Genomic DNA, 115,343 nt, shown 5'->3' on the forward strand with positions numbered 1-115,343 from the left:
ATGACATTCCATCCCCGCCACATCCTTCTGCCGGCTGTGATCGCTCTCGGTCTTGCCACGCCGGCCGCAGCCACCGATACGGTGAAGCTGCGCTACCTCGCCAGCCAGGGCGGTCTTGCCGCCCATGAACTCGCCGCCGAACTCGGTTATTTCGACGGCACGGGCATCACGCTGGAAAATGTCGGCTACGCCCAGGGCGGCCCGGCCTCGCTGATTGCACTGGCATCGGGTGATGTCGAAATCGGCAGCGCTGCAACCTCCGCCGTCCTGAATTCGATCATCGGCGGCAATGATTTCGTCGCCGCCTATCCCTCGAACGGCATCAATGATGAGGTGCAGTCGACCTTTTACGTGCTGGAAGACAGCCCGATCAAGGGTATCAAGGACATCGCCGGCAAGAGCATCGCGGTCAATACGCTCGGCGCGCATCTCGACTATACCATCCGCGAGGCCTTGCATTCCGTCGACCTGCCGACGGACGCAGCCAATCAGATCGTCGTTCCCGGGCCGCAGCTTGAGCAGGTGCTGCGCTCCAAACAGGTGGATATTGCCGCCTTCGGCTATTGGCAGACGACCTTCGAGGGGGCCGCGCTCAAGAAGGGCGGCCTGCGCGCGATTTTTGACGATACCGACGTGCTTGGAGACATTGCCGGGGGCTTCGTGGTACTGCGCCGCGATTTCATTCGCCAGCATCCGGAGGTCTCGAAGATTTTCGTCGAGCAGTCGGCCCGCGCCCTCGACTATGCCCGCGAACATCCTGAGGAAACCAAGAAGATCCTGGCCAAGGCCCTCAGCGAGCGCGGCGAGAACGCTGATATCGCGCAATACTTCCGCGGCTATGGCGTGCGTGCCGGCGGCCTGCCGGTCGAGCGCGACATCCAGTTCTGGATCGACGTGCTGGTTCGCGAAGGCAAGCTGAAGCAGGGCCAGCTTGCGGCCAAAGACATCCTCTTTACCGCCGATGCCAAGCCGGCAAGCAACTGAGGAATGGTGATGAGCATCGCTGAGGACACGCGCCGCGGAGAAGTGACGATCCGTCACCTCTCCAAATCCTACAGGTTGAACGGGGCACCTCTACAGGTTCTCAGGGATGTCAACCTCCACGTCCGCTCCGGCGAAAGCCTCGCCATCGTCGGCGCCAGCGGCTCGGGCAAGACAACCCTGCTCAGGGTTCTGGCCGGTCTTGAGGATTCCGACACGGGCGAGGTTCTCGTCGATGGCAAGGCGGTGCGAGGCGTCGGCGCAGAGCGCGCCGTCATCTTTCAGGAACCGCGCCTTCTGCCCTGGCTGACCGTGCTCGACAATGTGGCCTTCGGGCTGAAAACAAGGGGCCTGTCGCGTGAGCAGGCGAGGGGACGGGCGCGCCATTATGTCAAGCTCGTCGGCCTGCAGCAGTTCGAGGCGGCCTATCCCCGGCAGCTCTCCGGCGGCATGGCCCAGCGCGTCGGCATCGCCCGGGCTCTGGCCGTCCAGCCCGAGATCCTGCTGCTCGACGAACCGCTCGGCGCGCTCGACGCAATGACCAAGATCGGCATGCAGCAGGAACTCGCACGGATCTGGCGCGATGAGGATGTGACGACCATCCTCGTCACCCACGATCTCGAGGAGGCGATCTACCTGGCCGACCGGATCCTGATCCTGCCGCGGGAGAAGGGCGGCGAGCCGCGTCTGATCGAAATCGATCTGCCCCGTCCTCGCGACCGCAGCGCACCGGAATTCGTTCGACACCGCGAAGAGCTGCTGAACCTGTTCGGACTGCACTGACGTCTACAGACGCCAGCCTTTGCAAAGAGCAAAGTATTTGCCCGGGACAGTTCGAACGGGTCGACGCCATATCCGCGTGTGATGTGCTGACCGCGGCGCGCGATCTTCTCGGTGAGGGTCGAGCGACGCAGCAGAAGGATGGTGACGGCATAGGCCACCACCGTTGCGGCGAGGAGCGGAACGAGCGTGCTGACGAACACGGCGTCAAATTGCGACATAGCCGAGTTCCCAACGTGCCGCTTTAACCCAAAAGCGTCTTCCTCAAGCGATGGATATGGGCGGCGCCAATGCCGCAACAGCCGCCGATGATGGTCGCGCCGGCTTCGGCCCAGGAGCAGGCATAACGCGAATAGGCGTCGTCATTCAGATCGGCGCGGGTATCGTGCAGGCCTTCATTGGCGGCTGCGTCGCCTGTTTCCCCTTCGAAGGCATTGGCATAGACGCCGATTTCGATGTGAGCATCCATCTTTCGGAAGACCCGGGCTGCCGTCTCCACAGCCGCCTGCATGACTTCGGGCTTGCTGCAATTGAACAGCAGAGCTTCAGCGCCCGATGAAACCGCCCAGGATGCCGCATCCTCGACCTTTTCTCCGGAGCGAAGCTTCGGTTCGCCGCCACTGATGGCTGCCTCGTCATCCGCCAATGTGAAGGAAATCCAGAACGGCTTGCCTGATGTCGCCACCGCCTTGCGGACGGCCTCTGCCTCGGCGATCAGGCTCAACGTCTCGCCGAGCCATATATCGACGAAGGGGCCGAGGTTCTCGACAAGCACCTGGAGATAATCCTGCACCCGCGAAGGCTGAAAATTCTGCGGCTCATATGAACCGAAGATCGGCGGCAGCGACCCGGCAACCAGCACCTTCCGATCGGTAACGGCATCCGCCGCCTCGCGCGCCAGGCGACCGGCGAGACGGATCAGCGCCGGCCCTTCCTTCCGGAACCGATCCTCGCCGATGTGAAAGGGCACGAGCGCATAGCTGTTCGTCGTAACGACCTCAGAACCGGCGGCGATAAATTCCTGGTGTACCCTACGGACGATATCCGGCGCATTGATCAGCGCCAATGCCGACCATTCCGGTTGTTTCAGTTCGGCACCCAGCCGCAGCAGCTCGCGGCTCATGCCGCCATCGAGAATTCGCGTCGTGCTCATGAAGCAGTCTCCATTCAGTCTGTCGCGCCGTCATCGGCGGCGGGCTTTTCATAACAAAGTGGGCAAGGTGCGCGTGGTTCGTGCGCCAGGGAGTTCATGGGGCGGTCCTGTTCCGTCGGCCTAGCGGCGAACCGGCACCTGCGCTTCGAGACCTCGAAAGACGCGGGCGATCACTGCGGTCAGCGCGAGATAGAAGAGGGTGACGACCAGCAGCGGTTCATAGACGAGCAGAGTGTCCTGCCGAACCTTGTTTGCCACGGCGTAGAGATCCATCACCGTCACCGTAAAGGCGAGCGGTGTCGCCTTGAGCTGCATGACGATCTCTCCCGCAATCGTCGGCAGGGCGATGCGAATGGCGCGCGGCAGCCAGATGCGGCGGGTCAGCATCCAGGGTGAAAGGCCGAAGGCCCGGCCGGCTTCGAGCTCGCCCTTGGGAACGGCAAGCAGCGCGCCGCGCAACACCTCTGCCTCATAGGCTGCGTAGTTCAGGGTAAAACTGACCGCCGCGAAGAAGAAGCCCTCGCGCAGGATCGGCCAGAACAGGCTCTGGCGGATGCCGGGGACCATCGGCAGAAGCGAGCCCACCCCGTAGTAGAGAAGCCACAGCTGTATCAGCAGCGGCGTGCCGCGAAAGAAGGTGCAATAGCTGCGCGCCAGGAGCCGCGTCAGTCTGCCGCCGCTGACCTGCGCGAAGGCGAGGCCTATGGCGATGACGAAGCCGAACACCACGGAGATCACCAGCAGGCAAACAGTCTGCCAGGCGCCGGTCAGAAGCAGCGGCCAATAGGAAGAGATCCAGGTGAAACTCATGGGGCGCTTTCTTCAGGCAAGGCGCGGCTGTCCCCGCCGTACCCGTCCCTCGATCAGTTTGAAGACGACGTTGGAAACAAGAGTGATGGCGAGATAGAGAAGGGCCGAAGCAAGGAAAAAAACGAAGTAATGCTTGGTGCTTGCCCCGGCAAGACGGGTGGCGAGCGCCAGTTCCTGGTAGCCGACGACCGCGACCAGCGCGCTGTCCTTGGTGACCGACATCCACAGATTGGCAAGACCCGGCAGCGCGTTTGGCAGGAGCGCCGGCAGCAGAACCCGACGGAACCTCAGCACCGGTCCCATGCCGAATGCCTTGGCTGCCTCGATCTGGCCGACGGGAATGGCGAGGATCGCGCCGCGCAGCACCTCCGTCATGTAGGCACCCTGGACGAAGCCCAGCACGGCGACGGCCGCGACGAAGCCGTTCACATTGACCGGTGGCAGGTCCAACGCGGCGAGCAGCCGGTTGAGACCATCGGTGCCGGCATAATAGAGCCCGACGATCAGGATCAGCTCGGGAACGGCACGGATCAGCGTGGTGTAGAGATCGAGCAGCAGGCGCAGCATGCGATTGCCCGAAAGCTTTCCAAGCGCGCCGCCCGTGCCGAGCAGCAGGCCGATCGCGAAGGCGCAAGCCGAGATGGCGACCGTGGAGACCGCACCTGCCAGAAGAACGCCGCCCCATCCCGGAGGATAGGGAGACAGCAGGTCCAGAATACCTTGTTGCGTGGTCGCCATCGTTGGGCTGCTTACTTCGCGCCGTAGATGTCGAAATCGAAGTACTTCTTGTTGATGGCGTCGTATTGGCCACTGGCACGGACGGCTGATATCGCCGTGTTCAGCTTGGCTTTCAGTTCCGTGTCTTCCTTGCGCAGGCCGCCCGAAACGCCAGCTCCGAGAATCTCCTTGTCGTCGGCGACGTCGCCCATCTTGGCGCAGCAATCCTTGCCGCCATCGCTTTTGAGGAACGCGTCAAGTGCCAGTGAATCGCCAAATACATAGTCGATACGACCGGAGGCGAGGTCCTGAAAAGCCTCGTCGAGCGTCTGATAGGTCTTTTCCTCGGCAGCGTCGGCGAAATACTTCTTGTAATATTCCGACTGGATCGTCGACACCTGAATGCCGATGGTCTTGCCCTTCACGTCCTCGGCAGTGGCGCCCGGCTTCTGGTCCTTGGGACCGATCAAGGTGCTCGGCGTGTTGTAATATTTGTCGGTGAAGTCGATCACCTTCGAGCGTTCCGCGGTGTTCGACATCGACGACCAGATCACGTCGAACTTCTTGCTCTGGAGCGCCGGAATGAGACCATCCCAGGAAATCTCGACGATCGAGCATTTCTCCTTCATCTCTTCGCATACGGCATTCATAAGGTCGATCTCCCATCCCTGCCATTGGCCGGAGGCGTCCTTGGCGAAGAAGGGTGGATAGGATTCGTTCATGACGCCGAAGCGGACTTCGGCCTGTGCGGTGACGGCGGAAAGCGCTAGCGCTACACCGGCGAACAGTGTGGGGAGCAGTTTCATTCGCAGGATTCTCCTGGTTTGTGTTGTCGATGATAGATCGATGCGCATCAGTGGGCGCTGAGGCCGGTGAATTCCCGGCAGCGGGCGCTGACCGGCGCCCCGAATATCTGCTCCGGCGAGCCTTCCTCCTCGATCCGTCCCTGATGCAGGAAGAGAACACGGCTGGAAACATCCCGGGCAAAGCGCATTTCATGCGTGACGATCAGCATGGTCCGGCCTTCTTCCGCCAGATCGCGGATGACCTTCAGCACCTCGCCGACCAGTTCCGGATCAAGCGCCGATGTCGGCTCGTCGAACAGCATGACATCAGGATCCACGCAGAGCGCTCTGGCAATCGCAGCACGCTGCTGCTGACCGCCGGAGAGGAAAGCGGGATAGGCGTCGCGTTTATCGAAGAGCCCGACCTTGTGGAGCAGGGCCTCAGCCTTTTCGATAGCCTCGCGCCGCGAAATGCCCATGACGTGTACCGGCGCCTCAATGACGTTTTCCAGCACCGTACGATGGGCCCAGAGATTGAAACTCTGAAAGACCATCCCCAATCCGGTCCGTATCCGCTCGATCTGCCGCCAGCTGCGCGGCTGCAGCCGGCCGCCCCGCCCCATCTTGAGCGCGATTTCCTCGCCGTTTACGGCAATGCGGCCACGATCAGGCGTTTCCAGGAAATTGATGCATCTGAGAAAGGTGCTTTTGCCGGAGCCCGACGAGCCGATGATCGAAATCACATCGGACTTTGCGGCCTGCGTCGAGATACCCTTGAGAACCTCTTGCGAGCCGAAGCTTTTATGGAGATCTTCGACGCGAAGAGCAGGAAAGGGTTGATCTAGCATGCATGGTTCCGGCTGAATTGAATTTGCGAAGGATAATGATAAAATTACGCGGTTTTTTCGCGCAGTTTTCATCTATTCTGCATATTTTATGCAAAATAATCTTCCTCGTGCGGCAAGTATGGCGGAATGCGCGAATTGTTGCGGCGAGAACTAGGACTGGACAATGGAACAACTCGATCGTTTTGACCGCGACATTCTCGATATCGTTCAGCGCGACTGCCAGCTGAAAGCCGAAACGATCGCCGAACGGATCGGACTGTCAGTCTCGGCCGTGCAGAGGCGGCTGAAGCGGCTGCGCGAAGAAGGGATCATCAAGGCGGAGGTGGCCGTCGTCGACCGCAAGGCGACGGGCACAGCGATGGTGTTCATCGTCGGGATGGAGATCGAGCGGGACAATTACGACGCGCTGGCCAAGTTCCGCCTCTGGGCTGAGAAGCAGGATCACATACAACAGGTCTATTATGTCACAGGCGCGGTCGATCTGATTGCGATCGTCACCGCCCGCGACGTCGAGCATTACGACGACATCGCTGCGCTGATCATGGCTGACAATCCGCAGATCCGCCGTATGCACACGAATGTCGTTCTGCGCGACGTCAAACTCGGCCTCTTCGTCCCGCTGGAATAGCGCAGACGCGATGGCTCCGCCGGCATTGGTTCCGACAAGCCGCTGGACTCGCATTTGACAAAGGGCATAATTCCGGGCGCAAATTCTCGGGAGGAATGATCGTTGACGTTACGACACCAGATCATCGCATTGGCGATCGTTCCACTCGTCATTTCGATCCTTGCGATCACCACCTTCATCACATGGCAATCGGCAAACCTCGCCAAGAACAGCATCGACACGTTCGAGCAGAACATGCTGAAGACCAAGGAAGCCGAGATCCTCAACCTGACCAATCTTGCCCTGTCCGCCATCCAGACGATCTATGACAATGCCGGTTCCGATGACGAAGCCGCCAAGCAGCAGGTGGCGGCGATCCTGACCTCGCTCGATTACGGCAAGGACGGATATTTCTTTGTCTATGATTACGACGGCAACAACATCGTCCATCCGCGCCAGAGTTTCCGCCATGGGCACAATTGGCTCGACCTTACCGACCCGGATGGCGACAAGGTCATTGCCGAACTGATCGCCACGGCAAGAGCGGGCGGGGGTCTGCATCAGTACAAATGGCAGAAGCCATCGACCGGACAGATCGCCGACAAGCTCTCCTTCGTCGTCAGTCTCGACAAATGGCACTGGGTCGTCGGCACCGGCGTTTACCTGGATGACGTCTTTGCCCAAAGTGCCGCCGCCAACGCCGGGATGCGCGCCAACATAAGACGGACCTTCGTCATCGTCGCGCTGATCGCCGTGCCTTCGGTGCTCGTCGTTTTCACGACCTGCATGCTGCTGACGTTCCACGAGCGCCGCATGGCCGACAGCCGGCTCAAGGCGCTGACACAGCGGGTCATCGATACGCAGGAAGAAGAGCGCGCACGGCTGGCGCGCGAGTTGCACGACGGCATTTCCCAAAATCTCGTCGGCGTGCGCTATGCGATGGATCTTGCCGGCCGCAAGGTCAGAACCAATGTCGACGACGCGGCTGTCACCATTGACCGCGGTGTCGAAGCGCTGAACAGCGCCATCAAGGAGATCAGGCGGCTGTCGCACGATCTGCGCCCGCGCGTGCTCGATGACCTCGGCCTGACGGCTGCTCTCGAGGCGCTGTGTTATCATTTTGCCGAGCGGACGGGGATCGAGACGAAAATCGACGCCTCAAGCTTCACTGACACGCTCAAGGCCGAAGCCAATACCGCGCTTTATCGCGTCGCACAGGAAGCGTTCAACAATGTCGAGCGGCACTCGGGCGCCTCCCGGCTTGCGGTCAAGCTCTGGAGCGACGGCGGCCGGGCCCGCATGACCGTCACCGACAACGGCAGTGGCTTCGACGGCACCGAGGATGGCATATCCGGCAGATCAGGTCTTGGCCTGCGCAACATGCAGGAGCGGATGGCCCACTTCCGCGGCCTGCTGTTGATCAACAGCAGCGAGACCGGGACGACGCTGACGGCGATGATGCCGAAATCGGCCAATCGTCCCGCCGACCAGCAAGCGGAGGCCGCATGACGGAACGCCCGAAAATCAGGGTGCTCTTGATCGACAATCATCCATTGGTGCTGGACGGGTTGAAGGCCGTGCTCGAAACATTCGACCATATCGAAGTTGCCGGAACGGCCGGGCTTGCTCAAACAGGTCTCGAGATCGGCCGGCAAGTTCTGCCGCAGGTCGTGCTGATGGACATCAACATGCCGAAGCTGAGCGGCATCGATGCAATCGAATTGTTCAGGAACGAACTTCCCCAGGCGCGGGTCGTGATGCTCTCGATGCATGACAGCCGCGAGTATATTTCCTCCTCGGTCATGCATGGCGCTGCCGGTTACGTCCTGAAGGACGTTTCGACCGACGAGATCGTCTCGGCCATCGAGACCGTGGCAGGTGGGGGGACATATTTCTCGTCCGGCGTGTTCGACGCGCTGATGGGCGAACGCGCCGAGGAGGGGAGCGATCCCCTGACACCGCGCGAACGCGACATTCTCGGGCTGATCGTTGCCGGCAGGAGCAACAAGGAGATCGCCGACGTGCTCGGGATAACCTCCGCCACGACGGAAACCCATCGCAAGAACCTCAAGAGGAAGCTCGGCATCACGACCACGGCAGGCCTTATCCGCTACGCGCTCGATCATGGCATCGTCTCGAAAGTCGGGTAAACCTAGCCTACCCACTTCTGGGTAGACCCCGGCATTTCAGCGCCGCGCCCATCTTGTGAGGACAAAATCAACGCCATAGGACTCCATCCACGGCTGGCCAAGTGCGAGCCGCTGGGAGGAATTCACATGTATTACATCAGCTTTCGATCGGTCGGAAAACATCGAGCGACCCGAACCGGGCCTGCCGCGGCCGCCGGCTGACAGACCTGCCTTCCACGCCGACAACTGGAACATGGCGACCGCCGTCGCGGCGCCTGAAAGGTATTCCGACATGGAAAAACCACGTAGCAAGGCAGCGCTGTGGCTGCTCATCATTCCCTACATAGGTCTGCTCTGGCCGCCCTTCTACAATGTCCGCGAGCCGTCGCTTTTCGGCTTTCCGTTCTTTTACTGGTATCAGCTTCTCTGGGTGCCGATCACTGCGACGCTGACCTGGATCGCCTATCGGAGCACCCGCCATGACGACTGACATCAACGGCACGGCGCTTGCCGTCTTCATCTTCTTTTTCGCGCTCGTCACCGTCATGGGCTTCGTCGCCAGCCGCTGGCGCAAGCCCGAAACGCTGGCCCATATCGATGAATGGGGCCTCGGCGGACGCAACTTCGGCACCTGGATCACCTGGTTCCTCGTCGGCGGCGATTTTTATACCGCCTACACCGTGATCGCCGTCCCGGCGCTCGTCTATACTGTCGGAGCCTACGGCTTCTTTGCGCTGCCATACACCATCGTCGTTTACCCCTTCGTCTTCATGGTCATGCCGGTGCTGTGGAAACGCGCCAAGGATTTCGGCTATGTGACGGCTGCCGACGTCGTTCACGGCCAATACGGATCGCGCAGTCTCGAACTCGCCGTGGCGGCAACGGGCGTCATCGCCACCATGCCGTATATTGCCCTCCAGCTCGTCGGCATGACGGCGGTCCTGAAGGCGCTCGGGCTGCATGGCGAGTTGCCGCTGGCGATCGCCTTCGTCGTGCTGGCGCTCTACACCTACTCCGCGGGTTTGCGCGCACCGGCGCTGATCGCCTTCGTCAAGGACATCATGATCTATATCGTCGTGATCGCGGCCGTCGCACTGATCCCGTCGAAACTCGGAGGTTACGCCAATGTCTTCGCCTCGGCCGATGCGGCCTTCCAGGCCAAGGGTTCCGGCAACCTGCTGCTCGGTGGCAATCAGTATGTCGCCTATGCCACGCTCGCTTTGGGTTCGGCGCTCGCGGCCTTCATGTATCCGCATACGCTGACGGGCATCTTTGCCTCCAACAGCGGCAAGACGATCCGCAAGAATGCGATCATGCTGCCCGCCTATACGCTACTGCTCGGTCTTCTGGCGCTGCTCGGCTATATGGGGCATGCCGCCAACCTGAAGCTCGACAGCGCCAATGACGTTGTTCCCACGCTGTTCAAGACGCTGTTTTCGGGCTGGTTCTCCGGCTTCGCCTTTGCGGCGATCGCTATCGGCGCGCTGGTGCCGGCAGCGGTGATGAGCATTGGTGCCGCCAATCTCTTCACCCGCAATTTCTGGAAAGCCTATGTCGACCCCGGCGTCAGCGATGCCGGTGAGGCGAAGGTTGCAAAGATCACCTCGCTCGTGGTGAAGATCGGTGCGCTTCTCGTCATCATCTTCCTGCCGACGCAGTTCGCACTCGACCTGCAGCTGCTCGGCGGCATCTGGATCCTGCAGACGCTTCCGGCGCTGGTCTTTGGCCTCTATACCAATTGGTTCCGCGCACCCGGTTTGCTTGCCGGCTGGTTCGTCGGCTTCGGCGGCGGTACTTTCCTCGTCTGGGACGCCGGTTGGAAACCTTTGCATCTGATCAGCCTCGGCGGCGAACCCTTCACCGTCTACACGGGACTCCTGGCGCTTGCGGCAAACATAGGCGTTGCGGTTGTTGTCAACGCCCTGCTTCCAGTCAAGGCTCCGGCTCGGGCATAAGATTCAAATGCGAAGGGCAGCAAACGCTGCCCTTCGTAAAATCATGCCGCTTTGGCGTTCCAGCATCGACTGGAGGGAAATCAGGGCGACTTAAAACTCTTCCCAATCGCCGGCCAATGCCGCATTCCCATTAGTCTGGAACGACTTACTCACTTTGGCAACCATCTGGCGCGCAGGCGAGGGCGCCGGTTGAGCATGTGGCGCCGCGGCAGCGGGCTGCGCTACGCGCTTCGGTGCCACCGCTCCGCCAATGTTGAACTGGCCCAGCAGCTGGAACAGCGCGTCGGCTTCCTTGGCCAGGTTGTGGGCGGCCGCTGTGGCTTCTTCCACCATGGCGGCGTTCTGCTGCGTGCCCTGATCCATCTTGTTGACAGCGGTATTGATCTCTTTCAGCCCCGTCGCCTGCTCTTGCGAAGCGCCGACGATGGCCCCCACATTGCCGTCGACCTGCTGTACCTGCTCCGCAATCTCTTTCAGCGCCTTTCCGGTCTCGCCAACCAGGGCAACGCCGCTTTTCACGTGGCCATTCGAAGCGTTGATGAGTTCCTTGATTTCTTTTGCCGCCTTGGCGGAACGTTGCGCCAGCTCGCGCACTTCCTGAGCGACGACGGCAAAACCCTTGCCTGCCTCACCGGCGCGGGCGGCTTCGACGCCGGCATTCAGCGCCAGCAGATTGGTCTGGAACGCGATTTCATCGATGACGCCGATGATGCTGCCGATTTCGGTGGCGGAGGATTCGATTTTGCCCATGGCATCGACCGCATCCCGAACGACGCTGCCCGAGCGCTCCGCACTGTCCTTCGTCTTGCGAACGAGTTGGCCGGCTTCCTGAGCCTTGTTGCTCGAGTCGGCAACGGTGGTAGTGATCTCTTCCAGGGCAGCGGCGGTTTCCTCGACGGAGGCTGCCTGCTGTTCGGTCCGCTTGGCGAGATCGTCGGAGGCGGAGCGGATTTCCTGTGCACCGGCCGCGATGGCGCTGGCGTTCTGGGCAACCTTCTGCATGGCGGCACGGAGCTTTTCGACTGCTGAATTGAAGTCGGCTCTGAGCTTTTCGAGAGACGGAATGAACGGAGTGCCGATCTGCTGTGTGAGGTCGCCGTCCGCCAGCGCCTGCAATGCATCGCCAAGCTGGCCGACAGCCTTGTCCGTCTGCTCGGCAAGGGTGCGGCGTTCATCGGCATCCTGTTCGAGGCGATGCCGCTCCGACACGGCTCTCTTCGCCTCGGCGTCTGCTTCCCGTTCCGCCTTTGCTGAAATTGCGTCGCGCAGCCCTGCCACCGCCCGTGCAAGCTTGCCGATCTCGTCGCCCCGCGCTTCGAGGCGACGATCGCCATCAAGATTGCCCTCCGCCATTGCTTTCAGCGAAAGCTGAAGTTTTGCCAGCGGGCCGACGATCGTGCGTGCGGTGACGGCGGCGGCAACCAGTGAAAGAACAGCCGCAATGCCGAGCGCGGTCAGCGCCAATGGCTTGAAGCCGCTTGCGGTGCTGCGAACCTCGCCGCCAATCGATTTATTCAGCGCTTCCTGATAGTCGATGAATTTGTTGATGGCGCCAAGCCAGGCAACGAAGGCCGGTCGAGCCTGTTCGAGCAGGATCTTGCGGGCAGCCTCGCCGTCGCCCTTCTCCTGCAGTGCAATGATCTGGGCGACCAATGGATTGGTCTTCGCCTGGATGTCCGCGATCTCACCGAGAATGGTCTTTTCCTGTTCCGTCGCACCGGCCGGAGAGGCGACCATATCCGCCATGCGCTTTTCATTTTCGGCGTAGGAGGCCGCCAGCTTTTCGATCAATGCCTCGGCGGCCTTCCGTTCATCGGCAGACGTCACCAGGGTGACGTCGCGAATGGCGATTGCCCGATCATGCACGCTGCCGCGATAGTTGATAGCAAACCGCTGCTTCACGCTGTTGACGTCGTTGATGGTTCCAAGCTTATCGTTGATCTGCGCAACTTTTTCCGTCGAATAGATGGTCAAGCCGACCATCAGCAAAAGGAGAACGCTGAAGCCAAGCGCCAAGCGCGCCACAACTCCGAAACTCATGATATTCTTCATATGCACTCTCCCCTCGCGGTGAGGTTTGTTGGAAGGATGTCTCGCAGCCATGATTGCTTGTCATATCTCGTTCGAATGCCGAGCCTCGGTATGTCTCCGAGTGCATTCCGACAGGCACCCCTGTGCCCGGAATCGCGCTTGAGATACGGAACATCCGTCAAAGCAATAAAAGCCGATTTCATGCGAAGTTCGGGTGCCTCACCCGCCATCATGGCGGAGGTGACGAGCCTAAAGAACGTCGCCCCGATGTCTAAAAAAAGTTAGAGGAATATATTTTAGAGAGTGTAAACGGAGCCGACGGAGCATGCTATATCGCCATATCTGGATAGCATTTGCGCTTTTCGGACGGACTATTTGAGGAGCGCTCTCCCGGTGGTTGCGAAATCCGCGGACTCCCCTGCGCAACAAGGCTCTGCGACTACGCGACGCCGTCCTGGCATCGGGTCGTGATTTGATGAAAGGTCTCGGCAACGGCATGAATTGCAGCTTCATTGCCGGAGCGTCGGCGCTTCCGGCTTTAGCTGCGTAGCAGTGGAAGTAGCTGATCGCCCTGCCGCTTGATTTCGGAGAGATACGGCGTGTCGGACAGCACGAAATGGGTGATGCCGAGATCCTGGTATTTGCGCAGCGAGCGGGCGACGTCTTCCGCCGAGCCGACCAGCCAGGTGGTGCCGGCGCCGCCGCCGCCGAACTTGCCCGGGGCGGTATAGAGGTTGTCGTCGAGGACGTCGCCGCGCTCATGCAGATCGAGCAGCCGCTGCTGGCCGACGGCGAGCTCGCGCTGGTGATCGTGCCAGCCGCTGCCCTTGCTTCTGGCCATCTCGGCGACCTTCGCCTCGGCATCGGCCCAGGCCTGTTCGGTGGTGTCCCGGACCAGCGTCGTTATCCGCAGTCCGAATTCCAGCGGCGGGAGGTCGCGGTCCAGCTCCCTGCTCAGCGCCTTGAGCCGCGCGATCCGTTCGCGGACACCATCGAGCGGCTCGCCCCAGAAGAGCTGGACATCGGCCTCGGTCGCGGCCACCCGCTCGGCCGCCTCCGAGGCACCGCCAAAATAGAATTTGGGGTGCCGACGGTCGCCACGGACCTGGATGCGCGGCACCACGGTGGATTCGGCGACCCGGAAGTGCTCGCCCGCCGAGGTGACGTTTTCTTCGGTCCACAGTCTGCGAACCAGCCGCATGAACTCCCTGGTGCGGCCGTAGCGATGTGCCTGATCGCCCTCGCTGTCGCCGTAGGCGGCCAGATTGTCCTTGCCCGACACGATGTTGATCCGCACCCTGCCGCCCGTCAGGTGGTCCAGCGTCGCCGCCGCAGAAGCGAAGTTCGCCGGCCGCCAATAGCCCGGGCGGATCGCAATGAGCGGCTCGAAGGTGGTGGTCCGGGCGGCGAGCGAGGCGGCGACGGTGAACGTGTCGGGACGGCCCCAACCGGTGCCGATGAGCGCGCCCTTCCAGCCATGTTCCTCCAGCGCCCTTGCGTGGCTGGTCAGCGTATCCAGGCTGTTGTGGTTCTCGACAGCGGAATCGCCGCGATGACCGGCTTTGACATCGTTGGGAACATACCAGAGAAATTCGGAATTATTGCTCATGCATGCTGCAGTTCTGTGTGATTGGAACAAGGAAACCAGGGGGAAGCCCCTTCGGAAATCATACGGCCGCCTGCACCTTTTGCTGCTGCCCCGCCTGAACCACAAAGCCATTCGGCGGGCGCTGAAGGCCCAAGTTCTCCCGCAGCGTCGTGCCTTCATATTCGTGCCGGAACAGACCGCGCTTGCGCAGGATCGGCACGACCTGATCGACGAAATCGGTCAGAGCGGTGGGCAGGATCGGCGGCATGATGTTGCAGGCGTCGGCCGCACCATTCTCAAACCAGCTCTGCATCGCATCGGCGATCTGCTCGGGCGTTCCCACAACCGTCCGATGGCCACGAGCGGTGGCGACCGCCAGATAGAACTGGCGCAGCGTCAGATTGTTGCGCGAGACCAGATCGGAAACCAGCTTGAGGCGGCTTTTGTTGAGTTCGGTATTTTCGGGCAGGGGAGGGGCGGGATCGTCCAGCGAGTAGCCGGAAAGGTCGACGCCCTTGTAGTGGCGGGCAAGGATATTCCAGGCGATGGAGGGATGAACGAGCGATTGGATATGGTCGTAGTTCGCCTGGGCTTCCGCTTCCGTCCCGCCGAGAACAGGGAATATGCCGGGACTGATCAGCAGTTCGTCCGGCCGGCGTCCATAGCGGGCCAGTCGCCCTTTGACGTCGGAATAGAATTCCTGCGCATCCTCGAAGGTCTGGTTGGCGGTAAAGATCATCTCGGCCGTGCGGGCGGCAAGTTCGCGCCCCGGTTCGGATGCCCCAGCCTGCACGATGACAGGATAGCCCTGAACCGGACGGCCGACGTTGAGCGGACCGGCCACCGAGAAGAACTTGCCCTTGTGGTCGACGAGATGCACCTTATCGGGATCGAGATAGACCCCGCTTTCCTTGTCGCGGATGAAGGCATCGTCCTCATAAGAATCCCACAGGCCCTTCACCAGGTCGACGAATTCCTCGGCCCGCTCATAACGATCGGCATGGGCGGGATGGCCTGCGATTGAAAAATTCTTCGAAACATCCGCTCCCGTCGTGACGACATTCCATGCCGCACGACCCTTGGAGATATAGTCCAGCGACGCAAATCTGCGGGCGAGAAGGTAAGGGTCCTCGTAGGTCGTCGATGCCGTGGCGACGAAGCCGATATGTTTGGTCACCTGGGAGAGCGCGGCCCAAAGGGTCAGAGGCTCGAAATGCGCGCCCTGGGCGGTGCGGCGAAGCGCTTCCGGGTCCTTGGCGCGGTCCCATCCAGCCGGACTGTCGGCGACGAAGACGAGATCGAATTTGCCGCGTTCGGCGGTCTGCGCAAGCTCGCGGTAGTGATCGATATTGAGGCCGGCATCGGCCTGCGCCTCCGGATGACGCCAGGCGGCAATATGATGGCCGGTCGCCATGATGAATGCGCCAAGCCGCATTTGCCTTTCCGATGTGCTCATTGGCTTATCTCCAGATCAAACTGAACTGTTGCTGATGTCAGGCGGCCTTGCGGCCCGGAAGCTCGACCCCGAGCCGGCTCAGGAGGTGGATTCGGAATTGCGCAAAGCGCGGATCCCCGTGATCGCGTGGCGTCGGCAGATCGATCTTGAGGTCCTCGATAAGGCGCCCTTCGTCGAGAACCAGTATCCGGTCGGCTAGCGAAATCGCCTCGTCGACGTCATGGGTGACAAGCAGCACAGCAGGACGGTGTCTTGCACACAACTCCCGGAGCAGATCGTGCATTTTCAGCCGAGTCAGCGCATCAAGCGCGCCAAACGGCTCATCGGCGAGAAGCAGGGCCGGTTCGCGCACCAGCGAACGGGCAAGAGCGACCCTCTGCTGCTCGCCACCCGAAAGCTGGTTCGGCCACGCCGTTTCCCGACCCGCAAGTCCTACCTCCGCCAAAGCCTTCCGTCCGGCTTCCTGGCCGGAAGGTCCACGTAGGCCGAGCGTGACGTTCTGGATGACGCTGCGCCACGGCAGCAGGCGGGCGTCCTGGAAAACCACCGAGAGGCTCTCCGCCGTCTCGAGGGTGCCGGTTCCCTCGACACCATGATCGAGACCGGCAAGAGCCCTGAGGAACGTGCTTTTGCCGGAACCACTGCGGCCGAGCAGGGCGACGAACTCGCCTTCTTCAATATCGAGATCGACGCCGTCGAGGATCGTCTTCGTCGCAAACCGGCGTACGAGATTTCGCACGTGGACGGCTTTGGTTGCGGACTTCAGTTTGCCAGGGTGCGGCGCCATGAGAGGACCCTCCGTTCAAGCAGGCGGACGAGACCATCCGAAACGAGACCGAGCAGCACATAGACCACCAGGCCGACGAGAATGACGTCGGTCTGCCCGTAATTTCGGGCAAGATCGATCATGTAACCGAGCCCGCTGGTGGCGTTGATCTGCTCGACCACGACAAGAGAAACCCAGCAGAGGGTGACGGCAAACCGCAGACCCAGAAGGAAACCCGGCAGGGCGCCGGGCAGCACCACCTGAAGGATGAAGTCCTTCTGGCTCATGCGCAGGGTCTCGGCCAGCTCGACGTAACGGCTGTCGATGCTGCGGAGCGCATTGTGGGTGTGGATGTAAATCGGCACGATCACGGCAAGCGCGATGGTCGTAACCTTCATGCTCTCACCGATGCCGAACCACAGGATCAGCAAGGGGATCAGGGCCAGCGTCGGTATCGCACGCTTGATCTGGATCGGCCCGTCGATCAGGGCTTCCCCGATCCGGGACAGGCCGGCGATAATCGCCAGGATCGTGCCGATCAGCAATCCGATGCTAAGGCCGAGCAGGGCGCGGGTCGCCGACGTCACGAAATTGTCCTGCAGGCGACCCTGCTCTATCAGCCTTACGAAAGCCTCGATGACAGTCCACGGCGCCGACAGGATGCGTGGGTCGATCCATCCCAATGCCGAACCGACGACCCAGGTCAGGACAAGCAATACCGGCCCGATCTGCAACCCGAAAGGGATCGCGGGTCCGGGACCCAGCCTGCGCCGGGCGCGGGGGCCAGCAGAGCTAGCCGCGCCAACCGCCTTTGCCACGCGTGAGCCTCCATGCGCAACTCTCCCGCTTGTTGTCAGGGATAGTTTCGCCTCATCTGCATCCCAAGTGGTTGCCATGTTTCAGATCTCCTCTCCGAAGGAATGTCGGACGTTACTGGCTCTTGGCCAAAGCCGCGGCACCGAGCTTTTCGAAGCGGTTGTCGAAAATCTGCTCTACATTGAAGGGTTTGTAGCCGAGCTCGTCCGCCAGCAGGTTGATGGTTTCCTGGTGGCGCTTCTTCACTTCGCTCCAATCGGCGGGAACGATCTGTTCGCCGGTCAGCTTGACGAGAAACTCCCCGTCCTCCTGGCTAAGGCCCTGCTGACCGACGTAATATTCCTTGATCCAGAGATCCGGGTTCCGGTTCACCCATTCGGTGGCGCGTGCCCACAGACCGACATATTCGGCGAGAGCTGCCGCCTTGGCGGGGTCGTCCAGAACCCATTGCGGCGCATAAAGATGGCTCGGATCATCCCGCAGGCCATGCTCCACGAGGGTCGCACCATCGGGTCCGTATTGGGTGATGTAGCGCCTGATGTAAACGCCGCCGAGCGGTGCGATGTCGACTTGCTTGCTCGCCAATGCCTTCGGATAGACGTCGCTGGTGCTTGGCAGTTCCACCAAGGTGACGTCGCCGCTCTTCAAGCCTGCGGCATGGAGGGCACGCAGAACGAGCGTGCCCTGAGCCTGCCCCGGGCTGAAGGCGATGCGTTTGCCGCGGAAATCCGCCAGCGTCTTGACGGCCACGCCCGGCGCGATGCCGAAGCGATAGATGGGATTGGCAATCGGGTCACGGCGTTCGCGATAGGCGATGTTGCGGACGGGCAGGTTGTTCCAGTTGGCGAAAATCGAGGGGATCTCGGCCACCGATCCGACGTCGAGCGCATGGGCGCGGAAAGCTTCCGACGTCTGCGGCCCGCCGCTGATATTGGCCCATTTGACTTCAAAACTGAGCTCTTTATCGAGGCCGGACACCTCGAGAGCTTTCTGAGTGACCGGATCGCCGATCGTCAGCACCGTGCCTGGCGGCACTTTGGAAAGCAGGGGGGCGTCTGCCTGGGCTGACGCCGGACCGTGAATGGCACTGAGACCAAGTAGACTGAACAACGCAATTTTGAATGTGTTTGCCAATGTCATCGTCGATCTTCCCGTTTCGGATTGTTGTTTGCAGGAACGATGCACGGTAAGATGGCGGATAATCTACTAAATCGATAGACTATTTAGTTTAATAAAAGCGCCGCTGGTGGAAAATTGTCCCCAAAAGTCGGGCAACCGGAACGATCGCATCAGGCGCCTTCGCAAGATGATCGGCGTTAGCAGGCGTGAAAAAAGCGCCTGGGACCGTCGTCCGCGGGCGCTTTACGGGTCTTTGTTCAACCACCTTTCAGACGCCCGAACCGTCTAAACGTCAGACTCGCCTGATGTCAGGCAATATGTGGTGCGTATTCATTGGCCGAGAATACGTGGTGATGCACCTTGCCGGTGAAGAGTTGCAGGAGTTCGCCGGTGACTTCGCGGCTCTCGGACCGCACATCGGAGAGAAGTGCCGCCTTCACCGCATCCATATCGGGGTAGCGAATGGCCAAGGCCATGGCGTAGACCGGGGCGCCCTCGTCGCGCTCCATCCCATCCAGCACCCGTATTTCCTCGGCGCCCGGAAATTTCGTCCAGAGAGGGACGAGCCGCTGCCGCACGAATTGGCGGAATTCTTCTTCCCGCCCGGAATGGATTTCGCCTTCAAACAAAGCATATCGAATGATCATAGGTTCTCTTTTCCAAAACTCGCCGGAGCTGGATCGATGGTGGTGTGTTGTCGGAATATCAGGGCGTATCGGTCGATACGCCCTGATTGGGAGGGTTATTTGCCCCAGATTTTCTTGTATTGATCGCGATAGCCGTTGTCGGGATCGAAGCTGTTCTTCGGTCCACCGTCAAACTCGACGTTTTGGCTGGTCACCACATGGAGCGGCGACACATAGCCGGACCATGGAGCGCCCGCAAAGGCGCGGTTCAATTCGTCAACGAGCTGCCAGCCCTGGAGGTTGAGCGGCTCGGCGACCGTGACGGCCTGGAACTGCTTGGCGCGGATACGCTGATAGGCGCTCTCCGAACCGTCCCCGGCTGCGACGTTTACCGGTTTTCCGTCGCCTGCAATGCCGGCCGAGGCGAGCGAGGGTCCCATGAAGTCGTAATAGAGGTCGTTGATCGCCAGGGAATGCGTCCACTTCGCGCCATACTTCTGCAGAAGCGAGGTGGTGAGCTGCGGCATGCGCTGAGAGGTTTCGGCAATCGGCGTGTCGACATATTCGAGCACCGTGCCGCCGAGATCCTCGATCTCCTTCTTCATACGATCGGCCTTGGCGATCGCGATCGCATAGGTGGAGTCGGTAAAGATGATGACACCAGGCTTGCCGCCGGCATCGGCAAAGGCCCAATCCGCCGCAGACTTCGAGACTTCCATAGCATCGGTGGTGACGTTTGCGAAGACGCCGACTTCGGGAACCGGACCGACAGCCGAGGCGGCGTGCCAGGAAACCATTGGAATGCCGGCAGCCTTGGCTGCTTCCATCGCCGGCTTCTGCTCGACCGCGTCAAAGCCGTTGATGATGATGCCATCCGGCTTCAGCGCCATGGCCTGGCCGAACGCCGCGGTGCGCCCGCCGATCGAACCGGCGCCGTCAAGCGCCTTCACCGTCCAGCCCAGCGCACCTGCCGCTTCCTGCACGCCATTGACCACGCCGAGGATGCCACCGTTTTTCATATCGCCGGCAAGAATGACGATGTTCTTTGCGGCAGCGCCCTTGGGGCCGCTCGTCGGGCCATCCCAGGCGCTCACCTTGGAAGCATACTTTTCGACCACGGCCTTGGCGTCAGCCATTGAATCGGCCAGTGCCGGCATGCTGAGCATAACGGCGACGGTTGCGACCGTTGCCTGCAATAACGTTCTGCGCTTCATGTTCACTCCTCCATTTTGTTTGTTATGAAATGCCGGGATGAGCCGGCATCCTCATTTGGATGCGGGTGTGATCCTCCTCACAGCTCCGCGCTTGCGCTGGGCGTAACCTGCTATGCCGATGGCAATCAGCAGGGTCACACCGTTGAACAGCGGTTCGACGAAGAACGACCCGCCGAATTGCTGAATTCCTGATATTCCGACCGCCAGGATAATGACGCCGATCAAGGTGCCCCAGACGTTCACCCGTCCGGGCTTGATCGTCGTCGATCCGAGGAACGCGCCGACAAGCGCCGGCAGGAGATATTCGAGGCCGACGCTCGCCTGGCCGATCCGCAGCTTCGAGGCGAGAAGAACCCCGGTCAGGGCCGCAAGCAGACCCGAAGTGACGAAGGCGCCGATCACGAATTTACGGACCGGAATACCATTGAGGGCGGCCGCCTTGGGATTGGCGCCGATGGCGTAGAGGTAGCGGCCGATCGGCAGGTATTCGAGCACGATCCACATGCAGATCGCAATCAGCAGCACGTAGAAGCCGGTGATCGGCAGGCCGAACAGCATGGTGCCGTTCAGCGCATAGAATCCCTCCGGCAGGACGCCGACCACCTGCCGCCCGCCGGTGTGCCAGAGGGCAAGCGCGTAGAGAACCGTTCCGGTGCCGAGTGTTGCGATGAAGCTGTCGATCTTTGCGACTTCGACCAGCAGCCCGTTGATGAAGCCGGTCAGGACGCCGAGCGCGAGGACGATGACGACCGCGACCGGCCAGGGCAGGCCGTAGGCCGTCTGCAGGCTGATGGCGAGGATGTGCCAGAGCACGATGCCATAGCCGACGGTCAGGTCTATGCGACCGGATGCCATCGGGATCATCGCAGCCAGCGACAGAAGCGCAATGATTGCCTTGTCTGATACAATCGAGCGGACGTTCAACACGGTCGGGAACGTATCGGGCAGAAGGATCGAGAAGATCACGATCAGACCGACGGTCAGGATCACCAAACCGTAAACCGGGATCAGGCGCCCGATCTTCTGTCCGGTGGACAGACCGGCCATTTCGCTCTTGGTCGGCTCCAGAGCCGTGGATTCAATGGATTGCATGGCTGTTCTCCCGATGGCTCAAGCGGCTTCCGACGCGGAGGCGGCCGTGATGACCGCCTCCGTCGTCAGAGCGCTTCCAGTCAGTTCGCTGACGATTTTGCCGCGCGAGAAAACCAGCGCGCGGTGGCAGATATGGGCGATTTCCTCGAAGTCCGTCGACACCACGACAACCGCGAGACCGGCCTCGAGCGCCTGGGTGATCAGACGGTAGATCTCCGCGCGCGCTCCGATATCGACGCCGGCGGTCGGATCTTCTGCGACCAACAGCTTGCGGCCGGTCGCCAGCCAGCGGCCGACGACCACTTTCTGCTGATTGCCGCCCGACAGGGCCTCCACCGGCAGATCCGGATCGTTCGGCCGCAGGCCGACGGAATGGCCGATCTTATGGGCAAGATCGGCTTCGCCGCGCGGCGACAGGAAGGACAAAAGCCCACGTCCGACGGCTCCCGGATTGAGATAGGTATTTTCCCGAATGGAAAGCGAGAGCGCCACTGATTCCTCCGTCCGGTCACGAGCAATCAAGCCGATGCCCGACGCCATGGCCCGCCGCGGACTGGAAAGGTCGGGGGCCTCGTCATGCAGCAGAACCGAGCCGTTGAAGGGCTCGCAACCGAACAGGGCGCGGCCGATCCGTTCCTGACCGGCGCCGCGCAATCCAGCCAAGCCCAGAAGCTCGCCCTCGCGGATATCGAACGATATCGGGCCTGTGCCGGCGCAAACGAGATCGCGAACCTTGACGATTGCCTTGCCGGGCGTGATCTGGGTCTTGGAAAAGAGGCTGTCACCGCTGCGGCCGATGATCATCGTCACCAGCTCGTCGGGGGTCGTCGCGCTGACGGGCTTCTGTCCCACCATGCATCCGTCGCGCAGAACGGCGACCCGATCGGCAATCCGGAAAATCTCGTCCAGCCTGTGGGAGACGTAGATCATGCCGACGCCGCGATCCTTTAAGGGGCGGATCGCGTTGAACAGCCGATCGACTTCATCGGCGGGAAGGCTCGCCGTCGGCTCGTCGAGCACCAGCACGTCGGCCTCGACGGCAAGTGCACGGGCGATGGCGACAAGCGATTTTTCGGTGCGCGACAGCGCCGAGACCCGCGTGGTGGGATCGAAATCGCAGCCGACCAGTTTCAACGCTTCCTTGGCACGCGCCTGCGTCCTGTTCCAGTCGATCAGGCCGCGACGCATCGAGAAACCCTGCGACAGGCCCATGTTCTCGCCGACCGTCATCCACTCGATCAAACCGAGATCCTGGTGGATGAAGGCAACCGGCTGTCGCTCGTTCGGCTTCGGGGGGCGATGATGGTAGCTCTGACCGCGAAACAGGATGTCGCCGCTATCGGGCTTGTAGATGCCCGCAAGCGTCTTGATGAGTGTCGATTTGCCGGCGCCGTTTTCCCCCAGCAGCGCGAGGATTTCGCCCTCGCGCAGATCGATCGAGACGTCCCGCAGCGCTTGCGTGCCGCCGAAGCTCTTGGTGATCGACTGGAACTCCAGCAGTCTCTTGGCTTCCACTGAGGCTCCTCCCAAAGCTGCGGTTGTCATTGATCGTATGTTATCGATAACATTTATGGATGGTCAAGCGGAAAGATGACGATCTCGAATCTCTCAGCGAGATTGACGTCAGCCGGCCTGAAATCCGTCGAGAAGACGCATCATCTCGGCGGAGTCCTTCGGCCCGAGGCCGGCAGCGCAGAGCAGGCGGTGAATTTCGACCACGGAGCCGGTCATCGGCAATGGCGTCTTGGTCTTCAGCGCGAAGGCCTGAAGTGAATCCAGGTCCTTCAACATGTTGTCGATTCTGCCTGTCGGCGAGAAATCCCGGGCGGCGAATTTCGCCATGAATTCCTGCATTATCCGGCTGTCCGCCCTGCCGCCCGCAAGGGCTGCCGGAATGGCGGCCGGATCGACGCCGCCAGCTTCGGCGAGCTTGACCGCCTCGGCGACGGCCTGAAACAGCACGGCGCAAAACAGCTGATTGATCAGCTTGGTGGTCTGCCCGGCGCCGGATACACCCATCAGCGAGTAATTGGCGGCAAGATGCCGCATCACCACGCGCGCCCGTTCGAAATCCTCAGGGCTGCCGCCGGCCATAATCGTCAGGCGTCCGCTCAGCGCACCTGGCACGCCGCCGGAGAGCGGGCAATCCACCCATGCCATGCCCGTTTCCTGACGCAGCCGCATCGCCATCTCAACCGTCTCGGCGGGGTCGATCGACGACATGTCGATCAGCAGCTTGTCGGCATTTGCAGCCGCCGCAACACCCTTTTCGCCGAAGACGACAGCGCGAACAATATTTGCGTGATTGAGGCTCAGCACACAAAACGCCGACCGTGAGACCGCCTCCTCCACGGAGCCGGCCGCGCGTGCGCCCTTGGCCGCCAAAACCGCGACTTTTTCGGTATCCAGGTCGAAGACGGAGACCTTATGCCCGGTTTCGATCAATCGGGTGATGATCGCGGTTCCCATGATGCCGGCACCGATGACGGCGACATCTGCTCTGTAGTCATCCTGCATGATAATCTCCTCCCTTGACGGCCATGCCGCTCAGTCCCTTGCAAGCCAGCGCCACAATATCATCCAACGCATTATCGATCGCCACCGTCACAACACCAGCTTCACCGGTCGGCGGCTCCAGCGTCTGCAGCTGGCTGTCGAGCAGCGACGCCGGCATGAAATGGCCCCGGCGAGCCTGCATCCGCGACAGCAACAGGTCGCGGGATCCTTCGAGGAAAACAAAGGCCAGACGCCCACCCGCCGACTGCCTCAACCTGTCCCGATAGCTTCTCTTCAGCGCCGAACAGGAAATCACCAATCCTTGCGACGTTTCTTGCGCGGTCCTTAGTTCCTCGCCGATCCGGTCGAGCCAGGGTAGGCGGTCGTCGTCAGTAAGCGGTATGCCCTGCGCCATCTTCTCGACATTTCCAGCGGGGTGGAGTTGGTCGCCTTCCACAAACACCATGCCGTTTTGAGCAGCGACGCGTTCTCCGACCGAGGATTTGCCGCAGCCGCTGACGCCCATGACGACGACAGCCAGAGGCGGTGCCTTCTTCTCGAAATCCATCATCTCGTCTCTATCAGAGGCAGGTCGTAATGCCGCCGTCGACATACAGCGTATGCCCGTTGATGAAAGACGAACCGCGGCCTGACAGGAAAACAGCGGCACCCACCAGTTCCTCAACATTGCCCCAGCGTCCGGCCGGCGTCCGCTTCTCGAGCCAGGACGAGAACTTCGGATTGTCGACGAGTGCCTGGTTGAGCGGCGTCTTGAAATAGCCCGGCGCAATCGCGTTGATCTGCAGACCGTACTTGGCCCAGTCGGCGCACATGCCGCGGGTCAGATTGCGCACCGCGCCCTTGGTCGCGGTGTAGGGAGCAATGCCGGGGCGCGCCAGTTCGCTTTGAACGGAGGCGATGTTGATGATCTTGCCCTGGCCGCGGGCGATCATGGGTTTGGCCACTGCCTGGCCGACGTAGAACACGCTCGAAATATTGGTGGTCAGCAGCAGCTCCCATTTGTCCGCCGGAAAATCTTCCAGCGGCGTGCGAAACTGCATGCCGGCATTGTTGATCAGGATGTCGAGCGGCCCGATATCGGCTTCGATCGCGTCTATGCCTTCTTTGGCAGCATCCTTGCTGGTCACGTCGAAGATCGCCGCATGGGCAGACAGGCCCTGATCCTTGAGGCTCTCGACCGCGCGTTTGACGCTTTCGGGTGTGCGGCCGTTGATGATCACCTCGGCGCCATGCTGCGCCAGGCCTTCGGCCAGGGCATAGCCGATCCCCTGGCTGGAGCCGGTGATCAGGGCACGGCGTCCGGTAAGATCAAACAAGTTCTTCATGTAAATCACTCCTCCAGTCTCCCCGCAGGCGACGGCTTCAACTGCCGCTGACGGCGAAACTCACTTGACATCCCTTTTTCGAATTATATGTTATCGATAACATAATCAACTGTCAAAATGCGGGATGGAAACGGAATGCCTGAGGTAGAAATCTTGATGGCCGGAGCTTATCCGGAATGGGACATGGTGGATCTGGAGGCGAACTACCGCATCCATCGCCTGTGGGAAGCGGCAGACCGGCAGGAGCTGATCTCCAGGGTTGGCAAGGATGTCCGCGCCCTAGCGACCCGCGGCGAACTCGGAGCGTCCGCAGAGTTGATGGCGCAATTGCCGAAACTGGAAATCGTCTCCTGTTACGGCGTCGGCACCGACGCAATCGACTTGTCCTATGCCCGCGCCAACGGCATTCGCGTCACGAATACCCCTGATGTGCTGACCGAGGATGTCGCCGATATCGCCATCGGACTGCTGCTTGCCACGGCGAGGCAGGTCCCTCAGGCGGATGTTCTCGTCCGCTCCGGCCAATGGGGCAGTGTCGCCATGCCGCTGGTGACGCGCGTCTCGGGCAAGAAAGTGGGGATCGCCGGCATGGGGCGGATCGGCAAGGCGATCGCCAAGAGGGCTGCCGCTTTCGGCTGCGACATCTCCTATTTCGCTCGCCATGACCACACGGATGTAGCTTACGCCTATGAACCCGACCTGATCGCGCTTGCGGATTGGGCCGACTTTCTGATCGTCATCGTCCCCGGTGGGGAGGCGACCATGAAAATCATCAATGCTGAGGTGCTTAAAGCGCTCGGTCCAAACGGCATCTTGATCAATGTTTCGCGCGGGACGACCGTCGACGAAGAGGCGCTGATCGCAGCGCTTCAAGACCGTACCATTCAGGCGGCTGGCCTTGATGTCTTCCTGAATGAACCCAGGATCGATGCCCGTTTCCTGGCCCTCCAAAACGTCGTGTTGCAGCCCCATCACGGCTCTGGCACTGTCGAGACCCGCAAGGCCATGGGCCAACAGGTCAGAGACAATCTCGCTGCGCATTTTGCAGGCAGCCCGCTTCCAACTCCCGTCGTGTGAGGGTCCCGATATGAAAGCCATCGTCATTCATGCCGCCAAGGATCTGAGGATCGAAGAGCGCGAGCCGGAAGTTGCGGGCGCCGGGCAGGTGGAGATTGCCATCGAAGCCGGCGGCATCTGCGGTTCCGACCTGCATTACTACAATCATGGCGGTTTTGGCACCGTTCGCCTGCGCGAGCCGATGATCCTCGGCCATGAGATCGCCGGAACGGTGAAGGCGCTCGGCTCCGGCGTCACCGATCTTGCCGTCGGAGACCGTGTCGCGGTTTCCCCGAGCCGGCCCTGCAACCATTGCCAATATTGCCTGAAAGGACAGCAAAACCACTGCCTCAACATGCGGTTTTACGGCAGCGCCATGCCCATGCCGCATATTCAGGGCGGCTTTCGCCAGCGGCTGGTGGCGGAGCGTTGGCAATGCCACAAGGTCGCCGATGGCATTTCCATCCATGAAGCCGCCTTTGCCGAACCCTTTGCCGTGACGCTGCATGCGGCAAACCGCGCCGGATCGCTGCTCGGCAAACGGGTCCTTGTTACGGGTTGCGGCCCCATTGGGATGTTGGCGATCGTTGCGGCGCGCGTTCTCGGCGCCCGCGAAATCGTTGCGACCGACGTGACCGACAGCGTTCTGGCGATTGCCCGCACCAGCGGCGCCGATCGAACGATCAACGTTGCCACGCATGCTGCCGACCTTGCCGCTTACAGCGCTGACAAGGGATACTTCGATGTCATGTTCGAGGCGTCGGGCAATGAGCGAGCCGTGCGCGCGGGCCTGGAGACGCTTAAGCCGCGCGCCGTTCTCGTCCAGCTCGGCCTTGGCGGCGATGTCTCTATCCCGCAGAACATGATCGTTGCGAAGGAAATCGAGATGCGCGGCACATTCCGTTTTCACGAGGAATTTGCGCTCGCCGTCGAACTGATCAACGCGCGTCGCGTCGATCTGAAGCCGCTGCTGACAGGTGTCTTTGGGATCGAAGAGGCCGTTGCCGCCTTCGAACTGGCAGGCGACCGCAGCAAGTCCATGAAAGTGCAGATCGCCTTCTGACCGACTGCATGATCCCTGCAGCCATTCAAAGTGTTGCAGCGCCGCGCATCCGAAAAGACGCGCGGCGCTTTAGTCTCAAGCGATCGACGCGCCATTCCGCTCCGTGCTTTCGCGCAAGACAACCTTGTAGCCGGTCAATGTGATCTCATCGCCGGTCGCCTCGCCGGTATGGAGGGTATCCAGCAGGCGGGCAGCCGCCTGGCGACCGATGCCATAACAATCGACATTGATGGTGGTGATGCGCGGATGGCAGATGGACGAGATCTCGTAGTCGCCGAAACCGGCAATGGCGATGTCCCTTGGAACCTTCATTCCCCGGCGCGTGCATTCCATGATGGCGCCAAAGGCGGAAAGGTCGGAGACGCAGAGAACCACCTCCGTGTCCGGCCAGCGCTCCAGCAGACTGACGATCGCCTGGCCGCCTTGTTCCATCGTGATGGGCGGGACGCCGAAGGAAATCATCCGTCCCGGTCCGAGGCCGAGTTCTTCGACAGTCTTTTGGAAACCGCTTCGCCGCTGGCTGCCGCGCGTATCGCGCGCCGTCGTTCCGCCGATATAGCCGAACTTCCGATATCCCTGGCCGGCGAGCGTCCGCACCAGCAAGGCCATCGCCTCGCTGTTGGAAAAGCCGACGACCTGATTGATCGGATTTTCCGGAAGTTCCCAGGTCTCGACAACGGGAATGCCGGCTTTTGCAAGCATGCGCCGCGCGCGTGCCGTGTGCGAACCACCCGTCAGGATGATGCCTTCAGGGCGGCGGCGCAGCATCGCCTCGATCAGCTCTTCCTCTTTCTCCGCCGAATAGTCGGTATAGCCGAGAAGGAGTTGAAGGCCGGTATTCTGCAGCGCATCGGTAATGCCCCGCGCGGTGTCGGAAAAATTCGAATTGTTGATCGAGGGCACCAGGGCGGCGATGAAGCCGCTCCGCCGCGACGAAAGACTGCCGGCCGACAGGTCGAGCACATAGCCGAGCGCATCGACGGCTTCCATGATACGCTTGCGGGTCTCCTCGGAAACGCTCGCATCCTGGCGAAAGGCGCGCGAAACGGTCATGGCGGAGACGCCGACATATTTGGCGACTTCCGCCATCGTCAGCTTTTGAGCCTCTCCCGGCTTGAGACGCTTGTCTTTCGGCTCATCCTCGTTTTTCACTGGTCTCCGCTTTCACAAAGCTTCCGAGTTGGGCAATTCAAGACACGATAAAGTTATCGCTATCATCGCACAATCGATTTTATTGCAGAAATGCACCGTTCCAATGTCTGAAAACCAAGTTTCTTGGCAGCTTTTCGCAGCGGTCGGCAGATCGATGTCTATACGAAGCCCTCAAAACACGACAAGATGATATCGATAACAATTGGAGGAAACGGAGGAGCATCATGTTCGGACAAATTGACGGTACGGGTTTTGAGGTTCTCGACCCGCGTTTTGAAAGCTGCTTCGTCGGTCACGCTCGCGTCGAGCGGCTTTGGACGGGTGGCCGCTGGCTGGAGGGACCGGCCTGGTTTGCCGCCGGGCGCTATCTGGTTTTCTCGGACATCCCCAACAACCGGATGATGCGCTACGACGATACCAGCGGGCACACATCGGTATTCCGCGCACCCAGCAACAACTCGAATGGCAACACTGTCGACAATCAGGGACGGCTCATCACCTGCGAGCATCTGACGCGCCGTGTCACGCGAACCGAATTCGACGGCAGGATCACCGTTCTGGCCGATCGAATTGCAGGCGAGCGGCTCAATTCTCCAAATGACGTCGCCGTCAGGTCCGATGGGACCGTCTGGTTCACCGATCCGAGCTACGGCATCCTCCACGACTATGAGGGCGACTACGGCGAAGCGGAAATCGGCGGATGCCACGTCTACCGGCATGACCCAGCGACAGGCACGACCGATCAGGTGACGTCCGATTTCGTCAAGCCGAATGGGCTGGCTTTTTCCCCGGATGAGACGGTGCTCTATGTTGCAGACACCGGCGCAACGCACCTGCCCGGCGGTCCGCGCCATATCAGAAGGCTCGAAGTCTCGAATGAGGGCAGGCTGACCGATCTCGGCGTTTTCGCAGAATGCACCTCAGGTCTGTTTGATGGTTTTCGCGTGGATCGCAAAGGCAGGATATGGACGAGCGCCGGCGATGGTGTCCACGCCTATGATCCGGATGGAACGCTGCTCGGCAAGATCCATATTCCCGAGGGCGTTTCCAACGTTACGTTCGGTGGAGAGAAATTGAACCGTCTCTTTATCACCGCGAGCACGTCTCTCTACGCCGTTTATCTCACGGCCAACGGGTCGAGACTGGGATAACGGCGAAAAGAGGCCGCCTTCCGGGACGGCCTCTCGTTTGGTGCAGTTTTTCCTCATGCCTCACCGTTGACTGAGGCCGTCCGCCATACGAACGAGGCTGAGGAAATCCGACCTGTAGCCGAAAGTGTCCGCTCCCCGCGATGCCGCGGCGAGATCGGCGATCGCCTGGTAAGAATAGGAATCGACGGCGGCAATCCGGCTCAGTTTTTGGCCGAAGGCGGCGACGGCCACCGAGAAACGGACATCCTGCGGCGCGGCATCGACGGCGGCGACCGCGTTGCTGTCATTGACGGGCGTGGTGATGAGAGCACTCTTATCCTCGCCCGGCCGTTTGTAACGCATCTTGACGAAGGCAAACTCGCCTTGACGCGCGGTATCGGCGTTCTCGGCCGGCGCATTGTTGGCCGCGCCATAACGCAGGTCGTCATTCATGACCGCGGGGCTTCCCTTGGGCGTAATCTCGTAAATCGCCGTGACGCTGTGGCCGGAGCCGATATCGCCGGCGTCGACACGGTCATTGTTGAAATCCTCGCGCTTCAGCGCTCGCGTCTCGTAGCCGATCAACCGGTACTCGGCGATCCGTTCCGGGTTGAACTCAACCTGGAACTTGACGTCGCTGGCGATCGGAAACAGCGTCGATCCGGCTTCTTCGACCAGCGTCTTTTGCGCCTCCGCCAGGGTGTCGATATAGGCAGCACTGCCGTTGCCGTTCTGCGCCAGCGTCTGCATCAGGGAATCGTTGAGATTGCCCCGCCCAAAGCCGAGAACGGTGAGGAAGATGCCGTCCCTGCGTCTCTCTTCGATGATCCGCTTCAAATCCTCGTCGCTCGACGGGCCGACATTGAAGTCGCCGTCCGTCGCCAGCATTACGCGGTTGACGCCGTCCTTGACGAAGGCCTGTTTGGCAAGATCGTAGGCCGCCTCGATGCCTTCGGCGCCGCCGGTCGAGCCGCCCGGCTCCAGCTTGTCGATCGCCGACAGGATCTTCGATTTCTCCGCCACGCGTGTCGGGGACAGCACGGTGCCGGCATTGCCGGCATAGGTGACGATCGAGACGGTATCGTCGGCCTTCAGCCTGTTGACGAGGAGCCGGAAGGCGCTCTTCAGCAGCGGCAGCTTGTCCGGCTCGTCCATCGAACCCGACACGTCGATCAGGAAGACCAGATTGGCATGCGGCGTGGTCGCCGGCGCGATGTCATAGCCCTTGATCGCCACATGCATCAATTCCGTGTCGTGGTTCCACGGGGTCGGCATCACAGTCACCGTCGCCTTGAAAGGCTGGGCGGCATTTTCAGGACCCGGCCAGTCATAGGGGAAATAATTGATCATCTCCTCAACGCGAACCGATTGCGGATCGGGCATCGCCCCGCCGGTCAACGAGCGGCGGACGAAGGCATAGGACGCGCTGTCGACATCGGCGGAAAAGGTCGAGACCGGATCCGTCGCGACGCTCTTGATCGGATTTGCCGCGGCATTGGCAAACCGCTCGCGATTGGGATCGAGCTGAATCTGGACACGCCCCTCCGCAGGCGGAGCAGGCGAGGGGGCGATGGCGGCCATCGGTTCGGCCAATTGCTGCTGGGGGGCGATGCCGGGAGCGGCCGGCGCAGAGCGTTTGGCCGCCCCGAGTGCCGTGGCGGAACCCTCCGATTTGTTCGTGAGGGTGGCGATGTCATTGGCGTCGAATTCGGATATCCGCGCCGCGCCGGGTTTCGCGACGGCCGGTGTCTCCTTGTCCTGCAGCGCTTGCGCGTCAACGACAGATTGCTCAGCCAGGGTACCGTTTTCGGCCGGTGCTTGCGGCGCGACCGCGACCGGTTGTTTCGACGCCTCACCTCGCGAAAGGTTGCCGGCGATCTCAGTCTGGTCGACGATCGGCGATCCGTTGCGGGTCAGCTCGATCGTGAGATAACCGGCGGCCGGAATGACGAGCAGCGTCGCAAGGGCTGAACCGGCGAGGAATTTCTTGTTCATGGCAGGGCTCCATATCCAGTTGATGATGGAGCTTTGACGCCAGCCTTTCGCATTTCCTTGGGGCGCCAGCGCATTATTTCCGGCGGTGTCGAAGGCCTGCATCGCAGCAGTAAGCGCGCGCGCGCGCGCCTCCGGCGTCGCTGCCGGCGGTGTGGAGTGGGAGAGCTTTTCGAGTTCCTTGTCCACGGTCATACCTCTTCCTTCCCAAGCACGGCCTTCAGCCTCTTGCGCGCCTCATGGACCTGCCAGGAAACGGTCGCCTCCGAGCAGCCCATGATATCGGCAGCAGCCGAATGGCTGAGACCTTCGCCGTAAACGAGCAGCACGGCGTCGCATTGCCTCTCCGGCAAGGCGCGCACGGCCGCCCACAATTCGCTCGATATCTCGTCGTCATTTTCGCCCGGCGCATCCTGCGGTGGTTCAGCTGCGTAAGCGCGGAATGTCTGCGCCTCTCGTGCAAGCTTGCGTCTATGGTCGCGGGCGGCGTTGAGCGTCAGAGTGTAGAGCCATGTCCTGAAGCGGCTGGCGCCGCGAAAGCTGCGGATGGCCGCGCCGAGCTTGACGCAGACCTCCTGGGCAATGTCGTCGGCGTCCGTGGAACTGCCCGACCAACGCCACGCCGTCGCATGGACGAAATCATAATGGCGCGAGACCAGTTGCCCGAAGGCCTCCCGGTCGCCGCCCTGCGCTCGTTCTATGAGCTCCGCGTCCAATTCCGCACCTACCCCATGCTACCAAGCAAGATGCTATTTCCAGATTGAGACGTTTCTCGGATGGCTTTCCTTGGGTCGATGGCCAAAAAATTATCGGGAATTTTGAGTTGGCGCGACATTCACGGGTCGCGACCAGACAGGTTGTTCACGCCACGTAGGCGCATGATGAGGACAGAGTCGGCCAGGGACATGACCTGTCACGTCCCAAATCGCGAAAGGACCTCCATGTCCGCTCAACCACCTGCCCCCACCGAAAAGGGCATCCTGCAGTTTCTCGCGATTTGCGATGCCTTCTATCCGCCAGACGCCGTTCAAGCATCGATCGAACAGCAGCGACATTGGTACGACGCTCTCTGCGCACGCTTCGATCGCCCGCTGCCCCCGGAGATGATCTTTGCGGACGGCATGCTCCAGCGCATACCGATCCGGCGCTACCGTCCGCGGAAAATCAGCACGCGCACCATTCTGCTCTATCTTCATGGCGGTGGCTTCGTTGTCGGTTCGCTCGAGTGCCATCATGCCATCTGCGCCGAGATTGCTGATTTTGCCGGCGCGGAACTTGTTTCGGTCGATTACCGGCTAGCCCCTGAATATCGCTGGCCGGCACAGACGGATGACGGCTTTACCGTAATGAAACATCTGCTTTCCGCCAACAGCAAGGTCGTGCTGATCGGCGACAGCGCTGGGGCCAATCTTGCGGCGGGCCTTGCGTTGCGCGCGCGCGACGCGGGCCTGTCAGGCGTCGTCGGCCAAGTCCTGATCTATCCGGCGCTCGGCGGTGACCTTACTGCAGGCTCCTATGTCGAAATGGCCGCGGCCCCCGGATTGACGACGGCGGATGTCGCCTATTATCGCGAGATCTTGCGGGCGCCAGCAGGCAACGAGATTGCCGAACCACTGCAGGCAGCTTCGCTTGCCGGGCTGCCGCCGGCCTTCATCACGGTCGCGCATTTCGATCCGCTCCGGGACGACGGCCGGCACTATGCCGCCCGGCTCACCGCGGAGGGCGTCGAAGTCTGGTTCCGGGAGGAGCCGCAGATGGTGCACGCGTGGCTGCGCGCCCGCCACATGAGCGATGGCGCGCGGGACGGCTTCCGTGCCGTGTGCGAGGCCATAAGGCGTTTTGCGCAGACCTGACGATCACATCAGGTCACGCGCGATCCGCTTTTCCGCAAAGACCTTTTCGAAGATCTGCACATCGTCCTCGAAAGCGGTGACGACAGCGCTGATGATCCAGTCGGTCTGGGTGCAGGCAATGCGCGCGGTCGCGACTGTGCGGACGAACCAGCCGGGGCGGCGCATGTCGCAGGTCCAGGTCGACCTCCCGGTCATCGACAACGGATTATCGGGCGCAATCGACCAGACTTCCTCCCGCAATTGCCGGGTCGAGAGGCCGGTCTCAGGGTGTTCGGTGAGCCCGGTATCCTCGTGGATGTGATACTCCGTTCGGGCGGCCGAGAGATCGCGGACGACCTGCCGCTTCGTCGCGGCGGCCGCGTGCTCGATGTATTTCGGCAGCGGATCGGGATTGGCCGGTTCCTTGATGTCGATCCGCTGGTGCTCGCCGAGCATCGGCAGCCCCAGGCCGAGTGCCGCGATATCGACCTCGATGCCTTCGTCATCAGGCGGCGGCAGGATCATCGGCCAATATGCGGTGGACAGCGAAAGGCGGATGCGATGCCCCTTGCGGAAGCGATAACCGCAGGCATCGAGCACCAGCCGGATCGACACCTTCTCGCCTGGTATCAGCGCCTTTGGATCTGCATTGCCGTCGCGGTGAGTGAGATTGACGACGCCGAAGGCGACACGCGTTGCCGTGCCATCCGGATGAACATCGACGAGCCGGGCGCAGAGATTTCCGCCCGCCGTCCGAGAGCGCAGCGCAAGCGTGAGCACAGGCCGGCCGAGATAGTCGTAATCGCCAGCAAGCGGCATCGTATCGAAGATCAGCGAGCCGGCATCGTCCGAGCGTTGATCGATCGCCATTTCGGCATCGGGCTTCAGCGTAAAATACTCACCGGATGCCGTCCCGGTGTCGAGCGGAGAGCGGAGATAGACGGGATGCTCGGGCGCGTGCGGAATCGGCATGCCTTCCGTCAGCTTGCCGAACTGCTCGACATAGAAACACTGCATCTGCGGCGGCGACCAGACGTCCTTGGCGACCCAGAAACCCGGGTCGCTGTCGCGTCGCGGGGCAGGGCGGATGGCATCGAGAATATAGGCGCGGGCCTGCGGCAAGGTGTCGATGCCGTTATCCTCGCCACGCAGCCATTTGTTCCACCAGGCGATCGCTTCGCCATGGAAATCCGTGCGCGGCTTCGGCCAGGCAAAGTGCGGATATTTGTGGACCCAGGGACCGATCAGTGCCTTCGCTTTGTGGCTCAGGCCTTCGGCCGCCATCAGAGGCGTATTGCGGTAGCCGTCCGCCCAGCCCGCGATGACAAGCGCGGGAATCTCCACGCTGGAAAAATCCTCTGAGATCGAGCCGTGACGCCAGAAATCGTCGCGCCGCTGATGGGTCAGCCACTCCTCCATGAAGAAGGGTTCGCCGGCCAGGCGTTCCAGCCACATCTCCTTCCAGCGTTCGCCGACAAGTGCGGGATCGGGCGGGCGCGACTGGTAGCCGAGCATCGTTGCCGCCCATGAGAGCTGGGCGGAGAGATGGCAGCCGTTCTTGTAGTGGATGTCGTCATTGTAACGATCGACGGTCGAGGCGATCGATATGACGGCCTTCAGCGCCGGCGGTCGCAATGCTGCGACCTGCAGGCTGTTGAAGCCGCCCCAGGAGATGCCCATCATGCCGACCGAGCCGTTCGACCATGGCTGCGCGGCAATCCAGGCGATCAGCTCGCAGGCATTGGCAAGCTCGCTTTCGGTATATTCGCCGTCGATGACGCCGCCGGATTCTCCGGATCCGCGGATATCGACGCGCACACCGGCAATGCCTGCGGCCGCGAACACCGGATAGGTCGACTCATCCCTGAGGCAGGTTCCGTCCCGTTTGCGATAGGGCAGGAATTCGAAGACGGCAGGAACCGGATCTTCCTCAGCACCATCCGGCATCCAGATGCGCGCGGCAAGCCGCGTCCCATCCTTCAGGGTAATCCATTCATTTTCGATGGTGGCGAAGCCGCGCGAGGTCATGCTCATTCCTTGATGCACTTTCCGTGAGACGAGGGCTCTGCCCTCGTCGAGTCAGTTACCGGCGCTCTCCATGCGACGTGTAGCAAGCACCCGTTCCAGCCAGCCGATTTCCATTTCCGGTACGGATTTCAACAGCAGATCGGTGTAGTCGTCAAAGGGCGGGGAGAGCGCCGTCGATTTCGGACCGAACCGCACCAGCTTGCCACGATGCATCACCGCCACGCTGTCGGCAATCGCCCTGACGATCGCGATGTCGTGGGTGATGAAGACGTAGGACAGCTGTTCTTCTTCCTGCAGGCGCAGGAGGAGCTTGAGGATACCCTCCGCCACCAGCGGATCGAGCGCCGAAGTCGGCTCGTCGCAGAGGATGAGTTCGGGCTTGGCGGCAAGCGCTCTGGCGATCGCGACGCGCTGCTTCTGGCCACCTGATAGTTCGGCCGGGTAGCGGTCGACGAAACCCTTGCCCATTTCGATCTGGTCGAGCAGTTCCTTGACCCGGGCGGTTTTCTCGGCACCTCGAAGGCCATAATAAAAGGTCAGCGGGCGGCCGATGATGTCGCGAACCGTCTGCCGCGGGTTCATCGCCGTATCGGCCATCTGGTAAATCAGCTGGATACGCCTCAGGTCGTCATTTGGCCGGCTCTTAAGGTCTGGCATCAGCGGCTTTCCATCAAAGACGATGCGCCCGCTGCTCGGCGGCAATAGGCCGGTGATGACGCGCGCCAGGGTCGATTTGCCCGAGCCGGATTCGCCGACGACGGCGAGTGTCTGGCCCTTCGGCACATGCAGCGAGACATCGTGGAGCACCTTGAAACCGTTGGAATATTCGGCACTGACATTTTCCACCTTGAGAAGTGCCGTGGACTGATCGGCCGCCTCCTCACGATAGGCCTGCCTGACATTGACGAGGGCGCGGGTATAATCCTGTCGCGGCGCCTCGATGATTTGCTGGACGCTGTCGTATTCGACTTGCTTGCCATAGCGCAGAACCATGATGTCGTCGGAGATCTGGGCGACGACGGCGAGATCGTGGGTGATATAAAGGGCGGCCGTGTGCGTTTCCTCGATGGCATGCTTGATCGCCGCCAGCACGTCGATCTGCGTGGTGACGTCGAGCGCCGTGGTCGGCTCGTCGAAGACGATGAGTTCGGGGTTGGAGCAGAGCGCCATCGCCGTCATCGCCCGCTGCAACTGGCCGCCGGAGACTTGGTGGGGAAAGCGCTCGCCGAAGGTTTCGGGATTGGGCAGGCCGAGAACCCCGAACAGATAAAGCGCACGTTTGCGCGCCGCGTCCTTGGTCATCAAACCATGTTTGACCGAAGCTTCGATCACCTGATCGCCGAGTCTGTGCGCCGGATTGAAGGCGGCGGCGGCCGATTGCGCGACGTAGCAGACCCGGGCGCCGCGAATTTTCCGGATGCCGTTCTTGCCGAGCGTCAGGATATCGGCGCCGTCGAGCAAGACCTCGCCGCCGGTGATTTCGGCGCCGCCACGGCCATAGGCAAGCGCGGACAGGCCGATCGTCGACTTGCCGGCACCCGATTCGCCGATCAGGCCGAGGACCTTGCCCTTCTGCAGGTCGAAGGAAACCCCGTCGACGATCGTCACCCGCCTGGGCGGTTCGCCCGGCGGATAGCTGGTTGCTTCGATCTTCAGATTGCGAACGGAAAGAAGCTCAGGCATCGCCGCGCCCTCCCTTGAGGCTGGATGTGCGTTTCAGGAGCCAATCGACGACGAGGTTGACGCAGACGGCAAGCACGGCGATCGCCGTGCCCGGCACCAGCGCCGCCGAGATGCCGAAGATGATGCCGTCCTTGTTGTCCTTGACCATGCCGCCCCAATCGGCCGCGGGCGGCTGAATGCCGAGGCCGAGGAAGGAAAGCGTCGAGAGGAACAGGATCGAGAAGGCGAAGCGCAGCCCGAACTCGGCCAGCAGCGGCGACAGGGTGTTCGGCAGGATTTCGCGGAAGATGATCCAGAGCTTGCCTTCACCGCGCAGCTTGGCCGCCTCGACGAATTCCATCACCGCGACATCGAGTGCCACGGCGCGGCCGAGACGGTAGACGCGGGTGGAATCGAGGATCGCCATGACGAGGATCAGGACGACGATATTCTGCGGCAGGACCGCAAGAACCACCAGCGCGAAGATCAGCGTCGGGATCGACATCATCAGATCGTTGAAACGCGAAAACACCGTGTCGATGATGCCGCGCGAGACGGCAGCGGTGAAGCTCAGGATAATGCCGAGCGAGAAGGAGATGACGGTGGCAGCGGACGAGACCAGCAGCGTCGTGCGCGCGCCGTAGATCAGGCGCGAGAGGATGTCGCGGCCGAGATTGTCGAGGCCGAAGATGTATTGATTATCCGGCAGCTGCCAGACGTCGCCGACGACCTGCGTCTCGCCATAAGGGGCGAGCCAGGGGGCGAAGAGCGCGAAGATGAAGGCGATGGCGATACCGGCCATGCCGATCCAGGCGGTGATGGGGATGTCTCTCAATCTCATCGCGGATGCCTCAGCCGGGGATTGGCGATAATCGCGAGGATATCGGCCGTCATATTGAGGAAGATGTAGACAGCTGCGAAGATCAGGCCGCAGGCCTGTACCACGGGCATGTCGCGCACGGTGACCGCATCGACCATGTATTGCCCCATGCCGGGATAGACGAAGACCACTTCGACAACGACGACGCCAACCACGAGATAGGCAAGGTTCAGCGCGATGACATTGATGATCGGCGCGAGCGCATTGGGGGCGGCATGCTTGACGATCGCGCGGAAGGCGCTAAGGCCCTTCAGCTCTGCGGTCTCCATGTAGGCGGAGGACATGACTGAGAGGATCGCCGCTCGCGTCATGCGCATCATGTGCGCGAGCACGACGAGCACGAGGGTCGCCGTCGGCAGCGCGATCGCCTTCAATCGTTCGACGAAACCCATGCTGTCATAGACGGTCGCTGGAAAGGTCGCCATGCCAAGGTTCACTGCGAAGACGAGGATCAGCAGGTAGCCGATGAAGAATTCCGGCAGTGAGATCGCCGCAAGCGAGATCACGTTGATGATCTTATCCGGCAGGCGGTTGCGGAAATGCACTGACAGCATGCCGAGGCCGACCGCGAGCGGCACGGATATCACCGCTGCGAAACCCGCCAGGAAAAGCGAATTGCCGAGGCGCTTGCCGATCTGTTCGCTCACCGAATTCTTGCTGGCCCAGGAGGTGCCGAAGTCGCCCTGAACGGCGTTGCCGAGCCATTCGACGTAGCGCGTCGTGATTGGACGATTCAGCCCGAGATCCTCTCGAATATTGGCAACGGCCTGCGGTGTCGCCGACTGACCGAGATAGGTGGTGGCAAAATCGCCGGGCAGGGCTTCCAGACCGCCGAAGATCAGGATGGAAACGGCAAAAAGCAGGACGAGGCTCAGCACGAAGCGCTCGAGGATAAGGGCAAGCAGCGGAAAGCGCTGCCGGAACCCGAGGCCGGGCAAGATGCTTGGGGCAGGATTGGTCATGGCGAGGACCTCGCGCTAGAACGTCGGGAGGACCGCGGGATTTCATCCCACGGTCCAGGCTTCGTTGGAGATCGGAGGGGCAAACGCCCCCTTGCCATCAGGCGTCCAGCCAGACGCGGGTCGCGACGTAGCCGTTCGACATGTCGTTGCCGATGTCGTGGACATAGCCCTTCACCTGCTTGGTGGAGGCGTTCACGAAGTCGTTGAACATCGGCAGGATCACCCCGCCCTCGTCGCGCACCGTCATCGCCATGGTGCGATACATGTCCTTGCGCTTGGCTTCATCAAGTTCGGAGCGGGCCTGCAGCAGCAGCTTGTCGAAGTCAGGACGCTTGAACTTGGTGTCGTTCCAGTCCGCCGTCGAGAGATAGGCGGTGGAATACATCTGATCCTGCGTCGGACGGCCACCCCAATAAGAGGTCGAGAAGGGCTGGACGTTCCAGACGTTGGTCCAGTAGCCGTCGCCCGGCTCGCGCTTGACCTCGATTTCGATGCCGGCCTTTTTGCAGCTTTCCTGATAGAGAACGGCCGCGTCGACGGCGCCGGGGAAGGCGACTTCGGAGGTGCGCAGAAGGACCGAGCCGCTATGGCCCGACTTCTTGTAGTGGAACGCCGCCTTGTCAGGATCGTAGGCGCGCTGCTCGATGCCTTCGGGGAACAGCGCATAGGTGCTGTTGATCGGGAAGTCGTTGCCGACCTTGCCGTAACCGCCGAGGATCTTCTGCACCATGGTCTCGCGGTCCATGGCGTATTTGAGGGCCAGGCGCAGGTCGTTGTTGTCGAACGGCGCCTTGTCGCAATGCATGATGAAGACGTAGTGCCCGCGGCCGGCAGTCGAGAGGATCTCGACATTCGGCGCGCGCTTCAGCAGGTTGACGGTCTTCGGGTCGACGCGGTTGATGTAGTGCACCTGACCGGACGACAATGCCGCGATGCGGGCGGTGGCGTCGTTCATGCCGATGATCTCGATCGAATCGACATAACCTCGGTCGGAGCGCCAGTCGTCCTTATTCCTTTCGAAGGTGGCGCGGACGCCGGGCTCGAAGCTCGTCATCTTGTAAGGGCCGGTGCCGATCGAGGCCAGCGGATCATCGACGCCGCCGTTCGGCTGAATGACCAGATGGTAGTCGGACAGCAGCAGCGGCATGTCGGCATTGCCTTCGCTGAGGGTCAGCACGAGATTGCCGCCGTCGGCCTTGATCTCCTTGATCGAGCCGAGAACACCGAGCGCGCCGGATTCCGACTTCGCGTCCGTGTGGCGCTTCAGCGTCGCTACAACGTCGTCGATCGTCAGCTCCTTGCCATCGTGGAACTTGACGCCCTTGCGGATCTTGAAGGTCCAGGTGACAGCGTCCTTCGACGGCTCCCAGGATTCGGCAAGCGAGGGCACGGCAGCACCCGTCAGTGGATCGGACTCGACCAGCATGTCACCCCAGCAGCGGCCGATGCAGAACATGACCTGCGATAGGAACTTTGCCGGATCCTTCGAATCGGTGGCCGCACCTCCTTCGAGGCCGAGCTTCAAGTGGCCACCGCGTTTCGGTTCGGCGGCTTCGGCGCTTTCGGTGAAGAGCTTGTCGGCGACGGCAAGTGTGATGCCCGCCGCCATGGCGCGTCCCATGAATTCGCGGCGGCTGAGCCCACCGGCGGTGACACGGCTTGCGAGATATTTCGTGTAGTCGTTCATTCCCCAGTTCCTTCTTTATGGTGCGTTGACAGAACTTCCGGGCAGGTCCGCAGACGGTTTCCTCTCCATCTCCGGTGCCCGCATCATGCGGGAAAACAGTGCGGTTGCTGCCGCGCGGTTATTTTCCTTTCCAAATGGGGCTTCGCTTCTCGGCGAAGGCCCGTGCGCCTTCCAATTGGTCTTCGCTCGAATAGAGCCTGTCGACGGTCGCAAACTGCCGCTTGGTGATCTTGTTCATGGCAGTCTGGAACGTCGAACCCTCCGCTTCGCGCACGATTTCCTTGATGGCCGCATGGACGAGCGGCGGCCCGCTCTCGAGCAGCCTAGCAAGCTCCCATGCTCTCTCCATCAGCCTGTCGGCCGGCAGGACCTCGTTGACGAAACCCCAGCGATGCGCCTCGTGAACGTCGAGCCAGCGACCGGTCAAAAGCATGTCCATGGCGATGTGGTAAGGAATGCGTTTCGGCAGCTTGATCGAAGCTGCATCGGCAACCGTGCCCGAACGGATTTCCGGCAGGGCGAAGGTCGCGTGCTCGGCGGCGATGATCAGGTCGGCAGAAAGCGCAATCTCCAATCCACCGCCGCAACAGATGCCGTTGACCGCACAAATGACCGGCTTGTTGAGATCGCGCAGTTCCTGCAGCCCGCCGAAGCCGCCCACACCGTAATCCCCGTCGACCGCATCACCTGATGCCGCTGCCTTGAGATCCCAGCCGGCACAGAAAAATTTCTCGCCGGCGCCCGAGACGATGGCGACACGCAAGGCCGGATTGTCGCGGAAATCCCGGAAGATCACCCCCAGGGCACGGCTGGTCGCAAGGTCGATGGCATTCGCCTTCGGCCGGTCGATGACGACTTCGAGTACTCCACCGTCATGTCGTGTGCGAATGTGGTCGCTCAACCTTTACTACCTCCTCCGCCGTACGAGGGCATCGACTACGACAACACCATGCCCTTCGGGAAGAACCATCAATGGATTAATGTCGAGTTCCTCCAGGGATGCCGCGTTCTTTACGACATAATCTGCCGTTGCTGAGACAGCACCGACAGCGGCTTCGAGATCGCCTTTTGGCCGCCCGCGATAGCCATAGATCAATTTTGCAAGTTTGAGACGCGAAATTGCCGCGTGAATGTCGGTTTTCGTCGCCGGAAGGGGCAGAATGACGGAATCTTCAAACAATTCAACGAAGATTCCGCCCGCTCCCAAGGTGAGCGACAATCCGAAGACAGGGTCGCGGATGGCGCCGACAATGAGCTCGGCGACCGGTGAATCGATCATTTTCTCGACGAGATAACCGGCATTCGGCGGCATGGCCGCCGCCGCATTTGAGACCGCCTGCATATACTGTAGGTTGAGTGCGACCGCCCCAGCCTCGGTCTTGTGTGCAATGCCGAGCGCTTTGAGCACGACAGGAAAACCGAGCCGCTCAGCCTGCTCGGCCGCTTGACCGGGAGAGGAGGCCACCAGCCCTTGCGGAACCGGAAGGCCGAAGGCGGCAAGCTCGACCTTCGCATCGGCCTCCGTCAGCGTCTCGATCTCGCCATCGATAGAGGACACATCGAGCAGCGGCAGGGGCGGCGGGCGATCCCACGCCTGGCCGATGCCGGCGGCGACTTCCGCAGCCGTGATGGCTTCGTCGATACCGCAGAAGGCAATGATGCCATTTGCCATCAGCCGATCGGCGATCGGCTCCGGCATGTTTTCCGGAAGGGTTGCCAGAAGGCCGGCCAGCGCACCGGTTGCGGCGGCAGCCGTCATGACCGCGTCTGCCGTCATCGCCCATTCGGATGCATCGCAGCGGTCACCGCGGGGGAAGTCGAGGACGACGAGATTGAGGGCATAGCCGCCGTCGAACATGGCGCTGAAGGCTTCGGTCTGGCGTGCGAGATCCCCCCACACGAAGGTGTGGTAATCGAGCGGATTGGAAAGCGTCACCATCTCGCCCAGCACCCGCCGCAGCCGTTGCAATTCTTGCGGCTGCAACGCTGGGAATTCCACATTGCGACCGACGGCGGCATCCGCCATCAGCGAGGCTTCGCCCCCCGAACAGCTCATCGACGAGATCGAATGGCTGGCGAGCGGTCCGGCGACATGCAGCAACTTCAGGGTTTCGAGCAGCGCCGGCAAGGTCTGGACACGGCCAAGGCCGAGGCGGGCGAGCACGGCGTCGGCGACCGCATCGCTGCCGGCAAGCGAGGCTGTATGCGACACCGCCGCGCGTTTTGCCTGCTCGGACCTGCCGACCTTCAGCACGACGACCGGCTTCCTCGACCGCCGGGCCATGGTGGCCAGACGTTCGAGTGCAGAGAGATCGCCGAAACCTTCGACATGAAGGCCGACCGCCGTGACGCGCGGGTCGTCGATCAGTGCGCAGGCGACATCGGCAAGCGATGTCTGCGCCTGATTGCCGGCAGTGACCACATAGGCGATCGGCACGCCGCGGGTCTGCATGGTCAGGTTGATGGCGATGTTGGAGGATTGCGTGAGGATGGCGACGCCACGGTCGATACGCTGCATGCCATGCTGATCGGGCCAGAGCAGCGCACCGTCGAGACCGTTGATCAGCCCGTAGCAATTCGGCCCGAGGATCGGCATGTCGCCAGCCGCCTCCAGCAAGGCCTGCTGCAGCGCGGCACCGTCGCCGAGTTCACCTGTCGCCTCGCTGAAACCCGATGCATAACAGACCGCCCCGCCGGCACCGGCCTCAGAAAGGCTGCGGACAATCTCGACGGTCAGCGTCCTGTTGACGCCGACGAAGGCGGCGTCAGGCGCCGAAGGCAGGTCGGATACGGAGCGATAACAGGGCCGCCCGAGCACCTCTTCGAGCTTCGGATGGACAGGCCAGATCTCGCCCGCAAAACCCATGCGATCGCACTGCTCGATCACCCTGCGCGCCTCGCGGCCGCCAAAGACGGCGATCGTTTGCGGTTTGAGCAGGCGGTCGAGCGGGCGAGGCGTCATCGGCTCACGCTCCCAAGGGTCTAAGCAGGTCGCGGCTGATGATATGCCGCTGGATTTCAGAGGTGCCGTCCCAGATGCGCTCGACGCGCGCATCGCGCCAGAAGCGGGCGAGCGGCAGGTCGTCCATCAGGCCCATGCCGCCGAAGATCTGGATCGCCTCATCGGTGACGCGGGCCAACATTTCGGAGGAGTAAAGCTTGGCCGAGGCGATCTGCCGGTCTGCGGAGAGCCCGGCATCGAGCCGCCAGGCGGCGGCGAGCGTCAGCCAGTCGGCCGCGTCGATCTCGGTTATCATATCGGCGAGCTTGAACGACACGCCCTGATTAGCGCCGATCGGCTTGCCGAACTGTTTGCGCTCGGCGGCGTAGGGCAGCGTCATGTCGAAGACGCGCCGTGCCCGGCCGACGCAGGTGGCGGCAACCGTCAACCGTGTGCCGTAGAGCCATTGATTGGCGATATCGAAGCCGCGATGCACCTCGCCAAGTACCTGGCTCGCCGGAATCCGGCAATCTTCGAAGCTGAGCGTTGAGTTGTGGTAGCCGCGATGCGAAACGGAATCGTAGCCTTTGAGGATTTCGAAGCCCCGCGTGCCGCGATCCACCAGGAAGGCGGTGATCTTCTTCTTGATGCCTTTCGGCGTCTCTTCCTCGCCCGTCGCGGCAAAGACGATGACGAAATCGGCGACATCGGCATGGGAGATGAAATGTTTCGTGCCGTTGAGGACGAAATCGCCACCGTCGCGGCGGGCAGCGCATTTCATGCCGCGCATGTCAGATCCGGCGTCCGGCTCGGTGATGGCGAGCGCGTCGATCTTCTCACCGCGCACTGCGGGCAGGAGGTAGCGCTCTCGCTGCTCGCCCTCGCAGGCCATCAGGATGCCGGAGGGCCGGCCGAAGAAAACCGTCAGCCCCAGGGAACCGCGCCCGAGCTCCCGCTCGACCAGCGTGAAGGTGAGATGGTCGAGGCCGGCGCCGCCGACTTCTTCGGGGAAATTGCAGGCATAGAAGCCAAGATCGATGCATTTGCGCCGGATTTCGTCTCCGAGCTCCGGCGGGACGACACCGCTGCGCTCGACCTGGTTCTCGTGCGGATAGATTTCGGTCTCGACGAAGGCGCGGACCGTCTCGACGATCATTACCTGTTCTTCGCTCAGTCCGAAATTCATGCCGATCCTCCTACCGTTTCTGGCCGACGTGACGGCCAACACCTTCAGGCGCGGCCAAATTCGCATGCGCTTCGGCAATCGACTTGACTTTGTCGAGAATGACGGCCGGCGCCGGTGTCGCCTTGCCGGCCTTGCTGTCGACATGCAGCAACATGTGCTCGGCGGTTGCCAGAGCTTCGCCCGTCACTGTGTCGTGGAGGGTGTGGAAGACATGCAGCCGCTTCTCGTCGACGGAGAGGATCTGGCAGGTCGAATGGATCGCCTGGCCGAGCTTCGCCTCGCCGAGATGGCGGATGTGGGTTTCCACCGTGTAATAGCTCCGCCCCGCCTCGACATAGGCGAGATCAACGCCGATGAGGCGCAGCAATGCATCCGAGGTATCCCCGAAAACCTGCAGATAACGGTGTTCGGTCATATGGCCGTTATAGTCGACCCAGGCGGGGCCGACTTTCGTCTCGACAAGCCGCAGCGGCTTCAACGGGTCGAAAGACGTATTTGCCCTGCCGGCTTCTGCCCAGAGCGATTGCTCGAAGTCTTTCAGCAGCTTGCCGGCGCCCCAGCCCTCGCCGTCGTGACCGCCCTTCAGGGCCTGCAGGATGCCGACGAGGTTTTCGTCGCGGATGCGTTCGAGCTCGCGGATCGACAGTCCAGCCGCCTGTTCATCGGATTGCCGGCCGATCTTTTCGATCAGTGCATCGTCGAGATCGACGACATCGGTGAGCTTGGTCCACGGCCAGGCGAGGCATGGACCGAACTGGGCAAGGAAGTGACGCATACCGGCCTCGCCGCCGGCAATGCGGTAGGTCTGAAACAGGCCCATCTGCGCCCAGCGCAGGCCGAAGGAGTAGCGGATGACGTCATCAAGCGTCTCGACCGTGCAGATATCGTCGTGGATCAGCCACAAGGCCTCGCGCCAGAGCGCTTCGAGCAGCCGGTCGCCGACAAAGGCCTCGATCTCCTTGGCGATGTGGACGCCCTTCATGCCGATCGGCGCCAGTCTTTCCATCGCCGTCTGGATGGTCGCCGCCGAGGTCTTTTCGCCACCGACGATTTCGACGAGCGGCAGCAGATAGACGGGATTATAGGGGTGGGCGACGAAGAGGCGTTCGGGATGCTTCATGTCGCGCTGCAGATCGGTCGGCAGCAGGCCTGAGGTGGAAGAGCCGATCAGGGCGTCCGGGCGCGCCACAGTATCGATCTCAGTCAGCACCCCGCGCTTGAGGTCGAGCCTTTCCGGCACGCTTTCCTGAATCCAGTCGGCGCCGGCGACGGCTTCCTCGAGCGTCTTGCAGAAGGTCAGCCTGCCGCGGGGCGGCAGGGGTGCTCCGGTCAGCATGGCATAGGCTTTTTCGGCGTTGGCAAGCACTTCGCCGACGATGCGGCTCGCTTCCGGATGCGGATCGAACACGTTCACGTCGATGCCGGCCAGCAGAAATCGCGCGATCCATCCGCCGCCGATGACGCCGCCGCCGATACAAGCCGCTTTGGTGATCCCTGTCATGCCGTCCTCAGCGCTTCGTCAGTTTGAGTTTCTTGCGAACGTCTTCCGGACCGATGATCCGGGCACCCATGCCCTCGACCACCTGCACGGCCTTTTCGACGAGTTGCGCATTGGTGGCGAGCTGGCCCTTGACGACGAAGAGGTTGTCCTCCAAGCCGACGCGCACATTACCGCCGGCGAGAACGGCGGCTGCCGGATAGGCCATGGCGTTGCGGCCGATCGAAAAGGCCGAGAAGGTCCAGCTCTGAGGCACGTTGTTGACCATCGCCATGAAGGTATTGAGATCGTCGGGCGCACCCCAGGGAATGCCCATACAGAGCTGGATCAGCACCGGGTCTTCGATCAGGCCTTCCTCGGCAAGCTGCTTGGCAAACCAGAGATGGCCGGTGTCGAAGGCCTCGATCTCGGGCCGCACGCCGAGATCCGTCATCTTCTTTGCCATGGCCCGCAGCATGGCCGGCGTGTTGGTCATGACATAGTCGCCGAGATTGAAATTCATCGTGCCGCAGTCGAGCGTGCAGATCTCCGGCAGGCACTCGGCGACATGGCTGACGCGCTCGGTGGCGCCGGCCATATCCGTGCCCTTAGGATTGAGGGGAAGGGGGCTTTCGACATCCCCGAAGATCAGGTCCCCGCCCATGCCGGCGGTGAGATTGAGGACGACGTCGACATCGGCCGAGCGGATGCGGTCGGTGACTTCCCTGTAGAGATCGTTGCGGCGGCTGGCAGCACCCGTTTCCGGGTCGCGGACATGGCAGTGAACGACCGCAGCACCGGCCTTTGCCGCATCGATGGCGGAATCGGCGATCTGCTTGGGAGTGATCGGCACGTGGCTGGATTTGGAAACCGTATCGCCGGCGCCGGTGACGGCGCAGGTGATGAAGACATCGCGGTTCATCGCAAGAGGCATGCTTTTGTTCTCCCTCGTCTTGTCCGCATTACGCGACAGGATGGATGGCGATGCGTTGCATTTTCGGAAGCAATTGATACATTATCAGAACTCCGAGGGAGGTGGCCTTGCTGCAGCGATCGACGGAACGGCTCGATATCGACCTTCTCGTCCTGCCGGACGCGAACCTGATCCTGATCGCCTCGGTCATCGAGCCGCTGCGCGGTGCCAACCGCATTTCCGGCAGCGAACTCTATCGCTGGCGGCTGCTCACGCCGGACGGAGCACCGGTCCCGACCACCAGCAATATCGCCGTGCCCGCACAAGGCGCTTTCAAGGCGACGACCGAGGATACGCCGCTATTCGTGCTTGCCAGTTACAACTGGCGCCACAGCGCGACGCCGGCCCTCAAGATGCAGCTCTCCCAGGCTGCCCGCTATCGCACGGTGATTGCCGGCATCGAGTCCGGCACATGGCTGCTGGCGGAAGCAAGCCTGCTCGACGGACTGCCGGCGACCGTCCACTGGGAGGACTACGAGGATTTTGCGCTGGCCTATCCTGAGGTGCGGGCCGTCAAGGATCGTTTCGTCATCGACGGCAAGCGGCTGACGACCTCCGGTTCGCTTCCAACCGTCGACCTGATGCTGGAAGTGATCAGGCAGCGGCAGGGTTATTCGCTGGCGCTCGAGGTCAGCCGGCTGTTCCGCTATGAGCAGCCGTCCTTCCATGCCGATGAGTCACTTTCCGCAGCCTCGGCTGGGTTGCGCATGCACGATCCCCGTGTCGCGCAAGCGGTGCGGCTGATGGAGGAGCATATCGAGCAGCCTCTGATTCTTACGCGGCTCGCCCGCAGGGTGGGCATCAGCGCCCGACATCTGCAGGATCTTTTCCAGCAGAGTATCGGCGCGCCGCCGCATGTGCATTATCTCGCCCTGCGCTTGAATGCGGCCCGCCGCAAGGTGATCGAGACGACGGCCTCCTTCGCCGACATCGCGGCGGCAACCGGCTTCAACTCGGCCTCAGCCTTTGCGAGAAGCTACCGGGCGAGTTTTTCCGAAAGCCCGTCGGAGACCCGGCGCCGCTTGCGGCGCCGCATCACGTCATCGGAGGTGCGGGCATAGGCTGGAATGCGTCCCGTATCATTTCGGCAAGTTCCCGAACGGCCTCGCTGGAACGGTAAGTGCTCCGGCGGAGCACGACCTTGGAGGAATCGACCGGCGGGAAACCGTCTTCGGCGGTGAGTTCCCGGCAGCCGGGCGGAATGCTGCTGCGGGAAAGCGTGGTGACGGCAAGGCCTGCGGTCACGGCATTCTTCAGCCCCGAGCCGGTATCGGCGATGAAAGCGATTCGATAGTTGCGGCCGATCTGCTCCAGCGACCGGAGCGCAAAATCGCGTGACCAGGTGGAGTTGCGATAGGTCGCTATCGGCAGGGGATCGATGTCGTGCAGCCTGTGGACCATCGATGTGACCCAGACTGTGGGATCGATACAGATGACCTCGCCTTTCGTCTCATCGCTCCAGTCGAAAACGACGGCCAGATCGAGCTCATCCCGCTCGAGGGCGGCCAAGTTGCGAACTGTGTAGTCGCAGGACACGGTGACCTCGACGGCCGGGTGGCGTACGGCGAAAGCCGCAAGGGCTGCCGGCAGCACCGTCTGGCTGTATTCCTCCGGAATTCCGATGCGCACCGGTCCGTCCAGCGGTTTGCTGCGGATCGTCGCGGCGGCCTCGTTCAGGAGGTCGATTATCCTGCGGGCATAGGGGACGAGCTGTATGCCCTGGCGCGTCAGCAGCACGCCGCGGGCGCCCCGCTCGAACAGGGTTTCGCCGATCGTCTGCTCAAGCCGCTTGATCTGAGTGCTGACCGCCGACTGCGTCCGCCCGATGCGCTGGGCAGCCGCGGAGAAATTGGAGGTCTCGGCAACGACCAGGAAGGTTCTGAGCAGGTCGCTCTCAATCGGTTCATGCATGGGTTAGCCATAGAAAAAATCGATGATAGCTATCTCTACTATTCGTTTGTCTGATGTCAATTCTTGGCGCAGAAATGAACGGCGTTCGACTTCCTTCTTTGAGAATATCTGCGTGACCATTGAAAATCCGGCCAGACGCCTCGCAGGCAGCGAGCACGAGAAGGGTGTGCTTCTCATCATTGCCGCGACACTTGCCTGGAGCGCGAGCGGCGTCTACTCGCGGCTCCTGACGACCGACGTATGGACGGCGATTGCCTGGCGATCGTTGTTCGGCGGCCTGTTTCTGCTGATCCCCTGCCTTTTCCTCGAAGGGGGCATCTCGCGGCAGCAATGGCGATCCGTCTTCCATCCGTCCGGTCTTGCCATGATCGCATGCCAGACCTTCAGTCAGGTATGCTTCATCGGGGCGCTTTACATGACCACCGTCGCCAATGTGACGATGATCTATGCGACCGCGCCCTTTATCGCAGCGTTGCTCGGCTGGGTCATCCTCAGGGAGAGGGTCTCCAGGCGGACGCTGATTGCCGGCGGCATTTCGCTCCTCGGAGTCGCGGTCATCGTCGCCTCGTCGATCGGCGGCGGCACCGGTTGGGGTGACCTGCTGGCGCTCGGCATGACCGCGTCCTTCGCGCTCGTCATCATCATTCCGCGCATCAGTCCCGACGTGCCAAGTCTGCCGCCGACCGTGGTCAGCGCTTTCCTGACGCTCGCACTCTTCGCGCCGTTCGGTTCGGTCGGCTCGCTCGACTTGCACAACTGGATCGTCCTTGCCGCCTTCGGCGCGACCAATTTCTCCCTCGCGCTGGTGCTCTTCCTTGCCGGGGCAAAGCGGATGCCGCCGGCGGAAGCGGCGCTGATCGGCACGATGGAAATCGTGCTCACGCCCTTCTGGGTCTGGCTGCTGTTTTCCGAAGAGCCGCCCGTCGCCACCTTTTTCGGCGGCGCGATCATCCTCGGCGCCGTGTTCTGGCACACGGCAATCGACGTCAGCCGCAGCCGGCGACCGCATCGCGCCTAAAGCCTTTAGGCGGCGATCAAATCTTCCGGGACGATCCGGAAAACCGCCGTATTCGCGGGATCAATTATTTCCGCTACGCAGCGCTATTGCGACTTTGCCGACTGTCGTCTTTGAGCTGCGCCCATGTCGTTTTCTTGATCGCTGTTTTACGTCAGGCATGGTTTGCTTGTGGTGTTCAAGGCGCTATCTCGCAAACTGGCGAAATGGACCATTGGGACGCAGGCCTGACGCCGGCGCTGCCCCGCAGCGGTAGAAGAACTGAAATCCTCAAGGAAATCGCCGGATAGTCATCCGGAAAGATATCGAGATGGATCGAAAGGAGATTCTGGAGCCGGAAACCAGCTCTTGGCATAGCAAATCGACGGATTGCGGCAGACGATCACGAGCGGAACGACAGGCGAAAACCATGGCGTTCACTCCTCTTCTCCATCCAATCTGTCCCTTTTGGAAATTCGAATATCGCCCGATGCGGCGGTATCCTGTGTTGTTGACCGGGCTGCAGAGGAGGCAGGCCGGAGGGAAGGTTGCCATCGACTGCATCGGTTGCAGATCGAGGCATTCAAACAAGTGGGAGGAATTCATGAGCAAAAATAGAGGCGTCGTCTATCTCCGGCCGGGCAAGGTCGAAGTTCGCGACATCGACGACCCGAAGCTGGAAGCGCCCGACGGCCGCCGCATCGAACACGGCGTGATTCTGAAGGTGATCTCGACCAATATCTGCGGCTCCGATCAGCACATGGTCCGCGGCCGCACGACGGCGATGCCGGGCCTGGTCCTCGGTCATGAAATCACTGGCGAGATCATCGAGAAAGGCATCGACGTCGAGATGCTCGAAATCGGCGATATCGTCTCGGTGCCTTTCAATGTCGCCTGCGGCCGATGCCGCTGCTGCAAGTCTCAGGATACCGGTGTCTGCCTGACGGTAAACCCGGCCCGCGCCGGCGGTGCTTACGGTTATGTCGACATGGGCGGCTGGATCGGCGGACAGGCGCGCTATGTCACCATTCCCTACGCAGATTTCAACCTGCTGAAAATCCCCGATCGGGATAGGGCAATGGCGAAGATCCGTGATCTCACCATGCTCTCCGACATTCTGCCCACCGGCTTCCATGGCGCAGTGCGTGCAGGTGTTGGGGTCGGCTCGACCGTCTATGTCGCCGGTGCCGGCCCTGTCGGCCTTGCGGCTGCGGCTTCGGCTCGCATTCTCGGCGCTGCTGTCGTGATGATCGGTGATTTCAACAAGGACCGTCTGGCGCATGCGGCGAAGGTCGGTTTCGAACCGATCGACCTGTCGAAGAGCGACCGTCTCGGCGACATGATCGCGCAGGTCGTCGGCACCAATGAGGTGGACAGCGCCATCGATGCGGTCGGCTTCGAGGCACGCGGCCACTCGGGCGGCGAACAGCCGGCGATCGTGCTCAATCAGATGATGGAGATTACCCGTGCCGCTGGTTCGATCGGCATTCCCGGCCTCTACGTTACCGAGGATCCGGGCGCCGTCGACAACGCCGCCAAACACGGCAATCTGTCGCTCCGCTTCGGCCTCGGATGGGCCAAGGCGCAGTCCTTCCACACCGGCCAGACTCCGGTGATCAAATATAATCGTCAGCTCATGCAGGCGATCCTCCACGACCGGCTGCCAATTGCCGATATCGTCAACGCCAAGGTCATTCCGCTCGACGATGCCGCCAATGGATATGAGAGCTTCGACCAGGGAGCGGCGACGAAATATGTCCTCGATCCGCACGGAGAGGTCGCGAAAGCCGCCTAGAGCAATTCCAGCAAAAGCGCGTAGCGGTTTTGCGTCCGGAATTGCGAGAAAACAAAGGGATAGAGCATTTCCGTGATTCGAAGAAAAACGGAAATGCTCTAGCGACTACGACTGAGGACTTTACCTGATAGGAATGGCCGGCGGAAAGCCGGCCATTCTGCATCGCACAACGATTTGATTGACGAACTACTGGATGCTGAACGGGAAATATTTTGCGTTGATCATGTCGTAGGTCCCGTCCGCCTTGATGCTCTTCAACGCTTCGTTCAGGCGCGCAAGACGCTCCTTGTCATCGAGGCGCAGCGCGATGCCGGCACCCTCACCGAAGTATGTAATGTCGACCAGATCCGGTCCTTTGAACTCGCAGCAGCTTCCTGCCTTGGTGTTGGCAATCCAGTCGTAGATGGCGAGTTTATCCTCGAGGATAATGTCGACGCTCCCGTCCGCCAGACCCTTGTACAATTCGGGCGAAGACCGAAACACCTTCTTTTTCATTTCCGGATAAAGATGGTTGGCATAAGATTCCTGCGCTGTCGACGATGTCACCCCAAGAATTTTATCGTTGAGGGCGGCGGGGCTGACATCGCTGATCGACGAATCCTTCCGGGCGATGAACACAGACGGGCTGTTGTAGTATTTTTCAGTGAAGGCAACCTTTTGACGCCGCTCAAGGCTCATCGACATGGATGAGATGATCGCGTCGTATTTGTCGGCAACGAGATCGGGGATAATGTCGTCCCACTTCTCGATGATAAATTGGCATTCGAACTTGCCAACCTCGCACAGCGCATTGGCAATATCGATGTCGAAGCCCTGAAGTTTGTTATTTGCATCGAGATAGTTGAAGGGCGGAAATGCACCTTCGACGGCAATTCTCATTGGCATGCGATCTTGCGCAGCCACCTCAAGCGGCGAGGTCGCGGCCAAAAAAATACCCATCCCGCCCGCCATCAGCGCTCCGCGCAATATAGTCTGAATGGATATGCGCAACATCGTCGGGAGCTCCTCGGGGCATAGTCGATCTCGCCCCATAGTGCGCCGCAGCCTTTAATTCTACGTGAACGCTTCTTTGTTAGCGTCTGCCAATGCGCCCGTGTCGTGGTGTTCAGGGGTCTAGGCTTGCAGATCGTTCTTCCTTCCAGCTCCAAGACGTTTCAGCAATCCTGGATTGCTTCGGGAAGAATTCTGTTTCTGATTGCCGTCAGCGGGCTTGGAGCGATCGGACTTGTTGTACTCTCGGCGCTCTGGGCAGGGACCGAAAGCGATGCTGCCGCCCTTGATCGACAGCGCCAGCTTGTGAATGCCCGCCTGCGGGAACAGGTCGATCAAGTCGCCCATGTCATCGGCCAGTTCGGCAACGGCTACCTCACACGTGTTTATCCGGCTGCCCGGTCAAGCGGAGGTTCCTCTAGCCTCGATGCCGTTCTGACAGCGGCCGCCGGGAGTGCGATCAGCCAGACCGCAATGTCCGCCTTCGGCTACGATCAGGCCTTTGTCGTCGACGAGAAGGCTCAACTGCTGATGCTGGCGGACGCCCAAACGGAAAAGCGTTATCGCTGGATGAAGCCGCTCTTTTTGCCTCTGCTTCAGGATGCCCGCCTCGGGGTGAGACCAGGCACGGTTTCCAACGAAAGAACGCCGTCCTCGATGGAAAGCCGCCTTGCGAGCCCAGGACGCTCCAACACTGCGTTGGCCAATCTAATGCGGCTGGAAGGTCGGCCGACGATCGTCGGCGTCGTCGCCATCAACGATCCCGAAGAGGGGCAACGGCAGACGATGCGGCAATTCCTGATCGTCGTGCGGTTTATCGATGGTGCGGCGCTGGACGAATTGAGCCGGCAACAGGGCCTCAACGGCGCGCGCTTCGCGCGCACAGCCGATGCAGACGAAAACGAGGTTGCCTTCCAGATCGACGCCACGGCAAATGGCGAACCGATCGGCTTCATCGTATGGCGGCCCGATCTTCCAGGCTCGAGAGTGATCGGCCGATTGATGCCGGCGCTTTCGATTGCCGCCCTGGTGATCGCGATCCTGTTCTCGGTTTTGCTGGTGCGCCTGCGAAGCAGCCTCGGCGAGTTGAGAAAAAGCGAGCTGCATGCAAGACAGCTTGCCTTGCATGACGTGCTCACGAGCCTTCCCAACCGCGCTTTGTTCGCGATGAGGTTCGACGAGTGCCTGGCCGAGACGAAGAATTCGGCCGAGCGCTCGGCAGTCGCGCTTCTCGATCTCGACCGCTTCAAGGCCGTGAACGACACGTTCGGCCATGCCGCCGGCGATGAACTCATCAGGATGGCTGCGGAGCGGATCCACTCCCTGCTTCGTCCGGGCGACACGCTTGCCCGGCTCGGAGGGGACGAATTCGCCCTGCTTCTTCGGGACATCAAAGATCATGATCAGGTTTTGCCGGCAATATGCGACGCGATCGTTGCCGAACTTGGCAAGCCCTTCCCGCTTCTGAGGGGCGAGGCGGTCGCACGGGTCGGCGGCTCGATCGGCGTGACCGTCGTGCCGGACGCCGGACGGAATGCCGATGACATCATGCGCTACGCCGACGTCGCGCTGTACGAAGCAAAGATGGGCGGCAGAGGCCAATGGCGCGTCTATTCACCGTCCATGGACGGCGGCAGGAATGCGCGCGACATACTCAAGAACGAATTGCGGGAAGTTTTGGCCAAAGGCACGGCCTCATCCGCTGACGGTCCACAATCCGACCCGATTGCGAACAAGCCGGACTTCGGATCGCTCGAAGTCTACTACCAAACGGTACATCGCGCCGAGGGCGGCGGATACTCGGCGTCGGGCGCGGAGGCTCTCGTGCGTTGGCGTCACAGTCAGCGCGGACTATTGACGCCTGCCAGCTTCATCCCTGTCGCCGAGGAGGGCGGCCTCATCGACGCTCTCGGTTTCTGGGTATTGCGCGAAGCCTGTAGAGCCGCCTGCAAATGGCCTGAAAACACATTTGTTGCGGTCAACGTGTCTCCCGCCCAGTTGAGAAGACCAAATTTTGCCGAGGAAGTATTCGCCGTGCTCCAGGAGAGCGGCCTGCCGCCGTCCCGGCTCGAGCTCGAGCTCACCGAGTCCTCGCTCATCGAGGATAACTCGGACGTCTATACGGTGCTGAAGTCGCTGCGCAGCCAAGGTGTTCAGATTTCGCTCGATGATTTCGGAACCGGCTTTTCATGTCTCAGCCATCTGCTACGCTTCGATATCGACCGCATCAAGATTGATCGTTCGTTCGTCTCACAGCTCGGCACGAAAGCCAACGGGGCGGCCATCATTGGCGCCATCGTCGCGCTTAGCCGCAACCTCGGTATCTCGACGACGGCTGAAGGGGTCGAAACCGAATATCAACGCGACTTTCTGGCCGCCCTCGGCTGCACCGACCTCCAAGGCTACTTCTTCTCCAAACCGGTTCCTCTTTGCGACCTTGATAGTTTCCGGACAGCTGAGAGTGCTGTCGCCTGAGAGGCTTTTGATCTTCCGCCAGGAACTTTCGCCGCGCGCGGCGGTTGACGCCCGAAGACCGAGTGGAGGATGTGATGGGCGAGGTCGGGGAGTGGCGGCACCTTTGCGTCGATATGCAGCGGATGTTTGCCGAAGACACGCCGTGGCACGTTCCCTGGATGGCACGGATCTCTCCCCAGATCGAAGAGCTGGCCGGGCGGCACTCGTCGCGAACGATCTTTACCCGCTTCCTGCCACCCGAGCATGCCGACGACATGCCGGGGAAATGGCGGGATTATTACCAGAAATGGTGGATGATGACGGGTGAGCATCTTCCGCGCGGATTCATCGATCTCGCCCCATCGCTGGCGTCGTTGGTTCCACCGGCAAGGCACTTCGACAAGCGCACCTATTCCCCCTGGATTGACGGCCGCCTGCATCCGATCCTTCAATCGGAGCGGGTCGATACCCTTATTATAACGGGTGGTGAAACGGATGTATGCGTGCTGGCCACGACGCTCGGCGCAATCGATCTCGCCTATCGTGTCATCGTGCTGAAGGACGCCGTCTGTAGCGGCGCCGACGATACGCATGACGCGTCACTGGAACTTCTGCATGATCGGTTCTCCGTGCAGCTCGAACTCATGAAGACCGAAGAATTTTTGAGCGAGTTTGGCTAGAGCCTGGTGTGGCGATACAGCCTTCACAGCAATACTGCTCATCGCCACGAATGACATGGAGATGACCGATGGGTCGGCCTTAGCGTTTGCCGATCGACGGACTAAACACCATGAGGCTCAGAATCTCAAAGAGCACCTGTGCTGCGCCGTGCGCCGTGTTGGTCGTTGCGTCATATTGCGGGGCAACTTCGACGACGTCACCGCCCACCAGGTTTATCCCTTTCAGCCCGCGTATCAGTTCAAGGACTTCACGCGTGGTCAATCCACCGACCTCGGGCGTGCCCGTGCCGGGCGCAAAGCTCGGATCGAGGCTGTCGACGTCGAAGGAAAGATAGGTCGGGCCGTCGCCGACGATGGATTTTGCCTTGGCAACCACGGCCGCAATCCCCATTCCGCTGATGTCCTCTGCGTGGATGACGGTCATTCCCGACGCATAGGAGAATTCCCACAAATATTCCGCCGAACCACGGATGCCAATCTGGATTGTCCGTGTCGGATCGAGCACGCCGTCCAGCACCGCATTGCGGAACGGCCCGCCGTGATGAAACTTCGTCTGATCAAAAGCGCCGCTTGTATCGCAGTGGGCATCAATATGAATGAGGCCGACCGGTTGCTGCCGACCGATGGCCTTCAAAATCGGGTGGCTGATGGAATGATCGCCTCCAACGGAAAGCGGGGCAACGCCGGCATCGACGATCTGGCCGATGCGCTTTTCGATGTCGTCATGGCTGAGTTCCAGCCGGTAACGGCTTTGGAACGATATGTCGCCGATATCGGCGACCCGAAGATCGAAGACCGGCGCCGTGGCAAGGACGTGATTGTAGGGGCCGATCCTTTCGATGGCGCGAAGTGCTCTCGGTCCGAAACGCGAGCCTGGACGATTGGTGACGCCAAGGTCCATGGGGATCCCGGTGATTGCAACCTGGAGATTGCCGAAATCCGGATCCTCGGCTGCGACCTGCATGTAGGGTGCGCTGAGGAAGGTCGGCACTCCGGCGTATGGCGCCAGTCTCGTGCCGCTCTTGGAGATGATCTTCTCCGCCACTTTGCGAAACTTCTCATCGAATATCTCGCCGCCATTGGCGTCTGCAAATTCTGCGCGCAGCTGTTCGAGCCGCGTTTTGTCCCACACCATGCGCATGCATCTCCGCTTCAGGTCCGTCTCGTCAGACAAAGAGGTTGAGAAAACAATTGGTATCGTTGTAGCAATCGGTATCAAAGAGAAATCGACATGATCGCTGCAAAACCCAACTCGCTCGTTGCCCGCCTCTCTGCCCCGCCCATTCCTTCCGTCGTCGCCTGGAGCCGCGAATACAAAGGAGAAAAAGGGCCGCTCATCGATTTGTCGCAAGCCGTGCCCGGCTATCCTGCGCATCCGGAGATGCTTCGGCTTCTTGCCGAGGCGGCCGGACAACAGGCGATGACGGGATACGGGCCGATCGAGGGCGAACCTCTGTTGCGCAAGACCTACGCGGCTCACGTTGCCGAGCTTTACGGCGCCGACCTTTCCGCCGGTAATATCCACATTACCGCCGGCTGCAATCAGGCGTTCATGTGCGCAGCGATCGCGCTTGCGGGCGCCGGCGATACCGTAGCACTGACCAATCCCTTCTATTTCAATCACGATACGACGCTGTCGATGCTGGGGATCGGGCGTCGATTGGTCGATTGCGACGCCGCCGCCGGCTTCCTTCCCGATCTGAGTTCGGCCGAGGCTGCACTTGCGGCCGGCGCGAAGATACTTGCCGTCGTGACACCCAATAATCCCACCGGAGCCGTGTATCCACCCAGCCTGCTTCACAAGCTTTTTGTGCTCTGCCGGAAATACGGCGCCTGGCTGATCCTCGATGAAACCTATCGCGATTTTCTTGGCGAAGATTACGGGCCGCCGCACTCTCTTCTCTCCGAGCCGGGCTGGGAGGACACGCTCGTTCTTCTCTACAGCTTCTCGAAATCCTTCTGCATTCCCGGTCACAGACTGGGTGCAATCACGGCAGGCCCCAAACTCATCGCCGAGATCGCCAAGGTGATGGACAATATGCAGATCTGCGCGCCGCGTTCGGCTCAGATCGCCGTTGCTGCGGCGATCCCGGCGCTCGCCGAGTGGCGAGCCGGTAACCAGCTGGAGATCACTCGCCGCGCGGATGCGTTGAGGCTGGTCTTTTCCGGGCTGCCGGATTGGGAGATCGCCGCGATAGGCGCCTATTTCGCCTTTGTCCGCCATCCCTACGCTGATCGATCGTCTTCAGAGGTTGCCGAAAAACTCGCCAAGGAATCCGGCATTGTTTGTTTGCCCGGAGCCTATTTCGGGGAAGGGCAGGAGCGCTACCTCAGACTTGCCTTTGCCAACGCGGATGTCGCCTCGATAAAGCTATTGTCCGAGCGCCTTCGATAGACGGTTTTGATCAACCTCCGCCGGAAGTTGGTGATAACCACCGCGCCAGTAAAGTAACGGTCCTATGCCCTGCCGAATTTCGATCGCGCAGACATGTCCGACCAGAATCGCATGGGAATTGTAGTGGAATGCGGTTTCGAGCTTGCAGTCCAGGACCGTGAGGGCCTTTTCAAGGACCGCCGCACCAGTCTTGAGGCGATACCATCCGGCGTTGCCGTAGCGTTCGGCGCCCTTTCGCCCGTCAAGACCGGCAAAGGATTGCGCCACCTGCTGCTGGTCGGCAGCGAGCACGTTGACACAAAAGCAGCCGTATTGCTGCAGCGCCGGCCATGAGGAAGACGCTCGGTTGACACTGACGATGACGGAAGGCAACTCCGCCGAAAGCGAGGAGACCGACGTTGCGGTGAAGCCGGTGCGGTCTTTACCGTCGCCGACCGTAATCACGCTGACCGCACCCGCCAGATGACGCATCGAAAACTTGAAGTCCGCCTCGCTGATCAAAGGCTCGGCACTCATCGGGCTGGCTCTTTCGTTTTGACAAAGCGGTTTACAGGCTTTGAAAGACCGAGGTTTTCACGCAAGGTCTTGCCCTCGTACTCCTCACGGAACAGCCCGCGGCGCCGAAGCTCGGGCAGGACCAACCGCACGAAGTCGTCGAGACTGGACGGCAAGGTGGGGAACATCAGGATAAAGCCGTCGGCGGCACGCGTCTCAAACCATTCCTCCATGAAGTCGGCAATCTGGGCTGGCGTGCCTGTGATGCCATTTCCGGTATGCTTCTCGGCATAGTGCCGGATGAGTTCGCCGACGGTGTGGCCGCTTTTCACGAAATCGACCAGTTCGTCGAACAGGGCGCGTGATCCCTTTGGCGCCGCCGGCAGCCGATCCATGGGGAAAGGCTTGTCGAGCGCCACGTCGCGCAGGTCCGCCTCCAGAAATTCGGAGAGCATCAGCAGGCCGACATCCGGATGCATCTTGTCGATCAGATAGTCGACCTTCGCCTTTGCCTCGGCTTCAGTTTCACCGACGTTGATCACGATACCCGGCATGATTTTCAGGTCGTCCGGATCGCGTCCATGGGCCGGCATCCGGCGCTTGACGTTGTCGTAGAAGGCACGGTTTCGGTCGATATTCGATGCGAGGCTGAAGACGATCTCCGCCGTGCGTGCCGCCATGTCCATTCCGGGTTCCGAACCGCCCGCCTGGGCGATGACAGGACGACCCTGGGGCGTTCGCGCGATGTTGAGGGGTCCGCGAACCTGGAAGTGCTTGCCTTTGTGGTTGAGCGTATGGTGCTTGTCTTTGTCATAGTAGACACCGTTTTCACGGTCGAGAAGCAGTGCGCCATCCTCGAAGCTGTCCCAGAGGCCGAACACGACATCGACGAATTCGTTGCCGCGCTCGTAGCGCAGCGCATGCGGGTCGAGCCCCTCGCGGTTGAAGTTGTAGCCGGTTTCGTCGTGATCGGAGGTGACGACGTTCCAGCAGACACGCCCCTTGCTCAGATGGTCGATCGAGGCGAACAGACGCGCGACATTATATGGCTCGTAATAACTCGTGGAGACCGTCGCCACGAGACCGAGATCGTTGGTGGTGACCGCCAGAGCCGAGAGCAGCGAGAGGGGTTCGAAGCGGTTCATCTTGGTCGGAATTCGGGCAAGCGCATTCGGATCGCCGACGGCGGCGGCAGGAGAATCCGCCATGAACATGAAATCGAATTTGGCCGCCTCGGATCGCTTGGCGACATCGAGCAGATGAGCGAAGTCGTTGGCGCCATTGACGTCGCTTGCCGGATGCAGCCAGGAGGCCGGATGAAAGCCGAACGTATAGACGAAAGTCCCGAGTTTCATCTTGTCGGTCCGCGCCATTGAGTTCTCCTGCCATTGTCCGCCACGCCGTCCCCTTGAAGGCGACTGCGCAAATTATCGCCAGGCGCAAATTTTCATCAATATCGCGTAGCTGAGTTCCGTTTTAGTTTTTCTAAAGTGTTGGCTTATAGCGCCGCGCGTCTTTTCTGACGCGCAAAGGACGCTGTAACATTTTTGAAGCGATGCATAATTTCTCAAATCGATTCCGATTTGAGAAATTATGCAGCAGGAGCCGATGCCGAAGCCTGCTGACGGGAAATAGCAATGAGCCAATCGCGGAATTCGCGCCCGTGGGGCTTCTGCAAGGCAGCACGATCCCAGGCGAGAAAATAGCTTTCACGCAGTGCAATGCGCATGTCGACCGGAATGACGAGCGTTTGCGCCTCAAGCTCATCTGATATCATCGACATTTGTGCGAGCACGACGCCGCGCTTGTTGACGGCTGCGTCAATTGCACTGCTCGACAAAGTGAAGGAAAGGCCGGGCGTCGACACATCGAACGCGACGCCGGCCTTGGCGGCAAACTCCGCCCAGCTGGGGTAGGGGGTGAAGTGTCGTTCCCACTCGACATGGAGGAGGGGTTGTTGGAAAAGATCGCGCGCCGTATGTGCGCGATCCTGCATCAGCGCCGGCGAGCAGGCCGGAACGACCCAATCGCGGAACAGTTCGGTATAATGTTCGTGCTGGAGGACGTCCGATCCGTAGCTGACGCGGAAATCGACATCGTCGAAACCGATCCGGGGCTCTTTGTCGCGTCCGATAATCCTCACTGGAACTTCGGGATGAAGCGCCTGCCAGTCGAAGATGCGCCTGCCGATCCATTTGTTGACGACGGAGGAAAGCGCACTGAGCACCAGTGCCGTCTCGTTGCGCGCCTTTTCCAACAGTTGCTGAGCGAGCGCAAATTGCTCGAACCCCTTCGATATCTCCTGATGGTAGAGCCGGCCCCAGGCGGTCAGCTCGACGGTTCGCCCGCTGCGCTCCAGAAGCGAAATTCCAAGAAAGCTTTCGATCTTGCGAATCTGCTGGCTGATGGCCCCCGGCGAAACCCTCAGCTCCAGTGCCGCGGCCGTCACGCCGCCGCAGCGCCCCACCGCCTCGAACGCCTGCAAACTTTTCAGCGGTATCGCCTTGAGGCGCTCATCGGTCACTTGAAGAACCTCTCGTGATTTGCGTCGAACTCAATTTGCTGCCGGATGAAACGTCCCCGCAAACTGGAACCGGTCGCCCGGATGGGTAAACTCGACATAGGTCACCGTGCGTCCGTTTTGCCAGGTCTGGCGAATGAGGCTAAGGCAGGCCTCGCCACGTTCCGTCTGCAGGATCCGCGCCGTCGTAGTGTCGGCCGAGACGGCGCGAATGACATGTTTGGCCTTGGACCAGGGAACCTCATCAAGCAGCCATTTGCCGGGCGGAATTGAAGCAAAACTCTCCTCTCTCGCCCGTGGGACAGCATCGAGCATGATGATCCGCCGCTCGATGGCATTCGGTCTGCCGTCGACGATATGCAGGCACTGAAGCCTGAGAACTTCTGCATCGGCAGGCTCCGACAGCTGCTGTGCCTCCGCCTCTCCAAGGCGCTCGATCTTGCGGGCGAGGATTTCGAAGCGGTGTTCGTGCCCGGCCAGTTCCGCTTCGGTGCTGATATCCTGGATATCCATCACCGTGCGGTCGATCTGGGGCGATGCGACAAACGAACCTGTCTTGCGCCGTCTGACGATCATGCCGCGCTCGGCGAGCGCCGACAGCGCCTTGCTGACTGTCATCCGCGAGCACCGATATTTCGCCGCGAGTTCGTGTTCGACGGGAATACGGTCACCGGGCCGCCAATCACCGCTGATGATCTTCGTCTCGACATCGGTGAAAATACGCTGATAAATCGACACCAAGCCCGCACCTCATCCGGCGTCAACGATCATAAATTCAGGAACGGTCATGCCAGCGAGATCGACGCCACCCGGCACAAATTTTGCGTTCCTCGTCTTTTACATTGACACTCTAGGCCAGCCTATATCTATTTGTATAGTCAAAAGCGGAGCATAGAAATCCGCGCAGAGGAAATCGAAGTCGGGAACCAAAACTCCTCCGCCGGGGGAATAAACTGGAGAGATGATCATGAAGGCAAATTCACTGCTGAAGGGTCTGGTCGGCGCTGCGTTCCTGTTCGGAGCAGCCGTTTCCGCCCATGCAGCCGACACGCTGGCCGCCGTCAAGGCAGCCGGCACCCTCAAGGTTGGCACCGAAACGGCTTTCGCACCGTTCGACTATATCGATGCCGGTGAACATACCGGCTTGAACGTCGACCTCTTTGCCGAGATCGGCAAGGAACTCGGCGTCAAGATCGAGTGGATAGCGCTTCCTTGGGACGGCGTCTTCCCCGCGCTTGAGGCCGGCAAGTTCGATGTCGTCGCAGGTCCTGCAACGATCACCAAGAAGCGCATGGAGCGCTATCGCTTCACGCCGCCGATCGCCGAAGCGACGATCGCCATTCTGAAGAAGGCTGGCGACACGACGATCAGCAAGCCGGAAGATATTGCCGGCAAGACGATCGGTGTCGGCAAAGCAACTGCCCAGCTCGACCAGCTGAAGGAATTCTCCGGCACGCTGCCGACCAAAGTCGACGTGCGCGAATATCCAGCCTTTACCGAATCCTACGCCGATCTCGCCGCCGGCCGCATTGCCGGCGTTGCCAACTCGCTGCCCAATATCGCCTTCGTCGCTAGCCAGCGAAAAGGCACGTTCGAAGTCGTCCTGCCGCCATTCGGCAAGAAGTCCTATTTTGGCTTCATCGGTCTCAAGGATGCCGATCATGCGCCCCTGATGGATGCGATCGATGCCGCGATGCTCAAGATCAAGGCAGACGGACGTATGGCGGAGCTGCAAAAGAAGTGGTTTGGTGCGTCTTTCGATACGCCTGATGCTGTCAAGGATCCTGCATTCTGATTAGCCGCCGGTGAAACGAACGCGCCCCGCCATCAGTCGGGGCGCAATCCGCCGTGGGATCAAAGTTCACGGCCGCAGCGCCCAGGCAAGCACCGCCCATGTCCATCAAGCTATTCGAACTGCTTCTGCAAGCCTCGATCTACACGGTGACGATCAGTGTGGTCTCCATCCTGATCGGCTTTGCGATCGCGATCGTCATTTCAGCCATGCTGCTCTCACGGCAACGGCTTTTCGTGTTGCCGGCGCAGATTTTCATTAGTTTCTTTCGTGGTGCACCGCTGCTGGTCCAGCTGTTGCTGATCTACAATCTGCTGCCGGTGATTGGCATCAACGTGCCGAGCATCGTTGCGGCCGTCGTTGGCCTATCCTTGTGTACTGCGGCCTATCAGGCTGAAAATCTGCGCGGTGGTTTTTCCAGCGTTCCCGTGGGCCTGGTCGAATCTGCCGAAATGGTCGGCATGACTCCCATTCAGATCTTCCGCCGCATCAAGGCGCCGATCGCCCTGCGCCTGACTTTCCCGGCGCTCGTCAATGAAGCGATCCTTATTCTGAAGGCGTCTTCGCTCGTCTCTGTCGTCGGAATCGTCGAGCTCACACGCATGGCTCAGGACCTTGCCGGCAGCACCTTCCTGCCGCTTGAGATTTTTGCTTCCGCAGGCCTGATCTATCTCGTCATCAATTGGATCGTTGCCCTTGCGGGCGGCCTGATCGAACGCTCCCTGCCAGGAGTGCCGCGATGACCTTCGATACCAATGTGATTTTCAGCAACTTGCCGGAGATCCTCCACGGTGCGTGGGTCACCATCCTCATCTGGATCGTCACCACTCTTGCCGCTGCCCTACTGGGTTTCCTAGTCGCTGTCGCGCGACGTTTTGGCGGGGTGCTGTTCGACAGAGCGTTCGGCCTTGTCATCGCAGTGCTACGCGGCACGCCCTTCCTGATTCAAATATTCCTCGTCTATTATGGCGGCCCCTTCGTCGGATTGTCGCTCGATCCGATCCCGGCCGGCATCGTCGGCCTTTCCATCTACGGCGCGGCTTATTTCAGTGAGATATTCCGCTCGGGCTTTGCCGCCGTCCCGAAGGGACATATCGAGGCCGGCCTATGCGTTGGCCTGACACAAGGGCAGATCATCCGGCGCATATTGTTGCCGGAGATGACCATGCTGGTGTTGCCACCTTCCGTCAACATGACGATCATCCTCATGAAGGAGACGGCCGTTCTGTCCATCATCACCGTGCCAGAGTTGACGGCGACACTCAGCGCCATCGGCTCGCAGCAATATGCTTTCGTCGAGGCGCTCTTCGTCCTTGCGCTGTTTTATTGGGTACTGGTCGAAATCACCGGCTGGCTCGGCCATCTCGCCGAAACGAAACTCACCAGATTCAGGTTTTTTAACATATGAGCGTTCCTGCGATCGCAGTCAAAAATCTCGTCAAGACGTTCGGCGGTTCCACCGTGCTGCACGGCATCGACCTCGAAATCGAGCAGGGACAAGTCTCCTGCGTCATCGGCCCGTCGGGATCCGGCAAGAGTACGCTGCTGCGCTGCATGGCGTTTCTGGAGGAATCGACGAAAGGGACGATTGCCGTCAACGGCGAGGTGCTTGGCTTTGCGGAAAACGCCAAGGGTGTCCGTGAGCGGGTGCCGACTGCTGTGAACCGGCAGATTCGATCGCAGATCGGGATGGTTTTTCAGCAGTTCAATCTCTGGCCGCATATGACGGCGCTCGGCAATGTCAGCGAGGCGCTGAAGACCGTTCATAAGATGAGCCGCAGGGATGCGGAGGAACGGGCCATGGCCCAGCTCGTCAAGGTCGGCCTGGAGGGCAGGGCGGGGCACTATCCATCGCAGCTCTCGGGAGGGCAACAACAGCGTGTCGCTATCGCCCGGGCGCTTGCCCTCAACCCGAAGATCATGCTGTTTGACGAGCCGACCTCGTCACTCGATCCCGAGCTGACCGGCGAAGTGCTCAACGTCATGCGCGATCTCGCCGCCGAGGGCATGACGATGGTCGTCGTCTCCCACGAGATCGGATTTGCCGCGACGGTCGGCCAGCAGATCATCTTTCTCGATCACGGCAAGGTGCTGTTCACCGGCCCGCCGCAGGACGTCTTCAAACGGCCGAGAAACCCGCGCCTCGAACAATTCCTGGATACCTATATCGATCGCGGGGCCTCGATGCTGCTGTGAAATTCATGTCCTTCCGGATCGTCGGGCAGACCTCCAAGGCCGGCGCGGGTTCAGGCAATTTCGTCTTCGAGTATTTTCACGGGCCGGTCCCACTGGATGAGTACGACACAGCCGGTATTACTCCAGACCGAGTGTTCGCTGCCCGGCGCATTGACGATATAACTGCCGCTGATGTAATCGCCCGTCTCGTCGGATTGAACGCCGTCGAGCACCAGGATGGTCTCGAGCCCTTCGTGGCGATGGCGGGGAACGGAGGCGCCGGGCTCATATTTCAGCAGCGCCACGCCCGGCTGATCACCCTCGAAGGGGCGGATCCAGTGAATGGTGACAGCATCGCGGAAGGGGCCGAATTCCAGCTCCTTCCAGCCGCCTGACATCAGGCGTTCGCGGGTCGTTTCAGGCATGGGCGATACTTTCCAGAATGTCGTCGACATGCGCGGTCCAGCCGACGATCGCGCCTTGGGCGCGGATCATGGCGATGGCTGCGGCTTTGAATTCTGGGAAGTAGCTTTCCGTCGCCTCCTCGGCGAGAAGGCATTCATAGCCGCGGTCGTTTGCTTCGCGCATCGTCGTCTGCACGCAGACTTCGGTGGTGACACCGGCAAAGACCAGCTGACGAATGCCCTTCTCTTGCAACACGGTGCCAAGTTCGGTGGCGTAGAAAGCGCCCTTGCCGGGTTTTTCGATGACGACTTCGCCCTTCACCGGAGCGAGTTCCGGCAGGATTGCCGTGCCGGGTTCGCCTGAGATCAGGATGCGGCCCATCGGACCTTCGTCGCCGATCTTGAGCGACGGATTGCCACGGTCGCGTTTGGCCGGCGGCAGGTCCGAAAGGTCCGGCCGGTGGCACTCCATCGTATGGATCACAGGCAGGCCGGCATTGCGGAAGCCCAGAATGAGGCGTTTGACATCAGGCACGATCCTGGTGATACGGCTGACATCATTGCCGAGGCTTGCACCGAAGCCGCCGGGCTCGGCGAAATCACGCTGCATGTCGATGACGATGAGGGCGAGCTCATCGTGCTTCACCGGAAAGGCGAAAGGTTCAGCTTTGATCTTCGCCATCAATGATGCCCCGCCATGTGGGCGCCGATCACGCCAATATCGGCCGAGCGCGCCGGTGTCTCGTAAACCAGCTTGCCTTCCGAAATGACCATGATGCGGTCGGACATCTCGAGCAGTTCGTCGAGGTCCTCGGAAAGCAGCAGCACGGCAGCGCCCAAATTGCGTGCCTTCATGATGCGGGCGCGGATTTCGGCGACGGCCGAGAAATCGAGACCGAAACAGGGGTTCGAGACGATCAACAGATCGACATCGCCGGTCAGTTCGCGGGCGAGCACGGCACGCTGCACGTTGCCGCCCGAAAGCGCTGCGATCGGCGAGGAGGAAGAGGCCGTCTTGACCTTGAAGTCGGAGATCAGCGCCGAGGCACGCTTCTTCATGCTGCCCTTGTTCAGCCAGATTGCGTCCTTGCCGTCCGATTTCAAGTCGAAGGTGCGAAACGCAAGGTTCTCGCTCACGGTCATCTTCGGCGCACAGGCATTCTGCAACGGTTCTTCGGGGATGAAACGCACCCTGTTCTTGCGGGTCTCGTCGCGGGTGGCGCCGTAAGCCTCGCCATTGACCATGACTTGGCCGCTATCGGTCGGGCGCTGGCCGGCGAGTATTTCCGTCAGCTCCTTCTGGCCGTTGCCCGATATGCCGGCAATGCCGACGATCTCGCCGGAGCGGACTGTAAGCGCGTCGATCTCGATCGTCTTCAGGCCGGAGCGATCCGGAGCTTTCACCTGGCTTACAGTGAGCACGGATTTGGCCGCTTCCGCCACCGGCAGACGGCTGTCGAGCTCGGCGAGCTTGACGTCGCCGATCATCATCGCCGCCATCTCGGCGGTGGAGAGCTCGCCGACCTTACCGGTGCCGACCAGCTTGCCGCGCCGCAGGATCGAAACGGCATCAGCGAACTTCGTCACCTCGTGGAACTTGTGGGAAATCATCAGCACGGTGAGCTCGCCGCGCTCGGTCATCCCGCGCACGATGCCAAGCATCTCATCGGCTTCGGCGGGCGTCAGCACCGAAGTCGGCTCGTCGAGGACGAGGAAGGAGCGGCCGAGATAGAGCTGCTTGACGATTTCGAGCTTCTGCTTTTCGCCGGCGGCAAGCTCGCTCACCGGCCTGTCGAGCGGGATCTTGAACGGCATGCGCTCCATGAAATCCGCCAGATCCTTGCGTTCCCTGGCCCAGTTGATCACCGCGGGCACTTCGGTGCGGCTGATGACCAGGTTTTCCGCACCGGTCAGGGAGGGAACCAGTGTGAAATGCTGGTAGACCATGCCGAGCCCATAGGCCGCGGCATCCTTGGGTGAGGCAACCGCCACCTCGCGACCGTCGACCGACAGCGAGCCTGAGGTTGCGTGATAGAAGCCCATGATGCATTTGACGAGTGTCGACTTGCCGGCGCCGTTTTCGCCGAGAAGCGCGTGAAAAGACCCGGCCGGAACGACGATCGAGACGTTGTCGAGCGCGGTGAAGCTGCCGAAACGCATGGTCATATCGAGCGTCTCGATGCCGACGGCCTTGCCGGCTTGCGGAAGGGGCGTGTCGCGGACTGTGCTCACTTCATTGCTCCTTTTCGACGATGATGGCGACGGGACCGCCGCCGGGCGGACCCTGGTGTTCGGCGCCGCCGGACACATAGAGATCGGTAATCCCGAAGATGCCGGCGAGAACGCCGCCGACGAAGGCACGGGCATGGCGGGTGCCTGCAATATCCGAGTCATCGAGCATCGTGTGGCGCCTGCCGCCGATCCTGCCGGACGGGTCCGGCTCGGCCTTGGCGAGAACCGCCGCCAGCCGGCTGTTTTCCGGCAGGCGTTCGCGGGCTTTCCTGACGGAATGCGCGTCGATCGCATCCCCCATGACCGCGTGGTCGATCGACAGCGGACCGGACCATTTTGCGCTCATGCCGAGGACGATGATTTCGTGATCGGTGAGTTCGACCCCGGACGAGGTTGAGGCGCAGCGGGAAAAGAGATCGAAACGTGTGCAGATGTCGGCATCGCCGATCGATGTCGCATCTATCTCGCCGAGTGCCACGGCGACGCCGAGAGCCGAAGCGCCGCGCGAGAGGCCCATGGATTTCAGCGTGTCGTGGGTTGCGACCGTCCTGCCTGCTGCCTCGGCCTCGGCAATCCGGCGCGAGGTGAGCAGCGGACACTTGATCTGCACGAAATGGACATCGGCGGGATCATCGATGCCGGCATCCCTCATCGCGGACTTCACGCCTTCGGCAACGAGCAGGATCTGTTCCCGGCGCCCGAGATGTTCGGGGGGCAGCGCGGGGGTACGCGACACACCAATGGCCAGCGCCCGTTCGCCCGGGGTTTCTACGGTTTCACGCGCAAAAACCGTCCAATGCGGCGAGAGCGCACCCTCGGTGCCGCCGGACATGATGATCGAGACGCCGTCGACGCCATATCTGCTGAACAATGTCTCGAAGCTGCGGGTGGCATAACCGCGGGTAAAATCATTGACGCAGCCGTTGCCTTCCGTCTTGCCGAGAACGGCGACGACGTTGTTCGCCTGAAGGCCGCTGGCAAAGAGCACCTCGACGCCGGCAACGTCATCGGGGCCGTCGGCTGGCACGCGAAAGACATGGGCACGCAATGACGGCATCAGGGCAGCGCCTCGACTAGAGCCGAGGAATGGGAGACCGAGCCGAAGACGCCGCCCTGCATCTTCACCATCTTGATCGCGGCGAGGTGGTTTCCGTAGTCGGTCGCACCGCAGCAGTCTTCCAGCAGCAGGCATTCGTAGCCGCGGTCGTTTGCCTCGCGCATCGTCGTCGAAACGCAGACATCGGTGGTGATCCCCGTGAGGATAATGTTCTCGATGCGCTTCTGGTTGAGGATGAGTTCGAGGTCGGTGGCGCAGAACGAACCCTTGCCGGGCTTGTCGATGATCGTCTCGCCTTCGATCGGGTAGAGTTCGGGGATGATGTCCCAGCCGGGTTCGCCACGCGTCAGGATGCGGCCGCAGGGGCCGGGATCACCGATGCCGGCGCCGATCCGCTGCGAGCGCCAGCGTTTGTTGGCCGGCAGATCGGCGAGGTCGGGGCGATGGCCCTCGCGGGTATGGATGATGTGGTAACCCTTGGCTCGCATGGCGGCAAGCACATGTTTGATGGGTTCGATCGGCGCCTGCACCAGCGACAGGTCGTAGCCCATGTGGTCGACATAGCCGCCCTTGCCGCAGAAATCCGTCTGCATGTCGATAATGATGAGGGCGGTGTTATCAGGCCTCAGAGCGCCGTTATAGGGCCACGGATACGGATCGGCGTCGATAAAATGCCCTTTGGTTTCGACTATCGCGTCCATCATTCTCTCTCCTATTCCGCGGCAGGTTTGAGGGGTTCGCCGTAGCGGCGCATCGGCTTGTCAAATCCGCAGGACGTGCCGTCCTTGACCTTTATCTCGTCTTCCCACGGCAGGCGGTATTTGCCGGCGATCAGGTCGTGCATGTAGGTGTAGGGCGCATCCTGGGCGCCGCCGGCGACGGCGACATAGCCGCGATGGCCGAACTGGTAGATATTGTTCTCCACGCCCCAGCCGAGCCGGGCCTCGCGCACCAGGTCGGGACGCACCTCGGCGGTGATGATCTCGTTGGGCCGGCCCGAGGTGCCGTGGGCGATGATCGTGCCGTCGAAATTGCAGATCATGCCTTCACCCATGGAATCGAACGTGCCGTCCGAGCCGCACATGCAGACATTTGCGGTGATCATCAGATTGCAGAAGGCGTTCGCCTGGTTGGTGAAGCGCCAGGCATCGCGGATCGGCGCCGTGTAGCCGGCGGTGCGGATCATGATTTCGGCGCCCTTATAGGCGCATTCGCGCGCCATCTCCGGGAACATGCCGTCATGGCAGATGATCAGCGCGAGCTTGGCGCCCCGTGGACCCTCGATGACAGGGATGCCAAGATCGCCGGGCTCCCAGGGCTCGACGGGGATCCAGGGATGCATCTTGCGGTAATAGAGCTTCAACTCGCCCTGATCGTCGATGACGATGCCGGAATTGTAGGGCATGCCGCCAGGATTCAGCTCCATGATCGAGAAGCAGCCCCAGATCCGGTTGTCCCTGCAGGCCTGCTTGAAGGCCGCGACCTCCGGCCCGTCGAGCGTGCACATGATCTCCGGATTGATGTCCATGGAAAGGCCATGCAGCGCGTATTCGGGAAAGACGACGAGGTCCATGCCCGGTTGGTTGCGCCGCGCCTTGGCCACCAGATCGACGATCACCTGCGTCTGTTTTGCCAAGTCCGCTTTGGTGACGGTCACCGGCAGCTGGAGCTGTACCATGCCGATACCGACACCGTGTTCGGATTTGTTGAGGCCGCCAAGTCCGTTCATCGGAAGGCTCCGTTATTTCGTGAGCGACAGCGCGCCCGGCGCACCGGCGAGCGAGCGGGTGGGCGAGGAGGTGGCGATCAGGATGACGAGGGTGAGCACGTAGGGTGCGGCGTAAAAAAGGTAGTAGCCTTGTGTGACGCCGACCGATTGCAGCGCCGGGCCGAGCGCGCCAGCGCCGCCGAAAAGCAGGGCAGCGAGAAAGCAGCCGATCGGGTTCCAGCGGGCGAAGATGACGAGGGCCACGGCCATCAGGCCCTGGCCTGACGAGATGCCTTCGTTCCATGAGCCCGGATAGTAGAGCGAGAGGTAGGCACCGCCGATTGCCGCCAGCGAACCGCCCACTGCCGTTGCCAGCAAGCGAACCCGGTCCGGATGGATGCCCATGGCCCGGGCCGCGTCGGTGCTGTCGCCGACGACGCGCACGATCAGGCCGATGCGGGTGTTCTTGAAGGCCCAGAACAGGAAGAGGGCAAGTGCCGCGCCGATGAAGAAAAGCACGTTGATATTGAGCGCCGCCTGGACCTGCGGCGTGCTCGACCAGCCGCCGAGCGGGATCGAGGGCAGTTTCGGCGCGACCGGCTGGATGAAGGATTTGCCGAGGAAGAACGCCATGCCGAGACCGAACTGCATCATGGCGATGCCGATGGCGATGTCATTGACCTTCGGGAATTTGCAGATCCAGCCGTGGATGAGGCCGAAGATCGCACCCGCCATCATTGCGGCCAGCACGCCGAGGGTCGGCGAGCCGGTCATGACGGCCACCGCATAGGCCGTCATGGCGCCGAAGACCAGCGTGCCTTCGAGGCCGAGATTGATGCGGCCGGAGCGTTCGGTGATCGTCTCGCCGAGGCTGACGAAGATGAAGGGGGTGGAAACGCGAATGGCGCCGGCGAAGATCGCCAGCGGCACGCCCCAGATGCCGATGCCTGTCTCTTCCATCAGAGGCTCCTTTTCCAGAGGTCGGGATTGAAGATCTTGAAGCGGCCGTAGAAGGTCTCGCAGAAGAGAATGACGATGAAGAGCGTCCCCTGCAGCACCAGAACAGTCGCATCCGGCAGGCCCATGCGCCGCTGGATGAGGCCGCCCGAGGCGTCGATGCCGCCGAGCAGGATCGCGACCGGAATGATCGCCAGCGGATTGTGCCTGGCGAGGAAGGCGACGAGGATACCGGTATAACCGTAGCCGGCGGCAAGCGAGGCATTGGCACTTCCCTGCACCGCCGCCACTTCGATCATGCCCGCCAGGCCGGCAAAGCTGCCGGCAAGCGCGGTAAATCCGGCAATCAGCTTGCCAACCGGCAGTCCCTGGATCTGCGCGGCGCGCACGTTGCCGCCGGCGATGCGGGCGGCAAACCCGTAGCTCGTCGCCTCGATCACGATCCAGGAGAGCATGCAGGCGAGGATGCCGATCACGAGACCCCAATGCACGTCCATGCCGGGAATATTGCCGAGCATGTATTCCGCCGGCAGCGGCCTGGTCGACGGCTTGTTGAGGCTTGCAGGATCGCGCAGCAGCCCTTCGACGAACTGGTTCATCAGGGCAATGGCGATATAGGAGAGCAGCAGCGAGGAGATGGTTTCGTTGACGCCGCGGTAATGGCGCAGGAAACCGGCAAGGCCGATCCAGATGCCGCCGACCACCATGGCAGCGATTGCCATCAGAATGAGGGTGAGGAAAACAGGCGCGGTGCCGGCGAGCGGCAGAGCCATGGCTGCGGCGGCAACGCCGCCCAGCACGACCGCTCCTTCCCCGCCGATGATGACGAGGCCGAGACGGGCGGGCAGGGCGACGCAGAGTGCCGTCAGGAGAAGGGGTGCGGCACGACTTAAACTGTTCTGCACCGAAAACCAGCTGCCGAAGCCGCCGGTATACATCAGTTGAAAGAGGGTGGCCGGCGACTTGCCGACCGCCAGGATGAAGAGGGAGAAGAGCGCAAGACCGATCAGGATGGCCGCAAGGCCGATGACAACAGGCTCGGCTCGCCGCGCGACCCATTCGAGGACGGGGCGTAGCGAAGCCGGTTTTTCCACGATGGCTATTGCGGGATCATTGGCCTCGATGGTCATGGCGCTTCTCCCTTCGCGGCTTACGCCGTGGACCCGACAACGCCCTCGACCAGGTAATTCATGCTTTCGAGCTCGATCGCGTCTTCGGCATAGCTCTTGTCGGCAGCCACGACGGTGTCGCCCTTATTGTCCTTCAAGGGTCCCTTGAAGACCGAGAAACCGCCCTTCATCATCTCCGCCTGCGTGGTTTCGAAGGCCTTGCGGCCCTCCGCGGACACGCCGGGGCCGAGCGCGCTCATCTTCACGAAGCCGTCCTTCAGACCACCACGCACGAAGTTGCCGAGCTTTTCGCCGGCCTGCGCCTTCTTGACGAAGTCGCTGTAGACGTTACCCCACGCCCACTCGGCGCCGGTGAGGTACTTTTCGGGAGCAAGCGGGCTCTGATTGGCGTGATAGCCGCAGACGAAGGCGCCGCGGCCGGCAGCCGTCTCGACAACCACTTTGGGGCTGTCGACGTGGCAGGTGATGACGTCAGCGCCCTGGTCAACCAGCGCATTGGTGGCTTCGGCCTCCTTGACGGCAAGCGACCATTCGCCGGTGAAGATCACCTGGCAGGTGATACCAGGATCGACCGTGCGTGCGCCGAGCAGGAAGGCGTTAATATTCTGCAGAACCTGTGGGATCGGCTTGGCGGCGACGAAGCCGATCTTCTTGCTCTTCGTCGCATGGCCGGCGGCGATGCCGTTCAGATACTGGCCCTGGAAGATATAGCCGAAATAGGAGCCCGTATTGGCCGGGTTCTTGCCTTCCTGCCAGAGGCCGCCGCAATGCCGGAACTGGATTTCGGGATGTTTAGCGGCCACGGCCAGCATGTGTGGGTCGAAGTAGCCGAAGGAGGTCGGAAAGAGCAGGGTCGCGCCGTCCAGGTTGATCATGGATTCCATCGTCTTCTGGACGTCGACGGTTTCCGGCACATTCTCTTCTTCGACCAGCGTCACGCCCGGTAGCGCCTTGATAACGGCCGCACCCTCCGCATGCGCCTGGTTATACCCGTAGTCGTCCTTGGGGCCGACATAGATGAAGCCGACGGTCAGCGCGGTTTGGGCTGCGGCGGAGGAGCCGATCAGGCCGGGCATGGCGCCGGCGAGCGCACCGGCAGCTGAAGCCTGGAGGAAATTGCGGCGGTTCATGGAAAGGAGTTTGGTCATCGGAATGCTCCTTGCGGCGCTGGGCCGGTTGTGAACGGGTACAGAAAAGTGCATGCAATGCATGTGCCAGAAATTAATATATTGTTTTTTATAGCTTATCTGAAACGACAAGATCTGCGCATTGCAAAGTGCATGCAGATTGATCGAATCTTTGCGCAAAAAGTAATCAATAGATATTTCTTGTTCATTGTTACTGCGCGGTTGGCATAAAGTCGGATTGCCTGAGGTGCTCGTGCATCAGAAAGCGAAAATTTAACAATATCTTCTCCACTAGATTTGACTTATCGAGTCTCGAACCGCATCTGTATGCAGAATGTTGACGTGAGCAGATTCGTATTGTGAAGCAGACTAGGCGCAGAGAAGTGATCCGTACCGGAACCACCGTCGAACAGATGGTGCGAGCGATTGCCGACATGATCGTCACGGGTGAAATCCTGCCGGGCGCGAAGTTGGACGAGGTGTCGCTCGCGGTTCGTTTCGACGTTTCGCGCACGCCGGTACGCGAGGCTCTGCGTGAGCTGGGCGCCATGGGATTGATTGCGCGTGAGCCAAACCGCAGTGCCGTCGTTACCAATGTCACCGAGGCTTATCTGCATTCGATGTTCGAAGCGATGGCCGAACTCGAAGCGATCTGCGCCAGGCTCTCGGCCGAGCGTATGACGGTCGACGAGCGGCGCGCGCTGGAGCTGGAGCATCGGGGATCGGTGAGGCTCGTGCATGCCGGCGCGGAGGAAGAATATTCGGCTCACAATACCGAATTTCACACCCGGCTTTATCGTGGCGCGCATAATGATCATGTCTTCGAGATGGTGACGCAGACGCGGGCGCGGCTCGCGCCTTTTCGGCGGGCACAGTTCCGTCTGCCCGGGCGCCTGGCAAAATCCTACGAGGAGCACGGCCGGATCGTCACCGCGATCATGCGCGCGGACGCAGCCGCCGCGGGGCAGGCGGCTTATTCCCATGTGGAAATTGTCAGCGATGCCAGCGCGGTCTTTGCAACGCCCGGGGAATAAAGAGGGCCCAACGCCTAAAATCAGGCGCTGCCGGACCCGCCACGAAGACGAAAAAATCACGGCCGGCAAACGCCGAGGTTATTTCCCGGTTTCTACTCCGCCGCTTCGATGAAGCGGTGGCGTTCATAGAGGAATTTCAGCACGGCTTCACGGCATTTGAGATATGTCCGATCGGAGGCGAGCTCGATGCGATGGCGGGGGCGGGGCATGGTCACATCGAGCACTTCGCCGATACGGGCCGCCGGGCCGTTGGTCATCATGACGATGCGATCGGACAGCAGCACCGCTTCATCGACGTCATGGGTAATCATCACCATCGTATTGCCAAGCCGTGCGTGGATTTCCATCACCGCGTCCTGAAGATGGGCGCGGGTCAGCGCATCGAGTGCGCCGAAGGGCTCGTCGAGCAGCAGGATCTTCGGCTCCATCGCAAGCGCGCGGGCAATTCCGACGCGCTGTTTCATGCCCCCGGAAATTTCCGAAGGCCGCTTATCCCTCGCATGCGCCATTTGCACAAGGTCGAGGTTGGCCATAACCCAGTCATGCCGCTCGGCCTTGGTCTTCGTTCTGCTGAAGAGTTTGGAGACGGCGAGATTGACGTTCTCATAGACCGTCAGCCAGGGCAGCAGCGAGTGGTTCTGGAAGACGACGGCGCGCTCCGGTCCCGGTCCGTTGACCTCTCGGTTTTCAAGCAGCACGGCGCCTGCCGAAACCGGCGTCAGGCCGGCGATAAGGTTGAGGAGAGTGGACTTGCCGCAACCCGAATGGCCGATGATCGAGACGAATTCGCCCTCGGAAATCGTCAGGTTGATATCCTTCAGGACCTCGGCGCGGACGCCGCCCCGATCGAAATGTTTGTCGATATGATCGAGCTTAAGATAGGCGTTCATAAATACCTCCCTCAGTTGGCCATGGCGCCGCGGGTGATGAGTTTGCCGAGCGCAGCCACCAGCTTGTCGAGAGCGAAGCCGACGATGCCGATATAGACGAGCGCGACGATGATGTCCGAAAGGCGCGACGAGTTCCACGCGTCCCAGATGAAGAAGCCGATGCCGACGCCGCCCGTCAGCATTTCGGCCGCGACGATGGCGAGCCAGGAGAGGCCGACGCCGATCCTGAGGCCGGTGAAGATGTAGGGCGCTGCCGATGGCAGCATGATCTTCCAGAAAAATTCGAACTGATTGAGGCGCAGCACCTCGGCGACATTGCGGTAATCCTGCGGGATATTGCGGACGCCGACGGCGGTGTTGATGATCACCGGCCAGATCGAAGTGATGAAGATAACGAAGATCGCCGAAGGGTTGGAATCCTGGAATGCCGCGAGCGACAGCGGCAACCAGGCGAGCGGCGGAACCGTCCGCAGTACCTGGAAGATCGGATCGAGGCCACGCATCGCCCAGACCGACTGGCCGATGATCGCACCGACGATGACGCCAGCGACCGCGGCAAGGCCAAAGCCATAAACGACGCGCTGCAGCGAAACGAGCACGCGCCAGCCGAGCCCGATATCCTGGGAGCCGTAGTTGAAAAACGGAAAGGCGATCAGGTCAAAGCTATCCTGCCAGACCCGATGCGGCGAAGGCAAAGACGCATCGGCCGATGAACAGAGCACCTGCCAGACGAGCAGGATAAGTGCCAGCACGACGACCGGCGGGATGACATTGCGAAGTGCGGTCAGTACCGCTCGCCGAAAATCGATCCGCGATCCGTGTTTGCCGGAAAATGGCACAACCTTTGCTGCCGGCTTGGCAGAGGCGGCCATGGAGGGATTTTCTTTATTTGCCAGGGCGGACATCAACGCGCTCCTCACGTGAATGAAAGGCCGGCGCGCCCGTCGCGCGCCGGAGGCGGGGGTCAGGAGGCAGCCTTGATCGAAAGGCTGTCGAGATAGGCGGAAGGATTTTCCGGGTCGAAGACCTTGCCGTCGAAGAAAGTCTCCTTGCCACGAGAAGACGATGCGGGAATATCGGCAGCCGCGACGCCGAGATCCTTGGCGGCCTCGCGCCAGATATCTTCGCGGTTCACCTGGTTGACCAACGCCTTGATGTCGGTGTTCGCCGGCAGATTTCCCCAGCGGATATTCTCCGTCATGAACCAGGTATCGTGGCTCTTGAACGGGTAGGAGGCGCCGTCCTTCCAGAACTTCATATAGAGGTCGGTGGCCTTGACCTCGCGGCCATTGCCATAATTGATGTCGCCCTTGAGGCGGCCGAGTACGTCCTTCGTCGGAACGTTGAACCATTGGCGCTTGCCGAGAATGTCAGCCATCTCCGCCTTGTTGTCCATGCTTTCGCACCACTGCTGAGCCTCCATGACAGCCATCAGCAGGGCCTTGGCAGCATTGGGATTCTTTTCGATCCAGTCGGCGCGCAGTCCGAGCGCTTTTTCGGGATGGCCCTTCCAGAGCTCGCCGGTGGTGGCTGCGGTAAAGCCGATGCCCTGGTTGACGAGCTGCTCATTCCACGGTTCGCCCACACAGAAGACGTCCATGTTGCCGACCTTCATGTTGGCAACCATCTGCGGCGGCGGCACGACGATGGTCGAAACGTCCTTGTTCGGATCGATGCCGCCGGCGGCGAGCCAGTAGCGGATCCAGAGGTCATGAGTGCCGCCCGGGAAGGTCATGGCGGCCTTGATCTCCTTGCCCTCCGCCTTCTTTTTCTCGAATGCCGCCTTCAGCTTGGAGGAATCGAGCTGCACGCCGGTTTCGGCATATTCCTTGGCGACGGAAATGCCCTGGCTGTCGAGGTTGAGCCGGGCGAGGATCGCCATCGGCACCGGCTTATTGTTCTGCGTCACCTTGCCGGTATGCATGAGATAGGGGAGCGGCGAGAGGATATGGGCACCGTCGATGCCGTTTGCTGCGCCGCCCAGCACGAGATTGTCGCGGGTCGCACCCCAGGATGCCTGTTTGGCCACATCCGTTTCCGGAAGGCCATGCTTGTCGAAAAAGCCCTTTTCCTTGGCGATGATCAGCGGTGCGGAATCGGTGAGAGCGATAAAGCCGAGCTTGACACCTGTCACCTCAGGGCCTGCTCCGGCTGCGAAGGCGCCGGACGGAAAGGCAGCCTTGACGGCGCCGATGAGGGCAGCCGCTGCGGTCGTCTTGAGCATGCTGCGGCGAGTCATGCCGGTTGTCGAAATCCCAGTCTGCAAATTCTTTGTCATGCGCAGGTTCCCTCTGCTGGCTGAATTTGGACACAAAAAAACGCCGCCGGAATTTGCGTCCAGGGGATGAGAGAATCCCGGATTGCAAAGACCTTGCGACGTCGGTGTCTGTTGTAGGCGCTTATGCCGCGCCTATCTGCACCGGTCGCCGTTGACCGATGCGTCTCAGAACCTGCAAGCAGCGTGCCAATTTCGAGAGGAATTGGTAACAGCATGAAGCAAAAGGAGAAATGGTAAGAATTGACGAATGCTTATTTCTTAGGCTTTCTATTTTCTGCTTCCGTTTTGTGCGATTGCTAGCGTAGTGGCGGTCATGGGAGCGCTCTATTTGTGCAGTGCACGTAATATCGAAGCTACATGACGCAGGCGGCAGAATGGGTTCTGCTCGCTTTATTCGTCGGTAATTGCCAACAGCAAAGCTCAAGAGGGAAGGGCAAGCGTGGCGATTGCCTCGCCATCACGTCATTTCATTGCAGCAAGGATACGAGGCCGTAGAACGCTGCGGATATTGCTGCAGCCGCCGGCATCGTAACGATCCAGGCTATCACGATGTTGCCGGCCAATCCCCAGCGCACGGCCGAGACACGACGAGCTGCGCCCACTCCAACGATTGCTCCGGTGATGGTATGCGTCGTCGAAACGGGAATTCCGAGCCACGTCGCTCCGAAGAGTGTCAACGCTCCGCCCGTCTCTGCGCAGAAACCTTGCATGGGATTGAGCCGGGTGATCTTCGACCCCATGGTATGAACGATCCGCCATCCGCCAAAGAGCGTCCCGAGAGCCATTGCCGACTGGCAGGAAATGACCACCCAGAAAGGCACGTAGAATGTCGGGCCGAGATATCCCTGGCTGAACAAGAGCACCGCGATGATGCCCATCGTCTTCTGCGCATCATTCCCGCCGTGGCCAAGCGAATAAAGCGAAGCAGACACAAACTGCATGACGCGAAATGTGCGATCCACCGCAAACGGCGTTTGCCGGATGAATAACCAGGAGACGGCGAGCACCAGCACGAGGGCAAGCAGGAAGCCGATGGCTGGCGAAAGGAAAATGGCACCGACGGTCTTTAGGAGGCCGTTCCAGACGATCGAGCTGAAGCCCACCTTTGCCAGACCGGCCCCCACCAGCCCACCGACAAGCGCATGCGACGAGCTCGACGGAATCCCGAAAATCCAGGTAAGAATATTCCAAATGATGGCGCCCATGAGTGCGGCGAAAATCACTTGAGGCGAAACGATCGCAGGATCGATGATGCCGGTCCCCAGTGTTTCGGCCACGTGCAGGCCGAAGAACAGGAATGCGATGAAGTTGAAGAATGCTGCCCAGGCGACCGCATATTGCGGCCGCAGGACGCGGGTCGAGACGATCGTGGCAATCGAATTGGCCGCATCATGCAGACCGTTGAGAAAATCGAAGAACAGGGCGACGACGACCAAGCCGACAAGCAGCGGCAGAGCGAGGGAGGCTTCCATCAGACGTTCTCGATGAGAATGCCGCTGATTTCGTTGGCGACATCCTCGAAGCGGTCGACGACTTTCTCCAGCTCTCCGTAAATTTCGCTTCCGATCATGTAGGCCATCGCATTGCCGCTGGCGCCATGTCGCAGAAACAGATCCTTCAAACCCTGGTCGTGGAGCTCATCGGAACGTCCCTCCACGCGGGTGACCTCCTCCGCGATGGCCGCGAGGCGCTGCGCATTGGCTCCCAATCTGTCGAGGAGGGGTATCGCTTCCGCGACAAGGTTTGCCGCCTTGACGATTTCACTGCCCATCTCCTGCATGAGCGGATCGAAGCTGGATTGCTCGAACAAGCGGATCGTCTTGACTGTCTTGTGCATCATGTCGATCGCATCATCCATCGACTGAATGAGGTCTTTGATGTCTCCCCGGTCGAAGGGCGTGATGAAGCTTCGTCGAACGGCAAGAAGAACGTCACGCGTGACGTCGTCCGCCTCGTTTTCCAATGCGACGATTCGATCGCAGTTTTCCTGAACGTCATTGCCCTTCAGAAGTTGATCGAGGGCGTGCGCCGCAGCAACGACGGTCTTCGAGTGCTTGGAAAACATTTCAAAGAATCTGTCTTCCCGTGGCATCAGCTTGCGAAAAATGCTCATCATGCCTGCGAACCTTCCTCGTGCGGCCGATTGTCATAAAAGTGTCATAAACACGCTCAGGCAATTGAAGCAACATGCAAATTCGGTAATTCAATCAATATGACGCCTAGCAAAAAAGCCAGGAAGCCTCGACCGGACAAGTCCCAACCACTGCTGCGACAGCTCGCTGCTGTTCCTGAAGTGCTGTTCGCCGGTGCATTCCGTCAACAATATGGTGCTATTTGCTTCCGTCACGGCAATGGCGGATCCGAGGTCGAAATCCTGGTGATCACATCGCGCGAGAGCGCACGCTGGGTCATCCCGAAAGGATGGCCGATGAAGGGGAAAAAGCCTTTCGAAGCAGCAGCAATCGAGGCCTGGGAGGAGGCAGGCGTACGCGGGGTGGTGAAGAAGAAGCCGGTCGGCCGCTATACCTATCTGAAAGAACTCGACAATGGCGATGTGGCGCCCTGTATCGTCGACATGTTTCAGATTGAAGTCACGGAGGTCAGCGGCGATTTCAAGGAGCGGGGTCAGCGTATTCTCGAATGGGTCAGCCCGGATGAAGCGGCAAGACGCGTTCGCGAGATCGAACTCAAGTCGCTGCTCGTCCAATTTGACGCGCGCGGTGGCAAGAAACGCGATCGCGGCTGACCACGGGCTTTTTCGGCGACACGTTACACCGCCGCGCGTCTTTTTAAGGAATTATGCAGTAGGCGTTTGATCCCGAAACCCGCCTTCCGCACCCCTATCGCTCGAATGGTTCGCCGAGTGAAGCGACGCCGTTCAGCTTAAGCAGACGACGGTCAGCGGAGATGATGCCGAGCACGATGATCGTGACGAGATATGGCAGGCTCGAGAGCAATTGCGAGGGAACGTCCAGTCCGGTTGCCTGGGCTGCAAGCCCCATCAGCGAGACCGCCCCGAAGAGGCAGGCCCCGAGGAAGATTCGGCCGGTGAGCCAGGTCCCGAAAACGACGAGGGCGATGGCGATCCAACCGCGCCCGGCAATCATTCCATCGGCCCAGAGCGGGGTGTAGACCACCGACGCATAGGCACCGGCGAAACCGGCCATCGCACCGCCGAAGGCGATAGCGAGAACGCGGACCGATATCACCGAATAGCCGATGGCGTGAGCGGCCTTCGGGTTCTCGCCAACGGCGCGGACGATGAGCCCAAGCTTGGTGTAGGCAAATATGGCCCAGAGAGCGAGGGTCGCGGCGAGTGAAATCCACACGACGATGTCCTGGACGAAGAGGCCGCCGACAATCGGCAATTCCGAAAGCCCGGGAAGGGCAAGCTTCGGAAGTCCCCTGACCGTGAGGCTTTCATAGGTCTTGCCGAAAAGCGCGGAGAGGCCCTGGCCAAGGATGCCGATGGCAAGGCCGGCTGCCACCTGGTTTGCCCGGAATCCCAGTGTGACCAAGGCGAAGAGCAGGGAAAGGACAGCGCTGCCGAGCCCCGCGACGACGAAGCCCAGGAGATGTCCGCCGCCCTGGTAGACGATAATGAAGGCGAGCACGGCACCGAAGGCCATCAATCCCTCGACCCCGAGGTTGAGGACGCCGGCGCGTTCGGCCACCAGTTCGCCGAGGGCTGCCAGAAGAAACGGTGTCGCAGCCGCAAGCATGCCGGCAAGAATGAACTCGATCGCGTTCATGACGGGCTCCGATGGGCGGCGCGGCGCCATTCAAGGCGGTAGCGCACGAAGGCGACGGCGATGAGGTAAGCGAGCAGCAGGCTACCCTGGAAGACACGGACGGCGGCGATCGGCAGGTTGGCCGAGACCATGGCATTGTCGCCACCGATATAGATGACCGCCATGACCAGCGCCGAGACCACGATGCCGATCGGATGCAGGCCGCCGAGATAGGCGACGATGATGGCCGCATAACCATAGCCGCTCGCGACCGAACGCTGCAACTGGCCGAGCGGGCCTGCGACTTCGGCGGCACCGGCAAGACCAGCTGCAAAACCCCCGATCAGCAGCGAAAGCCAGATCGCCCAACCTTCCTTAAAGCCGGCATAGCCGGCAGCCCGCGGCGCCAGCCCACCGACCTGCAGCTTGTAGCCGATGAAGCTCCTCTGCATGAAAACCCAGGCCGCAACCGACAAGGCGAGCGTGATGAGGAATGAGACGTTGAGGCGGGTCCCGGAAATCAGCGTTGGCACCATCGCATCATACTGGAACATCACCGACTGGGGGAAGTTGAAGCCGTTCGGATCCTTCCAGGGGCCGAGCAGCAGATAGTTCAGCAGTTGCGCCGCAACGAGGCTCAGCATCAGTGAAACGAGGATCTCGTTGGCGTTGAGGCGCACGCGCCAGAAGGCGGTGAGAGAAGCCCAAAGTGCGCCGCCGATGGCGCCGAGCAGCAGCATCGCCGGCCAGATCCACTGGCCCGTTGCCTGGGGAAACCAGACCGGAATGGCAGAGGCGAAGATCGCACCGAGAATGAACTGGCCTTCGGCGCCGATGTTGAAGACCTTGGCGCGAAAGCCGATCGCCAGTCCCTGTGCGATCAGAAGGAGCGGGCCTGCCTTTAAAAGCACTTCCGAAAATGACGCCCATGAGAGGAAAGGCTCGAAAAGCATCGCATAAACGACCGCGACAGGGTCACGGCCCATCAAGATGTAAAGGCCGAGGTTGAGTGCGATTGCTATGACAAGTGCTATGACGGGCGCCAGCAAGGTCGCAGCAAGCGAGGCGCGCTCCCGGCGGACCAGGGTGGGAACGAAAGCAGGGGACCAAGCACTCATAGATGGACTTTCTCGGGCGAGGCTTGAGCCCCGATCATGTATCGGCCGATCTCCTCGGGCTTCGTGTCCCGCGTTGCGAGCGGCGGGCTGAGCCGGCCGTGATGCAGCACCTGGATGGAATCGCAGAGCTCGAACAGTTCTTCCAGCTCCTCCGAAATGACGAGGATCGCCATGCCCTGATTGCGCAATGCGACCAGACGGCTGCGGATGGCGGATGCAGCGCCGATATCGACGCCCCAGGTCGGCTGCGCCACGAAAAGCAATTGGGGAGACAGCATGATTTCCCGGCCAACGATGAACTTCTGCAGATTGCCGCCGGACAGGGTGCCGGCTTCCGCATCCGGGCCTGGCGTGCGCACATCATACTGACGGATGCAATCCTTGGTGAACGCCATCGCCCGCGCCCTGTCGACGAGACCGTGCCGCAAAAGCTTGAGCGGATGGGCGGTCAGCAGGCTGTTGAGGGCGAGCGACATTTCAGGTACGGCGCCGCGTCCGAGCCGGTCTTCAGGAACGAAGGCAAATCCGAGCCTCCGCCGCGCGGCGGCATCGAGCCTGCCGACGTCCATTCCCACCATGAAGATTCGGTCGCGTTGGTCGCGCCCCAGTATTGTCTCACCTGAAATCAATGCGGCAAGCTCGCTTTGGCCGTTGCCCGAAATACCGGCGATCCCGAGGATTTGGCTGGCACGCACTTCGAGGCTGATGCCGGAGAGCGGCACCGCGAAGGGATCGTCGGGCTGATAATCCAACCCGATGATCTCCAGTCGCTTTTCCCCGCCAGACAGCGGCAGCGCCGAGATGGGGGCGGGCATGTCGCGACCGATCATCATACGGGCAAGGTCATGGGCATCATATTCGCGCGGGTCGACATCCCCGGTCACCCGTCCGCCGCGCAGGATCGTCGCCCGGTCACAGATCGCCCGGATTTCTTCCAGCTTGTGGGAGATCAACAGGATGGAGACGCCGCCGTCGCGCAGCCGGCGCAGCGTGTCGAAGAGCTTCTCCACCAATTGCGGCGGCAGGACGGAGGTGGGCTCGTCGAGGATCAGCAGCTTCGGATCGGTCATCAGGCTTCGGATGATCTCCACCCGTTGCCGCTCGCCGACCGACAGCGCGTGCACATGGGCGAGCGGGTCGACCTCAAGGCCGAATTCCCGTCCAAGCGTCCGAATGCGTTGCTTGAGCTCAGCCTTGCGACCCGGCACGACCAGCCGAATATTCTCAAGGACGGTCAGGGTCTCGAACAGCGAAAAATGCTGGAAGACCATGCCGATGCCGTGGCGCCTCGCCTCGGCGGGGGAGGAGAGGCGCAAGGGTTCTCCTTCCCAGACGACGTCGCCGTCGTCCGGTTGCTCGACGCCGTAGATCAGCTTCATCAGCGTCGATTTTCCCGCTCCGTTTTCTCCGAGGATCGCATGGATCGATTGCGGAGCCACGTCCAGATCGATTGCCTGATTGGCGTGGATCTGGCCGTAGCTCTTCGAAATGCCGCGCAGCGACAGGAGCGGGGTCGTCATGACTTATTTCGGCAACGGCGTGGACACGCCCTTGACGTGCCAGTTCATGGCGATGATCTCGGGGTCGGCCATGGTTGCGCCGGATGCGACACCCTCGCTGCCGTCGGCCTTGGTGATCGGCCCGGTGAAGGGCGAGAAGCTGCCGTCGGCGATCTTTGCCTCGATCTCCTTGATCTTGGCCATCACGTCTGCCGGAACATCCGGATTCCAATCGACCACTTCGACGACCTTGTCGGCGACGCCGAGGAACGCATTGGCGCCCTTGAACGTGCCGGCGAGATGGGCGTCGACCGATGCCTTGAAGAACGGCGACCAGTCCGTCGAGATGCATCCGAGATAGGTTTTCGGTGCGTATTTCTTCATCGAGGAGTTGAGGTTGAAGGCGTAGACGCCGGCTTCCTCGCAGGCCGAGATGACGGACGGCGTGTCCTGGGCGTTGGAGAAGATCACGTCGCACTTCTGCGCGATCAAGGCTTTGGCGGCTTCCTGCTCCTTGGCCGGGTCGAACCAGGAGTTCACCCACACCACCGAGACCTCGATATCGGGCTTGACGGCCTGGGCGCCGAGGGTGAAGGCGTTGATCGAAGTGATGAGTTCGGGAATGGCGAAGGCGGACACGGAGCCGAGCTTGCCGGTCTTGGAAAGTGCTGCGGCAGCCATGCCGAGCAGATAGGTGCCCTGGAAATACTTGGCAGCGAACGGCGAGAAGTTCGGAGCGACCTGGAAGCCGGAAGCATGCAGGACCGTGACGCTCGGGTCGCGGCGGGCGATCTGCAGGGCGCCGTTCTGATAACCGAAAGAGCCGGCAACCAGGAACTTGTTTCCGTCGGCGACGGTCTTGTTCATGATGCGGTCGGCGTCCGGGCCTTCGGCGATATTCTCGAGCACGGTGACCTTCACCTTGTCACCGTAAGCGGCCTTGATCGGCTCGAGACCGGCCGCAAGTGCATGCCCCCAGCCGACGTCGCCGATCGGCGACGGGACGACGAGCGTGATGCCGAGCGGCTCGTCGGCGGCCAAAGCAAGACGGCTGCCGAGCACGCCGGCAAGGCCGGTGGCGGCAGCGGCCGTCATCAGGTTTCTGCGGGTCAGTTTGGTCATGTTCTCAGTTCCCTCTTTTGGTTTTTTAAAATTCCACGGCGGATAGTGCGGCCTCGGCATCGGCTGACAGCTTGGCCTCGTCGAGACCGGGGAATTCGCCCTTCTGCCAGACGATGCGGCCATTGATCATGGTCATATCGGTCGCCATGCCGATGCCGACGCGGGCAATCAGGCTCAGCGGATCGTGCCGCGTGCCGACATAATCCATGCGGCGGGTGTCGATCGCAAACAGGTCAGCGGCCATGCCGGGCGCCAGCCGGCCGATATCGCGCCGGCCGAGCAGGCTGGCACCCCCTGTCGTGCCGTAGCCGAGGAAATCGACCGGCGGCGGCACGGGATGGGCACGGCCGGAGGAGACGAGGCACTGCAGCATATAGGCGGAGTGCAGGCAGTGCATCAGGTTGGAATTGTCGTTGGAGGCCGCACCGTCGCAGCCGAGGCCTATGCGCAGGCCGAAGGCGGCCATGGCGGGAATGTCGGTAACCTCCGCGCCGACCAGATAGACCGGTTCCGGGCAGTGCGCCACACCGGTGCCGCTGGCCGCCATCTTCCTGAGTTCGTCGTGGGTCAGTTCCCAGCAATGGGCATAGAAGGCGTCGGGCCCGGCAAAGCCGAGTTCTTCCAGATAGTCGACCGTGCGCATGCCGTGGCGAGCCTGAATGACCGGGCTCTCGCCTTCCCCGACATGGGTATGCATCATGACGCCGCGATCGCGCGCCAATGCCACCGATTCCACAAAGGTCTCGCGATAGCAATTCACCGGCTGGCAGGGCGCGACCACGACCTGGCGCATGCTGAAGGGGCTAGTATCGTGGTAGGTCTCGATCAGGCGGGCGCAGTCGGCGATGAATTCGTCGGTCGTTTCCAGCATTTCGTCGGGAATGGTCGAGCCTTCCGACTTCGGCAGGGTATTGCCGCCGCGACCGGCATGGAAACGTATGCCGAGCAGTTCGGCTGCTTCGAACTGGCGGTCGATCAACCGCTTTCCGGCGTGCCGGGGGAAATTGTACTGGTGGTCAAAGGCTGTGGTGCAGCCATGCTTGATCATCTCGGCCATCGCCGTGACGGAGGAGTGGTAAAAGCACTCCTCATTGAGCTGCGAAAAGATCGGGTAGATGCGGTCCAACCACTCGATCACCGAAAGCTTCGTCCAGTCGAGATCGGCGCGGTTGCGCACGAAGCACTGAAAGAAGTGATGATGCGTGTTGACGAGACCTGGATAGACGAACCAGCCGGCAGCATCCTCAACGGTCGTGCCGGCAGGGAGCGCGTCCGCCTCCAGATTTTCGCCGATCGCCAGGATCGCCGGACCGCTGGTCAGAAGATCGACATTGCGATGAACGACCGGTCCCTTGCCCTCGTCGATAATCACGGCTGCGCAGTTCTTCAGGAGATATCCAGCCATCTCACGCCTCGCCCGGTTCGATTTGAGGTTCGGGCTTCAACTCGTGCAGCCGGTGAATACCCGGCATCTCGATAAACCTGTCGAGGGCGCGGAGTGCCCGGGACCAAAGCCGGATCGCAGGATAAGCATCCAGCGTGACGCCGCCATCGGGAGCCAGCGCCACATAGGGAAAGCAGGCGATGTCGGCAATTGTCGGCCGGTCGGCGGCGAGGAAACGCATACCGCGAATGCCCTGCTCGACAAGCCCGGCTTCAAGCTCGCGAAGGGCGGCGATGCCCTGGGCCTGCAGCGCGCCGATATCGCCCGGCCGCAGCAGCATTTCATGGAGCCGCGCGCCACCGAGGCTTGCCGTCAGCCGGCCGGAAAAGGACAGCCATTGCTGCACCCGCGCCGCTTCCTCGGCCTTACCGCTGCCGAGCCATTCGGGTGCTGCCTTGGCGGCGAGATAGACGAGGATCGCCGACGATTCCGTCAGGATCAGGTCGCCATCCTCCAGGATCGGAATGGAGCCTGCCGGGTTGAGCGCAAGCAGCTCGGGGCCGCGATGCTCGGCGCCGGGATGGAAATCCACCGGGCGCAGGTCAAGCTTCACGGCGGTCAGCGCCGCCATCAGGCGCACCTTATAGCAACTGGGCGAGAGTATGTAGTCGTAGAGCTTCATTGCGCCACCAGCTGTGCGCCGTAGGTATAATTGTGGCGCTTCAGCCAGCGCCTATAGGCGATCGATGTCAGATCGGCACGCGTCGGGATTTCCATGCCGGGGTCGAGCGGCAACAGCCGCGGGATCTGGTTTTCGAGGATCGACCGGTCCTGCAGAAAGATCGTCTGCTGGAAATGGATGAGATCGGTCATCGCGGTCTCGTCGTCGAAAAGCGCCATCCATGGCCAGACGTCGCAGAGGTCCTCAGCCAGCGGCTGCACGAAGAGCGTGATGACATCCCATTCGCTCGGACGCGGCGGGCAGGTCTTGTAAAGCACGGAGCAGGTGGGCGCCGGCACGCGGTACATATATTCCGTCGTGATCCCGCCGCTTGCCGATTTGGCGGCCTGCGGCTGGTAAAATTTCACCTGCGTTGCCCAGACCTCGTCTTCTTCCTCGCGGATCTCGACCTTGTAGTTCTGGACCTCGGTGTGCGGCTCTGCGCCGAGAATGTCGGTGTGGACGAAGGGGAAATGGGCGATGTCGAGAAAGTTCTCGACCGCACGCAGGGGCGAGCAGCGCACGCGCACCACGCCGACATCGACGAAGCGGCGACCCGGCTGATCGGCCTCGGGAATGGGGAAAAGTTCCTTCTTGGGCTCCCCGAGGGAGGACCAGACATGACCGTAACGCACACGCACCGGCAGAACGCGGCCATCGCCGCCCGTCACCTTCGCATTGCCATCGGCATCGCGCGCCACTTCGATCGGCTCGCCCATCAGCGCCGTCGTGCGACCGGCGCTGTCGAGCTGGCTGAAAAGCCCGACTGGATACCATTCGTTAATCATCGCCTGCATGGTCATTGCGCGATCTCCCTCTGAAGACCCTCAGCTCGGCGGCGCAGGCTCTCGGCGGCGCGTGAAGCATCGATGCCCGCCGCGGGGTCGGTGTCAGCCTTCAGCAGCACATGGATCAACGTCTGTCCGTCTTCCCAAGCGGATAATAACAGACAGACGGCCCCGGTGGATGCGTCGATCTCGACAAGACCGTCAGGGCTCGCCTTCGCACCGGCCGCCGCCTCGATCGCCGCGATGCCGGCGAACGCCGTCAGCGAACGCAAGGGAGTGAAGCCATCAAACCTCGGCGGCTTCGAAGCGGGCGTACCCACAGCCACCCAGATCACGTTATCTGTTTCCTCGACGTCATGGGTGGCGACGCGGATGGTTTCCGGTGGCGTCAGCCCCGGATGGGCCGGAATGCGGAGACAGTTTCCGGCCTGTCCGTAGCTCCAACCGTGATAGATGCAGGAAAGCGTCTCGCCGCGCACGAAGCCGTGAGACAAGCGCATGCCACGATGCGGACAGCGGTCCGCCGATGCCGATATGCGCCCCGAAGCGCTGCGCCACAGGGCAATCGATCCGGCTGCCGTCCGTGCCGGCATCACGGTTCCGGCCGGCAAATCCCGGGAAAGGGCGACTGGCGTCCAAAAGCCGGTCGTAGCGGATGGCATGACTAGAGTTCCCAAACAAAATCATATGCTTGCCGAGCACGCTCCCCCTCGGCTTCGAGGCAATTCCGCTCAACCTTATCAGGTTTGCATAATTATTTCGCATTGGCAACATTGAGTAAATAATATGCACGAGGGAAATGCGCCACAGCCCGGTACTAGGTCCTTTCGCCGCTGATCGCCGTGCGATCTATCCTCTCGACCCATACGTCGATAGGCCCGAGAGAGCATCCCATCTCCATCATGTCGATCAGCTCCTCCGGCCCAGCAACCTCAAGTTCGATCCGCATGGAACTCGTATGAGATATGGTGTGCGAGAGGCCAAGCTTGGCGGCATGGCGCCGGATCCAGGGGACAAAGGAAGCAGCCTTGAGATCACCGACAATCGTCATCCGCTCCTGGAAGTGAGTTGTATCTTGTCCCGTCATAAGGATCCCCGTCCTTGCTCTGCTACACCTTAGCGCCTGAATGACCTTGGCGAGGGGCATCGTCATGGCGAGGATATGGCGTCGGGGTTTCTTTTGCAAAAGTCCTCGGCGGTAGGCCTGACAGCTTCGACTTGTGAAACCGCGAAGTTTGTATTCAAACGAATATCGTGAAAAAGCTGGTTCGCCGGCTGCTTACGGAAACGATTGCGGCCGTCGTTCTGACCGGCTTCCGCTGGTATCGCTGTTACCACCACCGACAGCCCCGATGATGAGATTGGCATCGCGCTCAACAATTCCATGCCCGGCCGAACAGCAGCTGGGGCTGCGCCAGGCTCGTAAACACCTTTGCCGATTCCTCGCCACCCCGCGGCTGCACCGCCGGCGACGCAACAACGGTGGAGGTAACACTGCAGGGGTTGCACCCATGGCGCAGCCTAGCCGCGCGCGTCGAGGCGTGGCTCCCGCGCGGCCTGCCGGCCTCGACGCCCCACAACATCGCGCTGTGCCGGCGCTTCGATGCTAACGCCGAGTCTGTTATCCGTCACTTCAGCGCCGCCAGTCAGCATTGTGACAAAAGCCGTGACTTTCCGCCCGCGAAGTTGGCTGGTTCGCAGCCGCCTGGAGCGTCTGGCCTGAAATCAATCCCTGTTGATCGTCGCCGGCATCGCCATCGCGACACACGTCTTGCAGCGCTCACTCACACTGGCGCCGGCTTCGGTCGGCGACGGAAGAGATTCCGATCGCCAAGCCCTCGCCACGTGGATCATGCGCGCCGGTCGCCATTCCGCTCTCATCGATGGCAATCACGCCAGCCTGTCCCGCGAGCGGGCTCCGCGCTTCGATCGGAGACAGGACGTGGCCTCGAGCGGCCAGTTCCGCAAGCACTGTTTCACCCACGTCGCTTTCCAGCTTCAGGCTGTCGCGGCTATCGGAAAATGTCTTGCCGAGAAGAAAGCGCGGACCGGCCAGCGCTGCTGCCGGTTCCTCGTCAAAGTCGATCAGCCGGGTCAGCAGCATCGCCAGTGTCTGCGGCTGGCCGTCGGCGCCTTGCGTGCCATAAAGCAGGGCCGGCCTGCTGTTGCGCAGGCCGAGGCCGGGGTTCAACGTGTAGAAAGGACGCTTGCCGGGGGCGATGCCGTTGACATGCTTGGGATCGGGCGAAAAGGCCGCCCCGCGGTTCTGCCAGAGAATACCCGTATCGCCGACAACCACGCCGCTGCCCCAGTCGAAATAAGTACTCTGCAAGACGCTGACGCTGCCGCCCACGGCATCCGTTACGGCGAAGAACACGGTGTCGCTGCTGCGAAAGGGCGCCGGCCATTCAAGCGCCCGCACGGGATCGATGGAGGCCGCCGCCTGCGCAAGGTGCTGCGTGCTTAGCCATTCCTCTACCGGCTGCGATGCGACATCGGGATCGGCAATGCTGTGGCGATCGAGAAAGGCGCGTTTGACAGCTTCCACGCAGAGATGCAGATGGTCTGCGCTGCCGGCCTTATGGGCGGCAATGTCAAAATGGGCGAGAATCCCCATAATCGCCAGTGTCGTGAGCCCCTGTGTCGGCGGCGGCGGCGCAAGCAACTCAAATCCCCGATAGGAAAGACTGATGGGCGCGACCTCGCGCGTTCGGGTCGCCGCAAGATCGTCACTGGTCAGTGGAGAGCCCACAGCCTGCAGCCCTGCCGCGATCTTTGCGGCCAGTTCGCCCTCGTAGAATGAACGTGGCCCATCGCGGGCAATCAGCGAAAGCGACCGCGCCAAATTCGCCTGCTGGAACAGGCTGCCTGTTTCCGGCGCCGCGCCGTCCGCCATGAAAAGCGCGGCAAAACCCGGCCAGCCGGCCGCTTCCGCCCGCCGGAAGGCAAGCCAGAAGCTCTGCGAGCGCGTGATGGGAAACCCCTTTCCCGCGTGGCGGATCGCATCAGCAAGCAAGACAGGAAAGTCGATCTTACCGCCCCAGTGCCGCGCGGAATAGTCATGCGCGTGCCGCCACGCATCAACCGCGCAGGCCGAGGTCAACGCCGAAAGCGGCCCGCGCAGCGGAATGTTTCCGTCGAAATCCGGCAATTTCCGCGCCGCCTGGCCGATGCCGAGAAAACATGTCTTCCGCCCGCTGCGATCGGCAACAATCCAGACGGAATCGCCGCCAAGCCCGCAGAAATGCGGATAGACGACAGCGATCGTGCTGCCGATGGCGATCGCAGCTTCCAGCGCGTTGCCGCCGGCCCGCAGGATTGCCGCGCCTGCCTCGCTCGCCAGCGCATGCGGACTCGTCACCATGCCGCCACGTCCAGCTGCCTGCATCGTCGGATCCCGGTCTGTCCCTGTCATCGCGCTCGAATTCCGCTGAGTCTATGGTCTGTAAAGCGCACGATAGGTCCGATAGCCCTCGTTATAAACCGCCGCATTGTCGGGATTGGGCACGATCCTTTCACCCTGGCTGACAAAGGCGGTTACACCGGACCAGTCCTCGGTCAGTCCGGCGCCGATCGCCGCTGCCCAGGCGACGCCGAGGCAGGAGCCGGGATGGCCGGTCAGACCTTGTAGCGGCTGCTGCAGCACATCGGAAACGATCTGCATCCAGATCCGGCTCTGCGATCCGCCGTCGGAGACGATGAAACGTGTCGTCGGGTGACCGATGTCGTTCAGGACGTCGATATGATGACGCAGCGCATAGGCATAGGCTTCCAGCATCGCCCGCCAGAGATGGCCGATATGATGCGACAGCGTCAGTCCCTCGATCAGTCCGCGCGCGCCGGCGTCGTGAATCGGTGTCTTCTCGCCGAGGAAGTAAGGCAGGATTGTCAGCCCGTCCGCGCCGGGCGCGCATTGCGCGGCCAACCGGTCGAGATAGCGGTGCACGGATATTCCCTCCGCCTTTGCCGCGATCTCCTCGTATTTGGCGAAGGTGCCGATAAACCAGTTGAGCCCCGAGCCGCCGGTCGACATGCAGCCGTTCGGCATATAGAGCCCTGGAACCAGATGATAATCGAGAAACATACGGGGATCGGGCCGCACGACATCGGTCGCCGTCAGAATATCAACTGCACCCCCGAATTTCAGCAGCACGTCGCCGGCCTTATTGATCCCCGCGCCGAAAGCCGACGCGATCATGTCGGCTGCCCCGCCGATGACAGGCGTTCCAACTGCAAGCCCCGTCGCCTTGGCGGCTTCGTCGGTCACATGGCCAAGCACCTCATGCGATACCGCCTTCCCGGGAATGGCCTCCCGCAGAATTCTGGCAAGCCCGATGAGTTCGTCGTCGAGATTGCCGGTATTAATATCGACGAAGCCCGCTTCCAGCGCCCAGTTCTGTTCGATTGCCTTCACGCCGGTCAGCTTCCAGTTGATGAAATCATAAGACCCCATAACGGTGGCAATGCGCTCGAAGACCGTCGGCTCGTGCCGGGCGATCCAGCGGAGTTTTGCCGTCACCAGCTGCTGGTTGATGCCGTTTCCCGCCCGGCGGAGAAAATCCGTCTCATCCCACTCTCCCTTAAGTTCCTCGACTTCTTCGCCGCAACGCCCGTCGCTCTGCTGGATGCTGGGCCTCAGCACTTGGCAGGCGTCGTCAAGCAGCACGACGGCCGGCAGCATGCCGGTCACGCCAACGGCCGAGATTTGTCCGGCCTCAATCCCGCTCGTTGCAATCAGTTCCCTGGTAACCTCACAGACATTCGCCCACCATTCCGCCGGGTCTTCCTCGGCCCAGCCATGCTGCGGTGAATGAAGCATCGAAGGCCGTGAGGTGAGCCCGAGCACGCGGTTCGGCAACTCGATCAAGATGCCGATGGTGGAGGTGGTGCCGATATCGAGGCCGAGCGTGATGGACATGGCAATTCCGTTGTTCAACGCAGCGTCTCGACAGTCTCCATGAAGCGCTTGACACGGTCGCGGTCGACCGGGTTCCACGTATTGCCGTCCACCTTGAAATGTGTGCCGATGATGACACCGCTGGCAACGCTCAATATGTCGCGCACATTGTCCTTGTTCACGCCGGTATTGGCAAAGACTGGGACATCCTTGACGGTCTCGCAGACACGTCTCAGGTCTGATTGATCGACTGCCTGTCCAGTCAGCGGCCCGGAAACCAAGATGGCATCGGCGAGCGACGAGAATACTGCGCTCTTCGCTCTGAGTTCAATCGGCCGCTGGTCCAGCGAATGGGCAAATTCGGCGTTGATGTTGAAGAGCATCTTCATGTCGTCGCGGCCGAGACTGCGCCGCAGCCGCGCCGCCTTGGCGCAATCGGGCTGCCAGATCCCCATGTCGGAGGCAAAGACGCCGGTGAAGATCTCGCGAACGAAGCTCGCGCCAGTCACCGCGCCGATCGCAACGCTTGCCGAGGGATCCCAGAGATAGTTGACGCCGAACGGTACGGTCAGATGCGGCTTTACCCGCTCGACGATCGAGGTCATCGCCGCCAGTCCTTCCGGCGGCGCCTGGAAGACGTAGGGCCGGTCGTTCTCGTTGCCAAACATGATGGCGTCGACACCGCCCGCTTGCAGTTTCTCGACATCGGAAAGCGCGTCGTCGACGAGCTTATTCAGTCCGCCGGCGACGTCATAGGCGGGCGAGCCGGGCAGGGCGCCGATATGCGCCATGGCGATGACCACTTTCTTCTTGACGCCGAAAAAGTCGAAGACCATGCGAAAACTCCCTGAAGCACAATCGAGTGGACGGCATCCGCTGGAAGATCGGATGCGAAAGGGCAATCAAAGCAGTGGCTGCTCCTCGGGCGCGATGCGCACCTCGACGCCGGCAGTGGCGAGCGCATCGGCAAGGTCGGACGGCGGCATGGCATCGGTGATCAGCATGTCGAATTGCTGCAGCGGCGCGATATGCACCAGCGACATGCGCCTGAATTTGCTGGAATCGCAAAGCACCACCTTCTGTGTCGCGCGGCGCAGATAGACACGTTTCATGTCGGTGTCTTCGAAGGAATAGTCGTAAATTCCCTGCGCCGTGATCCCGGACACGCCGACGAAGGCGATGTCGAACCAGAGTTCCTCGAATTGCAAGACGGCGGACTGGCTGCTGATCGCCATTTCCTCGCCACGCATGCGCCCGCCCGGCAGGTAGACCTCGCCAGAGCCGGCGCCGAGCTGCATCGCGTTGCGCACGCTGTTGGTGAAGATCTTCGTATGCGGCTGGTTGAGCAGCAGGCCGGAGAGCAGATAGGTCGTGGTGCCGACGTCGAGCGCCAGGGTTCGCGCGCCGGCAGCAACGCCTGCGGCTGCCATCGCGATGGTTCGCTTCGAGGCGGCATTGCGCGTCAGTCGGGATTCGAAAGTCGGTTCTTCGCGGTCGACAGCCTCGTTGGCGATCGGCTCGAAGGCCTTGCCGCTGCGCACTGCGCCGCCATGGGTGCGCACCAGCCTGCCGTCCTTTTCGAGCTCGATCAGGTCGCGGCGGACGGTCATTTCGGAAACGGCAAGCTGGGAGGCGACGTCGCTGACGGAGACCGCGCCTTTGCGCGCCAGTGTCTCCAGGATGCGCGCATGCCGCACCTGGGCCAGAACCTTCGGTTTTTCCGCTGCGGCGACCATCTGCTGTTCCGCGTCCATGATACCGTTCTGATCCTCCCGCCGTCGCAACCCGTGGCTACGAACTGATTGTTGCCCTCTATGTATCGAATGAGTCGAACAAATTCAAACATAAATTTCTCTTGTTGTGTATGATTTTGTTGATATATGATCGGGGATGTTTCCATTCGATGAGGGCGGGCATGCAGTCACCGAGCTTTCCAGAACTATCCGGCAAGCGTGCGATTGTAACCGGCGGAGCGACAGGGATAGGGCGCGCGATCGCGACCGCGCTCTCCCGCCAGTCGATCCAGGTGGCGATCTGCGACATCAACCTGGCTGCCGCCGAACAGACGGCGGCCGAGATCGGCAACGGCGCCACTGCCTATGCGATCGACGTTCGCAAGCGAGCCTCAGTCGAGGCGACCTTTTCCGAGGTTGTCGAGAGGACCGGCGGTTACGAGATCCTCTGCGCTAATGCCGGTGTCTCCACGATGCAGCATGCGCTGGAACTGACCGACGAGGAATGGGACTATAATTTCGACGTCAACATTCGCGGCATCTTCCTGACCAACCAGGTTGCCGCGCGCCGTTTTACGAGCATCGGTACCGGCGTCATCGTCAACACCGCCTCGCTCGCCGCAAAAATCGGCGCGCCGCTGCTGGCCCATTATTCCGCCAGCAAGTTCGCCGTGCTCGGCTGGACGCAGGCGCTCGCCCGCGAGCTTGCGGCTTCGGGCATCCGCGTCAATGCCGTCTGCCCCGGTTTCGTCAAGACTGGCATGCAGGAGCGCGAGATCGCCTGGGAGGCGACCCTGCGCGGCGTAACGCCCGAACGCGTCGTGGCAGATTATATCGCCCAGACGCCGCTCGGCCGGCTGGAAACGCCTGAAGATGTGGCCGATGTTGTCGTTTTCCTCTGCTCGAATTCGGCCCGCTTCATGACCGGGCAGGGCGTCAACGTCACCGGCGGCGTCTACACGACCTGACCCGTCCAGGAACTGCAACAGGCCTCCCGTTCAGCAAGGAAAGAGCATGGCTGAAATCGTCTTCGACCAGATCAGCAAGAGCTATGGCGATGGTTATGCGGCGATCCGCAACCTGAACATGACCATCCGCGACGGCGAATTCCTGGTCCTGGTTGGCCCCTCCGGCTGCGGCAAGTCGACGGCGCTGCGCATGATCGCGGGCCTCGAGGAGATCACCGATGGCCGCCTTACGATCAACGGCGCCGTCGTCAACGATCTTGCCCCGCGCGACCGCGATATTGCCATGGTCTTCCAATCCTACGCGCTTTACCCGCATCTGACGGTGGCCGAGAATATCGGCTTCGGCCTTCGCGTTCGCGGCCTCGACAAGGCCGACATCGCCCGCAAGGTGCAAGAGACGGCGAAGCTCCTGGAGCTCGAGGACTATCTCGCCCGCAAGCCCGCCCAACTCTCCGGCGGCCAACGCCAGCGCGTCGCCATGGGCCGGGCGTTGGCCCGCAGCCCCCAGGCCTTCCTGATGGATGAGCCGCTTTCCAATCTCGATGCCCGCCTGCGCGGCCAAATGCGCGCAGAAATCGCCCGCATGCAGAAGATGTCGGGTATAACGACGGTCTATGTCACCCACGACCAGGTCGAAGCGATGACCATGGGTGATCGTGTCGCCGTCATGAGGAGCGGCGTCCTTCAGCAGCTCGGTACGCCGCGCAGCCTCTATGATCAGCCGGCCAATCTCTTCGTCGCAAGCTTCATGGGCTCGCCGGCGATGAACCTGCTGGCGGCCGATCTCTTCGTGACGGAAAACGGCCCCGAGGCCCGCTTCGGCCAGGCATCCATCCTTTTCACGGGCGAGGTGCTTGCCGAGCGGCCCCGCATCGCCTCCGCCGCCGGACGTGCCGTCGTGCTCGGTATCCGCCCGGAAGCCTTCCGTCCGGTGGATGCCGGCGGTTTGGCCGGGTCCGTCGCCTTCATTGAGGATCTCGGCGCCAACCTGCTCGTCCACGTCGATGTCGAAGCCGCCGACCGGTTGAAGTCGCTCTCTGCCGAAGAGGACGACGTGACACTCTCTGCCCCGCAGCTGCGCGTCATCGTTGACGGCACCAACCGGGTGAAGATCGGCGAGCGCCTGTCGCTTGCCGCCGATCCCGCCCGGATCCACGTCTTCGATGCCGCGACCGAAGCGGCGATCCGCGCTTGAGCGCAGCGTCTCTTTAGTGAATGCCTTTTGTCAGGCCCTGCACGAAATAACGATTGAGGAAGAGCACGATCAGCACGATCGGGATCGTCGAAAAATGCGCCAGCGCGCCGAGCGTGCCCCAGGTGATGTCCTTCGTTCCATAGGCTGAAAGCAGCGCCACCGAGATCGGCTTGGAATCGAGCCGGGTGAGAAACATCGGATAGAGGAAGTCGTTCCAGGAAAACATCAGGCAGAACAGTGTAGAGGCGACGACGCCTGAGCGCACCGCCGGCAGCGCCACGCGCCAGAAGGCGCCGAAGAGCGTACATCCATCTGTCAATGCCGCCTCTTCCAGCTCCTTCGGCAGGCTGCGGAAATAGGAAAACATCATCCAGGTGACGAAGGCCGAATTCAGCATTGCGTTGATGAGAACGACGGCAATCCAGCTGCCGAGCAGCCCGATATCGCGCATCATCAGATAGAAGGGGATCAGCGCCGCCACGGCCGGCACCATGCGGATCGCCATGAAGAAATAGGCAACTGCAATGGCATAGCGGCTGGTCGAGCGTGCCAGCGCATAGCCTGCCGGCACGCCGAGAAGCAGCGACAGGATGACGGAACCGCCGGCAATCAGCAGGCTCGACGAAACGAGGCTCCAGACATCGAACAGGTGGAAAACCGTCGCGAACTGTTCGAAGGTTGGTGTGAAGGTCAGTTTCGGCGGGATCGAGAAGATGTCGCGCGATGGTTTGTAAGCGGTCGATGCCAGCCACAGGAAGGGCAGCAGGAAAAAGGCGAGCATGACAACGATGAAGCTGCGCTCGCCGATGCGGCTGAGGGTACGTGCGCTCATCGCCCGTTCGCCTTTCTGTCCGCCTTGCGGATCAACAGGATGAAGCCTGCAGCGATCACGGCGATGCAGATCAGCGTCAGATTTGATATCGCCGAGGCGCGGCCGATATTGAAGAATTCAAGCCCCTGCTTTACCGCATGCAGCATCAGCGTGTTGGTTGCATTGCCCGGCCCGCCGCCTGTCGTCACGTAGACGCTGTCGAAGATGCGAAAGGCATCGATGGTGCGCAGCGTCAGCGCCAGCAGGATCGAAGGCAGCATGAGCGGAATGACGATGATCCTCAGACGCTGCGACGCTGTCGCTCCATCCACTTCCGATGCCTCGAGAATATCGCCCGGCAATGCCTTCAAGCCGGCGAGCAGGATCAGCGCCACGAGTGGCGTCCATTCCCAGATGTCGACGAAGATAAGGGTTGCTAGCGCCGAGTTCGCATTGGCGAAAAGCCCACGCGGATTGGAAATCCCGAACTCGGCAAGATAGTAGCCGACGAGCCCGTAGTCGGCGAGCAACAGCGCCCGGAAGATCAGTCCGACCACAAGCGGCGTGATCGTGACTGGAATGAGGATCAGCGCCAAGCAGATCCGGTTGAAGCGATCATCGCGCCAGAGCGCCAGCGCTATGGCAAAGCCGAGCAGCAATTCGACAGTCACAGCGCCGACCGTGAAGATGACAGTGTTGACGAAGGCCCCGCGCGTCACCGTGTCGGAGAGAAGATCGATATAATTGCCGAGGCCGACGAAATGCGTCCGCGCCGGCTTGAGCAAATTATATTCGTAGAGGCTGAACCAGATGCCCTGCGCCAGCGGCCAGACGCCGATGACGAGCACGTAGATGACGGCCGGCAGTGTCATCAGGATGAAGAACAGCCGCCTGCGCTCCAGATAGGAAACGCTGAAGGCCGGGGTGGGCTTCAGCGCGGAAGTGAGGGATAGGGTCACGTCATGTCCATCAGGTTCCTGGTTCGATGCGCGCTACCGGGATCAAGCCCGCGGCTCACCCGATCATGAAGCCTGAGGCGCATCGGATCAATGGTCTGGAAATGGCGGGGCCGCGACGTAGGTTGCGGCCCCTGGGAGGAAACCGTTTTGTTCTCAGAAGAGCTTTGCGGCGGCTTCCTGAGCGGCATCGAGCGCCTTCTTAGGATCGGCATTGCCGACGAGCACGTCGTTGACGGCGGTGCCGAGCAGGTCCTGAATCTCCGGATATTGCGGGATGCGCGGACGATATTCGCCGTCGCCATGCTCGAAGGTTTCGGCGATGACGGGCAGGAAGGGGAACTTATTCAGAAGATCAGGATCGGTCATCTCGCTCTTGCGCAGGAAGCTGCCGGCGCCCATCATGTTGAATTCCTTGTGCACCGGCGGGCTGACCAGCCACTTGATGAAAGCCCAGGCGGCTTCCTTCTGCGTGTCCTTGATGCCGGCGTTGATCGCCATGCCCCAACCGCCTATGCCGTAGAGCTTCGGCAGGCCGGCGCCGCGCGGCGCCGTCGTGATCGCTACCTTGTCGACGATCTTGGAAATCGACGGATCATAGTAGCCGGGCGCGCCGACCGACCATGTCTGCATGGTCGCGGCAATGCCCTGGCGGAAGCTTTCCTCGCGTCCGCCCCAGTCGTAATCAACGGCGCCGGGAGGTGCAGCCTTCATAAAGAGGTCCTTGTAGACGGTCAGGCTCTTGATATTGGCTTCGGAATTCAGCGCCGGCTTGCCATCCGAGCCGAGGATCGATCCGCCCATTTCGGTATTGTACTGCATCCAGTCCTGCGCGACCGCCGGGCCCTTCTGGCCGTTGGCGACGAAGCCGTAGGTCTTCTTGGCCGGATCGGTCAGCTTGTAGGCGGCCTCGACCAACTCTTCCATCGTCGTCGGCGCCTTCAGGCCGGCGGCGTCAAACAGATCCTTGCGATAGGCGAGCACGTTGGCATAACCGGCGAAGGGGAAAGCGACTTGCTTGTCGCCCCAATGGCCGAGCGCATTGAGAAGCGTCGGGTAGATGTCGTCGAGCTGCAGTTCGGCAGCATCGCGCTTCATCCAGTCGGTGAGGTCGACCGTATAGTTGTTCTCGGCATACTGGCCGGACCAGACGATATCCATGGTAACGAGATCGTAGCCGCCGGTGCCGCCGACGAAATCGGTCGTCGTCTTGGTGAGCAGCGAGCCATAGTCGAGAATGTCGACCTTGACGGTCGCGCCCGTCTCCTCGCTGAATTTCGGAGCAAGGGCCGCCAGGACCGCGGCAAACTGGTCGTTCTGCGAAGCAAGCGTGAGGGTGATGCCGCCATACTTCTTGTCGGCACCGATGGCTGAGCCGGCAAAAACGACCGAGACGAGGCCTACGATCGCCAATTTCTGTGTGAGACTGCTGAGCGATTTCATTTTTGCTCCCCTTATTTTGATTGGCCGGGGCACTATACATCAAACAAAATCGCACTCAAGCGCACTTGACAAAAAATTGTAAACATTAAAAATCACAAAATAAAACATATTCGCGCATGAATGTCCATATTTTATGCGCGTTGCTTAAAAAATAGCAGGGAGTGACGATTGCTTTACTGTTGCACGAGCTGCCCATCGATGACGACTACGCCGGACGAGCGACTGAAAGAGCTGGAATGCCGCGCACATGATGAAATGGCGCGCATCGAAGCGCTCGGCGCAGACTGGCCGGCGCTCGCCGACGAGGACAGAGACGATTTCCATTCCATCGTCATCTGCGGTGCCGGCTTCTCCGGGCTGTCGATTGCTTTTGCTTTGAAGCGGCGCGGCATCCGCTCGGTGCATCTTATCGATCAGAGCGAGGAAGGTCGCGAAGGTCCGTGGGTGACCTGCGCCCGCATGCAGACGCTGCGGTCGCCGAAATATCTCTCAGGCCCGGATCTCGGCATCCCCAGCCTGACGTTGCGTTCCTGGTATGAAGCGCTGAACGGCACGGAGGCCTGGGAGGCGCTCGACAAGATCAGCCGCCAGGACTGGATGAACTATCTCGTCTGGTTTCGAAGGACTGTCGGTATCGACGTCGAAAACGGCACGATGCTTTCCTCGATAAATCCGGCGGGGGGCGAACTTGCTCTCACGCTGACAAAGGGTGACGGCACCAGCCGTACGATTACCTGCCGCCATCTGGTGATGGCGACCGGCATCGACGGCTGCGGCGGTCCGCGCATACCCGCGATGGTCAAGACGCTGCCGAAATCCACCTGGACGCATAGCAATGAGCCGATCCCGATCGATTTCCTCGAGGCTAGGGATGTCGCAATCCTTGGCGGCGGCACGTCGAGCTTCGACTGGGCGGTGGCGGCCCTGGAGACAGGAGCCAGAAAGGTGACCATGTTTGCGCGGAGCGCCGATCTGCCGCGCACGGAGGTTCTCGCCTGGACAAACTTCCCCGGCTTCCTCGGCCATTTCGCCGACCTGCCTGATCTGGAGCGCTGGCGCTTCGCCCACCTCTACTTCAATTTCAAGGTGCCGCCGACGCAGGAGCAGTATGACCGAGCCTGCCGCCACCCTGGCTTTACCATGCAACTCGGCTGTGGCGTCGGCGAACTCTCGATGGACGGCGGCAAGATCAGGCTGACGACCGCAAATGACATCTTCCACGCCGATCACCTTCTGCTGGGCACCGGTTACGAGATTAATTTCGCGCTCAGGCCCGAGCTTGCCAGCCTTACCGAGGCCGCAGCACTTTGGAAGGACCGTTTCCAGCCGCCGCAGGGAGAAGAGAATACCATGCTTGCCGACCATCCCTATCTCGGTCCTGGTTTCGAACTTATGCCGAGACACGCTGAAGCCGGCTGGGTCTCGCGCATCCATATGTTCAATGCCGGCGCGCTGGCGAGCCTCGGCCCCATCAGCAATGGCGTCACTGGTCTCAAATACGGCGTGCCGCGCATCGTCGGTGCCCTGGTGAAAGCGCTGTTCATCGAGGACTCCAACCGGTATCTTGAAGCATTGGCCGCCTATGACGAACCGCATTTCGATCCTGGCATAGACGATGACGTCACGACATCAAGAGAGGTTTTGGCATGAGACAGGCCGCCGCCGTTCAATTTTCCGGACTGGAGACCATCCTTTCGCGCGCGCGCGAGGACAGTGTCGAATTTCCTTACCTCCTCGCCAACCATATTCCAATGGTGCTGATCGCGCTTGATCGCCTCGGTGCCTCGCCGGAACGGCTGGATCAGTGGTACGAGCAGTATCGCGACAGCCACAAGCTTCAGCCGATGCCGCCGCCGGTTGCTCCGATTATCAGGGCAGCCTGGGCCGAGGCGCTTGGCGACCGCACCCGCGAGACGGATTACCGCGCCTTCTTCATCGGCGAAACCCACCGGCTCGGCATTGATGCCGTTATCCGAACCTACCTGCCTGCCATGGTGAACGGCCTTGCCGGCAGCGCCATGCATCCGCTGATGCGTCTTGCTTATGGTGTCCTCAAAAAGGACAACGAGGAGGTCGGCACCGCGCTTGGCTATTGGGCGGCCTGTTATCTGCCGCTTCCCCCCGCGACCGGCACCGCTCCCGATACGGACGATCCTGGAAGGGTGCTTGCCGATGTCAGCAATATCGAAGGCATCCGCGATTATGCGCCGGAAACGGATCTGCTCTGGCATAATATCCGCGCTGTCGCTGCCCTTCCGGGCTTCCGTCCTGTTATCGATCGCCTGGCTTTCGGCGCAGCTACGCCGCGCCGAATGGCCGCGACTTCGCTTGCGCTCTTCGCCGGAACCATGGATTTCTCCGCACTCCATTCCGTCACTGGCCTGCATTGGCTGCGCCTCGTCTCTCTGCACCTGGAAAATGCCGAGCCCTTTTACCGCGCTTTCTGGCAGGTGATTGCCTCGCTGGTGCCGAAGATCGGCTTTCCAGAACTTCCCACCGCCGAGGCGCTGGAAGAAATGCGCAGTCGAGAGGCGCCCGTCTGGGCAGAGATCAAACGCGCCGCGATCGCTTCGGACGACGAACACGATGTCAGCCTGGTTTTTTCCGCCTTGCAGGAGGAAGAGGTTTGGAAGGATCCCCTCTATCGCGTCGTTGCGGCGTGCAGGGTTGGGCTGATCGCATAGCGGATGATGGAAGGATTGATGACGCCGAGCCTCGTAATCGAAAATGCCAGGACCGAAGCCGGCGCGATCGTCTCGCTCATTCTGGCCAATGACCGGATCGCCGCGATCGGTCCGAATGCGGCGGCCGGCATCGACCCCGCGGTGCCGCGGTTTGATGCTGCCGGCGGCCTGCTTTGCCATCCTTTCGTTGACGGTCATATTCATCTCGACAAGACCCTGATCGGACTGCCTTTCATCCCGCATATCCCCGGCGATACCGTCGCCAAGCGCATCGAGGCGGAAAAATCCCTGCGGCGCACGGTGTCTTTATCGGTCGAAGCCCGCGGCGGCGCCCTGCTGGAGAGGCTCGCAGCCTATGGAACGCTCTCCGTGCGCAGCCACGTCGATATCGATACCGAAGTTGGCCTGAAGGGTCTGGAGGCCGTGCTCTCGCTGAAGCAGAGCCATGGTCATCTCGTCGATATCCAGACCGTTGCGTTCCCGCAATCCGGCGTGCTCCGCGATCCCGGCACCGCAGGGCTGCTCGATGCGGCGATCGCCGCCGGCGCTGATCTCGTCGGCGGCCTTGATCCTGCCGGCATCGATAACGACGTGACCGGCCATCTCGATGCGATCTTCGCCGTCGCCGGCAAATACGGCGTCGGGCTTGATATCCATCTACATGACAGCGGCGCGCTCGGCGCTTTCGAGCTGCGCCAGATCGCCGACCGCACAGTAGCGCTCGGTCTCGAAGGAAAAGTGGTCGTCAGCCACGCCTTCTGCCTCGGCGAGTTGGGGGATGCCGATTTCGGCCGCACCGCCGCAGTACTCGCCAGGTCGGGCGTAGCGATCATGACCAGCGCCCCAGGACCCGTGCCCATGCCGCCAGTCAAGCGGCTTGCCGCCGCCGGCGTCCGGTGCTTCTGTGCCAACGACAATATCCGCGACGCTTGGTCGCCCTTCGGCAATGGCGATATGCTGGAGCGTGTCGGCATTCTCTGTGATCGCCAGGATCTTCGTTCGGATGAGGATCTGGCAGCGGCCTTCCGCCTGGCAACCCAGGCGCCGGCCGAGATCCTCGGCCGCCCCGTCGGCTCCTTTCAGGCCGGCTCGCCCGCCGATTTTAACATCTTGCCTGCCGCGTCGCTGGCAGAGGCCGTCGCTGCCCGTCCTCTCGATCGTACCGTCTTCCGCGGGGGCGCCATCATCGCCCGTGGTGGCCGGCTGATCGTCTGATTTTTTCCGTCAATGCAGTGCGCATGGGAGAACCACCGATGAAGGGTCGTCTCTGGATTCAATCACCGCTCGCCATCATGGCCGAGGGCGCTGGGGGCGGCATCGTCGTCGAGAATGGCCGTATCGTTGAACTGGTCACGGCTGGACGGCAGCCCGCAGACTCCGTCGATGCGCGCTTCGACGCCGGCCGGCACATCGTCATTCCGGGTCTCGTCAACGCCCATCATCATATGTTCCAGACCCTGACGCGCGCCCATCCGGCTGCGATCAACAAGTCGCTGTGGCCATGGATCCGCACGCTCTATCCGATCTGGGCAAAACACATGACGCCCGAAGCCTTCCGTCTTGCCGTCCGTCTCGCATTGACCGAGCTCCTGCTTTCCGGCTGCACCACCACCTCCGACCACCACTATCTCTACGCCGCCGGCCTCGAAGACGCGATGGATGTCGAGGCCGAGGAGGCAGCTCGCCTCGGCATGCGCATCACGCTGACGCGAGGCAGTCTCAACATCAAAGACCAGCAGGGTGTCATTTCGCCCGCCAATGTCGTGCAGGACGACGACGTGATCCTCGCCGACAGCGAGCGTGTGCTTCGGCGTTATCACGACCGCTTCGAAGGGGCGATGGTGCAGGTGGCGCTGGCACCCTGCGCCCCCTTCGACGTCACGCTGGAGCTGATGCGCGAAACAGCAGCACTGGCTGAACGCTATGATTGCCGGCTCCACACCCATCTGGTCGAGACCAGGACGGAAGCAGAATATTGCCGCAGCAAATTTGCTTGCACGCCGGTGGAATATCTCGACCGTTGCAACTGGCTGAATACCCGCACCTGGCTTGCTCACGGCATCCATTTCGATGATGCCGAGATCGCCGAGCTTGGCCGGCACGGCGTCGGCATCTGTCATTGCCCGACCTCGAACATGGTGCTTGCTTCTGGCATGTGCCGCACATGCGAGCTGGAAGCAGCAGGCGCGCCGGTCGGTCTCGGCGTCGACGGTTCGGCCTCCAACGACAACTCCAACCTGATGGAAAGCGTGCGCCATGCACTGATGCTGAACCGCCTCAGCTACGGCGCTGAAGCCGTCACCCATATCGACGCGCTTCGCTGGGGAACCGCTGGCTCGGCAAAGCTGCTTGGCCGCGACGATATCGGCAGCATCGCGCTGGGCCGTCAGGCGGATCTGGGCTTTTACAGGCTCGACGAATTGCGTTTCTCTGGTGCCGGCGATCCGCTGGCCGCCCTGGTGCTCTGCGGCGCCACCACGGCCGACCGTGTGATGATCGCAGGCGAATGGCGCGTCGCCGACGGAATGCCTGCGGGTGTCGACATCGAGGCGCTGATAGCCGATCACAATCGCGTCGCCCGCAATTTTCTTCTGTCAGTCTGAGGAGGCTCCATGGCGATCGACTTTGTCATCCGCAACGCCCGACTGGCAGGCTTGACTGAACCGACCGACATCGCCTTCGAGGCGGGCCGCATCGCGGCGATCGCGCCTGGTTTCGTCTGCGATGCGCCGCATTATGATGCCGGGGAAAAATTTGCCTGTGCAGGTCTCATCGAAACCCATATCCACCTCGACAAGGCCGGGATCATCAGTCGCTGCAATCTCTGCACCGGGACACTCGCGGAAGCCATCAGCGAAACCTCCCGGGCCAAGGCGGCCTTCACCGAGGAAGACGTCTATGCCCGTGCTGCCGCGGTCGTCGAAATGGCGATCCTCAACGGCACCATCCGCCTGCGCACCTTCGTCGAGATCGACCCACGCGCCGGGTTCCGCTCCTTCGAGGCGATCAGGCGTCTGAAGGCGGATTATGCCAGCCTCGTCGACATCGAAATCTGCGCCTTTGCCCAGGAGGGCCTGACGAACGATCCCGATACGGAAGAGATGCTGGAACAAGCGTTGAAGGCGGGCGCCGATCTGGTGGGAGGCTGCCCCTACACCGATCCCGAGCCGACCGAACACATCCGTCGCATCTTTGACATCGCCATGCGCCATGACGTCGCCGTTGATTTCCACCTCGATTTCGATCTCGACCCTGCAGGCTCTGATCTTCCGACCATTATCGTCGAGACCGTCGCGCGCCGATACCAGGGGCGCGTCTCGGTCGGCCACGTCACCAAGCTCTCGGCCCTGCCGCTGGAAGAGCTGGAGCCGATCGGCCGCCGTCTCGCCGAGAGCGGCATCGCGCTGACCGTCCTGCCGGCCACCGATCTCTTCTTGACCGGCCGCAATTCGACCTTTCTCATCCCTCGCGGCGTGACACCCGCTCATCGCCTGGCAGCACTCGGTGTCGTGACGACCATCTCCACCAATAATGTCCTCAATCCGTTCACGCCCTTCGGCGACGTCAACCTGATGCGCATGGCCAATCTCTACGCGAACATTGCCCAGATCGGCACCACCGATGGCCTCGACGGCGTCTTCGCCATGATCACGGCGCAGGCAGCCACCCTCCTGGGAATAAAGGGCTACGGCATTGCGATCGGTAGCGGGGCAGATGTCGTCCTCTTCGACGCCCCGTCGGCTGCCGAAGCCGTTGCGACCATCGCGCCCGCGCTCATCGGTTGGAAAAAAGGCCGCCGGAGCTTCCTGCGACCGCGCCCTCGGCTTTTCGTGCACGAAGGATAATTTCGTCGCCGGTCGGCGTGCTTATGCGAGCGGTGTTCCACGTTCGGCATGAGCTGGCGTTTAGCCGCCCTGTGTTGGAGCGCAATTTGTCGGTGATCACACGCTTTGGCGGCGTGGGTTGCTTGTTCAGAAATCGCGTCAGCAGGCACTTGGCCGCCTTGATGTAACTTCGCGTCTGGACGATCTCATCGAGCACATATCCGTCCTGATCAACCGCTCTCCACAACCAGCCTTTCTGACCGTTGATGCGCACGAGTTCAATCGAACTGCCAAACGTTGCCGCCAAAGGGTTGCCGCAAAAGGCGAGGTTCCATAATGCTGATTATGCCAGGTTTACATGTAAAACGAGCATTTCATAATCTAAGCAACCTATAGTAAAGAAGCGACTTGCCCCTGGCCGACGTGGATGAATCCAACAAGACACTCCCCCCGAGCACGGCGCCTTCCCGGATCTTCAGTGCCCGGAGCCAGGCGTAACTCAGATATGCAGGGCGGCCCCCAAAGCTTTCAGCGCCGCCTCCATGACCGCTTCGCTGCGGGTCGGATGTGCGTGGATGGTGCCGGCTATGTCTTCCAGGCGTGCACCCATCTCGATGGCCAGCGCAAAAGCTGCCGAGAGCTCGGAGACCCCGGCTCCCACCGCCTGCAGGCCGAGCACGAGATTGGTGTCGGCGCGGGCCACGACGCGCACGAAGCCCTCTTCGGATAGCATCGTCATCGCCCGCCCGTTGGCGCTGAACGGAAACTGGCCGGTGCGAATCTCATAACCTTGCGCCTTCGCTTCCGCCGGCGACAGGCCGGCGCTGACGATCTCCGGATCGGTGAAGCAGATAGCTGGGATGCATCGTTTGTCCCAGGCTCGCTTCTTCCCGGCGATGATTTCCGCCACCATCTCCCCTTGCGCCATGGCCCGATGGGCAAGCATCGGCTCACCGGTCACGTCGCCGATCGCATAGATGCCGCGCATGGACGTGCGGCAACGATCATCAATCCTCAGATAAGGGCCGGCACGATCAAGATCGAGCTCTTCGAGACCTGACCCTGCGGTTCTTGGACGGCGCCCGACGGTGACGAGAATGCGGTCCGCCGGCAGGGACTGCTGGCGGCCATCAGCCGTTTCGACGATTAACGCCTCGCCATTGTCGGCAAGACCGATCGCCTTCGCGCCGGTCAACACCCGGATACCGCCTTCAGTCAGCTTGCGCATGACGGGCCGCACCAGCTCGGCATCATATTGCGGCAGCACCTGTGGCGTCGCCTCGACGATCGTCACATCAGACCCCATCTTGGAAAAAGCCGTCCCGAGCTCCAGTCCGATGTAACCGCCGCCGACCACGACGAGCTTTTTCGGCAGCTCTGTCAGCGATAGCGCCTCTGTCGAGGAAATGACGCGGCCGCCGAAAGGCAGGTTCGCAAGCTCCACCGGATCCGAACCGGTGGCGATCACCACCGTCTCGGCGCGGATGATCTGTTGGCCTATTTCCGTCTCCACCTCCACCGTCTTGCCGTCGCGGAAGTGGGCGCGGCCGTGGACGATCTTGACTCGTGCCTTCTGCAGCAGCCCCGAAACACCACCTGTGAGCCGGCCGACGATACCGTCCTTCCAGGCAATCGTCCTGCCGAGATCGATCGAGGCGCCCTCGACGCGGATGCCCATCGGGTTCTTGCCGGCAAGCATTCTTTGCGTCGCATCGAATTCCTCGGCCGCATGGATCAACGCCTTGGAGGGAATGCAGCCGACCGTCAGGCAGGTGCCGCCCGGTTTGCCGGCCTCGACGATAACAGTATCGATGCCGAGCTGCCCGGCGCGAATGGCGCAGACATAACCGCCCGGACCGGCGCCGATGACGAGGAGCTTGCAGACGATCTCTTTCATGGATCTCAGCTTTCGATAAAAATGAGCGCCGGCGTTTCGAGCAGCGTGCGGATGCGCTGCACGAAGTTTGCCGCATCCCAGCCGTCGATGATGCGATGATCGAAGCTGGAGGAGAGGTTCATCATCTTGCGCGGCACGAACTGCGTGCCGTCCCAGACCGGTCGTGTGGCGATCTTGTTGACGCCGACGATCGCCACTTCGGGATGATTGATGATGGGTGTCGAGACGATGCCGCCGAGCGCGCCGAGCGAGCTGATTGTGATGGTGGAGCCGGAAAGCTCATCGCGTGTCGCAGTACCCGATCGCGCCGCTTCCGCCAGCCGGCTTATCTCGGCGGCGCAATCCCAGATGCCGCGAGCTTCCGCGTGCCGGACCACCGGCACGGTCAGACCGGCCGGCGTCTGCGTGGCGATGCCGATGTGTACGGCACCATAGCGCGTGATGATGCCGGCATCGTCGTCGAAAGTGGCGTTGACGTCAGGCTGCTCGGAAATGGCCTTGACCAGCGCCCGCATCAGGAAGGGCAGAACCGTCAGCTTCGGATGATCTGGCCTGCGATCGCCGTTCATTGTGGCGCGCAACTCCTCAAGCGCGGACATATCCACTTCCTCCACATAGGTGATGTGGGGGATGCGCGAGGCGGAAAGCACCATCTTCTCGGCGATGCGGCGGCGCAGGCCGGTCAGCTTGATCTCCTCGGTCGCCGTCTTCTTGGCAAAACCGTTCTTGACCGCAGCAGGAGCGGTTCCAGGAGTCAGGAATTGCTCGATATCCTCGCGCAGGATACGCCCCGCCGGTCCTGTACCCTGCACCTGCCTGAGATCGACACCGCTTTCCCTGGCAAAGAGCCGCACCGAGGGAGCGGCAAGCGGCTTTTCCGCCGGCGCCGCCGTCGGCACTGGCGCCGCCGCAGGGGCTGGCGCTGCCGGAGCAGGTCTTGCAATCTCGGCTCTGTGCGTTTCGGCAAGCGGCGTCTGCGAGATATGCATGGGCTGAGCCTCGCCGACATCTCCCGCCGTCTCGATCCGCACCAGCGGGGCCTTGACCGCGATGCGGTCTCCGACCTCGCCGGCAAGCCATATGACGGTGCCATTGACGGGAGACGGAATTTCCACGGTGGCCTTGTCGGTCATGACGGCGGCGATCACCATGTCCTCGCGGACGGGATCTCCCGTCTTCACCTGCCATTCCACAATCTCGGCCTCGGCGACCCCCTCCCCGACATCGGGCATCTTGATGATGAATTCGCCCATGGCTCAAGCCTCCATGACTTCGGCAAGCGCCCGCCCGACACGGCCGGGACCGGGGAAATAGTCCCACTCCTGCGCATGCGGATAGGGCGTGTCCCAGCCGGCAACGCGCACGACCGGCGCTTCGAGATGATAGAAGCAATGCTCCTGCACCAGCGCCGCGACTTCGGCGCCGAAGCCGGAGGTCAGGGTTGCCTCATGCACGACGACACAGCGACCGGTCTTCGAGACCGAGTTGACGATCGTGTCGAGATCGAGCGGCAGCAGGCTTCTGAGGTCGATCACCTCGGCATCGATGCCGGCATCCTCGGCTGCGGCAAGCGCCACATGCACCATGGTGCCGTAGGCAACCACCGTCACCGCCGATCCCATGCGGCGCACCTCAGCCTTGCCGATCGGGATGGTGTAGTGGCCGTCCGGCACTTCTCCGAGGTCGTGTTTCGACCAGGGCGTCACCGGCCGCTCGTGATGGCCATCGAAGGGGCCGTTATAGAGCCGCTTCGGCTCCAGGAACATGACAGGATCGGGATCCTCGATCGCCGCGATCAGCAGGCCTTTGGCGTCATAGGGATTGGACGGCACGATCACCTTCAGCCCGCAGACATGGGTAAAAAGTGCCTCCGGACTCTGGCTGTGCGTCTGGCCGCCGAAGATGCCGCCGCCGGTCGGCATGCGCACGACGATCGGGCAGGTGAAATCGCCGTTGGAACGGTAGCGGATGCGCGCCGCCTCCTGCGTCAGCTGGTCATAGGCGGGATACATGTAATCGGCGAACTGGATTTCGACACAGGGCTTCAGCCCATAGGCCGCCATGCCGATCGCCGTGCCGACGATGCCGGATTCGCTGATCGGTGTATCGAAGCAGCGCGTTCTGCCGTATTTTGCCTGCAGCCCCTGCGTCGAGCGAAAGACGCCGCCGAAATAGCCGACATCCTCGCCGAAAACGACGACATTGTCGTCGCGTGCCATCGAGACGTCCATGGCGCTGCGCACCGCCTCGATCATCGTCATTCTGGCCATGTCAGTACCCCGCCTTCTGCCGCTGGCGGCGGATATGCGGCGGCATCTCGGCATAGACGCCCTCGAAAATGTCGCGCACCGAAGGCCTGCCGCCGGCATGCAGCGTGCCATGCGCCTCTGCCTGGCGCTGCGCCTCGATCACCTCGTCCATGATTTCGGCTTCGGCCTGTACATGCCGCTCCTCCGACCATGTGCCCTTGACGATCAGGTGTTTCTTCAGCCGCAGCACGGGATCGCCGAGCGGCCAGGCCTCCGATTCCGTCTTGGGCCGATAGGCGCTCGGATCGTCGGAGGTCGAATGGGCGCCGACGCGATAGGTCACATATTCGATCAGCGTCGGGCCGAGATTGCGCCGCGCGCGCTCCGCCGCCCAGCTGGCGACGGCATGGACGGCGAGATAGTCGTTTCCGTCGACACGCAGCGCCGGAATGCCGAAGCCAAGGCCGCGGGCAGCGAAGGTGCCGGAGCCGCCGCGGGCGATGCCCTGGAAGGTGGAGATCGCCCATTGATTATTGACGATGTTGAGGATGACCGGCGCCTTGTAGGTCGAGGCGAAAACGAGCGCCGAGTGGAAATCCGATTCCGCCGTCGATCCGTCGCCGATCCAGGCCGCGGCAATGCGGCTGTCATTCTTGATCGCCGAGGCCATTGCCCAGCCGACGGCCTGCACATATTGGGTGGCGAGATTGCCCGAGATGGTGAAGAAGCCATGTTCCTTGGAGGAATACATGATCGGCAGTTGCCGGCCGCGCAGGGGATCGCTCTCGTTCGAGTAGATCTGGTTCATCATCTCGACCATCGGATAGTCGTCGGCAATCAGCAGGCCTGCCTGGCGATAGGTCGGGAAATTCATGTCTCCCTTCTCGAGCGCCTTGCGAAAGGCGCAGCTGACGGCCTCTTCGCCGAGATGCTGCATATAGAAGGAGGTCTTGCCCTGCCGCTGCGCCATCAGCATGCGGGCGTCGAAGGCGCGCAGCTTCATCATGTTGCGAAGCCCGGTCAGCAACTCCTGATTGGAGAGCGACCCTGCCCAGGGACCGACCGCCTCGCCTTCGCGATTCAAAACACGGATGATGGAATAAGCAAGGTCGCGGATATCTTCGGATGCGACATCCACCTCCGGCCGCGGCACCGAACCGGCCTTGGCAATCTTGACGTTGGAAAAATCGGGCTGACCGCCGGGGCGAACGGCGGGTTCGGGAACATGCAGGCTCAACCGAGCGGAATCCACCATGCTTTTTCTTTCCTCCCTTTGCCGTCCTTGCTCCTCCTCCAGAAGCAGGGCCGGATGTGGTCCTTATAGATTTCGGGCGATCACCATGCGCTGCACGTCGCTCGTTCCTTCATAGATCTGGCAGATGCGCGCATCGCGGTAGATTCGCTCAACCGGATAGTCAGCCATGTAGCCATAGCCTCCATGGATCTGGATCGCGTCGGAGCAGACGCGCTCGGCCATTTCGGAGGCAAAGAGCTTCGCCATCGAGGCTTCCGACAGGCAGGGCAGCCCGGCCTCCCTGAGCGAGGCGGCATGAAAAACAAGTTGCCGGGCCGCCTCGATCCGCACCGCCATATCGGCAAGGCGGAAAGCAACGGCCTGATGCTCGAAGATCGGCTTGCCGAAGGCCGTGCGCTCTCTGGCGTAGTCGCGCGCGGCCTCGAAGGCCGCCCGCGCCATGCCGACGGCCTGCGCCGCGATGCCGATCCGCCCGCCCTCGAGATTGGCGAGCGCGATGCGATAGCCCTCGCCTTCCGCACCGAGCCTGAGTTCTGTCGGAATGCGCATGCTGTTGAAGGCGATCTGGCAGGTATCGGAGGAATGCAGCCCAAGTTTTTCCTCGACGCGGATCACCTCGTAGCCCAGCGTATCCGTCGGCACGATGAAGGCGGTGATGCCCTTCTTGCCGACATCGGGATCGGTAACGGCAAAGACGATAATGACATCGCCGTTCTTGCCCGAGGTGATGAATTGCTTGGAGCCGTCGATCACGTAGTGGTCACCGTCACGCCGCGCCCTGGTCTTCAGGTTCGAGGCATCGGAACCGGCCTGCGGCTCGGTCAGCGCAAAGCCGCCAATCCATTCGCCGCTGGCCAGTTTCGGCAGGAAGCGCTGCCGCTGCTCCTCGGTACCGAATTTCAGGATTGGCACACAGCCGACGGAGCTATGCACGCTCATGATCGTCGAACACGTCCCGTCACCCGCGGCAATTTCCTCCAGCGCCGCGGCATAGGCGACCACGCCGGTATCCGATCCCCCATAGGCTTCCGGCACCAGCATGCCGAGCAGCCCGAGTTCACCCATCTCCTTCAGTTCCTCACGCGGGAAGAGATGCTCCCGGTCGCGTTTGGCCGCCCCCGGCGCCAGCCGGTCACGGGCAAAGTCGCGCGCGAGATCTGAGATCTGCTGCTGGAGGTCGGAAAGGATCATCTGTTCTCTCCCTTTCCTATTGCCGTTCGATGGCAACGGCGGTCGCCTCGCCGCCGCCGATGCAGAGCGCGGCCATGCCGCGCTTCAGGTCGTACCGCTCCAGTGCTGCAAGCAGCGTTACCAGAATCCGGGCCCCCGAGGCGCCGATCGGATGGCCGAGCGCGCAGGCGCCGCCATGCACATTCACCTTTTCATGCGGCAGGTTGAGATCGCGCATCGCCGCCATGGCGACGACGGCAAAAGCCTCGTTGATTTCGAACAGATCGACCTCCGACAACGGCAAGCCGGTGCGATCGGACAACTTCTGCAACGCGCCGATCGGTGCGGTGGCAAAAAGATTGGGCGCCTGCGAATGCGTGGCATGGCCAAGGATGGTGGCAAGCGGCTTTAAGCCGCGATGCTGCGCCTCGGAGCGGCGCATCAGCACCAGGGCTGCCGCACCATCGGAAATCGAGCTGGAATTGGCGGCGGTCACCGTGCCGCCGTCGCGGAAGGCGGGCTTCAGCGTCGGGATCTTGTCGAGCTTCGCCTTGCCGGGTTGTTCGTCGCGGCTCGCCACCTGCTCGGCTTTGCCGGATTTCACCGTGACCGGTACGATCTCGCTTTCGAAACAGCCTTCGGCAATCGCCTTCTGCGCCCGCGTCAGCGAGGCGATGGCGTAGTTGTCCTGTGCCTCGCGCGTGAACTGATAGGCCTCGGCGCAATCCTCCGCGAAGCTGCCCATCAAGCGCCCCTTGTCATAAGCATCCTCCAGCCCGTCGAGAAACATGTGATCCACGATACGCCCATGGCCAAGCCTGTAGCCGCCACGGGCCTTGTCAAGAAGATAGGGCGCATTCGTCATGCTTTCCATGCCGCCTGCAATCGCCACTGAGGCGCTGCCGGCGGCAATCAGGTCATGCGCCATCATCGCGGCCTTCATGCCTGAGCCGCACATCTTGTTGACGGTGCTCGCTGCAGTCGCGAAGGGCAGACCGGCATGGATCGCCGCCTGGCGCGCCGGCGCCTGCCCCTGCCCGGCCGGCAGGACACAGCCGAAGATGACCTCCTCAATCGCCTCGGCTGCGATGCGGCTGCGCTGCAGCGCTGCGCGAATCGCTGTCGCTCCGAGCTCCGGCGCTGTCGCCTCCTTCAGCTCTCCCTGAAAGCTGCCGATCGGTGTGCGCGCTGCACCGACGATGACGATGGGATCCTGCAAAACCATCTTTCCTCCTTGGGGCGAAGCGTTCACCGCGCGCCCATCCGCAATGCGCCGTCGAGTCGGATGACCTCGCCGTTCAGCATGTTGTTTTCCAAGATATGGCGTACCAGCCCGGCAAATTCCGCCGGCCGACCGAGCCGCGGTGGAAAGGGCACGCTCTTGCCGAGTGCTGCCTGAACCTCGGCCGGCATATCGGCCATCATAGGTGTCTCGAAAATTCCGGGTGCGATCGACACCACGCGAATACCGTGACGAGCAAGCTCGCGGGCGATCGGCAAGGTCATCGCCGCCACCCCGCCCTTGGAGGCGGCGTAAGCTGCC

At 61.4% G+C, this 115,343-nt stretch carries 105 protein-coding genes, 2 pseudogenes and 1 riboswitch (1 of these 108 running past the window's edge); of the genes and pseudogenes, 30 read left to right on the forward strand and 77 right to left on the reverse strand.

Annotation, left to right across the window (positions count from 1 at the left end):
* Together U5G49_RS32555 and U5G49_RS32560 are read left to right on the forward strand one after the other, a co-directional pair.
* Entirely contained in the window at positions 1-984 is a 984-nt protein-coding gene (locus U5G49_RS32555; protein ID WP_131646972.1) for an ABC transporter substrate-binding protein, read from the forward strand.
* A 9-nt stretch (positions 985-993) separates the two neighbouring features.
* Complete coding sequence (locus tag U5G49_RS32560) at positions 994-1,764, forward strand: ABC transporter ATP-binding protein (protein ID WP_028732415.1); 771 nt, start codon at positions 994-996, stop codon at positions 1,762-1,764.
* A gap of 20 nt (positions 1,765-1,784) precedes the next feature.
* Here U5G49_RS32560 and U5G49_RS37215 read toward each other — a convergent pair.
* The 6 genes and pseudogenes from U5G49_RS37215 to U5G49_RS32585 all read right to left on the reverse strand — a co-directional run.
* Positions 1,785-1,958: pseudogene (locus U5G49_RS37215) on the reverse strand (chloride channel protein); the annotation flags it as partial.
* 47 nt (positions 1,959-2,005) lie between these two features.
* On the reverse strand, positions 2,006-2,914 hold the full coding sequence (locus U5G49_RS32565; protein ID WP_018449085.1) for a homocysteine S-methyltransferase family protein: 909 nt from the start codon (positions 2,912-2,914) through the stop codon (positions 2,006-2,008).
* Positions 2,915-3,034: 120 nt separating this feature from the next.
* Positions 3,035-3,724, reverse strand: a complete 690-nt coding sequence (locus tag U5G49_RS32570; RefSeq protein ID WP_028732414.1) for an ABC transporter permease — start codon at positions 3,722-3,724, stop codon at positions 3,035-3,037.
* A gap of 12 nt (positions 3,725-3,736) precedes the next feature.
* Positions 3,737-4,462 (reverse strand): ABC transporter permease, encoded by a 726-nt coding sequence (locus U5G49_RS32575; RefSeq protein WP_018449087.1) that lies wholly within the window; start codon positions 4,460-4,462, stop codon positions 3,737-3,739.
* Between the two features lie 11 nt (positions 4,463-4,473).
* Positions 4,474-5,247: a transporter substrate-binding domain-containing protein gene (locus tag U5G49_RS32580; protein ID WP_131606764.1), complete on the reverse strand. Its 774-nt coding sequence runs from the start codon at positions 5,245-5,247 to the stop codon at positions 4,474-4,476.
* A gap of 47 nt (positions 5,248-5,294) precedes the next feature.
* Complete coding sequence (locus U5G49_RS32585; protein WP_018449089.1) at positions 5,295-6,074, reverse strand: ABC transporter ATP-binding protein; 780 nt, start codon at positions 6,072-6,074, stop codon at positions 5,295-5,297.
* Between the two features lie 163 nt (positions 6,075-6,237).
* On the opposite strand from U5G49_RS32585, the gene U5G49_RS32590 reads away from it, so the two are divergent.
* From U5G49_RS32590 to mctP, 5 genes are all read left to right on the forward strand, one after another.
* Positions 6,238-6,702: an Lrp/AsnC family transcriptional regulator gene (locus U5G49_RS32590; protein ID WP_018246856.1), complete on the forward strand. Its 465-nt coding sequence runs from the start codon at positions 6,238-6,240 to the stop codon at positions 6,700-6,702.
* Between the two features lie 102 nt (positions 6,703-6,804).
* On the forward strand, positions 6,805-8,190 hold the full coding sequence (gene mctS, locus U5G49_RS32595) for a two-component system sensor histidine kinase MctS (protein WP_193445952.1): 1,386 nt from the start codon (positions 6,805-6,807) through the stop codon (positions 8,188-8,190).
* Entirely contained in the window at positions 8,187-8,831 is a 645-nt protein-coding gene (gene mctR, locus U5G49_RS32600) for a two-component system response regulator MctR (protein ID WP_112908358.1), read from the forward strand. The genes mctS and mctR overlap by 4 nt, the downstream gene beginning before the upstream one ends.
* A gap of 271 nt (positions 8,832-9,102) precedes the next feature.
* On the forward strand, positions 9,103-9,300 hold the full coding sequence (locus U5G49_RS32605; RefSeq protein WP_018517713.1) for a DUF3311 domain-containing protein: 198 nt from the start codon (positions 9,103-9,105) through the stop codon (positions 9,298-9,300).
* Complete coding sequence (gene mctP / locus U5G49_RS32610) at positions 9,290-10,765, forward strand: monocarboxylate uptake permease MctP (RefSeq protein WP_112908359.1); 1,476 nt, start codon at positions 9,290-9,292, stop codon at positions 10,763-10,765. Before U5G49_RS32605 ends, mctP begins: the two co-directional genes overlap by 11 nt.
* Positions 10,766-10,855: 90 nt before the next feature.
* On the opposite strand, the gene U5G49_RS32615 is transcribed toward mctP, so the two are convergent.
* The 13 genes from U5G49_RS32615 to U5G49_RS32675 all read right to left on the reverse strand — a co-directional run bounded on the left by U5G49_RS32615 (position 10,856) and on the right by U5G49_RS32675 (position 25,315).
* On the reverse strand, positions 10,856-12,817 hold the full coding sequence (locus U5G49_RS32615) for a HAMP domain-containing methyl-accepting chemotaxis protein (protein ID WP_028732411.1): 1,962 nt from the start codon (positions 12,815-12,817) through the stop codon (positions 10,856-10,858).
* A gap of 517 nt (positions 12,818-13,334) precedes the next feature.
* Positions 13,335-14,405 carry an LLM class flavin-dependent oxidoreductase gene (locus tag U5G49_RS32620; protein ID WP_193445951.1) on the reverse strand — a complete coding sequence of 357 codons (1,071 nt, stop codon included), beginning with the start codon at positions 14,403-14,405 and terminating at the stop codon, positions 13,335-13,337.
* A 58-nt stretch (positions 14,406-14,463) separates the two neighbouring features.
* Positions 14,464-15,840, reverse strand: a complete 1,377-nt coding sequence (locus U5G49_RS32625) for an LLM class flavin-dependent oxidoreductase (RefSeq protein WP_193445950.1) — start codon at positions 15,838-15,840, stop codon at positions 14,464-14,466.
* A gap of 37 nt (positions 15,841-15,877) precedes the next feature.
* Positions 15,878-16,627, reverse strand: coding sequence for an ABC transporter ATP-binding protein (locus U5G49_RS32630; RefSeq protein WP_193445949.1), 750 nt, complete (start codon positions 16,625-16,627; stop codon positions 15,878-15,880).
* Positions 16,603-17,502, reverse strand: coding sequence for an ABC transporter permease (locus U5G49_RS32635; protein ID WP_193445948.1), 900 nt, complete (start codon positions 17,500-17,502; stop codon positions 16,603-16,605). Before U5G49_RS32635 ends, U5G49_RS32630 begins: the two co-directional genes overlap by 25 nt.
* A 34-nt stretch (positions 17,503-17,536) precedes the next feature.
* A complete protein-coding gene (locus U5G49_RS32640; protein ID WP_193445947.1) occupies positions 17,537-18,562 on the reverse strand; it encodes an ABC transporter substrate-binding protein in 1,026 nt (341 codons plus the stop codon).
* Positions 18,563-18,849: 287 nt separating this feature from the next.
* A complete protein-coding gene (locus U5G49_RS32645) occupies positions 18,850-19,188 on the reverse strand; it encodes a hypothetical protein (protein WP_028732406.1) in 339 nt (112 codons plus the stop codon).
* Positions 19,189-19,283: 95 nt separating this feature from the next.
* Positions 19,284-20,381, reverse strand: coding sequence for an ABC transporter substrate-binding protein (locus U5G49_RS32650; protein WP_028732405.1), 1,098 nt, complete (start codon positions 20,379-20,381; stop codon positions 19,284-19,286).
* A gap of 51 nt (positions 20,382-20,432) precedes the next feature.
* On the reverse strand, positions 20,433-21,473 hold the full coding sequence (locus U5G49_RS32655) for an ABC transporter permease (protein ID WP_018449098.1): 1,041 nt from the start codon (positions 21,471-21,473) through the stop codon (positions 20,433-20,435).
* Positions 21,474-21,491: 18 nt separating this feature from the next.
* Entirely contained in the window at positions 21,492-22,988 is a 1,497-nt protein-coding gene (locus tag U5G49_RS32660) for a sugar ABC transporter ATP-binding protein (protein ID WP_130653973.1), read from the reverse strand.
* Positions 22,989-23,096: 108 nt separating this feature from the next.
* Positions 23,097-23,990 carry an NAD(P)-dependent oxidoreductase gene (locus tag U5G49_RS32665; protein ID WP_193445946.1) on the reverse strand — a complete coding sequence of 298 codons (894 nt, stop codon included), beginning with the start codon at positions 23,988-23,990 and terminating at the stop codon, positions 23,097-23,099.
* Positions 23,980-24,537, reverse strand: coding sequence for a gluconokinase (locus U5G49_RS32670; protein WP_130654229.1), 558 nt, complete (start codon positions 24,535-24,537; stop codon positions 23,980-23,982). Before U5G49_RS32670 ends, U5G49_RS32665 begins: the two co-directional genes overlap by 11 nt.
* A 13-nt stretch (positions 24,538-24,550) precedes the next feature.
* On the reverse strand, positions 24,551-25,315 hold the full coding sequence (locus tag U5G49_RS32675) for an SDR family oxidoreductase (RefSeq protein WP_193445945.1): 765 nt from the start codon (positions 25,313-25,315) through the stop codon (positions 24,551-24,553).
* Positions 25,316-25,450: 135 nt separating this feature from the next.
* Between U5G49_RS32675 and U5G49_RS32680 the strand changes: the two genes are divergently transcribed.
* Both U5G49_RS32680 and U5G49_RS32685 read left to right on the forward strand, forming a co-directional pair.
* Positions 25,451-26,392, forward strand: a complete 942-nt coding sequence (locus tag U5G49_RS32680; protein WP_193445944.1) for a 2-hydroxyacid dehydrogenase — start codon at positions 25,451-25,453, stop codon at positions 26,390-26,392.
* A gap of 10 nt (positions 26,393-26,402) precedes the next feature.
* Complete coding sequence (locus U5G49_RS32685; protein ID WP_018246837.1) at positions 26,403-27,434, forward strand: L-idonate 5-dehydrogenase; 1,032 nt, start codon at positions 26,403-26,405, stop codon at positions 27,432-27,434.
* A gap of 75 nt (positions 27,435-27,509) precedes the next feature.
* Here the strand turns inward: U5G49_RS32685 and U5G49_RS32690 are convergent, their stop codons facing one another.
* Positions 27,510-28,586, reverse strand: coding sequence for a LacI family DNA-binding transcriptional regulator (locus U5G49_RS32690; protein ID WP_131702899.1), 1,077 nt, complete (start codon positions 28,584-28,586; stop codon positions 27,510-27,512).
* Between the two features lie 224 nt (positions 28,587-28,810).
* Between U5G49_RS32690 and U5G49_RS32695 the strand changes: the two genes are divergently transcribed.
* Complete coding sequence (locus U5G49_RS32695) at positions 28,811-29,737, forward strand: SMP-30/gluconolactonase/LRE family protein (RefSeq protein WP_193445943.1); 927 nt, start codon at positions 28,811-28,813, stop codon at positions 29,735-29,737.
* Between the two features lie 60 nt (positions 29,738-29,797).
* Here the strand turns inward: U5G49_RS32695 and U5G49_RS32700 are convergent, their stop codons facing one another.
* Positions 29,798-31,903: a vWA domain-containing protein gene (locus tag U5G49_RS32700; protein WP_193445942.1), complete on the reverse strand. Its 2,106-nt coding sequence runs from the start codon at positions 31,901-31,903 to the stop codon at positions 29,798-29,800.
* Positions 31,900-32,424, reverse strand: a complete 525-nt coding sequence (locus U5G49_RS32705) for an RNA polymerase sigma factor (RefSeq protein WP_018449107.1) — start codon at positions 32,422-32,424, stop codon at positions 31,900-31,902. The genes U5G49_RS32700 and U5G49_RS32705 overlap by 4 nt, the downstream gene beginning before the upstream one ends.
* A 225-nt stretch (positions 32,425-32,649) precedes the next feature.
* Here U5G49_RS32705 and U5G49_RS32710 point away from each other — a divergent pair, with 225 nt between their 5' ends.
* Positions 32,650-33,561, forward strand: coding sequence for an alpha/beta hydrolase (locus U5G49_RS32710; RefSeq protein WP_193445941.1), 912 nt, complete (start codon positions 32,650-32,652; stop codon positions 33,559-33,561).
* A gap of 3 nt (positions 33,562-33,564) precedes the next feature.
* Here the strand turns inward: U5G49_RS32710 and U5G49_RS32715 are convergent, their stop codons facing one another.
* From U5G49_RS32715 to U5G49_RS32760, 10 genes are all read right to left on the reverse strand, one after another.
* Complete coding sequence (locus U5G49_RS32715) at positions 33,565-35,568, reverse strand: CocE/NonD family hydrolase (RefSeq protein ID WP_193445940.1); 2,004 nt, start codon at positions 35,566-35,568, stop codon at positions 33,565-33,567.
* A 51-nt stretch (positions 35,569-35,619) separates the two neighbouring features.
* Positions 35,620-37,251 carry an ABC transporter ATP-binding protein gene (locus U5G49_RS32720; RefSeq protein ID WP_193445939.1) on the reverse strand — a complete coding sequence of 544 codons (1,632 nt, stop codon included), beginning with the start codon at positions 37,249-37,251 and terminating at the stop codon, positions 35,620-35,622.
* Positions 37,244-38,071, reverse strand: coding sequence for an ABC transporter permease (locus U5G49_RS32725; RefSeq protein WP_047620502.1), 828 nt, complete (start codon positions 38,069-38,071; stop codon positions 37,244-37,246). Before U5G49_RS32725 ends, U5G49_RS32720 begins: the two co-directional genes overlap by 8 nt.
* Positions 38,068-39,072, reverse strand: a complete 1,005-nt coding sequence (locus tag U5G49_RS32730) for an ABC transporter permease (RefSeq protein ID WP_018449111.1) — start codon at positions 39,070-39,072, stop codon at positions 38,068-38,070. The genes U5G49_RS32725 and U5G49_RS32730 overlap by 4 nt, the downstream gene beginning before the upstream one ends.
* 97 nt (positions 39,073-39,169) lie before the next feature.
* Complete coding sequence (locus tag U5G49_RS32735; protein WP_047620501.1) at positions 39,170-40,759, reverse strand: ABC transporter substrate-binding protein; 1,590 nt, start codon at positions 40,757-40,759, stop codon at positions 39,170-39,172.
* A gap of 118 nt (positions 40,760-40,877) precedes the next feature.
* Complete coding sequence (locus tag U5G49_RS32740; protein ID WP_115157861.1) at positions 40,878-41,660, reverse strand: carnitinyl-CoA dehydratase; 783 nt, start codon at positions 41,658-41,660, stop codon at positions 40,878-40,880.
* A gap of 6 nt (positions 41,661-41,666) precedes the next feature.
* Complete coding sequence (locus U5G49_RS32745) at positions 41,667-43,721, reverse strand: acetate--CoA ligase family protein (protein WP_193445938.1); 2,055 nt, start codon at positions 43,719-43,721, stop codon at positions 41,667-41,669.
* A gap of 4 nt (positions 43,722-43,725) precedes the next feature.
* Positions 43,726-44,886 carry an acyl-CoA dehydrogenase family protein gene (locus tag U5G49_RS32750; RefSeq protein WP_018246824.1) on the reverse strand — a complete coding sequence of 387 codons (1,161 nt, stop codon included), beginning with the start codon at positions 44,884-44,886 and terminating at the stop codon, positions 43,726-43,728.
* Positions 44,887-44,896: 10 nt separating this feature from the next.
* Complete coding sequence (locus U5G49_RS32755; protein ID WP_115157859.1) at positions 44,897-46,387, reverse strand: carnitine 3-dehydrogenase; 1,491 nt, start codon at positions 46,385-46,387, stop codon at positions 44,897-44,899.
* Between the two features lie 7 nt (positions 46,388-46,394).
* Complete coding sequence (locus tag U5G49_RS32760; RefSeq protein ID WP_193445937.1) at positions 46,395-47,297, reverse strand: BKACE family enzyme; 903 nt, start codon at positions 47,295-47,297, stop codon at positions 46,395-46,397.
* A gap of 101 nt (positions 47,298-47,398) precedes the next feature.
* On the opposite strand from U5G49_RS32760, the gene U5G49_RS32765 reads away from it, so the two are divergent.
* A complete protein-coding gene (locus tag U5G49_RS32765; RefSeq protein ID WP_026231093.1) occupies positions 47,399-48,397 on the forward strand; it encodes a GlxA family transcriptional regulator in 999 nt (332 codons plus the stop codon).
* Here U5G49_RS32765 and U5G49_RS32770 read toward each other — a convergent pair.
* Positions 48,372-49,247, reverse strand: coding sequence for a LysR substrate-binding domain-containing protein (locus U5G49_RS32770; RefSeq protein ID WP_018449117.1), 876 nt, complete (start codon positions 49,245-49,247; stop codon positions 48,372-48,374). The two genes, U5G49_RS32765 and U5G49_RS32770, sit on opposite strands and share 26 nt — an antisense overlap.
* A 112-nt stretch (positions 49,248-49,359) precedes the next feature.
* Here U5G49_RS32770 and U5G49_RS32775 point away from each other — a divergent pair, with 112 nt between their 5' ends.
* Entirely contained in the window at positions 49,360-50,265 is a 906-nt protein-coding gene (locus U5G49_RS32775; protein ID WP_018246819.1) for a DMT family transporter, read from the forward strand.
* A gap of 161 nt (positions 50,266-50,426) precedes the next feature.
* Positions 50,427-50,626: riboswitch (cobalamin riboswitch) on the forward strand.
* 219 nt (positions 50,627-50,845) lie between these two features.
* The gene (fdhA, locus tag U5G49_RS32780) at positions 50,846-52,036 is read left to right on the forward strand and encodes a formaldehyde dehydrogenase, glutathione-independent (protein ID WP_018449119.1); all 1,191 of its coding nucleotides are present in this window, start codon (positions 50,846-50,848) and stop codon (positions 52,034-52,036) included.
* 186 nt (positions 52,037-52,222) lie between these two features.
* Here fdhA and U5G49_RS32785 read toward each other — a convergent pair whose 3' ends face one another.
* Positions 52,223-53,029: a transporter substrate-binding domain-containing protein gene (locus U5G49_RS32785; protein WP_026231094.1), complete on the reverse strand. Its 807-nt coding sequence runs from the start codon at positions 53,027-53,029 to the stop codon at positions 52,223-52,225.
* A gap of 105 nt (positions 53,030-53,134) precedes the next feature.
* Here U5G49_RS32785 and U5G49_RS32790 point away from each other — a divergent pair, with 105 nt between their 5' ends.
* Positions 53,135-55,501: a putative bifunctional diguanylate cyclase/phosphodiesterase gene (locus tag U5G49_RS32790; RefSeq protein ID WP_115157857.1), complete on the forward strand. Its 2,367-nt coding sequence runs from the start codon at positions 53,135-53,137 to the stop codon at positions 55,499-55,501.
* A 74-nt stretch (positions 55,502-55,575) separates the two neighbouring features.
* Positions 55,576-56,160, forward strand: a complete 585-nt coding sequence (locus U5G49_RS32795) for a cysteine hydrolase family protein (protein WP_047620493.1) — start codon at positions 55,576-55,578, stop codon at positions 56,158-56,160.
* 79 nt (positions 56,161-56,239) lie between these two features.
* Here U5G49_RS32795 and speB read toward each other — a convergent pair whose 3' ends face one another.
* On the reverse strand, positions 56,240-57,295 hold the full coding sequence (gene speB, locus U5G49_RS32800; protein ID WP_193445936.1) for an agmatinase: 1,056 nt from the start codon (positions 57,293-57,295) through the stop codon (positions 56,240-56,242).
* Between the two features lie 96 nt (positions 57,296-57,391).
* On the opposite strand from speB, the gene U5G49_RS32805 reads away from it, so the two are divergent.
* Positions 57,392-58,555: an aminotransferase gene (locus tag U5G49_RS32805; RefSeq protein WP_193445935.1), complete on the forward strand. Its 1,164-nt coding sequence runs from the start codon at positions 57,392-57,394 to the stop codon at positions 58,553-58,555.
* On the opposite strand, the gene U5G49_RS32810 is transcribed toward U5G49_RS32805, so the two are convergent.
* The 4 genes from U5G49_RS32810 to U5G49_RS32825 all read right to left on the reverse strand — a co-directional run bounded on the left by U5G49_RS32810 (position 58,532) and on the right by U5G49_RS32825 (position 62,312).
* Entirely contained in the window at positions 58,532-59,071 is a 540-nt protein-coding gene (locus U5G49_RS32810) for a flavin reductase family protein (RefSeq protein WP_193445934.1), read from the reverse strand. The genes U5G49_RS32805 and U5G49_RS32810 overlap by 24 nt on opposite strands.
* Complete coding sequence (locus U5G49_RS32815; protein WP_193445933.1) at positions 59,068-60,423, reverse strand: LLM class flavin-dependent oxidoreductase; 1,356 nt, start codon at positions 60,421-60,423, stop codon at positions 59,068-59,070. Before U5G49_RS32815 ends, U5G49_RS32810 begins: the two co-directional genes overlap by 4 nt.
* Before the next feature lie 218 nt (positions 60,424-60,641).
* On the reverse strand, positions 60,642-61,574 hold the full coding sequence (locus tag U5G49_RS32820; RefSeq protein ID WP_193445932.1) for a LysR family transcriptional regulator: 933 nt from the start codon (positions 61,572-61,574) through the stop codon (positions 60,642-60,644).
* A 30-nt stretch (positions 61,575-61,604) separates the two neighbouring features.
* Positions 61,605-62,312, reverse strand: coding sequence for a UTRA domain-containing protein (locus tag U5G49_RS32825; protein ID WP_018246809.1), 708 nt, complete (start codon positions 62,310-62,312; stop codon positions 61,605-61,607).
* Positions 62,313-62,538: 226 nt separating this feature from the next.
* Between U5G49_RS32825 and U5G49_RS32830 the strand changes: the two genes are divergently transcribed.
* From U5G49_RS32830 to U5G49_RS32845, 4 genes are all read left to right on the forward strand, one after another.
* Positions 62,539-63,366 carry a transporter substrate-binding domain-containing protein gene (locus tag U5G49_RS32830; RefSeq protein WP_026188802.1) on the forward strand — a complete coding sequence of 276 codons (828 nt, stop codon included), beginning with the start codon at positions 62,539-62,541 and terminating at the stop codon, positions 63,364-63,366.
* A gap of 98 nt (positions 63,367-63,464) precedes the next feature.
* Positions 63,465-64,106 (forward strand): amino acid ABC transporter permease, encoded by a 642-nt coding sequence (locus U5G49_RS32835; protein WP_027683074.1) that lies wholly within the window; start codon positions 63,465-63,467, stop codon positions 64,104-64,106.
* Entirely contained in the window at positions 64,103-64,771 is a 669-nt protein-coding gene (locus U5G49_RS32840) for an amino acid ABC transporter permease (RefSeq protein ID WP_193445931.1), read from the forward strand. The genes U5G49_RS32835 and U5G49_RS32840 overlap by 4 nt, the downstream gene beginning before the upstream one ends.
* Positions 64,768-65,559 carry an amino acid ABC transporter ATP-binding protein gene (locus U5G49_RS32845; RefSeq protein ID WP_113542862.1) on the forward strand — a complete coding sequence of 264 codons (792 nt, stop codon included), beginning with the start codon at positions 64,768-64,770 and terminating at the stop codon, positions 65,557-65,559. The genes U5G49_RS32840 and U5G49_RS32845 overlap by 4 nt, the downstream gene beginning before the upstream one ends.
* Positions 65,560-65,609: 50 nt before the next feature.
* Here the strand turns inward: U5G49_RS32845 and U5G49_RS32850 are convergent, their stop codons facing one another.
* The 9 genes from U5G49_RS32850 to U5G49_RS32890 are packed head-to-tail and all read right to left on the reverse strand — an operon-like array spanning position 65,610 to position 74,174.
* Positions 65,610-65,963 carry a cupin domain-containing protein gene (locus U5G49_RS32850; protein WP_193445930.1) on the reverse strand — a complete coding sequence of 118 codons (354 nt, stop codon included), beginning with the start codon at positions 65,961-65,963 and terminating at the stop codon, positions 65,610-65,612.
* A complete protein-coding gene (locus tag U5G49_RS32855; RefSeq protein WP_027683078.1) occupies positions 65,956-66,624 on the reverse strand; it encodes a cysteine hydrolase family protein in 669 nt (222 codons plus the stop codon). Before U5G49_RS32855 ends, U5G49_RS32850 begins: the two co-directional genes overlap by 8 nt.
* Entirely contained in the window at positions 66,624-68,174 is a 1,551-nt protein-coding gene (locus U5G49_RS32860; RefSeq protein ID WP_168319921.1) for an ABC transporter ATP-binding protein, read from the reverse strand. Before U5G49_RS32860 ends, U5G49_RS32855 begins: the two co-directional genes overlap by 1 nt.
* Position 68,175: 1 nt before the next feature.
* Positions 68,176-69,231 (reverse strand): cyanuric acid amidohydrolase, encoded by a 1,056-nt coding sequence (gene atzD / locus U5G49_RS32865; protein ID WP_193445929.1) that lies wholly within the window; start codon positions 69,229-69,231, stop codon positions 68,176-68,178.
* Complete coding sequence (gene biuH / locus U5G49_RS32870) at positions 69,231-69,932, reverse strand: biuret amidohydrolase (RefSeq protein ID WP_193445984.1); 702 nt, start codon at positions 69,930-69,932, stop codon at positions 69,231-69,233. The genes atzD and biuH overlap by 1 nt, the downstream gene beginning before the upstream one ends.
* Positions 69,933-69,943: 11 nt before the next feature.
* Positions 69,944-70,960: a formamidase gene (locus U5G49_RS32875; RefSeq protein ID WP_193445928.1), complete on the reverse strand. Its 1,017-nt coding sequence runs from the start codon at positions 70,958-70,960 to the stop codon at positions 69,944-69,946.
* 12 nt (positions 70,961-70,972) lie between these two features.
* Positions 70,973-71,899: an ABC transporter permease gene (locus U5G49_RS32880; protein WP_193445927.1), complete on the reverse strand. Its 927-nt coding sequence runs from the start codon at positions 71,897-71,899 to the stop codon at positions 70,973-70,975.
* Entirely contained in the window at positions 71,899-73,026 is a 1,128-nt protein-coding gene (locus U5G49_RS32885) for an ABC transporter permease (protein WP_182564174.1), read from the reverse strand. Before U5G49_RS32885 ends, U5G49_RS32880 begins: the two co-directional genes overlap by 1 nt.
* A gap of 20 nt (positions 73,027-73,046) precedes the next feature.
* Positions 73,047-74,174: a BMP family ABC transporter substrate-binding protein gene (locus U5G49_RS32890; protein ID WP_193445926.1), complete on the reverse strand. Its 1,128-nt coding sequence runs from the start codon at positions 74,172-74,174 to the stop codon at positions 73,047-73,049.
* Positions 74,175-74,512: 338 nt separating this feature from the next.
* Here U5G49_RS32890 and U5G49_RS32895 point away from each other — a divergent pair, with 338 nt between their 5' ends.
* A complete protein-coding gene (locus U5G49_RS32895; protein ID WP_018246795.1) occupies positions 74,513-75,187 on the forward strand; it encodes a GntR family transcriptional regulator in 675 nt (224 codons plus the stop codon).
* A 92-nt stretch (positions 75,188-75,279) separates the two neighbouring features.
* Here U5G49_RS32895 and U5G49_RS32900 read toward each other — a convergent pair whose 3' ends face one another.
* From U5G49_RS32900 to U5G49_RS32920, 5 genes are all read right to left on the reverse strand, one after another.
* Complete coding sequence (locus U5G49_RS32900; RefSeq protein ID WP_168319924.1) at positions 75,280-76,077, reverse strand: ABC transporter ATP-binding protein; 798 nt, start codon at positions 76,075-76,077, stop codon at positions 75,280-75,282.
* An 11-nt stretch (positions 76,078-76,088) separates the two neighbouring features.
* The gene (gene ntrB, locus U5G49_RS32905; RefSeq protein WP_168278304.1) at positions 76,089-76,982 is read right to left on the reverse strand and encodes a nitrate ABC transporter permease; all 894 of its coding nucleotides are present in this window, start codon (positions 76,980-76,982) and stop codon (positions 76,089-76,091) included.
* A 59-nt stretch (positions 76,983-77,041) separates the two neighbouring features.
* Entirely contained in the window at positions 77,042-78,355 is a 1,314-nt protein-coding gene (locus U5G49_RS32910; RefSeq protein WP_193445925.1) for a CmpA/NrtA family ABC transporter substrate-binding protein, read from the reverse strand.
* A gap of 467 nt (positions 78,356-78,822) precedes the next feature.
* A complete protein-coding gene (locus tag U5G49_RS32915; protein WP_018246791.1) occupies positions 78,823-79,827 on the reverse strand; it encodes an inorganic phosphate transporter in 1,005 nt (334 codons plus the stop codon).
* Positions 79,827-80,471, reverse strand: coding sequence for a DUF47 domain-containing protein (locus U5G49_RS32920; protein WP_018246790.1), 645 nt, complete (start codon positions 80,469-80,471; stop codon positions 79,827-79,829). The genes U5G49_RS32915 and U5G49_RS32920 overlap by 1 nt, the downstream gene beginning before the upstream one ends.
* A 96-nt stretch (positions 80,472-80,567) precedes the next feature.
* Between U5G49_RS32920 and U5G49_RS32925 the strand changes: the two genes are divergently transcribed.
* Entirely contained in the window at positions 80,568-81,101 is a 534-nt protein-coding gene (locus U5G49_RS32925) for an NUDIX hydrolase (RefSeq protein ID WP_193445924.1), read from the forward strand.
* A gap of 94 nt (positions 81,102-81,195) precedes the next feature.
* Here the strand turns inward: U5G49_RS32925 and U5G49_RS32930 are convergent, their stop codons facing one another.
* The 13 genes from U5G49_RS32930 to U5G49_RS32995 form a co-directional block, all read right to left on the reverse strand.
* Entirely contained in the window at positions 81,196-82,107 is a 912-nt protein-coding gene (locus tag U5G49_RS32930) for an ABC transporter permease (RefSeq protein ID WP_018449138.1), read from the reverse strand.
* Positions 82,104-83,204, reverse strand: a complete 1,101-nt coding sequence (locus tag U5G49_RS32935; protein ID WP_193445923.1) for an ABC transporter permease — start codon at positions 83,202-83,204, stop codon at positions 82,104-82,106. Before U5G49_RS32935 ends, U5G49_RS32930 begins: the two co-directional genes overlap by 4 nt.
* Positions 83,201-84,724, reverse strand: a complete 1,524-nt coding sequence (locus U5G49_RS32940) for an ABC transporter ATP-binding protein (RefSeq protein WP_193445922.1) — start codon at positions 84,722-84,724, stop codon at positions 83,201-83,203. The genes U5G49_RS32935 and U5G49_RS32940 overlap by 4 nt, the downstream gene beginning before the upstream one ends.
* A gap of 3 nt (positions 84,725-84,727) precedes the next feature.
* Positions 84,728-85,825, reverse strand: a complete 1,098-nt coding sequence (locus U5G49_RS32945; protein WP_018449141.1) for a BMP family ABC transporter substrate-binding protein — start codon at positions 85,823-85,825, stop codon at positions 84,728-84,730.
* Between the two features lie 25 nt (positions 85,826-85,850).
* On the reverse strand, positions 85,851-87,230 hold the full coding sequence (locus tag U5G49_RS32950; protein ID WP_193445921.1) for an amidohydrolase: 1,380 nt from the start codon (positions 87,228-87,230) through the stop codon (positions 85,851-85,853).
* A 1-nt stretch (position 87,231) separates the two neighbouring features.
* The gene (locus U5G49_RS32955; RefSeq protein ID WP_193445920.1) at positions 87,232-87,891 is read right to left on the reverse strand and encodes a glutathione S-transferase family protein; all 660 of its coding nucleotides are present in this window, start codon (positions 87,889-87,891) and stop codon (positions 87,232-87,234) included.
* Positions 87,888-88,733 carry an aromatic ring-hydroxylating oxygenase subunit alpha gene (locus U5G49_RS32960; RefSeq protein ID WP_112907858.1) on the reverse strand — a complete coding sequence of 282 codons (846 nt, stop codon included), beginning with the start codon at positions 88,731-88,733 and terminating at the stop codon, positions 87,888-87,890. Before U5G49_RS32960 ends, U5G49_RS32955 begins: the two co-directional genes overlap by 4 nt.
* Positions 88,730-89,380, reverse strand: a complete 651-nt coding sequence (locus U5G49_RS32965; protein ID WP_193445919.1) for a Rieske 2Fe-2S domain-containing protein — start codon at positions 89,378-89,380, stop codon at positions 88,730-88,732. The genes U5G49_RS32960 and U5G49_RS32965 overlap by 4 nt, the downstream gene beginning before the upstream one ends.
* A 155-nt stretch (positions 89,381-89,535) precedes the next feature.
* Positions 89,536-89,805 carry an acylphosphatase gene (locus tag U5G49_RS32970; RefSeq protein WP_193445918.1) on the reverse strand — a complete coding sequence of 90 codons (270 nt, stop codon included), beginning with the start codon at positions 89,803-89,805 and terminating at the stop codon, positions 89,536-89,538.
* Positions 89,806-90,498: 693 nt separating this feature from the next.
* On the reverse strand, positions 90,499-92,082 hold the full coding sequence (locus tag U5G49_RS32980; protein ID WP_193445983.1) for a gamma-glutamyltransferase family protein: 1,584 nt from the start codon (positions 92,080-92,082) through the stop codon (positions 90,499-90,501).
* A gap of 72 nt (positions 92,083-92,154) precedes the next feature.
* Positions 92,155-93,636: an FGGY-family carbohydrate kinase gene (locus tag U5G49_RS32985; protein ID WP_113542995.1), complete on the reverse strand. Its 1,482-nt coding sequence runs from the start codon at positions 93,634-93,636 to the stop codon at positions 92,155-92,157.
* 14 nt (positions 93,637-93,650) lie between these two features.
* Positions 93,651-94,451, reverse strand: a complete 801-nt coding sequence (locus tag U5G49_RS32990; protein ID WP_113542884.1) for a BtpA/SgcQ family protein — start codon at positions 94,449-94,451, stop codon at positions 93,651-93,653.
* Positions 94,452-94,517: 66 nt separating this feature from the next.
* Positions 94,518-95,369, reverse strand: a complete 852-nt coding sequence (locus U5G49_RS32995) for a DeoR/GlpR family DNA-binding transcription regulator (RefSeq protein WP_018246776.1) — start codon at positions 95,367-95,369, stop codon at positions 94,518-94,520.
* Between the two features lie 161 nt (positions 95,370-95,530).
* On the opposite strand from U5G49_RS32995, the gene U5G49_RS33000 reads away from it, so the two are divergent.
* Complete coding sequence (locus tag U5G49_RS33000; protein ID WP_028732368.1) at positions 95,531-96,316, forward strand: SDR family NAD(P)-dependent oxidoreductase; 786 nt, start codon at positions 95,531-95,533, stop codon at positions 96,314-96,316.
* Between the two features lie 46 nt (positions 96,317-96,362).
* Complete coding sequence (locus U5G49_RS33005; protein WP_193445916.1) at positions 96,363-97,511, forward strand: ABC transporter ATP-binding protein; 1,149 nt, start codon at positions 96,363-96,365, stop codon at positions 97,509-97,511.
* A 13-nt stretch (positions 97,512-97,524) separates the two neighbouring features.
* On the opposite strand, the gene U5G49_RS33010 is transcribed toward U5G49_RS33005, so the two are convergent.
* From U5G49_RS33010 to U5G49_RS33020, 3 genes are all read right to left on the reverse strand, one after another.
* Complete coding sequence (locus U5G49_RS33010) at positions 97,525-98,343, reverse strand: carbohydrate ABC transporter permease (RefSeq protein WP_113542887.1); 819 nt, start codon at positions 98,341-98,343, stop codon at positions 97,525-97,527.
* Positions 98,340-99,281, reverse strand: a complete 942-nt coding sequence (locus tag U5G49_RS33015; RefSeq protein WP_113542888.1) for a carbohydrate ABC transporter permease — start codon at positions 99,279-99,281, stop codon at positions 98,340-98,342. The genes U5G49_RS33010 and U5G49_RS33015 overlap by 4 nt, the downstream gene beginning before the upstream one ends.
* A gap of 153 nt (positions 99,282-99,434) precedes the next feature.
* A complete protein-coding gene (locus U5G49_RS33020) occupies positions 99,435-100,721 on the reverse strand; it encodes an ABC transporter substrate-binding protein (RefSeq protein WP_193445915.1) in 1,287 nt (428 codons plus the stop codon).
* A 198-nt stretch (positions 100,722-100,919) separates the two neighbouring features.
* On the opposite strand from U5G49_RS33020, the gene U5G49_RS33025 reads away from it, so the two are divergent.
* From U5G49_RS33025 to U5G49_RS33045, 5 genes are read left to right on the forward strand one after another with little or no spacing between them, the layout of a single operon-like run.
* Positions 100,920-102,371, forward strand: coding sequence for an FAD-dependent oxidoreductase (locus tag U5G49_RS33025; protein ID WP_193445914.1), 1,452 nt, complete (start codon positions 100,920-100,922; stop codon positions 102,369-102,371).
* Entirely contained in the window at positions 102,368-103,405 is a 1,038-nt protein-coding gene (locus U5G49_RS33030) for a questin oxidase family protein (protein WP_193445913.1), read from the forward strand. The genes U5G49_RS33025 and U5G49_RS33030 overlap by 4 nt, the downstream gene beginning before the upstream one ends.
* Positions 103,406-103,423: 18 nt before the next feature.
* On the forward strand, positions 103,424-104,620 hold the full coding sequence (locus U5G49_RS33035; protein ID WP_193445912.1) for an amidohydrolase: 1,197 nt from the start codon (positions 103,424-103,426) through the stop codon (positions 104,618-104,620).
* A gap of 38 nt (positions 104,621-104,658) precedes the next feature.
* A complete protein-coding gene (locus U5G49_RS33040) occupies positions 104,659-106,008 on the forward strand; it encodes an 8-oxoguanine deaminase (protein ID WP_193445911.1) in 1,350 nt (449 codons plus the stop codon).
* 9 nt (positions 106,009-106,017) lie between these two features.
* The gene (locus tag U5G49_RS33045) at positions 106,018-107,250 is read left to right on the forward strand and encodes an amidohydrolase family protein (protein WP_193445910.1); all 1,233 of its coding nucleotides are present in this window, start codon (positions 106,018-106,020) and stop codon (positions 107,248-107,250) included.
* 5 nt (positions 107,251-107,255) lie between these two features.
* Here the strand turns inward: U5G49_RS33045 and U5G49_RS33050 are convergent.
* From U5G49_RS33050 to U5G49_RS33085, 8 genes and pseudogenes are all read right to left on the reverse strand, one after another.
* Positions 107,256-107,506: pseudogene (locus tag U5G49_RS33050) on the reverse strand (DDE-type integrase/transposase/recombinase); the annotation flags it as partial.
* Between the two features lie 222 nt (positions 107,507-107,728).
* A complete protein-coding gene (gene lpdA, locus U5G49_RS33055) occupies positions 107,729-109,126 on the reverse strand; it encodes a dihydrolipoyl dehydrogenase (RefSeq protein WP_193445909.1) in 1,398 nt (465 codons plus the stop codon).
* 5 nt (positions 109,127-109,131) lie between these two features.
* A complete protein-coding gene (locus U5G49_RS33060; RefSeq protein WP_193445908.1) occupies positions 109,132-110,379 on the reverse strand; it encodes a dihydrolipoamide acetyltransferase family protein in 1,248 nt (415 codons plus the stop codon).
* 3 nt (positions 110,380-110,382) lie between these two features.
* The gene (locus U5G49_RS33065) at positions 110,383-111,396 is read right to left on the reverse strand and encodes an alpha-ketoacid dehydrogenase subunit beta (RefSeq protein WP_182564149.1); all 1,014 of its coding nucleotides are present in this window, start codon (positions 111,394-111,396) and stop codon (positions 110,383-110,385) included.
* A 1-nt stretch (position 111,397) separates the two neighbouring features.
* On the reverse strand, positions 111,398-112,630 hold the full coding sequence (locus U5G49_RS33070) for a 3-methyl-2-oxobutanoate dehydrogenase (2-methylpropanoyl-transferring) subunit alpha (RefSeq protein ID WP_193445907.1): 1,233 nt from the start codon (positions 112,628-112,630) through the stop codon (positions 111,398-111,400).
* Positions 112,631-112,693: 63 nt separating this feature from the next.
* Positions 112,694-113,821 (reverse strand): acyl-CoA dehydrogenase family protein, encoded by a 1,128-nt coding sequence (locus U5G49_RS33075; RefSeq protein WP_193445906.1) that lies wholly within the window; start codon positions 113,819-113,821, stop codon positions 112,694-112,696.
* 16 nt (positions 113,822-113,837) lie between these two features.
* Positions 113,838-115,025 (reverse strand): acetyl-CoA C-acyltransferase, encoded by a 1,188-nt coding sequence (locus U5G49_RS33080; protein WP_193445905.1) that lies wholly within the window; start codon positions 115,023-115,025, stop codon positions 113,838-113,840.
* Between the two features lie 23 nt (positions 115,026-115,048).
* Positions 115,049-115,343, reverse strand: partial view of a 3-hydroxyacyl-CoA dehydrogenase gene (locus tag U5G49_RS33085; RefSeq protein ID WP_193445904.1) — the 3' end only. 473 nt of this gene lie beyond the right edge of the window; 295 of the gene's 768 nt are visible here — the last part of the coding sequence; the start codon falls outside the window, past its right edge; the stop codon is at positions 115,049-115,051.

The organism is Rhizobium indigoferae, from assembly GCF_034554815.1.
Lineage (GTDB): Bacteria > Pseudomonadota > Alphaproteobacteria > Rhizobiales > Rhizobiaceae > Rhizobium > Rhizobium leguminosarum.

Coding starts and splice junctions, on each gene's coding strand:
- U5G49_RS32555 (WP_131646972.1), top strand. CDS start 1: ATGACATTCCATCCCCGCCACATCCTTCTGCCGGCTGTGATCGCTCTC.
- U5G49_RS32560 (WP_028732415.1), top strand. CDS start 994: ATGAGCATCGCTGAGGACACGCGCCGCGGAGAAGTGACGATCCGTCAC.
- U5G49_RS32565 (WP_018449085.1), bottom strand. CDS start 2,914: ATGAGCACGACGCGAATTCTCGATGGCGGCATGAGCCGCGAGCTGCTG.
- U5G49_RS32570 (WP_028732414.1), bottom strand. CDS start 3,724: ATGAGTTTCACCTGGATCTCTTCCTATTGGCCGCTGCTTCTGACCGGC.
- U5G49_RS32575 (WP_018449087.1), bottom strand. CDS start 4,462: ATGGCGACCACGCAACAAGGTATTCTGGACCTGCTGTCTCCCTATCCT.
- U5G49_RS32580 (WP_131606764.1), bottom strand. CDS start 5,247: ATGAAACTGCTCCCCACACTGTTCGCCGGTGTAGCGCTAGCGCTTTCC.
- U5G49_RS32585 (WP_018449089.1), bottom strand. CDS start 6,074: ATGCTAGATCAACCCTTTCCTGCTCTTCGCGTCGAAGATCTCCATAAA.
- U5G49_RS32590 (WP_018246856.1), top strand. CDS start 6,238: ATGGAACAACTCGATCGTTTTGACCGCGACATTCTCGATATCGTTCAG.
- mctR (WP_112908358.1), top strand. CDS start 8,187: ATGACGGAACGCCCGAAAATCAGGGTGCTCTTGATCGACAATCATCCA.
- U5G49_RS32605 (WP_018517713.1), top strand. CDS start 9,103: ATGGAAAAACCACGTAGCAAGGCAGCGCTGTGGCTGCTCATCATTCCC.
- mctP (WP_112908359.1), top strand. CDS start 9,290: ATGACGACTGACATCAACGGCACGGCGCTTGCCGTCTTCATCTTCTTT.
- U5G49_RS32615 (WP_028732411.1), bottom strand. CDS start 12,817: ATGAAGAATATCATGAGTTTCGGAGTTGTGGCGCGCTTGGCGCTTGGC.
- U5G49_RS32620 (WP_193445951.1), bottom strand. CDS start 14,405: ATGAGCAATAATTCCGAATTTCTCTGGTATGTTCCCAACGATGTCAAA.
- U5G49_RS32625 (WP_193445950.1), bottom strand. CDS start 15,840: ATGAGCACATCGGAAAGGCAAATGCGGCTTGGCGCATTCATCATGGCG.
- U5G49_RS32630 (WP_193445949.1), bottom strand. CDS start 16,627: ATGGCGCCGCACCCTGGCAAACTGAAGTCCGCAACCAAAGCCGTCCAC.
- U5G49_RS32635 (WP_193445948.1), bottom strand. CDS start 17,502: ATGGCAACCACTTGGGATGCAGATGAGGCGAAACTATCCCTGACAACA.
- U5G49_RS32640 (WP_193445947.1), bottom strand. CDS start 18,562: ATGACATTGGCAAACACATTCAAAATTGCGTTGTTCAGTCTACTTGGT.
- U5G49_RS32645 (WP_028732406.1), bottom strand. CDS start 19,188: ATGATCATTCGATATGCTTTGTTTGAAGGCGAAATCCATTCCGGGCGG.
- U5G49_RS32650 (WP_028732405.1), bottom strand. CDS start 20,381: ATGAAGCGCAGAACGTTATTGCAGGCAACGGTCGCAACCGTCGCCGTT.
- U5G49_RS32655 (WP_018449098.1), bottom strand. CDS start 21,473: ATGCAATCCATTGAATCCACGGCTCTGGAGCCGACCAAGAGCGAAATG.
- U5G49_RS32665 (WP_193445946.1), bottom strand. CDS start 23,990: ATGCAGGATGACTACAGAGCAGATGTCGCCGTCATCGGTGCCGGCATC.
- U5G49_RS32670 (WP_130654229.1), bottom strand. CDS start 24,537: ATGGATTTCGAGAAGAAGGCACCGCCTCTGGCTGTCGTCGTCATGGGC.
- U5G49_RS32675 (WP_193445945.1), bottom strand. CDS start 25,315: ATGAAGAACTTGTTTGATCTTACCGGACGCCGTGCCCTGATCACCGGC.
- U5G49_RS32680 (WP_193445944.1), top strand. CDS start 25,451: ATGCCTGAGGTAGAAATCTTGATGGCCGGAGCTTATCCGGAATGGGAC.
- U5G49_RS32685 (WP_018246837.1), top strand. CDS start 26,403: ATGAAAGCCATCGTCATTCATGCCGCCAAGGATCTGAGGATCGAAGAG.
- U5G49_RS32695 (WP_193445943.1), top strand. CDS start 28,811: ATGTTCGGACAAATTGACGGTACGGGTTTTGAGGTTCTCGACCCGCGT.
- U5G49_RS32700 (WP_193445942.1), bottom strand. CDS start 31,903: ATGACCGTGGACAAGGAACTCGAAAAGCTCTCCCACTCCACACCGCCG.
- U5G49_RS32710 (WP_193445941.1), top strand. CDS start 32,650: ATGTCCGCTCAACCACCTGCCCCCACCGAAAAGGGCATCCTGCAGTTT.
- U5G49_RS32715 (WP_193445940.1), bottom strand. CDS start 35,568: ATGACCTCGCGCGGCTTCGCCACCATCGAAAATGAATGGATTACCCTG.
- U5G49_RS32720 (WP_193445939.1), bottom strand. CDS start 37,251: ATGCCTGAGCTTCTTTCCGTTCGCAATCTGAAGATCGAAGCAACCAGC.
- U5G49_RS32725 (WP_047620502.1), bottom strand. CDS start 38,071: ATGAGATTGAGAGACATCCCCATCACCGCCTGGATCGGCATGGCCGGT.
- U5G49_RS32730 (WP_018449111.1), bottom strand. CDS start 39,072: ATGACCAATCCTGCCCCAAGCATCTTGCCCGGCCTCGGGTTCCGGCAG.
- U5G49_RS32735 (WP_047620501.1), bottom strand. CDS start 40,759: ATGAACGACTACACGAAATATCTCGCAAGCCGTGTCACCGCCGGTGGG.
- U5G49_RS32745 (WP_193445938.1), bottom strand. CDS start 43,721: ATGACGCCTCGCCCGCTCGACCGCCTGCTCAAACCGCAAACGATCGCC.
- U5G49_RS32750 (WP_018246824.1), bottom strand. CDS start 44,886: ATGAATTTCGGACTGAGCGAAGAACAGGTAATGATCGTCGAGACGGTC.
- U5G49_RS32755 (WP_115157859.1), bottom strand. CDS start 46,387: ATGACAGGGATCACCAAAGCGGCTTGTATCGGCGGCGGCGTCATCGGC.
- U5G49_RS32760 (WP_193445937.1), bottom strand. CDS start 47,297: ATGCCTCTTGCGATGAACCGCGATGTCTTCATCACCTGCGCCGTCACC.
- U5G49_RS32770 (WP_018449117.1), bottom strand. CDS start 49,247: ATGCATGAACCGATTGAGAGCGACCTGCTCAGAACCTTCCTGGTCGTT.
- fdhA (WP_018449119.1), top strand. CDS start 50,846: ATGAGCAAAAATAGAGGCGTCGTCTATCTCCGGCCGGGCAAGGTCGAA.
- U5G49_RS32785 (WP_026231094.1), bottom strand. CDS start 53,029: ATGTTGCGCATATCCATTCAGACTATATTGCGCGGAGCGCTGATGGCG.
- U5G49_RS32795 (WP_047620493.1), top strand. CDS start 55,576: ATGGGCGAGGTCGGGGAGTGGCGGCACCTTTGCGTCGATATGCAGCGG.
- speB (WP_193445936.1), bottom strand. CDS start 57,295: ATGGTGTGGGACAAAACGCGGCTCGAACAGCTGCGCGCAGAATTTGCA.
- U5G49_RS32805 (WP_193445935.1), top strand. CDS start 57,392: ATGATCGCTGCAAAACCCAACTCGCTCGTTGCCCGCCTCTCTGCCCCG.
- U5G49_RS32810 (WP_193445934.1), bottom strand. CDS start 59,071: ATGAGTGCCGAGCCTTTGATCAGCGAGGCGGACTTCAAGTTTTCGATG.
- U5G49_RS32815 (WP_193445933.1), bottom strand. CDS start 60,423: ATGGCGCGGACCGACAAGATGAAACTCGGGACTTTCGTCTATACGTTC.
- U5G49_RS32830 (WP_026188802.1), top strand. CDS start 62,539: ATGAAGGCAAATTCACTGCTGAAGGGTCTGGTCGGCGCTGCGTTCCTG.
- U5G49_RS32835 (WP_027683074.1), top strand. CDS start 63,465: ATGTCCATCAAGCTATTCGAACTGCTTCTGCAAGCCTCGATCTACACG.
- U5G49_RS32840 (WP_193445931.1), top strand. CDS start 64,103: ATGACCTTCGATACCAATGTGATTTTCAGCAACTTGCCGGAGATCCTC.
- U5G49_RS32845 (WP_113542862.1), top strand. CDS start 64,768: ATGAGCGTTCCTGCGATCGCAGTCAAAAATCTCGTCAAGACGTTCGGC.
- U5G49_RS32850 (WP_193445930.1), bottom strand. CDS start 65,963: ATGCCTGAAACGACCCGCGAACGCCTGATGTCAGGCGGCTGGAAGGAG.
- U5G49_RS32855 (WP_027683078.1), bottom strand. CDS start 66,624: ATGGCGAAGATCAAAGCTGAACCTTTCGCCTTTCCGGTGAAGCACGAT.
- atzD (WP_193445929.1), bottom strand. CDS start 69,231: ATGCCGTCATTGCGTGCCCATGTCTTTCGCGTGCCAGCCGACGGCCCC.
- biuH (WP_193445984.1), bottom strand. CDS start 69,932: ATGGACGCGATAGTCGAAACCAAAGGGCATTTTATCGACGCCGATCCG.
- U5G49_RS32875 (WP_193445928.1), bottom strand. CDS start 70,960: ATGAACGGACTTGGCGGCCTCAACAAATCCGAACACGGTGTCGGTATC.
- U5G49_RS32880 (WP_193445927.1), bottom strand. CDS start 71,899: ATGGAAGAGACAGGCATCGGCATCTGGGGCGTGCCGCTGGCGATCTTC.
- U5G49_RS32885 (WP_182564174.1), bottom strand. CDS start 73,026: ATGACCATCGAGGCCAATGATCCCGCAATAGCCATCGTGGAAAAACCG.
- U5G49_RS32890 (WP_193445926.1), bottom strand. CDS start 74,174: ATGACCAAACTCCTTTCCATGAACCGCCGCAATTTCCTCCAGGCTTCA.
- U5G49_RS32900 (WP_168319924.1), bottom strand. CDS start 76,077: ATGAACGCCTATCTTAAGCTCGATCATATCGACAAACATTTCGATCGG.
- ntrB (WP_168278304.1), bottom strand. CDS start 76,982: ATGTCCGCCCTGGCAAATAAAGAAAATCCCTCCATGGCCGCCTCTGCC.
- U5G49_RS32910 (WP_193445925.1), bottom strand. CDS start 78,355: ATGACAAAGAATTTGCAGACTGGGATTTCGACAACCGGCATGACTCGC.
- U5G49_RS32915 (WP_018246791.1), bottom strand. CDS start 79,827: ATGGAAGCCTCCCTCGCTCTGCCGCTGCTTGTCGGCTTGGTCGTCGTC.
- U5G49_RS32920 (WP_018246790.1), bottom strand. CDS start 80,471: ATGATGAGCATTTTTCGCAAGCTGATGCCACGGGAAGACAGATTCTTT.
- U5G49_RS32925 (WP_193445924.1), top strand. CDS start 80,568: ATGACGCCTAGCAAAAAAGCCAGGAAGCCTCGACCGGACAAGTCCCAA.
- U5G49_RS32930 (WP_018449138.1), bottom strand. CDS start 82,107: ATGAACGCGATCGAGTTCATTCTTGCCGGCATGCTTGCGGCTGCGACA.
- U5G49_RS32935 (WP_193445923.1), bottom strand. CDS start 83,204: ATGAGTGCTTGGTCCCCTGCTTTCGTTCCCACCCTGGTCCGCCGGGAG.
- U5G49_RS32940 (WP_193445922.1), bottom strand. CDS start 84,724: ATGACGACCCCGCTCCTGTCGCTGCGCGGCATTTCGAAGAGCTACGGC.
- U5G49_RS32945 (WP_018449141.1), bottom strand. CDS start 85,825: ATGACCAAACTGACCCGCAGAAACCTGATGACGGCCGCTGCCGCCACC.
- U5G49_RS32950 (WP_193445921.1), bottom strand. CDS start 87,230: ATGGCTGGATATCTCCTGAAGAACTGCGCAGCCGTGATTATCGACGAG.
- U5G49_RS32955 (WP_193445920.1), bottom strand. CDS start 87,891: ATGAAGCTCTACGACTACATACTCTCGCCCAGTTGCTATAAGGTGCGC.
- U5G49_RS32960 (WP_112907858.1), bottom strand. CDS start 88,733: ATGACCATGCAGGCGATGATTAACGAATGGTATCCAGTCGGGCTTTTC.
- U5G49_RS32965 (WP_193445919.1), bottom strand. CDS start 89,380: ATGCCATCCGCTACGACCGGCTTTTGGACGCCAGTCGCCCTTTCCCGG.
- U5G49_RS32970 (WP_193445918.1), bottom strand. CDS start 89,805: ATGACGGGACAAGATACAACTCACTTCCAGGAGCGGATGACGATTGTC.
- U5G49_RS32980 (WP_193445983.1), bottom strand. CDS start 92,082: ATGGTGACGAGTCCGCATGCGCTGGCGAGCGAGGCAGGCGCGGCAATC.
- U5G49_RS32985 (WP_113542995.1), bottom strand. CDS start 93,636: ATGTCCATCACGCTCGGCCTCGATATCGGCACCACCTCCACCATCGGC.
- U5G49_RS32990 (WP_113542884.1), bottom strand. CDS start 94,451: ATGGTCTTCGACTTTTTCGGCGTCAAGAAGAAAGTGGTCATCGCCATG.
- U5G49_RS32995 (WP_018246776.1), bottom strand. CDS start 95,369: ATGGACGCGGAACAGCAGATGGTCGCCGCAGCGGAAAAACCGAAGGTT.
- U5G49_RS33000 (WP_028732368.1), top strand. CDS start 95,531: ATGCAGTCACCGAGCTTTCCAGAACTATCCGGCAAGCGTGCGATTGTA.
- U5G49_RS33005 (WP_193445916.1), top strand. CDS start 96,363: ATGGCTGAAATCGTCTTCGACCAGATCAGCAAGAGCTATGGCGATGGT.
- U5G49_RS33010 (WP_113542887.1), bottom strand. CDS start 98,343: ATGAGCGCACGTACCCTCAGCCGCATCGGCGAGCGCAGCTTCATCGTT.
- U5G49_RS33020 (WP_193445915.1), bottom strand. CDS start 100,721: ATGAAATCGCTCAGCAGTCTCACACAGAAATTGGCGATCGTAGGCCTC.
- U5G49_RS33025 (WP_193445914.1), top strand. CDS start 100,920: ATGACGACTACGCCGGACGAGCGACTGAAAGAGCTGGAATGCCGCGCA.
- U5G49_RS33030 (WP_193445913.1), top strand. CDS start 102,368: ATGAGACAGGCCGCCGCCGTTCAATTTTCCGGACTGGAGACCATCCTT.
- U5G49_RS33035 (WP_193445912.1), top strand. CDS start 103,424: ATGACGCCGAGCCTCGTAATCGAAAATGCCAGGACCGAAGCCGGCGCG.
- U5G49_RS33040 (WP_193445911.1), top strand. CDS start 104,659: ATGAAGGGTCGTCTCTGGATTCAATCACCGCTCGCCATCATGGCCGAG.
- U5G49_RS33045 (WP_193445910.1), top strand. CDS start 106,018: ATGGCGATCGACTTTGTCATCCGCAACGCCCGACTGGCAGGCTTGACT.
- lpdA (WP_193445909.1), bottom strand. CDS start 109,126: ATGAAAGAGATCGTCTGCAAGCTCCTCGTCATCGGCGCCGGTCCGGGC.
- U5G49_RS33060 (WP_193445908.1), bottom strand. CDS start 110,379: ATGGGCGAATTCATCATCAAGATGCCCGATGTCGGGGAGGGGGTCGCC.
- U5G49_RS33065 (WP_182564149.1), bottom strand. CDS start 111,396: ATGGCCAGAATGACGATGATCGAGGCGGTGCGCAGCGCCATGGACGTC.
- U5G49_RS33070 (WP_193445907.1), bottom strand. CDS start 112,630: ATGGTGGATTCCGCTCGGTTGAGCCTGCATGTTCCCGAACCCGCCGTT.
- U5G49_RS33075 (WP_193445906.1), bottom strand. CDS start 113,821: ATGATCCTTTCCGACCTCCAGCAGCAGATCTCAGATCTCGCGCGCGAC.
- U5G49_RS33080 (WP_193445905.1), bottom strand. CDS start 115,025: ATGGTTTTGCAGGATCCCATCGTCATCGTCGGTGCAGCGCGCACACCG.